This window comes from Amycolatopsis orientalis (assembly GCF_000943515.2).
GTDB lineage: Bacteria > Actinomycetota > Actinomycetes > Mycobacteriales > Pseudonocardiaceae > Amycolatopsis > Amycolatopsis orientalis.
In genome coordinates this window covers 5311155-5426497 of record NZ_CP016174.1, presented here as the reverse complement: position 1 = coordinate 5426497, position 115343 = coordinate 5311155, and the positions used below count along the sequence as shown (strand labels likewise).

The following is a 115343-nucleotide window of genomic DNA, read 5'->3' as shown; positions in this document are numbered from 1 at the left end:
CGCTGATCGTCACCGAGCCGTCGTCGGGTTCGAGTTCGCCCGAAATCAGCCTCAGCAAGGTGGTCTTGCCCGCCCCATTGGCACCGACGAGCGCGCAGACGGCGCCTTCGCCGACCCGGAACGAGACGTCGCCGAGCAGCAGCCGCCCGTCGGGCAGGTGGTATTCGACGTGCGCGACCTCCACATGCCCCATGGCGACAGCCTGCCGTCACGCTCGGGAATCACGCAACGCAATATCTCCGGTAAGGTCGTCGACGTGGAGCGAACCTACTTCGGTGTGCGGCTCAAGCTGATGCTTGCGCTGTTCCTGCCGGAGTTGTTCGTCGTACTGCCGGTCGTCGGCGGGGTCAACCCGCTGAGCCTGGCCACCGCGCTGACAGCGTCGGTGGCGGTCGCCAACCCGCTGGCGCTGGCCGCCACCATGACCGCGTCCCTCGCCCTCGTGCTGCTCGCGCTCGCCGCGCATTTCCGCCTGGAACCGGCGGCCGCCGCGATGAAGGTGCGCGCCATCACCCTGCGCGAACGCGCGCAGCTGTTCCTGAGCCTGCGCGATCCCGACGCACGCGGCCGCGTCCGGCCCAGGGCTCCGTCACGGGGCATCGTGGCTGCCTGACCTCTCCTTGTCCGAAGGTGAGGCAGTCACTCCTGCCCCTTCACCTTCAAACGACGGAGTGACCTGGTCATGTTCGATGTCTTCCTGTACCCCGTTTCCGCCATTCTCTGGTTCTGGCACAAGGTTTTCGGCGCTGTCTTGAGTCCCGACTCGGGCGTTGCCTGGGTGCTGTCCATCACCTTCCTCGTCTTCACCCTGCGGCTCCTGCTGGTCAAACCCGCCCTCAGCGCCCTGCGGGCAGGCCGCCGCACACAGGCGCTCGCCCCGCAGATGGCGAAAATCAAGGAGAAATACGGCAAGGATCGCCAGCGGATGGCGAAGGAGATCCAAAAACTCCACGCCGACAACGGTTCCAGCCCGCTGGGCGGCTGCCTCCCGGCGCTGATCCAGCTGCCGGTGTTCCTGTCGCTGTACTGGGTGCTGCGTGATTTCACCCCAGGCGCCCAGTCGAACCACGTTTTCGACCACGCCGGGGTCGAGTCCTTCCTGAACGCCGGACTGTTCGGCGCGAAGCTCGGCAACTGGCTTTCGCAACCGGCGGCGGAGCTGGCCGCGTTCGGCACGGATCATGCCCACATGATCGCGGTCGGGGTGCCGTTGATGCTGATCGCCGGCCTGGCGACGTTCTTCTCGATGCGCGCGAGCCTCATCCGGCAGACGGCGACCGCCCCGCAGGCGGCGGGGATCGCGAAGCTGATGATGTACCTGGCGCCGCTCGGGATGCTGGTCTCGGGGTCGTTCTTCCCGGTGCCGATCGGGGTGCTGCTGTACTTCCTGGCCACCAACGTGTGGACGCTGGGGCAGCAGCACTTCCTCACAAAGGTCGTCGACAGGGAAGAGCAGGCGCGGGTGGTCGCGAAACCGAAGGTGGCGGGCCCGCGTCCCGGCCAGAAACCCCAGCGGCGCTAGGCCTGGGCCGGGTTCTTGCGCTGGTTGGCGAGGAAGCGTGCCTTCTTCTGCCGATTCCCGCACGTGTTCATGTCACACCATTTGCGGGTGCGGCTTTGGCTGGTGTCGAAGAAGGCGGCCCGGCAGGTCGGCGAGGCGCACAAGGCCATTTTCCCGTCTCGTTCGCCCGCGATGATGCTGATCGCGTCGGCGGCGATCACGCCGAGAGCGTCTTCCACACAGGACACCCGCCATCGCCGCTGTCCCTCGGGCGTCAGGACGGCTGAGGCCTGGCCTTGGGCGCTGCGGTCGTTGATGACCTGGACGGCGGACGCGGGGAGGGCTTCCTGGAGCGCGGCCGCCGTCGCGGCGGCGTGGATCGCTTCCCTCAGTTCCCGGGCGAGGTCGAGCTGGCCGGTGGTGCAGGAGTCCACGGCGAGGCCGCTCACCGCCAGCCAGTCGACGAGTCGCTGCGGTGTGGGGACGCGCTCCACGGCGTCGCCACACCGCTCCGTCAAGGTCGCGGTGAAGCTGGTCGCGAGCACATTACCGAGGCGGAAGTCGGGGAAACCGGCAGGCATGGAACCACCTTAGCCGGTTGCGGTCCGGCAGGAGGACCTGTTAGAACCGTCTTAGCCGGTTCTCAACTGTCTGGAGGTCTCATGCCCCTTTCGACCAGCGACGTGCAAGCCTTCGAAGCCCGCGCGACGGACGCCGACCTCGACGATCTGCGTGCCCGGCTGGCCGCGGCGCGGCTACCGGAGGCCGAAACGGTCCATCGCGCCCCGTCCGGCCCTCGCCGATGGGCACAGGGCGTCCCGCTCGCGGACCTCGTCGAGGTCGTGGACCACTGGCGCACCGGGTACGACTGGCGGTCGTTCGAAGAGCGCCTCGACCGGATCGGCCAGTTCCGCACCACCATCGACGGGCTGGGAATCCACTTCCTGCACCGCCGGTCCCCGCGCGCGGACGCCACTCCTCTGGTGCTGACGCACGGCTGGCCGGGCAGCGTCGCCGAGTTCGTCGATGTGGTGGACGAGCTGGCGGACCCCGAAGACACCGCCGCGCCGGCGTTCCATGTCGTGGTTCCCTCGTTGCCGGGTTTCGGCTACAGCGACAAGCCGGCCACCACGGGCTGGGGAACCGAGAAGATCGCGGCCGCGTGGGTGGAGCTGATGGGAAGGCTCGGCTATGGCGAGTTCCTGGCCCACGGCGGCGACTGGGGAGGCAATATCACCACGGTCCTCGGCGGCAGGTTCCCGGCGCAGGTCCTCGGTATCCACACCACGTTCGCGGAAGGACTGCCCGGATCGACGACGGACGGGCTGATGGCGGTGGAGCGCGAGTGGACCGAGGAGACCCGCGATTTCTGGCTCAACCGCGCGGCCTACGCGAAACAGCAGGCGACCCGGCCGCAGACCATCGGCTACTCGCTCGTCGACTCGCCGGTCGGGCTGCTCGCCTGGATCCTCGACAAGTTCGCCGAGTGGACGGATACCGAAGACAGCCCGTTCGAGACGATCTCCAGGGACCGGATCCTCGACAATGTCACCCTGTACTGGCTGACGCGGTCCGGCGCGTCGGCGGCCCGCATCTACTGGGAAAGCCACAACTCGCTCGATCCCGACCTCCGGGTCGATGTCCCGTCGGCGATCACCATGTACCCCCGCGACATCGAGAAGTATCCGCGTCCCTTGGCGCGGGAGCGGTACCGGCGGATCGCCCGGTGGCGGTCGCCCGAGCGCGGAGGACACTTCCCGTCGCTGGAGGTTCCCGGGTATTTCGTCAAGGACCTCCAAGAGGGCCTCGCCGCGGTGCTGGCCGCTCGCCGCTGACCCCTCGGCCGCGAAGAGCCACGAACTGTTCGGTACCGGCGTGTCGGGAACGGCGTGATGGGGAATCATCTCGCTCTGCCCGGGAACTGTTCCTGGGCGGGTGGGTGTTCCCGGCGCCGTCCGGCGCCGGGAACGCGTAGTCCACCGCTCAGCGAGTCCGCAGGTGGCGGCCGGTGAGCGACGCGGAGTCCTCCGCCAGCGCCGAGGGCGTGCCTTCGAAGACGACCGTCCCGCCCTCGGAACCCGCCCCGGGCCCGATGTCGATGACGTGGTCGGCGTGCGCGATCACCCGCTGGTTGTGTTCGATCAGGACCAGTGTCGCGCCGTCGTCGACGAGGTCGTCGCACAGGCCGAGCAGGCGGTCGACGTCGCTGCCGTGCAGTCCGGCGGTGGGTTCGTCGAGGACCAGGCGCAGGTCGTCCGCCGGACCCGCGTCGGCGAGGTGGCGGGCGAGCAGGAGCCGCTGGCGCTCGCCGCCGGACAGGGTGTCGAGGCTCTGCCCGATCGTCAGGTAGCCGAGCCCGGTCCGGTCCAGCCAGCGCAGCCGCCGCGCGAGAGAGGAGCGCTCGCCGAACAGGGCGGCGGCGTCCGCGGGGTTCATCGCCAGTACGTCGGCGATGCTGTGGCCGTTCAGGCGCGCGGCGAGCGCGGCCGGGTTGAACCGGGTCCCGCCGCAGGCGTCGCAGCCGGTCTGGACGTCGTCGAGGAAGGCGAGGTCGGTGATGATGACGCCCTTGCCCTTGCAGACGGGGCAGGCTCCCCGGCCGTTCGCGCTGAACCATGACGGATGCTTCCCGGTGGCCTTGCCGAAGGCGTCGCGGATGGGTTCGGCGATACCGAGCACCGTGGCGGGGGTCGACCGGATGCCACCGCGCAGCGGAGCCTGCTCGACGACGACGAAATCGGGATGCTGCCGGGGGAGTTCGCCCGCGATCAGGCTGCTCTTGCCGGAACCGGCGACCCCCGAGACGACGGTCAGCACGCCGAGCGGCACGTCGACGGTGACGTCACGCAGGTTGTGGCTGCGGGCGCGGGAGATCGTCACGGTTCCCTTGGGCACGCGGGTCCGCTGCCGGAAATCGACCGGGGCGCGCAGGATCCGGCCGGTTTCGGTGCCGGTCGCGGCGAGCCGGGCGGGAGTGCCTTCGAACTGGACGTGGCCGCCGTCGGCGCCACCGGCGGGCCCGAGGTCGATGACGTGGTCGGCGGCGGTGATCACCGCGGGATGGTGTTCGACCACGAGGATAGTGTTGTGCGCGTCGCGGAGCTTGGCCAGCAGTTCGAGGAGCCGGTGCACGTCATGCGGGTGCAGTCCGGTGCTGGGCTCGTCGAACACGTAACAGACGTCGCTGAGCGCGCTGCCGAGGTGACGGACGATCTTGACGCGCTGGGCCTCGCCGCCGGACAGCGTCCGCGATTCCCTGGACAGGCTGAGGTAGCCGAGACCGACGGAAGCCAGTGCGTCGAGGCGTTCCCGGATGGCCCGCAGCAGCGGCGCCACGGCCGGATCGCGCACGGTCGTGACGACGTCGCGTAGTTCGCCGACCGGCATCGCCGACCAGTCCGCGATGGACCGTCCGTCGATCAGGCTCTTCCTCGCGGCTTCGGCGAGGCGGGTCCCCGCGCAGTCCGGACAGGTGCTCCGCGTGACGACTCCGGCGAGCCCTTCCTGCTCCTCGGCGGTCAGGCGGGACGGCGTCTTGCGCAGGTACGAATCCCGCAGCCGAGGGACGACACCGTCGAAGACGCCGTGCTTGGGGTACTCGGGGCCGGGGTTGTCGAGGGGGAGTCCTTCGGCGTGCAGCAGGGTTTCGACCTTCGCGGACGGCAACCGTCCTAACGGGACATCGGGATCGACGAGCCCGGAGTGGACGAGCCGCTTCCAGCGGTAGGTCCCCGGCGCGAACGTCGGGAAGCGCACGGCTCCCTCGCGCAGGCTCCGCGACCGGTCGAGCAGCCGGTCGAGATCGATGTCGTCGACCACGCCGAGCCCTTCGCAGCGCGGGCACATCCCGCTGGGGTCGTTGAACGAGTAGGCGGGCGTGAATCCGGCGCTCGGCTCTCCGAGGCGGGAGAACAGCAGGCGCAGCAACGGGGCGATGTCGCTCGCCGTGCCCACCGTCGACCGCGCGTTCCCGGTGAACCGCCGTTGATCGACGATCGTGGTGAAGACCAGCCCGTCGATCCGGTCGACGTCGGGCGGCGGATGCTGAGGGAGCCGGTTCCGGACGAAAGCGGGATAGGTCCCGGTGACCAGGCGTTCGGCTTCGGCCGCGATCGTGTCGAACGCCAGCGACGACTTCCCCGATCCCGATACGCCGGTGAACACCGTCAACCGGTGCTTCGGCACCCGGACCGACACCTCCCGGAGGTTGTGCGTCCTGGCTCCTTCGACCGTGATCCACCGGCCGCGTTCGGACTGCGTTGTGGACATGAAACCAAGCTACGATGAGATGTGGCCGGATTACGGCCACAATTAGCGGGAGGCGTCGTGACGGAACCACGGGAACGGATGCTGCGGCTGCTGTCGCTCCTGCAGACCGGCCGCCAGTGGCCCGCCGCCGACCTCGCGTCGGCCATGGAAGTCCCGCCCCGCACGCTCCGCCGGGACATCGACCACCTGCGCACACTGGGCTATCCCGTGGAGAGCACCCGCGGCCCGGGCGGCCATTACCGCCTCGTCGCGGGCGCGGCGCTGCCGCCGCTCATGCTGGAACACGACGAGGCGATCGCCACCGTGCTCGGGTTGCGCCTCGCCGCGGCGGGCGGCACCGGGATCGCCCTCACCGCCGAATCGGCGGACCGTGCCGCCACGAAACTCCGGCGTGTCCTGCCTGCCGCCCTGCGACGGCGGACCGACGAAATGCTCGCCTCGGTCGAATTCGGCGGTGGTGAACAGCCGCGGGTCACTCCCGACGTCCTGAACGTCCTCGCGGCGGCGATCGCGGCCCGCCGCTGCCTCGAGTTCGCGTACACCGCGAAGGACGGCCCGTCGTCCCGGACGGTCGAGCCGATGCGCCTGGTCCAGCTCGGCACGCGGTGGTACCTCTACGCCTGGGACCTCGGCAGGCGGGACTGGCGGAGTTTCCGCCTCGACCGGATCACCGCGCCGAAGACGACCGAGGTGGCGTTCGAGCCCCGCGCGCTCCCGGTCGACGACGTCGCCGGCCACCTCCAAGAACGGTTCCACAGCCCGAAAGCGCTGCGGATCACGCTGACCTTGCAGGTCGGCGCCGTCGAGGCCGCGGCCCGCCTCCATCGGATCGACGGCACTTTCGAAGCACTGGGCGACCAGAGCTGCAGGTACGTCGCGTACGTCGATTCCTTCGAGTGGCTGGCCGTCGTGCTGGTGCTCACCGACATCGACTTCACCGTCGAAGAGCCGCCGGAGTTCGCGGACTACCTCGCGCGGACCGGACGACGTCTGCTTCGCGGTGCCGTCGGCTCGTGAGTGGCGATTCGGGTTCTAACCCGAATCGCCACTCACGACCGACCCGGCTCAGTCGCCGTCGAGTGGCCATTGCTGTCCGCGGGTCCAGGAGTCCAGCACCATGAGCGTCTTCGTGCCCGTCACCTGGTGGTGCCGCCGGATCTCGTCGATCGTTCGCTGAAGATGGCCCATGTCGCGGACCCGCAGCCAGACGAGCGCGTCGGGATCGCCCGCGATGGTGAACACCGCCTGGGCCTCCGGCATCCGGGTGGTCGTGCGGACGATCTCGCCGACCTTGGTGGTCCCGGTGAACCGCAGTTCGGTGAACGCCTCGATGCCCCAGCCGAGTTTGGCGTGGTCGATCTGGACGGTGTACCCGACGATGACGCCGTTCTCCTGCATGCGGTCGATCCGGCGTTTGACCGCCGCGGTGGACAGCGTGACCCTGGCCCCGATGTCGCCGAGGGTGCGCCGGGCGTCCTCCCGCAGCAGTTCGAGGATTTCGCGATCGGTCTCGTCGATGAGCTGGTCGGCCATGAACCGGGATGGTACGCAGACGCAACGGATATCGGCCAGCGGTGAGTATGGCCCGGATATTTTGCGTGTGAAGGGGCAATAGACTGCGCCTTGTTGCGGCGGGCCCGGACGTCCGGTCTCCTGTCCTGACGTCGCGCGGGGGTGCCGAAGGAGGTAGGCCTGGTGGAGCAGTTCACGTTGGAGGACCGGTATCTACGGGAAGACGGCACCGTCTACCTCAGCGGGGTCCAGGCGCTGGTCAGGATGCTGTTCGACCGTGTCCGGCACGACCGCGCGTCCGGGGCGTCGCCCGCGGTGTTCGTCTCCGGCTACGAGGGCTCGCCGCTGGCGGGCTACGACCTCGAACTCGGCCGCCGGTCGGTCCTGCTCGACAAGCACAACGTCGTGCACCGTCCCGGGCTGAACGAGGAACTCGCCGCGACCGCGGTCATGGGCAGCCAGCTCACCGCGTCGGTCGGCTCGTCCTCCGGCGGGGTCACCGGGTTCTGGTACGGCAAGGCGCCGGGCCTCGACCGGGCGACGGACGCCTTGCGGCACGCCAACCTCGCGGGCACCGATCCGGCGGGCGGCGCGGGGGCGCTGGTCGGCGACGATCCGAACGCCAAGTCCTCCTCGGTGCCCTGCGCCTCCGAACTCGCGCTGGCCGACCTGTCCATGCCGGTGTTCTTCCCCGCCGACTCCCAGGACGTGCTGGACTTCGGCCTGCACGCCGTCGAACTGTCCAGGGCGAGCGGGCTCTGGTCGTCGATGAAGCTCGTGGCGAACGTGGCCGACGCCGCGAGCACCGCGCACGTCCATCCACAGTGGACCGCGCCGGCGCTGACGCTGCCCGCGTACCGGCACAAGCCCAGTTCCCGGCTGCTCGGGACCACGCTGATGGCGCTCGAACGCAGTCTCTACACCGAACGCCTGCCGCTGGCCGTCGAATACGTGCGGGCGAGCGGGGTCAACCGGATCGTCCACGAAGGACCGTCGGACCGGATCGGCATCGTCACCGCCGGGAAGTCCTATTTGGACCTGATGCAGGCGTTGCGCTTGCTCGGCCTGGACGCCGACGCGTTGTCCCGGCACGGGATCCGGATCCTCAAGCTCGGCGTCATCCATCCGCTCGAACCCTCGATCGTCCGCCGGTTCGCCGACGGCCTGTCCGAGATCGTCGTGGTGGAGGAGAAGCGATCCTTCGTCGAGGCGGCGATCAAGGAGGTGCTCTACGGTACCGCCGGGGCGCCCGCCGTCCACGGCAAGACCGGCCCGGACGGCCGCACGCTGTGCACCGAACTCGGCGAACTCGACCCGGACGCCATCGCCAGGGTGCTCGCCGGACGGCTGAGCGAGCACCACGAGATCCCGTCGGTGACCGCGTGGCGGCGGCGCCGTCGCCGTGAGCGCATCTCGGTGCCGTTGCTGACCCGGACGCCGTACTTCTGTTCCGGCTGCCCGCACAACTCCTCGACCAAGGTGCCGGAGGGGACCGTCGTGGGTGGCGGCATCGGCTGTCACGCCATGGCTTTGTTCATGGAACCGGAACAGGTCGGCGACGTCGTCGGCCTGACCCAGATGGGCGGCGAAGGCGCGCAGTGGCTCGGCATGGAGCCGTTCGTCGAGGCCTCGCATTTCGTGCAGAACATCGGCGACGGCACGTTCACCCATTCCGGCAGCCTCGCGGTGCGGGCCGCCGTCGCGGCCGGGGTGAACATCACCTACAAGATCCTCTACAACGCGACCGTCGCGATGACCGGCGGGCAGGACGCCGTCGGCGGGCTTCCGGTGGAACGGCTGGCCGCACTGCTCCTGGTGGAAGGTGTCGCCAAGGTGGTCATCACCAGCGACGAGCCGAAACGGTTCCGCGGCGTCCGCCTTCCCGACGGCGTGGAGGTCCGCCACCGCGACGAACTGCTGCGCAGCCAGGAGGAACTGGCCGCGGTGCCCGGGGTGACGGTGCTCATCCACGACCAGGAATGCGCCGCGGAGAAACGCCGCAAACGGCGTCGCGGCAAGCTGCCCACCCCGGCCGCCAAGGTCGTGATCAACGAGCGCGTGTGCGAGGGCTGCGGCGACTGCGGCGAGAAGTCGAACTGCCTGTCGGTGCAGCCGGTCTCCACCGAATTCGGCCGCAAGACTACGATCCACCAGTCTTCGTGCAATGTGGACTATTCGTGCCTGGCGGGGGACTGCCCCTCGTTCATGACCGTGGTCCCGACGGGGCGGAAACCGCTGCGGCGGGCCGGGGAGATCACCGCGGCCGAACTGCCCGATCCCGAGGCCGCCGGAACCGACTTCTCCGTCCGGATCACCGGCGTCGGCGGGACCGGCGTGGTCACCGTCGCGCAGATCCTCGCCACGGCCGCCGTACTCGAAGGCAGGCATGTCCGGACGCTGGACCAGACCGGGCTCGCGCAGAAGGGCGGCGCCGTCGTCTCGGATCTGAAGATCCCCGCCGAGCCGACGCCGCAGGCCCCGAAACTCGCGGAGGGCGAATGCGACCTCTACCTGGCCTGTGACGTCCTGGTCGGGGCCGATCCGGGGCAGCTGACGGTGGCCGATCCCGGCCGGACCACCGCCGTGGTCTCCACGACCGAGGTGCCCACCGGCCGGATGGTCGTCGACACCACCGTCTCCTTCCCCGACGCCGCGGCCGTGCGCGGCGCGATCGCGGAGAACGCGGCGCGCACCGTGGCGCTCGACGCCAGGGCGCTGGCGGAGACCCTGTTCGACGACGATCAGTTCGCCAACATCCTCCAGCTCGGCGCGGCGCATCAGACCGGCGCCATCCCGCTGGCCGCGGCCAGCCTGGAACGCGCGATCGAGCTCAACGGGGTCGCGGTCGCGGGGAACCTCCAGGCCTTCCGGCGCGGCAGGCAGCTCGTCGCCGATCCCGACGGCCTGCACGCGGCCGTCGCGCCTCCCGCCGTCGCCGCGGCCCCCGCCCCGTCGGAGGCCGCTCTCCGCGCCCGCGCGCTCGTGCACGCCGAGCCGGGCTCGGAACTCGCGCGCCTGCTGGACATCCGCGTCCCCGAACTCGTCCGGTACCAGGACGCGCGCTACGCACGGGAGTACGCCGAGTTCGTCGAGCGCGTCCGGGTCCTGGAAGGTGATTCGACCGCGATCACCGAAGCGGTGGCGCGCAATCTGCACAAGCTCATGGCCTACAAGGACGAGTACGAGGTCGCGCGGCTCTCCCTCGATCCCGCCGTGCTCGCGGGGATCGAGGCGGAGTTCGGGGAGGGCAGCCGCTACGCCTATCGCCTGCACCCGCCGGTCCTCCGCGCACTCGGGATGAAGCGGAAGATCGCGCTGGGCCCGGGATTCCGCCCGGTGTTCGTCGCGTTGCGCGCCGCGCGGAAACTGCGTGGCACCCGCTGGGACCCGTTCGGCCGCGCCGGGGTCCGGAAGGTCGAGCGCGAACTCGTCGGCCAGTACCGGGAGACGATCCTGGCCGCGTTCGGTGCCGAGGACGCCGATCGCGGCAGGCTGCTCGCGCTGGCCGAACTGCCCGACCTGATCCGCGGCTACGAGGACGTCAAACTGGCGAATGTCGAGGCATACCGCCGGGAACAGGCCGCGCTCCTCGCCGATCTCGTGCCGGGCGACAGGCTCGGCGTGGGCGGCTGACGGGTCGCCGGTCACCGGCCCGAATACGTAGTTTCGCGTATGGAGCCGGCGGGCTCGCTCGGCCAGGCTGAAGATCGCCGAACGAGGCGAACTTCAAAGGAGAAGAGCGATGCGCACACGACTGCAACGTCTCACCGCCGTGGCCGGGCTGGCCATCTGCGCCGCGACCGGGATCGGCGCGGTCCCCGCCACGGCGGCGGAGGTCTCGGCCTGCCCGGACGTGGACCTGATCTTCGCCCGCGGCACCTTCGAGATCCCCGGTCTCGGCATCGTGGGCAAACCACTGCTCCCGGCCCTGCAACGAGCCCTGCCCGGTAAGTCGGTCAGCGCGCACGCGGTCGACTACGCGGCATCGTTCGATCAGAGCAGCGCCGGTCCCGGTGCCACGGAAATGACCCGGCAGCTCACGCGGCGCGCGGCCGGTTGCCCGGGTACGAAGTTCGTCCTCGGCGGTCTTTCGCAGGGCGCCAGCGTCACCGACATCGCCGTCGGTGTGAAGTCGGGACTCGGCAGTGGCGAAGTCGTCCCCGACGATCTCGCCGACCGCGTGGTGGCCGTCGTGGCCTTCGGCAATCCGCTGGGCGGGCTGTACCGGCGGACGATCAAGGAGTCCAGCCCCATTTACGGGCCGAAGGCGCTGGAACTCTGCAACGTCGGCGACCCGGTCTGCGGCGGTCAGGGCACCCGGGGGCCGGGGCTGGGACACCTGTCGTACGGAATGGACGGAAGCGTCGACATCGCCGCGAAATTCGTGGCCCAGCACTACAACTGAGCGCGGCGCGTACCGGCTCGGCCGACCACCCAGACGGCGATCTGCGCACGGTTGCCGAAACCCAGCTTCGTCAGGATGTGCTCGACGTGGGTACTGACGGTGCGCTGGGAGATCACCAGCTCGGCGGCGATGTCGCGGTTGGTCAGTCCCTTCGCGATCAGTCCGGCGATCTCGGTCTCGCGTTTGGTGAGGATCCCGGTCCTCGCGTCGGCGGCGCTCGGCGACGCGGGGGCCGGCTCACCGAGGGCATGACGCACGGCTTCGGCATCGGACAGTGCCCGTCCCGCGGCGTAGGCCTGTTCGAAGCGGGTGTTCCCGATCGCGGCGCGGGTCGCGGCGGTGTGCTTGACGTGGGGGAGGTTCACGGCGAACTCGGGTGTGGTGCCGATGCGCTCCCACAGGGCGCCGGCGATGCCGAACAGGGTGGCGGCGCGTTCGTGCTCATTCCGCCGCGCGGCGATCCAGGCCAGCGTGTCGACCCGGTAGGCCATGCCCTGCTGGTCGCCCGTGCGGAGATCCAGCCGCAACGCCTCGGTCGCCGCGTCGGCCGCTGCGGTGATGTCGCCGAACTCGACCTCGACCGTGGCCCGGCCGAACAACGCCATCGCCCGGTAGAACAGATCGCCGCGTTCGGCCGCCAGGTCGTACATCCGCCGCAGTGACGCGCGGGCGGCGGCCGGATCCCCGTCGCGGTAGGCGATCGAGACGCCGTGAATGAACAACGGATGCAGCTCGGCGTGCACGAGACCGTGTGCCCGGAAGATCGCGCAAGTCGCGGCGGCGAGCTCGACCCCTCCCGGTCGACCGGTGAGTATGGCCGCGAAGCTCCGGATGTGCAGGACGCGGCCTCGGGCCACCTCGTCGGCGTTTTTCTCGGCAAGGGCCTCGGCCTCGTCGAGAAGCCGCGCGATCTGTTCCTGGTCGCCCATCCAGAGTGTGTGCAGCGCGTACATGCACAGCGCGTCCCCGCGGTCCGGGTGGTCGTCAGGCGTCGCGGCGAGGGCGCGGCCGAGCCAGGTCCTGGCCTCACCGGCGAGACCGCGCAGCAGCCAATACTCGACGGGGTACGCGGCCATCCGCAGAGCCCTGCCCGCCTCACCCGGCTCGGAAAGCGACCAGGCCAGCGCCGCCCGCAGATTCGCGTGATCGCTGCCGAGCTGCTCGATCCACCGCTGCTGCCGGTCGCTCACCCATTCCTCGTTGGCCCGCGCCACCAGTCCGCCGAACCAGTCGCGGTGCAGCCGGGCGACCCGGTGCCGGTCCCCGGTGACGTCCAGGCGTTCCTGTCCGTATTCGCGGAGCGATTCCAGCATCTGGTAGCGGGCGACGCCGGGCTGCCTGCCGCGGATCAGCACCGACTTGTCCAGCAGACCGTCGATCAGCTCCAGCACGTCGTCCGCGGCGATCCCGGCGTCGGCGCACACGTGCGTCGCGGCGTCGAGGTCGAACGACCCCGAGAAGACCGACGTCCTCGCCCACACCGTCTGCTCGGCCGACGAGCACAGTTGGTAGCTCCAGTCGATCGCGGCTCGCAGCGTCTGCTGCCGCCGCGGCGCGGTGCGCCGTCCGGAGGTCAGCAGGGCGAGCCTGCCGGTCAGCCGGTCGAGGATCTGACCGGGGGACAGCGAGCGGATCCTGGCCGCGGCCAGTTCGATGGCCAACGGCAGACCGTCCAGCCTGCCGCACAGTTCGGCCAGAACGGCTTCTTCGTCCTGCCCGTCGAAAGCGCTGGGGACGATCGCCCCGGCACGTTCCCGAAACAGCCGGACGGCGTCGGCGATCGGCAGTGGCGGCACCGGCAGCACCTGTTCACCCGCCACGCCGAGTGACTGCCGACTGGTCGCGAGGACCACGATCCGGGGGCAGCCCGCCAGCACGGCGGCGGCGAGCTCCGCGGAGGAGTCGATGAGATGCTCGCAGTTGTCGAGGACCAGCAGCAGCGCGCGATCCCGGAGATGATCGATCACCTGACGTCCGGCCGGCAGGCCGGATCGGGCGTGCAGGCCGAGCCGGGCCGCGACCAGATTCGCCACCAGGGCGCCGTCGCGCACCTCGGCCAGCTCCACGAGCACGACGCCGTCGGGAAAGAGGTGAGCCACGTCCCGCGCGACCCGCGTCGCGAGCGTGGTCTTGCCGACGCCGCCAGGGCCGGTCAAGGTCACCAGCCGCGCCTTGCCGAGCAGGCGGCGTACCTCCGCTCCCTCACCACGACGGCCGACGTAGCCGGACGGCTCCGCCGAGGGGGTGGTGGTCTCCGAATGGTCGACGGTGCCACCTCGCACTTCGAGATCAACTGCTGGCCGGGGAAACACGGTAGCGTCCGGCCGACCACGGCGCGACCCTTCACGGACCGGTGGCAGGGCGGCTCGTGAGTGGTAATGACGGTTCTAACCCTCATTACCACTCACGAGCACCTGGACGGGCGCCGGACGTTCGGTCGAGTTTCCGTGAAGGGCTCCTTCACTACCTTCAGGGTCAGGGTCTCGGCAAAGTCGCAGAGCTCCGGGACAGGTCCTTGCCCTCTGTTGATCAAGCTACGCGACCGGCGCACCCCGCGACGATGAAGGAATTGGGACACTCAACGTCCCAATTCCTTCATCGTCGTCTGCCTGCGCCATGACGAAGAGGTGCCTGACCAGCAAGATGCCGACTTTGCCGGACCCTGACCTTCAGGGTAGGGAAGGGGGCTTTCACGGACCGTGGTCTGGGGTTTCGGCAGGGACTGAAGGGCGCTTTCCCCACATGCGATGCGAGGAAAGCGCCCTTCGCCGCATGAGATGAGAGGAAAGGCCCCTTCAGCCCGCCGCACTCAGAACCGGCCGCAGTTCCCGCTTCCCGCTTGCCCCTTGAACGCGGCCTTCAGCCACTCGGCGGCGTCGTTGGGGGCCGTCATCATGCCCAGCGCGTGGGAGAACAACGGCGTGAACGACGCCAAGTCCTTCCATTGGACGTTGGCACCTTTGCCACACCAGTCCTTCGCCATCTGCTTGCCGACGGCCGCCGGGATGACGTCGTCCATCGGGCTCTGTTCCACCATGACCGGCATGGTGGGTTTGACGGTGCCGATGCGGTTCTCCGCCACGATCGCGTCGAACGGCGGCTGGGACAGGTAGGAGGACACCGGCTTGCCGTCCTTGGTCAGTGAGCCGGATTGCTTGTACATGAACTGGAAGACCGCGTTCAGCGTGCACGTCTGACGGGCCTTCAGGAACAGTTCGGCACCGGTCGGGTTGGCCAGGTTCATCAACTTGGCCTCCGGGTAGGCCTGGTTGATGCCGATCAGCGCGTAGCCGAGGAACCCGAAGTACATTCCGCCGTCGAGCGACTTCGAGAGCGCGGCCTTGTCGGCGGGCGGCGCGCCGGAGTAGACGCCTTTGACGTCCAGTTCGGGCGCGTAGGTGGCGGCCAGTTCGGCGGCCGCCGCGGCGGCACTGCCGCCCTCGGAGTAGCCGGCGATGCCGACCGGGCCGTCGGCGGGCAGTCCGGTACCGGGCAGTCGTTGCGCGGCACGGATGACGTCGAGCACGGTGTGCGCCTCGGACAACCGGATCACATACGGGTGATCACCGCTGCCCTCCACCCAAGGTCCGATGTAGTCGGTCTGTGCCACGGCGAACCCGGCGCCCAGTAGCGCGTTGACGAAGCCGCCCTGGAAACCGGAGACCATGTCCGAGGCCCCTTCGCCCGCCAGGGTTTTCGACGGGGCGCAATCCGGGCCCATGCCGAAGGTGAAGGGCGCGTAGGCCACGATCGGCCGTTCTCCGGGGCCGTTCCACGGGTTGTCCGGCACCAGGACCGTGCCGCTCACCGCGACTTGCTTGTCCTTGTTGTCCCGGGACAGGTATTGGATCCGCGTCGCTTTCGCGCCGTTGTAGGTCGAGGGCTGGGACTTGACCACGTCACCGTTCTGGCCGGCGGGAAGTGGTGAAGACGAGGTGTAGACCGAGCCGGTGTCCGCGCGCGCCGCCGGAGCGTTCACCGCCAGAGCCGCCACCGTGCCCGCCGCGACCAGTGACGCGGTCATGGTGGCGATCAGGCCATGGCGAAAGGAAAAGGTCATACTGCACTCCACACTGAGTCGGAACGTGAGGTCGGCTGACGGAATACCTTGATGGCGTGAGCTTTTCGCAAACGCGCCGGGATGTTTTCCCGCACGCTGCACAGATGGAAAACCCGCCGACCCCGGCCCGTCAATGGACGAGGACTCACCGGTCGTCAAATTGTCACGGGGTGACGGTTGAGCATGTCCGCGTCTGTCAACGACGCGACTGATCGATCGTGTCAAAGCTCGAAACATCCCGCTGGTGACACTTTTGTCATTCCCGTCAGTGCGGATCGTCTAAATATGCTCATTCGGATCGAGGCTTGTCGCCGAATTCCCGGAATCGACGATTTTCCGGGGTGATCCGTCGCCGGTTCTGGCTAGCATCGTCGTCATGTCCGAACTGAAGCGGTCGGCGATGCGGGTGGCCGATTCCGACCGCGAAAGCGTCGCGCAACTGCTGTACGAAGCCATGGGCGCGGGCCGGATCACCACCGGTGAACTGGAGACGAGACTGGACGCCGTCTACGCGGCCAAGACTTTCGCGGAATTCGAACCCATCGTCGCGGATCTGTCCACTGGCGGTGCGCTCGCGGCGTCGACGGCCGGAGGCGGAGAACTAGGCGGACGACGTTCGTTCGCCGTCATGTCCTCGACCAGCCGGCGATTCGACGGGCCGCTGCCGTCGAAGCATGTCAGCCGGGCCTTCTGGGGAAGTGTGCGTCTCGATCTGAGGCGTGCCGTCATCCCCGTGGGCGTGCGCACGATCAGGGCCGTGGCGGTCATGGGCAGCGTCAAGATCGTGGTCCCCGAGGATTTCGCCGTCGACGTCCGGGGGATCGGCCTGATGGGCGGATTCGGCACCGGTCGCGGGATCGGCCGAGGGCAGCCGTCGACGGGTGCGCCGGTTCTGCGCGTCACCGGCTTCGCCTGGTGGGGCTCGGTGAAGGTGATCCGGAAGCCGCTGGAGTCGCGGCGGCGATCCCGGCCGAGGCTGCGGCACATCAGCCGACGTGGCTGACGGCGATGGTCTGTCCAGGGGCGGAGGCGATCGCTGAACGGCTCGTGAGTGGTAATGACGGTTAGAACCGTCATTACCACTCACGAGCACGAAGTGCCGTCAGGAAGCATCCGCGCCCTTCTTGGGGAAGGCGGAGCCGCGCACGAGGAACGCGAGCCGGATGACGGGCAGCATGCAGACGATCTGCATCGCGGCGTACCAAGGCGGGCAGACCCCCGGGATCACGTCGACGCCGATGATCGCGATCGGCATGATCACGGAGAGGGCGCGCACGCGCTCGAAGGCCTTCCGAGATCCCTGGGACGCGGAGACGGCGATGCGGTGGAGCAGCACGGCGACCACCGGCAGCAGGCCCGCGCGGACCCACATGAACGTGTTCACCGGGTGACCGCCGCTCGCCACCACGATGACCGTGACCAGGGCGAGGACGCTGAGCGCGCCGTAGATCTTGACGCTGTTCTTCGCGGCGCCGAAGGCAGCTCGGGCACGCGGGTTGTCGAGGAGCGCGGTGTTGGTTTCCATGGTCGACGACGTTATGAAGCGCTCGATCGCGCCGGTATCGGTCTAAGCACACGGCCGGGTGGGCCTAGCCCCACTCCTGGGCCGGAGAGGGTGAGCCCGGGTTCCGCGTGGTGCACAGTGGGAGCACCGAAGCGGAACGTGAAGGACGAAGCGATGAGTCGACTGGGTGCGTGGCTGACGCGAGCCGGTGTGGGGTTCGTGCGGGCCTGTGCCGTGGCGGTGGTCGCGATGGTGATGCCCGCCGTGTGGGCGGCCTCCGTCGCGCTGGGGATCTGGTGGGGGCCGGGCAATCCGTGGTCGTGGCTGGCGCCGCTCGTGCTGGTGTGCGTGGCCACGCTCGTGCTGCCCCGCCCGGTCTGCCGGGCGGTCCGCTTCTTCGTCGCGAGGTGGACGGGCACGGTCATCCCCGGCGGCTACCGGCAGGTCGGGCCGGTGACCCGGCTGTCCACCGGGGACTGGTGGAACGGGTTCTCCTACGAACGCAGCCGCCGGGACGCGCTGATGGACCAGAAGTGGCGGGTCCGATGGCGTGACCCCGCCAACGGGCGCGATCTGCGGTTCGCGGCGATCGTCCCGTTCACCGCGGGTGTGGTCGCCTGCCTCCCGCCCGCCGGGATGGCCGTGGCCGCCGTCGGATTCGTGCGGCCGGAGCCCGCCGCGCGGCTCGTCGGGGTGCTCGGGCTGGTCGTGGCCGTGGTTTCGGCCCCGTACGCCTGGCGTTGCCTCGAACCCGTCGCCGTCCGGTTCCTGCGGCCGTCGCCCGCGATGGCGCTGGCGGGCCGGGTGAACGAGTTGACCGCCCAGCGCGCGGACACGACGATCGCGCAGGCCGCCGAAATCCGCCGGATCGAACGGGATCTGCACGACGGCGCGCAGGCCCGGCTGGTCGGGCTCGGACTTTCCCTGGCGACCGCGGAGAAACTGATGGAGAGCGACCCTGAGGCGGCCAGGGCGCTGATGCGCGACGCGCGGGCCGGCGCCACCGCCTCGTTGACCGAACTACGCGAGCTGATCCAGGGGATCAGCCCGCCGGTGCTCACCGAACGAGGACTCGCCGACGCGGTACGCGCCCTCGCGCTGGACCTCCCGCTCGACGTGACGGTCCGCGCCGACGCCGGGCTGAAGCTGGACTCGCCGATCGAGTCGGCGGTCTACTTCGGTGTCGTCGAGCTGCTGACCAACGCGGTCCGGCACGCCCACGCGTCGCGGGCCCTGGTCAGCCTCGACCACGACGACGTCGGCCTCGTCGTCGAGGTCGAGGACGACGGCAGTGGCGGCGCCGTCGAGCGGGCCGGGGGAGGCATCGCCGGTCTGCGCCGCCGTCTCGCGGTCTTCGACGGCACCCTGGAGATCACCAGCCCACCGGGCGGCCCGACCCAGGCCAGGATGATGGTGCCATGCGTGTTGTCGTAGCCGAGGACCTCTACCTCCTGCGGGACGGGATGGTCCGGCTGATCGAGGCGTTCGGGCATCAGGTGGTGGCGACGGCGGCCACCGGACCCGAGACGCTCGACGCGCTGCGGACCTGGCGCCCCGACGTGTCCGTCATCGACGTCCGCATGCCGCCGAACCAGTCGGACGAAGGACTCCGGGCCGCCCTCGCCGCCCGGACCGAGATGCCAGGGCTGCCCGTCCTCATCCTCTCCCAGCACGTCGAGCAGTTGTACGCCCGCGAACTGCTGGCCGACGGCTCCGGCGGCGTCGGCTACCTCCTCAAGGAGAGCGTGTTCGACGCCGAGGGGTTCATCGGCGCGCTGGAGCGGGTCGCGGGCGGCGGGACGGCCATGGATCCGGCCGTCATCGCGAAACTGCTGTCCGGCGGTTCCCGGAACCGGGGGCTCGAGCGGCTCACCGAACGGGAGTATTCCGTGCTGGCCCTGATGGCCGAGGGACTGTCCAATCAGGCCATCGGCCGCCGCGTCTTCCTGAGCGAGAGCACCATCGGCAAGTACACGACGTCGTTGTTCGGCAAGCTCGGCATCACCGATGACGACGACACCAACCGCCGCGTCCGCGCCGTCCTCACCTATCTGAACAGGTCCTGATCCGCTCCGGGCGCGACCAGACCGGCTTCGTAGGCGAAGACGACGAGCTGGGCGCGGTCACGGGCGTGGAGTTTCGTCATGGCCCGGTTGACGTGGGTCTTCGCGGTCAGCGGGCTGATCACCATGCGGGCGGCGATCTCGTCGTTCGACAGGCCTTGCGCGACCAGGGTGACGGCCTCACGTTCGCGGTTGGTCAGTTCGGCGAGACCTTGCCGCCCGGTACCGGTGCCGGGCGGCAAGGTGAGGTACCGGTCGATCAGCTTGCGGGTGATCGACGGGGCGAGCAGCGCGTCGCCGCGGGCCGCGACCCGGACGGCGTGCAGGAAGTCCTCCGGCTCGATGTCCTTGACGAGGAATCCGGCGGCGCCCGCCCGCAGCGCCTTGAACACGTATTCGTCGAGACCGTAGTTGGTCAGGATGACGACGTGCACCGAAGCCAGCGCCGGATCCGCGGCGATGCGGCGGGTCGCCTCGATCCCGTCGACCAGCGGCATCTGGACGTCGATGAGCGCGATGTCGGGCAGGTGTTCTCCGGCCAGCCGGACCCCTTCGGCGCCGTCCGCGGCTTCGGCCACGACCTCGATGCCGTCCTCGGCGTCGAGGAGGGCGCGGAACCCGCTGCGGATGAGCGGCTGGTCGTCGACCAGCAGGACCCGGATCACGACGGCCTGGCCACGGGAAGTTCGGCCTCGACGGTGAAGCCGCCCTCGCCTCGTGGTGAGGCCCGGAGACGGCCGCCGAGCGCGGTGACCCGTTCGCGCATGCCGACCAGTCCGACGCCGGGCACGGGAACGCTGTCAGGACCGGCTTTCCCGTCGTCGTCGACCTGGACGACGAGCGCGTCCGGGCGGTAGCCGATCCGGATCGAGGCGGAAGCGGCGGCGGCGTGCCGGGTGATGTTGGTCAGCGACTCCTGCACGATCCGGTAGGCGGCCCGGTCGACCGCGGCCGGTAGCTCGGCCCGCTGTCCTTCGACCGTCAAGTGCGCGTCCAGTCCCGTCGTTCTGGCCTGCCGCACCAATTCCGGGACGGAGTCGAGGCCCCGCGGCGGATGTTCGGCGTCATCGCGCAGCGCCTCCAAGGTCGCGCGGAGTTCGCCCGCCGCCTCACGGCCCGCCTCCCGGATCGCGAGCAACGCCTCCGGCACCTCTTCACCTCGTTTGCGGGCCAGATGGACGGCGACCTCGGCCTGCACCTTGATGACGGAGATCTGGTGGGTGAGCGAATCGTGCAGTTCCCTGGCGATGTGCAGGCGTTCCTCGTCGGCCCGGCGCAGCGCGGCCTCTTCACGGGTGCGCTCGGCTTCGTCGGCCCGTCGCTCGGCCTGGCGCAACGCTTCGCCCGCCGCGGCGGCGGCGATCAGCCAGGCCAGTTGCAGGACCTCGCGGCTGTGTGTGAAGGCCTCGCTCACGGAAAAGACGCGCGAGGAGGCCAGGATCGCGGGCGGGAGCGCGAGCAGCATGACCACCGAACCGGCAAGCGTGGCGACGCGGTGCCCAGCCCGCATCGTCGCGTACACCGAGAACAGGTACGCGACGGCCGGGACGTCGAAACCCACCAGCTGACAGGCGAGCGCGGACAATCCCGCCGCGGCGAGCACGAGGACCGGCGCCCGGCGGCTCGCGGCCAGTGACAGGCCACCGAGCGCGTAGAAGGCGTAGCCGAGCGGTTCGAGAGCAGTGTCCGAGTGCCGCCGGGACAGCACGGTGACCACGAGGACCGCCAGAACCCCGGCGGCGATCGCCCAGTCCCTCGCACCGATCCGTGTCTTGCCCATCCCGGAACCCTAGCCGGACGGCGGCGCGGAGAGATCCTCCGCGAAGACCACGGGCGACTACCGCGTCCGTGGTAGTTCCCGGGGTCCTGCCGCGTCGACGGCAGTGCGGGAGGTCCGCGTCCGCGCGACGACGGGTGGCGGGTCCGGCGGACAGGATCGGTGTGTCCAGCAGCAGAAGGAAAAAAGGAGCACCTCATGTCCATCCAGATCGCGGCCCAGCAGGCCGTCGATGTCTATTCGCTGAGCCCGGGGCGGATCGGCTCCATCGTGGCCGGGATGCTCGGCCTGATCGGCGTCGTCGCCGGTGGCCTCGCCCGTGTCCGGTCGAGGGCCGGCACCGGCTCCGGGCGGCGTGGCGCCCTCGTCGCCGTCGCTACGGGGGCGACCGGCGTGGTAGTGGCCGGCGTGGTCGCCGCCACCTCCGACGGCGGCATCGGTACCGGCAACGGGCTGGCCGGGGCCTTCGTGGCGCTGGCGCTGGGGCTGGCCGCCCTGGCCCTCGGTGGTCTGACCCTGGCCCGGTCCCGTCCTCGCGGCGACCACTGAGCACAAAGGACACCGCGAGCGCGGGCGCGTCGGGTGCGCTGGTCGGCACTCCTGTCTTAGGGGATAAGGCGAACGTGGCTTCGGGCAAGGTGTGTGTGGAAATAGGGACGTTGAGTGTCCCTATTTCCACACACCCCCTCCGGATCTGGTCGTCACCGGGACTGTCGTGCGGGACTGTGTGGATTTCGGGTCATCCAACGCCCCAAAATCCACACAGTGAGAGACACCGTCCGACATCGGGGCCGGTTACCGGCACACCGCGTCCCGAACCAGCACTCTCTCGACTTTGCCGCGACCCTGACCTTGACGGTAGTGGAGGGGCTTTCACTTATTCGGGGATACGGTCAGCTCTTCCGGTCCCGCTCGGCTTGCCCGACCGGGCAGACCGCGCCGTGGGTGCAACTCACCCGGTCGCACAGCCGGCACAACAGATCCGCGCTGCCGACGTCCTGGTAAAGCCGGGTCAGCAGTTTGCCCAGCAGACCGGCGAACTGCTCCTGCTCGCGCGGGCTGAGTTCCTCGATCAGGCCGGTCAATCCCGCGCCGCGCTCCTCGATCAGCGTCTGCGCCGTTCGCCGTCCCTCGGCGGTGAGTTCGACGGTCACCTCCCGCCCTTGGCGAGGCCGTCGCGCGAACAACCCGCGCTGCTCCAGCGAGTCGACCATGCGGGCCGCGGCCGATTGACTCAGCCCGATCCGGCGGCCCAGTTCGGTCACGCTCAACGCCGAACCGGCCGACGCCACCACCAGGGCCGCCGCGGCACTGGCGCTGACACCCGCTTTCCGGTGCGCGTCCGCCAGGACCCGGTCGGTCACGGCGAGTGCGGCCGCGCCCAGCAGATTGGCCGTTCTTGCTTGCATGACTCATGCATATCGGCTCCTCATCCCGTCTCGCAACTCCGGCGGATTCCATCAAAAGTGTTTGATACATCAATTCCATTTGATGTATGCTCCTGGCATGGTGTCCCCCGGGCAACCCGCCGCTCCGCCGGCGTTCGTGCAACTGGCAGCCCACCCGCTGAGGTGGCAGCTGCTGAGCGAACTCGCCACCGGCGACTATCGGGTCCGGGAGTTGGTGACGAAGCTCGGGCAACCGCAGAACCTGGTGTCCTACCACCTGCGGCTGCTGCGGGACGGCGGGCTGGTCGCCGCCAAGCGCAGCAGTTTCGACGGCCGTGACAGCTACTACCACCTCGATCTGGAGCTTTGCGGGGAGGCGCTGACCGACAGTGGGGCCGCGTTGCATCCGGCGTTGCGCCGGGATCCCGCGCCTCCCGTTCCCGCGGCCGGACGGCGGCGCTACCGCGGTGTCGCCGTGCTGTTCGTCTGCACCGGCAACAGCGCTCGCTCGCCGATCGCCGAAGCCCTGCTGCGCCACCACACCGCGGGTCAGGTGACCGTGGCCAGCGCCGGCAGCCATCCGAAGCCGAGCCTGCACCCGGAGACCGCCCGGGTGTTGCGTGAGAAGTTCGGCATCGACGTGTCCGGCCAACGTCCCCGGCATCTGGACACCGTCACCGCGGACCGGTTCGACCACGTGATCACCTTGTGCGACAAGGCTCGCGAGGTCTGCCCCGAGTTCGGCCATTCCGCGCGCCACGCCCACTGGAGCATCGGCGACCCGGCCACGGCCGAGCATCCCGCTTTCGAACAGGCAGCGGCGGACATCGACACCCGCGTCCGGCATCTGCTGCCCGTACTCGCCGCCATCGCATGATCGGAGAGTTCGCCGTGACCACACCCGACCGGACGGCCAGCGTCCGTTACCTCGTCGACGACGTACAAGCCGCCATCGACTTCTACACCACTCGCCTCGGCTTCACGCTCAACACCAGCGCCGCACCCGCGTTCGCCGACGTGGTCCGCGGCCCGCTGCGCCTGCTGCTGTCCGGACCCGCCAGTTCCGGCGCGCGCGCCACCCCCGACGACGTCAACACCCCCGGCCGTAACCGTATCCATCTCGTCGTCGACGACCTCGACGCCGAGATCACCCGCCTCGGTGACGCCGGGCAGCCTTTCCTCGGTGATGTCGTGGCCGGTCCCGGCGGACGGCAGATCCTGCTCGCCGACCCGGCGGGCAACCTCGTCGAACTGTTCCAACCCGCCCAGCGGACCGGCGAGGCCTGACCGGACGTACCCGGTCAGCCGCGCAGGGCCGGTCCGATCCAGCGCCGGATGAGCGTCCGCAGCTCGTCGTTGGTGAGCGGTGGTGTCGAGGGATAGCGCAGGAACGACAGGAAGAGCCGCATCAGGATCTCGGCCAGACCCTGAAGTTCCTCGTCAGTGGTGACACCGACGGCCGCCCAGTCGACAGGCACGTTGCGGAGAATCCGCGCGCCGAGGGCGAAAGCCGGGGCGGAGGTGACTTCGACGGTGAAGAAGTCGCTCTCGCCCGCCTCCAGGAGCAGGCCGAGATAGGGCTCGTTGGGCACCGTCCGGACGGCGAACACCACCGATTCCACGGCCGCCTCGGCGGCACTGCCGAACGAGGACAGGTGGCGTTCCATCCGCCCGGCGAACTCTTCGACACCCGCGAGCGCGACCGCGCGAAGGATCTCCGCCAAGCTCGGGAAGTAGCGGTAGACGGTCTGCCGGGTCACGCCCGCCTCCGCGGCGACGTCGGAGAGGCTGGTCTTGGCGAGCCCGGCGCGGTCGATGCACGCCGTCGCCGCCTCGACGATCCGGCGGCGTGCCGCGTCCTCGGTGCCGGGTGGGTTGCCCTGCCATCCATGGTGCCCCATGCGCCCCATCTTCCCCGAGGGGAAGATTTCAGACGGTGGCAGGTGCCTTCCGGTAAAGCGTGGCGAGCATCAGGGCCGCCCCGAGAAAGCAGGCGAGCGCGTAAAGGCCGCTTCCGATCGGGGTGCCGTCTCTGGTGAAACCGTTCTCCGCGGCGAAGTACGACGGAAGGGCGCTGAGCCAGAAGGCGGCCAGCCCGCCCAGGTAGACGGCGGGATAGAAGCGGGTGAAGGCGGACAGTGGTTCGCTTTCCCCGCGATCCGCCGATCGCAGATGTGAGACGAAGATCCAGGCACCCGCCAGCCAGAGCAGACCCAGTTCGGTGCCGAGGATCCAGGCCTGCGCCACCGGGTCGGGATCGTCCCCGCCGAAGAGGCTCGACGGGATACCGGCGATCGCCATGGTCGGCGGCGTGAGGACACCGGCGGCCAGGACGCGGAGCACGAGCGATCGTCCCCGTCGCGGGCCGCCGTCCGGGGCCGGGCCACCGGTCAGGCGTAAGACCAGGTAGGTCATGGCTCCCATCGAGACGGAGGCGAACAGCAGCATGCTGTTCATCGGCACCGACGCCATCGCGGGATGGTTCACGATCCGGTTGTCCATGTTCCAGGCCCACCATTTCAGTTGCGGGCCAAGGTGATCGAAGACCTCGTAGAACACCTGACAGGCGAACGCGACGGCCACGGACCCGGTGAACGCGCCACGGCGCCGGAAGATCCCGAGCGACCGCACGAGTTCGTAGGCGACCTGACTGATCACCGGATAGAACGCCACGATGTAGAGCGGTAGCCGATCCGCCATGAACTGCGCGGTGAACCGGTTGTGGGCGAAGATGAAACCGTACTGTTGCTCGAGACCGAACCACTCCGGGAAGTACAACGGCGGTTCGATCACGAAGAGGTAGACCAGCGACGCGCACCAGAGGGCCAGGTTGATCGGATCGCCCTCGCGATGGCGGCGGAGTGCGTGCACCAAGGCGAAAACGGCGCCGCCGATGATGAGGAGTTCGAGCAGCGGCATCGTCGGTTCGGCTAGATCCCACGGAAAGCGGAACGAGACGACGGGGGAGACGTCCTGGCAGTCGAAACCGAGGGAGCGGGTGACGGCCTCCGCGTCCGGCCCGCACACCGCGCTCATCGCACGGCCGCGGGTGCCGTGATGGCGGCGTCGGGGGAGTAGTCGGTGGCGGGTGGTTCGGCCTGGGGATCGAAGCCGAAGGGCACCCGGTGTTTGCCCAACGCGGCGCGGACGCGGTAGCGCACGAGCCCCGCCAGCACCCGCCGGTTCCGCAGCATGGCCCCCAAGGACTCGTCGAGGTTGAACACCTTGGCGAAGTGTTCGTCGACCACCGCGTCCTCACGCGCGGCGCCGACGATGAGGCTGAACGCCGGACTGGACAGGGCCGCGACGACGCGGCGCCGCCACTCGGGCAATTTCTCGGAACCCACCGCGCAGGCGTAGCCGCCGTCCCTGGCCATCGCCAGGCTCCAGGGCACGCTGAGCAGTTTGCGTTGCGCTGGAAGGAAACGTGCGGAGAACTTCGCATCGATCCGGTCGGCGCGGGCGAGATGTTCGCGCAGCAGCAGTGCCGAACCCGCCGCGGAACTGATGCCTTGCGCGTAGAACGGGTTGAACGCGCAGATCGAGTCGCCGATGGACACCAGACCCTTCGGTGGCGTGCGCAGGAGGTCGTATCGCCGCCACTTGTTGCCGGTCGAGCGGGTCAGGTGCACCTCCGAGGTGGGGGCGCACCGGTCCATGGCGTCGGCGAACAACGGCGTGCGCACCCGGCGGGCCGATTCGACGAACGCGTCGGTGGTCCGGGGCATCTCGATTCCCCACGATCCCATGCAGGCGATGACCCGGTTTCCCTCGATCGGGAAGAAGTTGACCAGGAACTCGTGCTCGGCGGGATGCTCGCCCTTGTCCGGCGTCGGCATGATCACCAGGTGATGCCACCACCAGGACGGCGGCCGCTCCGACGGCGAGGGCAGGTCGTACCAGCGTGAGGTGTAGGTGACCTTGGCGTCGAGGGTCCGCACCTCGGGCTCGGGCCAGCCCGCGGCCGCCAGCCAGGCGCCGACCGAGGAGCCGCGGCCCATCGCGTCCACCACGAAGTCGGCGTCGACGTGCTCGACGCCGGTGGAAGTGGAGAAGCCGACCCCGGTGACCTCTCCGTCGGGGGTGCCGCCGGCCCGTGTGGTCAGGCCGGTCACCGAGACACCTTCGCGGATGACGACGTTCTCCAGGCCGCGCACCTTGTCGCGCAGGACGCGCTCGATGAGGATCCGCGAGCTGTAGATCATCGTCATCGTGCCGCGTTTGCGCGCCGACCAGCCCTCGCCGTCGAGGTAGGCCGCGTCCATGGACGGCATCAGATGCAGCCCGCCCGCGGCGATGAGGTCGTCTTCGAAACCGGGGAAGAGTTCGCCGATCGCGCGGCGGCCGGAGTTCAGCAGGAAATGGGGATGTTTGCTCTGCGGTACGCCACGCCGGTGCTCGGCTTCCGCCGGGAGTTCGTCGCGTTCCAGCACCAGCACTTCGTCGAAGTGCGGGGCGAGCGCTCCCGCGGTGCACAGGCCGGCGGCGCTGCCACCCAGGACGACGGCGGTCTTGCCGAGCCGCATGCGGACCAACTCCCGTCATTCATACAAACTGACCTTGAATGTATGAATGACGGGAGCCTCGTGTCAAGGACGGCGACGTGCCTCCCCGCCGGGCCTCGTGAGTGGTGATGGCGGTTCCAATGAGAGGTAAGGCAACGTGGCGTGATCGACTTGATGCCGTGAAGGTCTCTAGGAGGACCGGTGGGTCGTGAAGGACTCCTTGAGGGACTCTGGGTCCCTCAAGGAGTCCTTCACGACCTGAAGCCGGATACCTCGGCGTCATCACCAGTCGCAGCGACGCGGATGTCTCCGGCGCCTCGCCTGGGACGATCAGCGTCTCAAGCGTGGCGCCCGCGGCGTCCCCGAAGCCTGCTCGACCAATCGCACCGCGTCCGAACGAGCGGGCGCTATTTGTAGATGACGTCGGAAGCGGAGTAGATGCAGTTCTTGCCGTCCGCTCCGGTGCCGACCTTCTTCGAAGACCCGTCACCCTTCTTGACGCCGTTGTACTTGTCGCAGATCGAGACCTTCTTGCCGCTGTCGCCGACAAGGGTGACCTTGCTCAGCCGCGCGGTGTCGCCGTAGTTCACGTTGATGCTGACGACGTTCTTCGCCGACATCTCGATCCGTACGTTCTCCACCCGCACGTGCCGGTTCTGCGGGTTGTTGCTGCAGTCGCCGCAGGCCCGGTAAAGCTTGCCGATGCCCTGCGCGGCGAAATTCCGGATGATCATCGTGCCGGGACCGTTGTGCTGGAAGACCTTGTCGCTCGCGCTCAGCGCGCCGCCCCCGTCGATGGTCATCGTCTGCGAGGCCGAGGTGCCCTTGAACGTGGCGGCGTCCTCGCCCACATCCTCCCACCACACGTTGCGCAACGTGCAGGTGCCGAGGCAGTGCACGCCGTCGGCGCCGGGTTTGCCGATGATCACGTTGGCGAGCGTGGCCCCGTCGGCGAGTTCGAAGACCGCCTTCTGGCTCTCGCTGCCACCGCCGCCGCCCAGCCCCTGGGGGATGATCCGTTTCATCCCGTAGTCCCGCGAGCCCGAGAACTTGACGGTGGCCGTCACGGTTTCTTCGCCGTTCGCCTTCGGTGGTGTGAGTGCTTGCGCGGGTTGCGCGAGCATCACGATCGCGCTCGCCGCGAAGACCGCGGCGGCTACGCTCGACAAGACGCGGCGCCATCCCTTGCTGGTCATGGAAAACCTCCGGTCGTACCTCCTGGTTTGGCTATCCCCGTGGGAAAGCCTGTGCAGCGTGGAAGCCGGGCTCGAAGGTGAGAGTACGGTCGGGAAAGCGCTTTCCGCAAGAGCGCCGTCCGGGTCAGGGGAACTTCGCGGCGACCCAGGCCGCCAGTTCCGCCCGCGCGGCGTCACGGTCGGCCGGTGTCACCCCGGATCCGTTGCCGACGAACGCGAAGTGCACGCGGCCGCTGTCGGTGGACGCGAGCATCAGCCGGTTGACGCCGGGTTCTCCCGGTTCCGCGGCGATCGACACCGGTTCGGAGCCGGTGTACGACGGTAATCCCGTGGTGGAGCCGAGATCGCTGACCACGGTCGTGCCCGTGCGGGTGAACGACGAAGGCAGGTGCAGTTCGGTCGGTGCCTTGCCGCCGTTCGAACGCCACACGAGCACGCCGTACTGTCCCGCGCCGACGACCCGTTTCAGCGCGGGCATCGAATCGGGGATCCGGTTCCAGGACGCGACCGCCCGGTCTTCGTAGGTGAACGCCTTGGTGTCACCCGCGACCATGCGCGGGAAGACCCGGTCGACGAGCTTGCCGTCCATGGTGAGGGTCGCGCCGCCGCCGTCGGTCCGCACCGCGGAGAAGTGCTCGTCGTTCATGGCGTCGCCTTCGGTGCGGACCTTGTCCGGATTGTCGTTCATCAGCTCGTGGTGGCGGTTGTAGTAGATGTCCCAATGCCATTGGCTGGCGGACAAGGGCCGCCCGGAGCCCGTCGCGCCGGACCACCAGTTCGCGCCGGTCACCCGGGAATCCAGCGCCTGATACATCGCCTTGAGCACGGTGGGCGCCTTGTCGGAGGTGTACCCCGCGACCGGATGACCGAACTCGGAGACGATGCCGGTCGTGCCGAGGGCCTGGGAACGGTCGCGGATCAGGCCGAAGTCCTTGACGTACTCACCGTCGCCGGCCAATCCGGGTTTGAGGACTCCCGATTGTGCCTTGCCGTCGTAGAAGTGCGAATTGAACACGTAGCGGTTGCCGAGCGAGGCCACGCCGGTCAGGCCGCCGGGTTCGGCGACGAGGTCCACGTTCTGGTTCCAGAACATGTGCGGCTCCACGAAGGCCGCCTTGTCGCCCCAGCCGGATTGGTCCATCCGGGCGCGGAACTGTTGGTAGAACGGCCAAAGCAGGTCACGTTCCCAGGTCGGGCCGGTCTGTCCGGAGTCGTAGCGGCCGGCATAGGGCTCGTTGAGCGGGTCGGCGCCGAGAACGAGCCGGAACGCGGCGGGGGAGAGGTTCTCCTTGAGGAAGCGCAGGGTTTCGCCCGCCTGATAAACGAACTCGTCCTTGATCCGGATCGGCCCCGCCTCGGTCGAGAGTTCACGGTTGTGCCAGAAGTCGTATGTCGCGCTGGTGACGGCCTTGTTGTTCTTGACGTTCTGTCCCCAGTGGAAACAGAGACCGCAGGATTCCGGCGGATAACCACCCGCGCGGACCAGCCAAGCGGGTGCCCCGTCGCCGGTGTACCAGCTTCCGGGATTGAACAGGTACCTCGAAAACAGGTCCTGGTGGAAATCCAGGTAGACCCGGATGCCTTGGCCGGTGAAGGCGGAGATCTGCTCGGCGACCTTGGCCAGATACGTATAGTCGATCTTCCTCGGCTCCGGTTCGATCCACGCCCAGGTCACCAGGAACCGCACCGCGTTCGCGCCGGTCAGCCGCCGCATGGCGGCGGCGGAGGTCCGGGCGTCGTCCACCGTCGCGAACGGCAGGCCCCGGAATTCGGCGAGCTTGGCCTCCCCGGACACGTTGAAGCCGCGGAGGACCACCTCGCGGCCGTGTTCGTCCCGGAACACGTCGCCGGAGAGGGCCACGGATCCGTTGTCGAACCACAGTGGTGGTGACTCGGCCGCGGCCGCTCCGGCGGGTAGCGGCGCGAGCAGCAGAACCGCGGACAGGAGGAAGAAAAGTCGTTTCATGGCTTCACCTCGGTAGGTAGGACCGCCGAACGGGTCGCTCATCCTGATCCGGAAACGTGAGAAAAAATCGCGTTAGTGCACTGTAGTGGGAGTGTCCCCCACGCGCCAGAGTGTTACGGGATGATGTGCCGACGGTGGGTATGATGGGAAACCGGTTTCCGGAGCGGGGGCGGCGTGGGTTCGCAGATCACCTTGGCGGATGTCGCCGAGAGGGCCGGTGTTTCGCTGGCCACGGCGTCGAGGGTCGTCAACGGCAGTGAACGTGTTGTGGGCAAGCGGTTTCGCGAACGGGTGCTCGCGGCGGCGGCCGAACTCGGCTACACCGCCAACGCCTTCGCGCAGGCTGTCGCTCGCGGCCGCAGCGACGTCGTGGGGCTCGTGGTCGCCGATATCCAGGACCCGTACTTCTCGGTGATCGCGGCGGCCGCTCTCACCGTGGTCGAACCGCACGGCGAGCTGATGCTGGGAACGACCCTGCACCGCCCGGAACAGGAACTGCGCTACGTGACGACGATGCGGGCGCGCCAGGTCCGCGGCATCGTGCTGGTCGGCAGCCGGACCACCGACACCGGCCACACCAAACGGCTGGCCGAGGCGATCGCGGAGTTCGTCTCCGGTGGCGGCCGAGTGGCGGTGATCGGTCAGGACAAGCTGGGCGCCGACACCGTGCTGCCACAGAACCGGTCCGGCGCCAGGGAATTGGCGTCGGCGTTGACCGGGCTCGGGCATCGTTCCTTCGCCGTTCTCGGTGGCCCCAAGAATCTGCTGACGGCGCGGGACCGGGTCGACGGTTTCGTCGACGGGCTCGCCAAACGGGGCAGGCGGGCCGAAGTGGTCGTCCACAGCGAATTCGTCCGAGACGGCGGGTACCGGGCGATGAACGAACTCCTCGATCGGCCGCGAAGGCCCGGCTGCGTATTCGCGGTCAACGACGTGATGGCGATCGGGGCGATGGCCGCCGCGCGTGATCGTGGGCTCCGCGTCCCGGAGGACATCGCGATCGCGGGTTTCGACGACATCCCTTCGCTGCGGGATCTCGCGCCCACGTTGACCACGGTCCGCCTCCCGCTGGAGGAAATGGGCCGGAAGGCCGCGTCACTGGTGCTCGACGACGCACGGGAGGGCGGTCGCAAGCGGGTGGTCCGGATCAAGGGCGAGGTCGTGCTCCGCGACAGCACGCGCCGCTGAGTCGCCGGCCTCCTCGAACACTCCTCGTGATCGGACCGTTACTCGGATTCGCCTTACTCCCGGAGGCGTTGTCGATACCGTGAATGCGGCTCCGTTGTGTTAACGCTAACGTTCGAGGGAGACCGAGTGGTGGCCGAACAGGCGCTGTCGCAGCCGGGAACGGCCGCTCAGTGCTGGGTCGCCGACGGCGGCGCGGTGGTGGCCCGGACGATGAGGTACGTGTCCAGCGCTTGGTTGGCCGCCACCCGCTGGTCGTCTTCGAGCAGGGCGAGCAGGACGTTGACAGCAGCGCGGCCCGCCGCCTCGGCGGGGATCGACACCGTGGTCAGCGGGGGCGCCGAGATCGCGGCGAAGACGAGATCGTCGAAGCCCACCAGGCTGATTTCGTCCGGTACCGGGACCCCGCGGGCGTTCAGCCGGGCCAGCACACCGAAAGCGACCATGTCGTTGTACGCGACGATGGCGGTGACGCCGGCGGCGAGCGCGAGGTCCGCGCCCTGCAGCCCGCCTTCGAACCGCGCCGGGAACGGCCCGAACTCCGCGACCTCGATCCCGTGCTCGTCCGCGGCGGGCAGCAGCCCGCGCCTGCGGGCGGCCGAGGACCAGGAATCCTTCGGCCCGCCGATGAACGCGCATTTCCGGTGGCCGAGCGCGGCGAGGTGCTGGACGGCCTGGCGCATCCCGCCCGGACTGTCCACCACCACCGACGGGATGCCGTCGACCTCGCGGTTCAGCAGGACCAGCCAGGTGTGCCCGGCCAGCTCGTGGAGTTGTTCGTCCGACATGCTGGGGCTGCAGAGCACCAGGCCGTCGACCTGTTTGGCCATGCTGCGGGCGAGGTTTTCCTCGACGACAGGGTCTTGGCCGCTGTTGGCGAAAAGCACGGCGACGTCGTCCTGTCTGGCCCTGGCCTGTGCTCCGTCGAGGACGCCCGTGAAGAACTGGCTGTCGAGGTCGGAGACGATGATCCCGAGCTGCCCGGTGGATTTCGCCGGTTTGCGCGGCCCGCCGACGGGGGAGTACCCGAGTTCGCCCGCCGCGGCGAGAATGCGGTTCCGTGTCTCGGCCCTGACCAGATCGGGGGTCGTGAACGTCCGGGAGACCGTCGAGATGGACACCTTCGCCCGTTGAGCGACGTCGTAGATGGTGACGGTCACGAAACTCCCTTTGCGCAGACTTGCACAACATCATGTAAACGGTCTGCCGCCTTGTCAATTCGCGACCTCGCGCCGTCCTCCGGCCTGCCCATAAAAGCGGCTCCTACCTGCGTTTTCGTTCTTGACATCCAGGAGCGGCCGCCCCTAGCGTTGGCTCGCAGAAAACCGGCAAACTTGCAGGATCGGAGACCCAATGGCGGGTACCGCACGCCTTGCCGTCGTCGGCACGTCGGGCTATGCGGCCACTTATCTGCGCAGGGCACGCGACCTGCACGACGAGGGCCTCATCGAGTTCACGGCGCTCTGCGACATCCGTGAGCCGTCTCCCGCCGCACTCGGGCTGCTGCCCGACGGCGCCACCGTGCACCGGGACATCGACGCGCTGATGCGCTCGGAGAGCCCGGACGTCGTGGTGGTCGTGTCGCCTCCCCACACGCATCGGGCGATGGCCGAGTCCGTCCTGCTGGCAGGGGGAGATCTGCTGATCGAGACGCCGCCGGTACTCGATCTCGACGGGTATCTCGAACTGACCGGACTCGCCGCGCGCTCCGGCCGGATCTGCCAGACGGGATTCCAGAGTTTCGGATCGGCGGCGCTGCCCCCGCTGGCGGCCGCGATCGCCCGGGGCGAGCTGGGCGAGGTCACCGGGGTCGGCGCGGCGGGCGCGTGGGTCCGCACCGACGCCTACTACGCGCGCAATCCGTGGGCGGGCCGCCGGTGGCTGGACGGCGAGGCGGTGGTGGACGGGGCACTCACGAACCCGTTCTCGCACGCCGTCGCCACCGCGTTGCTGGTCGCCGGGGTCGAGGAGCAGGATCCGTCGGACATCGCACTGGAACTGTTCGGCACCCGGGATCTCGAAGCGGACGACACCGCGTGCCTGCGACTCCGGTTCGATCAGGGTCCGGAGATCGTCGTGGCGGCTTCGCTGTGCGCGGAACAGGATCACGAGCCGTACGTCCTGGTGCACGGCACCGGTGGGCGGGCGAAGTTCTGGTACAAGACCCATCGCCTCGAAATCAACGACGAGCGGATCCCCGTGGCGCCCCCGGCGGATCTGCTGCGCAATCTGATCGAACACCGGCGGAATCCGGAAGAGATCCCGTTGCTCGCCCCGTTGACCAGGACCCGTGCGTTCGCTTCGGTCGTGCAGGCAGTGCGGGACGCCCCCGAGCCCGCGCCGATCCCCGACGGCTGGATCCGCAGTGTCGGGGCGGGTCCGGCCCGGCATCCGGTGGTGCGGGGGATCGCCGAAGAGGTCGCCGTGGCCGCGGAACGGCTCGCCCTGTTCTCGGAGATCGGTGTGCCGTGGGCGGGTCCGAATCGGTGGTGGCGTGGTGTCCACCGGGTGCCGGTCAGCTCCTGACCCCGGTGGTCCGCCGCACCACGAGTTCACTGCCGAGCCGGAGCACGCCGGTCCGTGGCGGGGCGCCGATCCCGCACGCGAGCCGTCCCGCCTCGGCGCCAGCCTCCTGCAGGGGAAGCCGGACGGTGGTCAGCGGCGGCCGGGTGTCCCGGCAGAATCCGGCGTCCCCGAAACCGGCGACCGACAGTTGCCCGGGGACTGCCTTCCCCAGTGCGCGGGCGGCGGCCAGCGCACCCCGCGCCATCAGATCGTTCGCCGCGACGATCGCGGTGACGTCGTTGTGCCGCAACAATTCCTGACTGGCCCGCCAACCCGAATCCCAGGTGAACGCACCCTCGACCACCAGCCGCGGGTCGTGTTCGCGGGTGGCGGCCCGGAACCCGCGCAAGCGTTCCCGGGTCGCGGGGTCGCGGGGCGGGCCGGTGAGATAGCCGATCCGCCGGTGGCCGAGCCCGATCAGGAACTCGATCAGCCGGATCGTCCCGCCGACGTTGTCGAAGGTGATGGTGCTCGCCTGGTGCAGGCCGGGGAGCGGCGGTCTGCCGCACAGGACGACGTCGGCGCCCCGGCGGAGGAAGTCCTTCAGCAGCTTGGAAAGTTCGAGCCGGTGCCGCAGACCGCGGACGGTGCCGCCAATGAGGATGACACCGCGGGCCCGCAGCCGCCGCAGCCGGTCCAATTGCGCGATCTCGCGAAGCGGGTCGTCGCCGGTGCTGCACACCAAGGCCAGGTGGTCGGCGAGGAACATCTGGTGCTGGACGCCGTCGATGATCCGTGCGGAGAACGGGTCTGTCAGGTCGGCGACGAGCACCCCGATCACGCCCGAAGCGGTGGCCTGCGCCCCGCCGTCCCCTGGGATGACGTCGTCAGCGGGCATCGGCCAGCCGAGGTCTCGACGCATACCGTCCTCCTCCCCGCTTCCTTGCAGAAAGAAATGACATGATCGCGCAGCGCGAGTTCTCTTGTCAAACGGCTGGCTAGCCACCTAATCGGCCGTTGACAGCGGCTTTGCGCCGGTTTTACGGTTCACGCTCACAGTCACACTTTCTGAAAGTTGTGCAAGTTGCGCGACTGGGTGTGTTGCGTGACTGGGGATGGAGCTGGGCATGAGCTCACGGAGACTCCGGCTGCGGTCGGCGATCCTCGCCCTCGCGGTAGCGCCGCTGCTGGCCGCGTGCGGATCCGGTGCGGACGGCGCGGGTGGCGAGGTGACCATTTCCTTCGCCTGGTGGGGCAGCGACGGGCGGGCCACGATCACGAAGAAGGCCGTCGAGCTGTTCGAGCAGCGGAACCCGGGCATCAAGGTGAACACCACCTTTTCGGCGTACAACGCCTACTGGGACAAGGTCGCGACCCAGACCGCCGGGGGAAGCCCGCCCGACGTGATGACGATGGACACCCGCTACCTCTCCGAATACGGGGAACGGAAGGTGCTGCTGGACCTCAACGAAGGTGCCGGCAAACAGGTGTCGCTCGCCGACCTCAACCCGGAGCTGGCCGCGACCGGGACGATCGACGGCAAGCGGTTCGCCGTCCCGTGGGCGCAGAACGCCTCGTCGCTGGTGTACGACCCGGACGCGTATCAGGCGGCCGGAGCGGACCTGAGCAAACCGATGACGTGGGAGGCCTTCCGCGCGGCCGCCGAGAAGGTCAGTGCCGCCAGCGGGTTCACGACCCGGGGCGTGACCGACTTCGGGCTGCTCGACAGCGCGCTGGAGATCTGGTTGCGGCAGCACGGGAAATCCTTCTATACGGCGAAAGGCGAGCTGGGTTTCGGAGCCGGGGACCTGCGCGCCTTCTGGGAGCTGGCCGGCAGGTTCCGGACCACCAGGGCCGGGTCGTCCGCCGACGTGACCGCGTCCAACAACACCTCACCGGAGCAGTCACCGCTGGGCAAGAAGCTCACGAACGCGGAATTCGCTTATGACAGCGTGTATCCCGGCTATCAGAAGGCACGCGGCAAGGACCTCGCGGTCGCGCCCTACCCGTCGGACGATCCCGCCAACACCGGTCAGTACCGGCGGCCGGCGATGTTCCTGTCCGTCTCGGCGAGGGGCAAGGCACAGGAGACTTCCGCGAAACTGGTGAACTTCCTGATCAACGATCCCGAGGCGGGCAAGATCCTCGGCGCGGAACGGGGGCTGCCGCCGAACCTGAAGATCCGCGGTCAGCTGGCCGCGGAGGCGACCGGCACGAACAAGGTGATCTTCGCCTACGAGGCGGCGATCGAACCGAAGCTCGGCCCCGCGCCCGCCGTGCCGCCCAAGGGAGCGGGCGCCATCCAGAAGCTGCTGCAGCGTACCTACGAAGAGGTCGCGTTCGAGCGCCTCAGCCTGGACGACGCCGTCGGCAGATTCATGTCCGAAGCACAGAAGGACTTGAAATAGGGATGACCGTCCTTCGTGGAACGCCGCCGTCCAAGTCGGTGGCGCCGACGGCCCCACGGGATCGCCGCCCCCGTGGGGCCCGACGGCGCCGCGCCGATCACCAGCCGCAGGCCTACGTCTTCCTCACGCCGTGGATCATCGGAGCCGTCGCGCTGACGGTCGGGCCGATGATCGTCTCGCTGTACCTGTCCTTCACCGAGTACGACCTGTTCACCTCGCCACGCTGGGTCGGGCTCGACAACTACGTCCACATGTTCACCGAGGACGACCGGTACCTGCAGTCGGTCAAGGTCACCCTGCTGTACGTCCTCGTCGCGGTCCCGCTGAAACTGGGCGTTTCGCTGCTGGTCGCGATGATGCTGAACACGCGCGCCGCGTCGAACGGCTTCTACCGCGCGGCCTTCTACGCCCCCTCCCTGCTCGGGGCGAGTGTGGCCGCCGCGCTGGTGTGGCGGGCGATGTTCACCGAAGGCGGCACGGTGAACGAACTGCTGGACGGAATCGGCTGGGACACCCCCAGCTGGATCGACGACCCCGCGTACACGCTCTGGTCGATCATCCTCCTGACGGTCTGGCAGTTCGGCGCGCCGATGGTGATCTTCCTGGCCGGGCTCAAGCAGATCCCGCGCGAGCTGTATGAAGCGGCCGAAGTGGACGGTGCCGGTGCCACACGCAGGTTCTGGCACATCACGTTGCCGATGCTCTCACCGGTCATCTTCTTCAACCTGGTGCTGGAGGCCATCCACGCCTTCCAGGTGTTCACCCCCGCCTTCGTGATCGGCGGCGGCCGCGGCGGCCCGGCCGATTCGGCGCTGGTCTACACGTTGTACCTGTACCAAGCCGGTTTCGAGGACTTCGAAATGGGCTACGCCTCGGCGATGGCGTGGGTGCTGCTCGCCGTGATCGCGCTCGTCACCGCGGTGATCTTCCGGTCCGCCCGGCTGTGGGTCTTCTACGGTGACGAGCGGACGGGGACCAAGTCATGACCGTCCGGCTGAAGACGATCATCTGGCACGTCCTGTGCGTGGCCGCCGTCGCGGTGGTGCTGTATCCGCTGGTGTGGCTGACTTTCGCGTCGGTCAAGCCGCCGGCCGAAGTGCTGTCCAGCCTCAGCCTGCTGCCCAGCGAAATAGTGCTGGACGGCTACCGGCAGGGCTGGGAAGGGGCGGCGGGGATCGGGTTCGGCACGTTCTTCCTGAACTCCTTCCTCGTCGCGTTCGGCTCGGTGCTGGCCAATCTGGTGTCGTGCACCTTGGCGGCGTACGCGTTCGCCCGGCTGCGGTTCCGGTTCTCCGGGCCGCTGTTCGTCTTCATGATCGCGACCCTGATGCTGCCGCACCACGCCACGCTGATCCCGCAGTACGTGATCTTCAAGCAGGCCGGGTTCGCCAACACCTTCCTGCCGTTGATCCTGCCGAAGCTCCTCGCCACCGAGGCGTTCTTCGTCTTCCTCATCGTGCAGTTCATGCGCGGGATCCCCCGAGAGCTGGACGAAGCCGCCACCATCGACGGCTGCGGCGTGTACCGGACGTTCTGGAACGTGGTGCTGCCACTGGCGAAACCGGCGCTCGTCACGACGTCGATCTTCACGTTCATCTGGACGTGGAACGACTTCTTCACGCAGATGGTGTACCTCAACGACGCGGAGAAGTTCACCGTCCCACTGGGACTCCGGCTGTTCGTGGACACCAGCAGCCAGTCCAACTTCGGCGCGATGTTCGCGATGTCGGCGCTGGCGCTGGTGCCGATCGTCTTGTTCTTCCTGGTGTTCCAGCGCCTGCTCGTCGAAGGCGTGAACACCAGCGGGATGAAGGGGTGAAAGCGATGAAGGCGACCCGGCTCGACCGGCTGACGGAGTTCTCCGACTGTCTCCTGCTGGGGATGCTCGTATGCCTGGGATCGGTGCCCGTGGTCACCGCCGGACCCGCCTTCGCGGCCGGTTGTGCCGTGGCCCGCCGGTGGCGGGACGGCGATTCGCCGCCGATGTTCCCGGCCTTTCGCGACGCGTTCGTCCGTCACTTGCCCGGGGGAGTCCCGTTCAGCGCCGTCGCGGTCGCGGTGATCACCGTGCTGTGCGCCGACCTGGCCTTGTTCGGCGCGGGTCTTCCCGGCGGACGGTCGCTCGCGGTGGTGCTCACGCTCCTGCTGGCCGCGTCGGTGGTCGTGGTCCTGCGGACGTGCTCGGTGGTGGCTCCTGGGGAACGATGGCGGGTGGCGTTGCGGACGGCCCTGTATCTCAGCCGGGATGTCCGGGGTTCGGCGTTGCTCGCCGCGGCCGTGGCTGTGGCCGGATTCGTGGTCTGGATGCAGCCGCTGATGCTGCTGATCGTGGCCGGGCCGCTGACCATGGCCGCCGCGGGGACGGCCCCGTGACGGCGCCGAAGGTGGTCGTCTTCGGGACGGCCGGGTACGCGCTGGTGCATCTGCGCCGGGCGCGGGTCCTGCACGACGACGGCGAGATCGTCCTCGCCGGTGCCTGTGACGTGCGGGATCCTTCACCGGAGTCGACGGACCTCCTGCCGCCCGGAGCCGTGGTCACCCGGAGTATCGAGGAGTTGCTGAGGCAGGCCGAGCCGGACATAGCGGTGATCGCCACCCCGCCGCATACGCATCTGGACGCCGCGCTGGCCGCCGTGGACGCGGGATGTCAGGTACTGCTGGAAAAGCCACCCGTACTCGATCTCGCGGCCTTCGACCTCCTGTCGGAACGGGCGTCCGCCGCGGGGGTGGAATGCCAGGTCGGCTTTCAAAGCTTCGGATCGGCGGCCTTGACGGTGCTGCGCGAGGCCGTCGAAGCCGGTGCCGTGGGCGAGCCACGTGGAGTGGGCACGGCCGGGGCGTGGATCCGCCGTGATTCGTACTACCGGCGCAACGGCTGGGCAGGTCGGCGTGTCCTCGACGGGAAGTCCGTTGTGGACGGTTCATTGACCAATCCCTTCGCCCACGCGGTGGCCACGGCGACGCTCGTGGCGGGCACGGCAGGCCTGCGGCCGAGGCGGATCGACGTCGAACTCCACCGCGCCAGGCCGATCGAAGCGGACGACACCGCGTGCGCGCGGCTGACCTTCGACAACGGCGTCGACGTGGTCGCCGCGGCCACGCTCTGTGCCGACCAGGTCTTCGAGCCGTATGTGGTGCTGCACGGCGCCGAGGGGACCGCGAGGTGGTGGTATCGATCGGACCGCCTGGAGATCAACGGTGAGGCCGTGCGGGCCGGTCCACCCACCGATCTGCTGCGGAATCTCGTCCGGCACGTCGACGAAGGGACCCCGCTGGCCGCCCCGCTGGAGCTGACACGGGCGTTCACCGCGTTCGTCGAGGCGGTCCGGGACCACCCGGGCCCGAAACCCATCGCACCGGAATGGGTCGACCGCGCCGACGAGGGGCCGGAACAGCGGTACGTCGTGCGCCATGTCGAGAAATTCGTCGAGTCCGCGGCCGAGGAGATGGCCCTGTTCTCCGAACTGGGCGTTCCATGGGTGACCTGACGCTGACCGAGAGGGAGGGGCGCGTCGTCGTCACGGCGGCGGACGTCGACCTGGCGGAGTACGTGGTCGAACCGGACGTGCCCCGGCCGGATTCGCCGAAACCGTACCTGCACCCGCTCAGGACCACGGCGGGCGACGTGGTGAGCGCGGTCCGGCCGCATGATCATCCGTGGCACAACGGCATGCAGTTCACCGTGGCCAACCTGTCCGGGCAGAACTTCTGGGGCGGCCGGACGTTCGTCCGCGGCCGGGGCTACGTCCCGCTCGACAACAACGGCTCGACGCGGCATGTGCGGTGGCAGCACACGGAATGCGAGGACGGCCGGGTGCGGTTGCGGCACCGCCTCGACTGGGAGACCAGGGCGGGCGAGCGCTGGCTGATCGAGGACCGGAGCATCGAGGTCAGCGACGTCGACTTCCTCGACGGTTCCTGGCTGCTCACCTGGAAGACCAGGGTGCGTAACACGAGCGGGACGCCGTTGCGCTGGGGGAGCCCGGTGACCGAAGGGCGGACGACCGCGGGCTACGGCGGGCTGTTCTGGCGTGGTCCGCGGTCCTTCACCGGCGGCGGCGTCCTCACTTCGACGGGAATCCACGGCGACGACGCGATGGGGACGCGCGCGGCGTGGCTCGCGTTCACCGGGCTGCACGATGTCAGCCTCCGGACGTCCACCGTGGTCTTCGTGGACTGCCCGGCGAATCCCGTGTACCCCACGCCGTGGTACGTCCGCACGACGCCGTTCCCCGTCGTCAGCTTCGCGGTGACCTTCCACGAGCCGCTGCTGCTCGAACCAGAAGAGGAACTCGGCCTGACGCATCACGCCGTCATCGCCGATGGCCAGTGGGAGGAGGACCGGATCGAAGACTATCTCGCTCGGCGCATTCATCCCCGCTGGCACGAGGAGAACAGATGATGCTCGCCAAGATCCTCCCCGCCGTACTCGCATGGGGACTCGTTTCGGCGACACCCGCGAACGCCGACTTCGAGCACCTCGGCCGTCAGAAACTCGGCCCACGGGACGGCTGGGCCGCCGCCACGACCGGCACCACCGGCGGTTCGGCCGCCACTCGCGATCAGGTGTACACAGTGGACACACGCTCGGAACTGGTCGCGGCCCTGCGCGTCGCCGGGCCGAAGATCATCCAGGTCCGCGGCACCATCGAAGGCAATGCCGACGACGCCGACCGGCCCATGACCTGCGAGCAGTACGCCGACCCCGGGTACAGCTTGCCGGCGTATCTCACTCAGTACGACCCGGCCACCTGGGGAAAGGTCCGGCCTTCCGGGCCGATCGAAGAGGCTCGCGCGAGGTCGCAGGCCAATCAAGCGAGCCGGGTGTTCGTCGACGTCGGGCCCGACACCACGATCGTCGGTCTTGGCGACGACGCCACCTTCCGCGGGCTGACCCTTCGGGCGGCGGGCGTGGACAACGTGATCATCCGCAATCTCCGGTTCGAGGATGCCTACGACTGCTTCCCGCAGTGGGATCCGACGGACGGGTCCACCGGGAACTGGAATTCGGAGTACGACAACCTCGTGCTTTCGGGCGCCACCCACGTCTGGGTCGACAGGTGCGAGTTCAGCGACGGTGGTAACACCTCGCGTGCCGTCCACTTCGGACGCCCGTACGAAGTGCACGACGGCCTGCTCGACGTCGTCCGCGGTTCGGATCTGGTGACGTTGTCCTACAACAACTTCCACGACCACGACAAGTCACTGCTGATCGGCAACACCGACCGGCCGGACGCCGACGCCGGCAAGCTCCGGGTCACCCTGCACCACAACCTGTTCGAGAACCTCGGCTCACGCGCGCCGCGGGTCCGGTTCGGGCAGGTCCATGTGTATAACAACCTGTACGCCGTGCCGAAGGCCGCCGCGTTCGAGTACTCCTGGGGCATCGGCTTCGAGTCGAAGCTCTACGCCGAGAACAACTTCTTCGCGACCGGCCGCGACGTGAGTCCGAGTACCTTCGCGAAATGGTGGAAGGGGACGGCGCTCCACGCCACCGGGACCCTGGCGAACGGGCGCCCGGTGGACGTCGTCGCGGCGCACAACGCCGCCTTCGACCCGGATCTCGGCACCGATGTCGGCTGGACACCCACCCTCGTTCCGCGGCTGGACGCCACCGCGAAGGTGCCGAGGGAAGTGCTGGCAAAGGCCGGGGTGGGCCGGGGTGGTCGTGAGTGGTAAGTGTCGTTCTAACGACACTTACCACTCACGACCCGCTGTACCGGTCGGCTCAGAGCTTGCCGGTGCCTGCCCCGCTCCGGACCACCGAAGCGACGTTCGCCGCCGCGTCGAGGGAATACGAGTAGGGGAGACTCTTCACGCTGCCCCCGGCGTCACCGGCGCCGGAGTTGACGAAATGGTTGTTGCGAGCGACCAGGCTGCCCGCGGGCGAGCTGCCTTCGCCGCGGTGGAACGGGTCCTTCGTGTTCTCGAAGTAGTTTCCTTCGACCAGGACACCCGCCTCCATTGTGGACGCGACGCCGTAGGAACCGACGCTGGCGTAGTAGTTGTTGTACACGTGGACGGGGTTCCCGAAACGCACCCGCGGATGGCGCTGGTTCGTGCCCGCGAACCAGTTGTGGTGGTAGGTCACCCGGAGCTTGCCGCGGTCCTCACCGCCGTTGTCGTCACTGTGCCCCAGCAACATCGTCTTGTCGTGCGAGCTGAACTTGTTCCAGGACACGGTGACGTAGTCCGACGCGCGTTTGACGTCGACGGCGCCGTCGTAGCCGTTCGAGAAGCTGTTGTGATCGATCCACACCCTGGTCGAATACTGGACGTTGATCGCGTCGTCCGACCAGTTCCGGAAGTTCAGGTTGCGGACGATCACGTTGGAGACCTTGGTGATGTTGAGCCCGCCGCCGGTGATCTCGGCGCCGGAGCCGACGCCGAGGATCGTCTTGTTGGCGGCGACCTTCTGCATTCCCGAGAGGGCGATGGACCCGGAGACCCGGATCACCGCCGGACTCGAGGACTGCATGGCCGAGATCAACGCCGACGACGTCGACACGGTCACCGGCGCCGCGCTGCCGCCGCCGGTCGTACCGCCGCCTTGGGTCGCCCAGCCGGCGAGATCGAACGACGCCGCGGTCGCCGGTGCGGAACCGAGGATGGTCCCCGCCGCCAACACGGTCACGGCGATGGCCGTACGCAAGGTTTTCTTCGTCATGATGGATCCTCCCGCCGGACGGGCCACGATGCCCGCCTGGGGTCGATGGGATGGGGAAACGCACTTTTCACCGAGTTCGGAAAGCGCTTTCCCGACCGACGGTAAACAGGCTCGGCGGTGGCTGTCAACAGTCCGGTCAGGTGGCTGCCGCGAACCGATCACCAAGAACCGGGCGAACGGGCGAACCATTGTCTCGGTGGGCCGCCTCGGTTAGCATCATCGTGACCGCGGTGGAAACCGGTTCGACGCCTCGCTTTCACGCTCCCCTTCGCAATTCGCGCCCCGCCGCCTCCGTGGCGGGGCCCTCGAACATCGTCGAAACGTATCGCCGCAACTCTGCAGGCTCGATGGAGTGCCTTATGAGAACCAGGACCATGTCATCCGCGCCCGTGAGAAAGCGCTTTCCGGGTTGGGGTGCGCGAGTGTGCGCCGTCCTCGTGGGAATGCTGGCGGTGGTGGCGACCGCGGCACCGCGGTCCGCGGCCGCGACGGGGGACGGGTCGCCCACCGATTCGAACATCAAGTACTTCGGCCGGTGGGACACGCGGTCGGCGAGCGCCTACGTCTCCGAATGGGCCGGTGCGTACGTCGTGGTCGGCTTCACCGGGACCACGGTGAAACTGCGTCAGCGGGGGGCGATCGATCTGTTCGCCAGTATCGACGGTGGGCCGTTCGTGTCCTATGTGAACGTCAGCGGCACGGTGAACCTGACGCCGAAGCCGCTCGCGGCGGGAACGCACACCCTGCGGGTGTCCTACCGCCCGGTCGCGGGTTCGTACCACGGCGACGCGCTCTTCCAAGGGGTCAGCCTCGATCCCGGGGCCAGAACCGTGGCGCCGACGGTCCCGTCGCGGATCATCGAGTTCGTCGGCGACTCGATCACCGTCGGCCAGCGGTCCTCCCGCCAGGCGTTGACCGCCTACGGCTGGCTGGTCGGGGAGCGGCTGCGCGCGGGGCACACCCAGATCGCGGTGGGCGGCGCGTGCCTGTATCCGGCCTCCGACGGATGCATCGGGATGAGTGAGCGGTTCCTCCGGACCGGCCTCGCCCAGGACTCGCCGAACTGGAACTTCTCGCGCTACCAAGCCGACACCGTGGTGATCAATCTCGGCACCAACGACGTCGGGCACGGGGTGACGTCAGAGCAGTTCCGCGGCGCGTACGTGACCTTGCTGCGCAATGTCCGTGCGAAGTATCCCAACGCGACCATCCACGCGATGCAGACCTTCCGGAAGCGCTACATCACCGAGACGAAGGCCGCCGTCAAGACGGTGACCGACGCCGGCGACACCAAGGTCCGCTACATCGACACCACCGGCTGGATCGACGAAGCCACCGACACCGCCGACAACGTCCACCCGAACGACACCGGTCATCGCAAGATCGCCGATCGGCTCGCCCCGCTGCTGGGCTGAAACAACCGTGGAACGGAGTGATCGATGCGTACGCTCGTAATCGCCCTCGTCGGCGCCCTGACCGTCGCACTGGCACCGGCCGCAGTCATGGCGGCCGAAGCGCCGGGACCGGACAAGCTCGGCCGGGGTGTCCTCAACATCCATGGCGCGGAGGGCAACCGGGTCAGCTGGCGCCTCCTCGCCGATGATCCGCCCGGCGTCCGGTTCAACGTCTACCGGGACGGCGTGAAGGTCGCCGAGGTCGGCGGTCCGACCACCTATCAGGACAGGGGAGCCCCGGCGAACGCGCGCTATTCGGTGCGCGCGGTCGTCGGCGGTGTCGAGCGGCCCGCCGTGTCGAGTGCCGAGGAGTCACTGACCTTCGACGCGGGCATCGCGGCCGCCACCAGGGACGTGCCGTTGCAGATCCCGCCGGGCGGCACCACTCCGTCAGGCGAGGGGTACACCTACTCCGCCAACGACGCGAGTGTCGGCGACCTCGACGGGGACGGTCAGTACGAGATCATCCTGAAGTGGGATCCCAGCAACGCCAAGGACAACTCGCAGTCCGGCTACACCGGGAACGTCTATCTCGACGCGTACAAACTCAACGGTACGCGGATGTGGCGGATCGATCTCGGGCGCAACATCCGCGCGGGCGCCCACTACACGCAGTTCCAGGTGTTCGACTACGACGGTGACAACCGGGCCGAAATCGCGGTGAAGACCGCGGACGGCACCCGCTCGGGCACCGGGCAGGTGATCGGCAACGCCAACGCCGATCACCGCAATTCGAGCGGCTACATCCTGTCGGGGCCCGAGTTCTTGTCAGTCTTCCGCGGTACCGACGGCGCGATGCTCGATACGGAGAACTACGTTCCGGCGCGCGGGAACGTCGCGGATTGGGGCGACAACTACGGCAACCGGGTCGACCGCTTCCTCGCCGGGACGGCCTATGTGGACGGTTCCCGGCCGAGCATCATCATGGCCCGCGGCTACTACACCCGCTCCGTGGTCTCCGCTTGGGACTTCCGTGACGGGCAGCTCACTCGTCGCTGGACCTACGACTCCGGGAACGGCAACACCGGTGCCTACGGTCAGGGCAACCACAACCTGTCCGTGGCCGACGTCGACGCCGACGGCAAGGACGAGATCGTCTACGGCTCGGCGACCATCAACGACAACGGCACGCTGATGTACCGGACCGGGTTCGGTCACGGCGACGCGATGCACGTCGGTGACCTGGTGCCCAGCCGTTCCGGGCTCGAGGTGTTCACCGTCCACGAATCCAAGACCGCGCCGTCGATGGACGTGCACGATGCCCGGACCGGCCAGGTCATCTACCGGGCACCGACCTGTGGCTGTGACACCGGCCGCGGCGTGGCGGCGGACGTCTGGTCCGGCAACCCCGGTGCGGAGATCTGGTCGTCGACGGACGGCGGGCTGCGCAGTGCGGCGACCGGCGCGCAGGTGGCGAGCCGCAAACCCGGTTCGATGAACTTCGTGGTCTGGTGGGACGGCGACGCCCAGCGCGAACTGCTCGACGGCACCCATATCGACAAGTACGGCACCGGCGGGGACACGCGTCTGCTGACCGCCTCCGGGGTGCGGTCCAACAACGGCACCAAGGCGACTCCGGCGCTGTCGGCGGACATCCTCGGTGACTGGCGCGAAGAGGTCATCTGGCCGACCACCGACAACCGGGCGCTGCGGATCTACTCGACGACCGACTCGACCGGCATCTCCCGGCCGTCGCTGATGCAGGACCGCCAGTACCGGGTCGCGGTCGCCTGGCAGAACACCGCCTACAACCAGCCGCCCCACCCGAGTTTCGCGATGTGACCGAGTCAGGAGTGTCCGATGTGGATTCGTTCGAGGAAATGGTTGCTCGCCTTGGTCGTGGGTGCGCTGATGCCGGTGATGATCGGCGGCGGGGAAGCGGCCGCCTCGGCCGCCCCGGTCTGTGACCCCGGCGGCACGGGCCAACGCAGTGCTGCCGACCCGGCCGCGGTCAAGATCAAGGTGTGGCTGGCGGGCGATTCGACCATGGCGGATCCCCGGACCAGCTGCCCGGTCGGCTGGGGCAACCAGTTCGGCCCGTTGTTCACCGGCGACGTCACCGTGGTCAACAACGCGGTGGCCGGGCGGAGCGTGCAGACCTGGTTGTACGAGTCGAACGTGCAGAGCACCATGGATTCCGGCGGGGAATGCGTGGTCAGCCCGAAGACCTACGCCCAGCGCTGGACGTCGATGCTCGACCCGGTGAACGGGATGAAGGCGGGGGACTACCTCTTCATCCAGTTCGGGATCAACGACGGGAGCCGCACCTGCCCCCGGCACGTGGGCCCGGCGCGGTACCAGGAACTCCTCGGTGTCATGGTGAAGGCCGCCAAGGATCGCGGGGTCCGGCCCGTACTGCTGACCCCGGTCGCGGCGATCACGTGCAGCGGGGCGACCGCGGTCGGGAACCGCGGATTCCTCACCGAGACCATGGCCGCCGGCCGGGCCGCCCAGGTGCCGGTGATCGACCTGCACAAGCTCAGCTACACGTTGTACAACTCGCTCAAGTTGTGCCCGAACGACGGGGACTACACCCGCGGCCCGGTGGGCGCCTTCTTCTGTGCCGACCACACGCATTTCGAAGCAGCCGGGGCGCGGCAGATCGCGGGTGTTGTGGCGAAAGCGGTGCGGGATCAGAAGATCCCCCTCGCCTCTTATCTCAGGTGACCTCTTGCCCGAGCCGAACGGAAGGTGATCGAACATGGCTCCCCGCCGTTACGCGATAGCCGGGCTCGGGTCGCGTGCCGAACTGTTCGTCCGGGCGCTCGCCGAGCACGCCGAACTGGCGGCGTTCTGCGACCGCAACCGAACCCGGATGGCCGTGCACAACGACTGGCTGACCGGCGCGACGGGACGGGCGCCCGTCCCGTGTTACCCGGCCGAGGACTTCACGGCCATGCTGGGAAAGGAGCGAATCGACGTCGTCGTCGTGTGCACGCCGGACCATACGCACGCGGGCCTGATCGCGGACGCGCTCGGCGCGGGTTGTGACGTGATCACCGAGAAGCCGATGGCCGTGGACGCGGTGGGATGCCGCCGGATCCTCGAGGCACAGCGGCGGACCGGCGGCAGGGGGACGGTCGGGTTCAACTACCGCTACAACCCCCTGCACCGGCAGGTTCGTGACCTGCTCGCGGACCGGGCCGTGGGCGACGTCGGCTCGGTCCACTTCGAATGGTTGCTGGACACCCAGCACGGTGCCGACTACTTCCGCCGGTGGCATCGGGACAAGGGCGCCTCCGGCGGGCTGCTCGTGCACAAGGCGAGTCACCATTTCGATCTGGTGAACTGGTGGCTCGGCAGCAGGCCGGAGACGGTCTTCGCGATGGGGCGGCTGTTCTTCTACGGCGAGGACAACGGCGCCCGGCACGGACTGCGCCGGGAGTACGAGCGGGCGACGGGGGAAAGCGCGGCCGACGGCGATCCGTTCGCGCTGGACCTGGGGTTCTCGCCCCGGCTGAACGCGTTGTACCGCGATGCCGAACAGGAGGATCACTACCTGCGGGACCTGAACGTGTTCGGTCCGGGCATCACGATCGAAGACGACATGACTGTGCTCGCGCGGTACGAGGGTGGTCCCCAGCTGAGCTATCACCTGGTCGCCTACTCGCCGTGGGAGGGCTACCGGGTCGCGTTCACCGGCAGCGAGGGCAGGCTCGAACTCGCGGTGCGGACGAACGACCATGCCCGTCCGGCCACGCCCGGCGAGGTCCCGGTGAGCCTTCCGCCGGGCACCGACGACGAGGCCGGGGACCGGGCGAGGCTGACGTTGCAGCGGCACTGGGCGCCGCCCGAGACGATCTTCGACGGCCCGCTCGGAGCGGGCCATGGCGGGGGCGACGAGCGGATGCTCGCCGAGCTGCTGGAAGAAGGACAGAGGGAGGCCGATCACCTGGCGGGGATGTGGTCCTTGGCGGTCGGCCTGGCGGCGAACCGCTCCATCGCGACCGGTGAAGCGATCGACGTCCGCGCTCTCGTGACCGAACTCGGAATGCCCTCGTGAGTGGTGATGACGGTTAGAACCGTCATCACCACTCACGAGACGGTCACGGCCGCTGGACCGAATTGGGCAAAAGTGCCTCGACACTAGAGGTGGGGGGAGCCACCGGTCAAGACGTTGTGTTGACCGGCCGCGTGGTCCTATCGTGTCGTCGAAGCGCTTCGACAGTTCGGATCACCGCGGATTCCGAGGGAGGCCACGATGGCCAGCGGACATCGCCGCAAGACGGCGGTTTCGATCCTCGTTGTGGTTTTCCTCCTGCTGGGTAACACCGTCGGGTTCGCGTCTCCGGTGCCGCCGGTCTCGGGCCGTCAGACCGTCGACCTCAACCGGGACTGGCGGTTCGCCCGAGGGGACGTGCCCGGTGCGGAGAACGCCCGGTTCGACGATTCGACGTGGTCGCGGGTGACGGTGCCGCACACCTGGAACGCCGAAGACGGCCAGGACGGCGGCGGTGACTACTTCCGCGGTGTCGGCTGGTACCGCCGGTCGCTCGTGGTGCCGCCGCAAGCGGCGGGCAGGAAGCTCTGGCTGCAGTTCGACGGCGCCAACACCACCGCGGTCGTCTGGGTCAACGGCGTCCGGCTCGGTGCGCACAAGGGCGGCTATTCCCGGTTCCGGTTCGACGTGACCTCGGTGCTGCGACCGGGACGGGCCAACGTCGTCGCGGTCAGCGTCAGCAACGCGCCGGACGCCACGGTCGCGCCGTTGTCCGGCGACTTCACCATGGGCGGCGGGCTGTACCGCGACGTCAGCCTGGTCGTGACCGACCGGGTGCACGTCGCCATGCTCGACTTCGGCGGCCCTGGCGTCTACCTGCGTCAACGTGACGTGTCGACGGGACAGGCGACGATCGACGTCACCACCAAGCTCGACGGCGGGAACGCGAAAGTGCGTTCCCGGATCATCGGGGAACACGGCAGGACCGTCGCGCAGGGAACGACGGGGGTGCGCCCGGCGGGGACCTCGGTCGCGCAGACACTCGTGATCGACCGGCCACGCTTCTGGGCAGGCCGCGCGGACCCGTTCACCTATCAGGTCGCGGTCGACGTCCTCGACCCGCGCACAGGACGGGTCATGGACACGGTGACCGAGCCGCTCGGCGTCCGGACCGTCTCCGTGGATCCGGACAAAGGCTTGCACCTCAACGGAAACCACCTGCGCGTCCAGGGCGTGAACCTGCACCAGGACCGGATCGGCAAGGGTTTCGCGATCTCGCCTTCGGAGCTGGCGGAAGACTTCCGGCTGATGTCCGAAATGGGCGTGAACGCCGTGCGGACCGCGCACTACCAGCACGGCCCCCGGTTCTACGACCTCGCCGATCGGCACGGCTTCCTCGTGTGGACCGAGATCCCGCTGGTCAACCTCACCGGCACGGACCCCGGCTTCCGGACCAACATCGAACAGCAGACGAGCGAGCTGGTCCGGCAGAATTTCAACCACCCGTCCGTGGTGTTCTGGGGACTGGGCAACGAACTCTGGAACGACACCCCCGAGGTCAACGAACTCGTCGCCGCGCTGACCCGGCAGGTCACGGCCGAGCGGCCGGGCGGTATGACCGCGTACGCGAGTTGCTGCGTGTGGGACCGCGGCACCTTGAACTCGCACGCCGAGATCAGCGGCTACAACAAGTACTTCGGCTGGTACACCGACTCGACCGCGGACTTCGGGAAATGGGCGGACGAACTGCACGCCGCCGACCCGTGGCGCAGGATCGGCATGAGCGAGTACGGCGCGGGCGCGAGCGTCCACCAGCACGAGGAACGGCCGGCGCGGCCGGTGCCGGATTCGGATTGGCATCCCGAGGAGTACCAAGCCTCCTTCCACGAGGACTACTGGCGCGCGATCGAGAGCCGTCCGTACCTGTGGGGTGGCTTCGTCTGGGTGATGTTCGACTTCGCCTCGGACGGTCGCAGCGAAGGTGACACCTACGGCCGCAACGACAAGGGCCTCGTGACCGGGGACCGCGCGATCCGGAAGGACGCGTACTACTGGTACCAGGCGAACTGGACCCGGACCCCGGTCGTCCACCTCGGCAGCGGCCGCTGGACGGAGCGGACGGTTCCGAAAACCGACGTCAAGGTGTACACGAACGCCGACACCGTCACACTGCACATCAACGGCACGCAGGTCGGGACCGCGCGCAGCGGCGCCGACCGGGTCGTCGTCTGGCCCGACGTCTCCCTCAGTCCCGGACCCAACGTGGTCACGGTCTCCGGAGTCAAGGACGGCCGTACCCACACAGACCAGGCCACGTGGACCCTCACCGGCCGATGATCACCGATTTTGTGGAGGAAGCACCGATGTTCAAACGAGGTTTGGCGGCCGCCGTGGTCGCCATGCTGGCGCTCGCCGGTTGTGGGTCCGGATCGGACAGTGGCGATCCGAAAACGTTGAAGCTGTGGCACTTCGAGCCACCGGACAGCGCGATGGGCACCGCCTGGGCCGAAGCGATCAAGCAGTTCGAGGCGAGCCACCCCGGAGTCAAGGTCTCCTTCGAGGAGAAGGGCTTCGAGCAAATGCAGAAGACGGCACCGATGGTGCTGAATTCGAAGGACGCGCCGGACATCCTCGAATACAGCAAGGGAAACGCCACCGCGGGGTTGCTGTCCAAGCAGGGGCTGCTGACCGACATCAGCGATGAGGTGACGAAACGAGGCTGGGACAAGCAGCTCAATCCGGCGATGCAGACCACCGCGCGCTACGACGAACGTGGCGTGATGGGGGACGGGAAGTGGTACGGCATCCCGAACTACGCCGAGTACGTCAAGATCTTCTACAACAAGGACATGTTCGCGAAGCACGGCCTCGCGGCGCCCACCACGATCGAGCAGCTGACCACGGCGATGGACAAGTTCGCCGGCGCGGGGGTGACCCCGTTGGCGGTGGCCGGGGCGGAGTACCCGGCGCAGCAGGTGATGTACCAGCTCGCGCTGACCAAGGCCGATCGCGACTGGGTGGACCGTTTCCAGCGGTACACCGGCAAGGTGGACTTCCACGACGCCGCTTGGACCTACGGTGCGACCACCTTCGCCGAGTGGGTGAAGAAGGGTTACATCGCCAAGGACTCGGCCGGGCTGAAGGCCGAGGACATGGGGTCCGCGTTCATCCAGGGCAAGTACCCGATCATGATCAGCGGCAGCTGGTGGTACGGCAGGCTGGTCAAGGGCATCAAGAACTTCGAGTGGGGTTCGGTCCGGTGGCCGGGGATCGCCTCCGGTTCGGCGGGCAACATGTGGGTCATCCCCAAGGGGTCCAAGAACCGGGAGCTCGCCCTCGACTTCATCGCGATCACGATGTCGCAGCCCATTCAGGACAAGCTGCGTGAAGCCGGTGGGGTGCCGATCGTGAACGCCTCGACGCCTCCCGCCAATCCGCGGTTGAAGGAGCTGGTGGAGGACTTCAACGCCGCGTCGGCGGAGAACAACCTGGCGTTCTACCCGGACTGGCCCGCGCCGGGCTACTACGACGTCCTCGCTTCGGCCGTGCAGAAGCTCATCACCTCGAGCGCGACGCCGGCTCAGGCACTCGACGAGATCGCCAAGCCCTACGAAGAGAATCTGGCGAACGTCGGCAAATGACCAAAGGACGGGGAACCTATCTTCTCTTCCTGATCCCCGGTGCGCTGCTGCTGATCGCGGTGATCGTGGTGCCGATGGTGATGAACGTCGGCATCAGCTTCACCCAGTGGTCGGGCGCCGGGGATCCGAAGTGGACAGGGCTGGACAACTACCGGAAGTTGTTCGCGGACGGCACGTTCTGGTCGTCGTTCCGGCACAACCTAGGGCTCGTGGTGGCGATGGCCATCGTGCCGACCGTGCTGGGCTTGGTGATCGCGGCCGCGCTGTTCGACGTCGTCGCGAAGCGGTTCGGGCCGCGCGCGGCGAGCATCCTGCGTGCCTGCGTCTATCTGCCGCAGGTGCTGCCGATCGCCGTCGCGGGCATCGTGTGGGGCTGGATCCTCGCGCCGGAAGGTGCGCTGAACGAGTTCCTGTCGAAGATCGGGCTCGGCGGGCTGGCGGCGAACTGGCTCGGCGACCCTGATCTCGCGCTGTGGAGCGTGATGGGGGTGATGCTGTGGATCCAGGTCGGTTATCCGGTGGTGATCTTCATGGCGGGGATGCAGCGGGCGGATCCGTCACTGCATGAGGCGGCCGAACTCGACGGCGCGTCTTGGTGGAGCCGGTTCTGGCATGTGACCGTGCCGCAGTTGCGGCCCGAGGTGTTCGTCGTCCTACTGACCTGCACCATCGCCGCGCTGAAGGTGTTCGGGCCGATCTACGTGCTGACCCGCGGTGGGCCCGGTGGCGCGACGAACGTGCCGTCGTACTTCTCGTTCCAGAATTTCTTCGAGAAGACGCAGGTCGGCTATGGCGCGGCGATCGCGACCGTGCTCATGGTCCTGATCCTGATCCTGACGACCGTGTTCCTTCGAGTGCAGAACCGGGGTGAGCGTTCGTGAAACGCCATGCGACGCTCTGGTCGCTGATCGTCCTCTCGATCGTCATGCTCGCGCCGTTCGTGATCGTGGCGATGAACGCGCTGAAGTCACCGGCCGAGTACGCGGCCGACGGCCCGTTGTCCATCCCGGACGGCATTCACCTGCAAGGGCTGATCGACTTCTGGGAACGGGTCGGCTTCGGCGAGAAGCTGCTCAACTCCCTCATGATCAGTGGGACCGTCGCGGTGCTCGCGGTGGTGATCTCGGTCTTCAACGCCTACGCGCTGGGCATCGGCAAGGTCCGGGGCCGGGCGTGGATCCTGATCGCCTTCCTGATCGCGAACACGCTGCCGCAGGAGGCCTTGGCCTACCCGCTGTACTTCCTCGCGAACGAGACCGGGCTCTACGACACCCAGTTGTCCGTGATCATCATCTTCACGATCATCCAATCCGCTTTCGGCACCTATCTGCTTTCGTCGACCTACGTCGGTTTCCCCACGGAACTGCTCGAGGCGGCGAGGCTGGACGGTGCCAACAAATGGCAGACCCTGCTGCGGGTCGTCGTGCCGATCAGCAGGCCGACGCTCGGGGTTCTGTTCGTCTTCTTCTTCATCTGGACATGGAACGAGTTCTTCCTGCCGCTGATCCTGTTGATCTCCAACGACACCCAGACCGTTCCGGTCGCACTGGGTCTCCTGCAGGGCCAGCGGATGATGGACGCGACCATGGCCAATGCGTCGGCGTTGCTCGGGGTCATCCCGGCGATCGCCTTCTTCTTGATCTTCCAGCGAACGTTGACACGTGGCATTACGGCAGGGGCGGTCAAATGAAGTTCAGCAACGGCTACTGGCTGCTGCGCGAAGGGGTACAGGCGGCGCATCCGGTGGAGGTGTACGACCTCACCGCGGGGGACGGCCGGATCGTGGTGCACGCGCCGACCCATCGCATCCGGCATCGCGGCGACCTGTTGAAGGGGCCGGTGGCGACGGTCGGCTTCTCGTCGCCGATGCCGGATGTGATCGGGGTGAGCGTCACGCATTTCGAGGGTGGGTTGCCGCAGGAGCCCCGCTTCGAACTGTCGGCCGTCGACGAGGAGGCGAAGATCTCCGAGGACGGTCACACGCTCACCGCCGGCGCGTTGTCGGTCCGGCTCCACCGCGGCGAGGGGTGGAAGGTCGACTTCGTCGCGGACGGCAAGACGCTCACCACCAGCGGGGCCAAGGGCATGGGCTTCATGAGCCTCGATGGGAAACACCATGTCCGTGACCAGCTGGACCTGGGCGTGGGGGCCCAGGTCTACGGGCTCGGGGAGCGGTTCGGGCCGCTGGTGCGCAACGGCCAGGTCGTCGACATCTGGAACGCCGACGCGGGCACGAGCAGCGAACAGGCCTACAAGAACGTGCCGTTCTACCTGACCAACGCCGGTTACGGCGTGTTCGTCAACCACCCGGGACATGTCTCCTTCGAGGTCGCTTCGGAAGCCGTGTCGCGGGTCCAGTTCAGTGTCGAGGGCCAGTCGCTGGAGTACTTCGTCATCTACGGCCCCAGCCCGAAGGAGATCCTGCGCAAGTACACGGCGCTGACCGGCAAGCCGGCGCTCCCGCCCGCGTGGTCGTTCGGGCTGTGGCTGTCGACGTCGTTCACCACGTCCTACGACGAGGAGACCGTCTCGGGTTTCGTCGACGGCATGATCGAACGTGACCTGCCGCTGAGCGTGTTCCACTTCGACTGCTTCTGGATGCGCGAGTTCAACTGGTGCGACTTCGAATGGGATCCGCGGATGTTCCCGGATCCGGTCGGCATGCTGGAGCGGCTGAAGGCCCGGGACCTGCGGATCTCGGTCTGGATCAATCCGTATGTGGCGCAACGGTCTCCGTTGTTCGCCGAGGGGGTCGCGGGCGGCTACCTGCTGCGGAAACCGAACGGTGACGTCTGGCAGTGGGATCTCTGGCAGCCGGGGATGGCGCTGGTCGACTTCACCAATCCCGCCGCGCGCGAGTGGTACGCGGGCAAGCTGGCCGCGCTGCTCGAACAGGGCGTGGACTGCTTCAAGACCGACTTCGGCGAGCGGGTCCCGACGGACGTCGTCTACTTCGACGGATCCGATCCCGAGCGGATGCACAACTACTACACCTATTTGTACAACCAGACGGTCTTCGAAGTGCTCAAAGAACACCGCGGGGAAGGGGAGGCCGTGGTGTTCGCCCGCTCGGCCACCGCGGGATCCCAGCAGTTCCCGGTGCACTGGGGCGGTGACTGCGAGTCGACCTACGAGTCGATGGCGGAGAGCCTGCGCGGCGGGCTTTCCCTCGGCCTGTCCGGTTTCGGCTACTGGAGCCACGACATCGGCGGCTTCGAAGGCACTCCGGACCCGGCCCTGTTCAAACGCTGGATCGCGTTCGGGATGCTCTCCTCGCACAGCAGGCTGCACGGCAGTTCGTCCTACCGGGTGCCGTGGCTGTTCGACGAGGAAGCCGTCGACGTCCTGCGCGTCTTCTCCAAGCTCAAGGCACGGCTGATGCCGTACCTGTGGCACGCGGCGACGCAGGCGTCGACGGACGGCACGCCGATGATGCGGGCGATGGCGCTGGAGTTCCCGTCCGATCCGGCGTGCGCCCACCTGGAGCGGCAGTACATGCTCGGCGACTCCCTGCTGGTGGCGCCGGTGTTCTCCGACGACGGCGAAGTGACCTACTACGTGCCCGACGGAGTCTGGACCGATTTCTTCACCGGGGACGAGATCCAGGGCCCGCGGTGGGTGACGACCGTCTGCGACATGCTCACCGTTCCGCTGCTCGTACGGCCCAACACCGTCCTGCCGCTGGGCGCCGTCGACGACCGGCCGGACTACGACTACGCCGACGGCGTCACGCTGGGGCTGTACCGCCTGGACGACGGCGCCCGGATCACCACCACCGTCGGCGGCTCGACGTTCCACACCCGCCGGGAGGGCGACAGCGTCCACATCGACGCCGAGTCGGCGCCCGGCGACTGGAAGGTGGCTTTCCCCGAAGGTGAGGATCCGATCGTGGCCACGGGAAGCACCCTGACGATCGAAGGTGTCCAATGAGGATGGTCCTCGCCCTGTTGATGGTGCTGGGCCTGGTCGTCGCACCCGGGGCCGCGGTGAACGCGGCCCCGGTCGCGCAGGCGCGTGAGCACAAGGTCGGCTACGACAAGTACTCGCTCACCGTCGACGGGGAGCGGATCATGGTGTGGTCGGGGGAGTTCCACTACTTCCGGCTGCCCAGCCCGGAGCTGTGGCGGGACGTGCTGGAGAAGATCCGGGCGGCCGGGTTCACCGGCGTCTCGCTGTACTTCCACTGGGGATACCACTCTCCGGCGCCCGGGGTCTACGACTTCAGCGGAGTGCGGGACGTGGAACGGCTCCTGCGGATGACCGAGGAGCTCGGGCTCTACGTGATCGCCCGGCCGGGTCCCTACATCAACGCCGAGACCACCGGGGGCGGCTTTCCCGCCTGGCTCAAGAACGTCGACGGGCGCGCGCGGTCGAGCGACCCCGGCTACACCGCCGCCTACCGGGAATGGCTCGGCCGGATCAACCCGATCCTGGCCCGCCACCAGGTCACCCGCGGCGGTTCGGTGATCGCGTACAACGCGGAGAACGAATACGGCGCCAACGTCGATCCGCTCTACATGGAACAGCTCCAGGAGAAGGCCAGGGCCGACGGGATCGACGTCCCGATCGTGCACAACAACTGCTGCAACGGCGACCTGCCGAACTGGTCGTCGGGACAGGGCGCCGTCCAGATCCCCGGCGTCGACGACTATCCGCAGTCGTTCAACTGCCCCGACCCCGGTACCTGGGGGACGTGGGGCGAAGGTGTCACGCGGCGGTTGCGTGACGACGCGCCGGTCTACGCCGCCGAGTACCAGGCGGGCGCGATCGACCTGAACAACGCGGGTTACGAGAAGTGCCGGGAGCTGACCGGACCCGACTACATGAAGGTGTACTACAAGTCGAACGCCATCGGCAGCGGTGCGACGATGTTCGGGTACTACATGTTGTACGGCGGCACCTCCTGGGGGTGGTTGCCGCAGCCGAACGACGTCTACACCTCCTACGACTACGGCGCGGCGATCACCGAGTCGCGGGGGCTGACCACGAAGTACGACGAGTTCAAGCGGCAGGGCTACTTCATGACCACGGTCGCGCCGTTGCGGAAGACGGACCCGGCCGCGGCGCCGAAGCCGTCGGACCCGGCCGTGTTCACCCAGGCGAGGTCCAATCCGGACACTCGCACGCAGTTCGTCCTCGTCCGGCACACGGATCGGCGGGCGTCCTCCGATCTTTCGACCACTGTGGACTGGGCGACACCGGACGGGAACTACTCCGTGCCGGTCCGCGTCAATGGACGGGACGCCAAAATCCTCGTCGCCGGATACGACCTGGGCGGACAGCGGCTGGTCTGGTCGAACTCGGAGATCCTGACCCACGTCACCGTCGACGGCCGCGACGTCGCGATGCTGTACGGGCGGGAAGGCGAGCAGGGATCGACGGTGCTGCGGTACTCCTCGGCGCCGGACGTCCGCGTGCTCGAAGGTGACGTGCGAAGCTCGTTCGACGGCAAGGATCTGCGGCTCGACTACACCCATTCCGGGCTGGCCAGGGGGCTCGTCTCCGGTGGCGGACGGCCACCGATGCTGCTCCTGCTCGGCACCGACGAGACCGCCGCGCGGTTCTGGCGGATGGACACCGGGGCCGGGCCGGTACTGGTCCGGGGGACGTCGGTCGTGCGTGACGCCAAGATGGCGGGCGACAAGCTCGTGCTCCGGGCGGACACGGACGCACCGGGTGACGTGGAGGTCTTCGCGCCGGCGCGGCGGCTCGTCGTCGGCGGCAAGCATGTGGAGACCCGGCGCACACCGAGTGGTTCGCTGCTGGGTGCCCTCCCGGGCCCGCGTGCGGTGACGCTGCCCGCGTTGTCGGACTGGCGGTACCGGGCCGAACCGCCCGCCTTCGGTGACACGGGCTGGACCGTCGCGGACAGGACCACGACCGCGAGCCCGATCAAGCCGAAGACCCTGCCGGTCCTGTACTCCGACGACTACGGCTATCACCACGGCAACGTCTGGTACCGCGGGGATTTCACCGCCGAGGGAACCGAGAAGACGGTGTCGCTGAACGCCATCACGGGTAAGGGCGGCAGCTATCTGGTGTGGCTCAACGGTCGCTACCTCGGATCCGCCCTTGGCGGAACGCAGGCCGATTCGGAAGCTCCGGTGAACCGCGACCCCGGCCGCGGTGACTTCCCGGTGCCGGAAGGGTTGCTGGCCAAGGGGAAACCCGCCCGGCTTTCGGTGCTGGTGACCAACATGGGCCACAACGACGACTGGACGGCCGACGACACCAGGTTCAAGCAGCCGCGCGGGCTCTTCGGCGCGGTGATCGGCGACGCGAAGGTCTCCTGGCAGATCCGGGGCGCTCGCGACAACGACGTCGAACGCGGTCCGCTGAACACCGGCGGCCTGTACGGCGAACGCGAGGGATGGCATCTCCCGGGCGGGCACGGTCGCTGGGAGCGGCCGCCGGCGACCACCGGGCCGGGTGTTTCCTGGTACCGCACCGATTTCCGGTTCGACGCGCCCCGGGACCAGGACGTCTCCGTCGCGCTGCGGTTCGGCGAGCGGGCGGGCAAGTACCGGGTGTTCGTCTTCGTCAACGGGTGGAACATGGGCCAGTACGTCAACGGCGGTCCGCAGCGCGACTTCGTGCTCCCGGCCGGGGTCCTCAAGACCGCGAACAGCCTGTCGCTGGCGGTGGTCTCGACCGAACCCGGGCCGGGTGCTCCGGTGCCGGTGAGCCTCGTCCAGCTGGGAAACCACCGGACCGGCGGGCCTCTGCGGTAGGGAGTCGGTCAAGTGGGTCGTGAGTGGTAAGTGTCGTTCTAACGACACTTACCACTCCCGCCCCACGCGCCCAACCGCCTACTCGCGCGGACTTCGGGATCGTCCTCGCCTGTACTGGGGGAGGTGAGCGCCACGCTTGAGACGCTGATCGTCCCTGGCGGGGCGCAGGGAACATCTGCGCCCCTTGTAACTCACGGCCATACCAGGAGCCGCGGCCACGCTTCCGTCAGCCAGGCCGGACCGGGCCGCGGTAGGAGGCCATGCCGCTCGTGAGTGGTAATGACGGTTAGAGCCAAGGTGTTTTAGGTACCTACCGGGGGTAGGTTCGTTGGCGGCCAGCTCGGACCATCGCCACCAGGTTCAGTGGCCCCACCAGTCACCGCGAGCAAAGCCGCAGGCTACGAGCAGGTACCTAAGAGAGATGACGGTTCTAACGACACTTACCACTCACGAGACCGGGTCGCCTAGGTGCCGGCCGGGCCGGTGCTGCCTCGTTCGGTCAGCCGGGGTGACAGCAGCCGGACCTCGGCCTGGCCTCCGTCGTCGAGGCGGCGCATCGCCATCTCGACCGCGAGGCTGCCGAGTTCGGCGGCCGGGATGGCGATCGACGTGAGCTGGACCGACTGTGCTTCGGCCATGTCCTCCGGGCAGACCGCCAGGACCGAGATGTCCCGCGGTACCTGCTTGCCGCGCCGGTTCAGTTCGGACAGCAGCGGACCGAGGATGGCCTCGTTGTGCACGACGAGCCCGGTCACGCCGGGATGCTTGGCGAAGACGTCGTCGAGGCAGGCACGCAGCGCGTCGTAAGACGGCGCGCACGGGAACGAACCGGCGCGGACCTTGCGTTTCGTCGCCGTTTGACGGAAACCGCGCAGGAAGCGACCCGCGTAGCTGGTACCGCGTTTGTAGACCGCGGGGGAGGGGCCGATCAACGCGACCTCGCGGTGGCCGAGATCGGCCAGATGGGTGACGCTCGCGGCACCGGCGGCGGTGAAGTCGAGATCGACGCACGTCAGGTCACCGGGATCGGCGGGAACTCCTATCAGCACCACCGGCCGGTGCAAGGATCTCAGCACCGGCAGGCGGGGTTCGGAGGTTTCGACGTCCATCACGATCAGCGCGTCCGCGATGGCGGACGCGGCGACCCGGCGCAGTCCGTCCGGGCCTTCGTTCTTGGTCAGCAGCAGGACGTCGTGGTCGTAGGTGCGCGCCTCGGTGACCGTGGCCGCGACGAACTGCATGACCACCGGGACGTTCAGGTCCGTCCGCAGGGGGACGACGAGCGCGAGCACGTTGGTACGGCTGCTGGCCAGCGCGCGGGCGCCGGCGTTCGGATGGTAACCCAGTTCGCTGATGCTGTGCTGGACGCGGCGACGGGTGTCCTCGGAGATCGAACGCCTGCCCGAAAGCACGTAGGACACGGTGCTCGGGGAAACCCCGGCCGCTCGGGCGACATCTGCGATGGTGACCATCAGCCGATGATAATGCCGAGTCGAATCGATTCGACTGACTCGGGCCCTCTAACGGCGGTGCGGAGTACCGGTCACCCGTCGTCACGGCCTTTGCTCAGCTCGATCAGCCGCGGGATGCTGCCGTCGGGCAGCTCGATCCCCCGATAGGCCAGGAGCTTGGTGAACTGGCGCATCGGCATCGAAGCGATCATGCGCAACCAGTCGGGGCTGCCCTCCACCTGCCTGCTTTGCCCGGCGGGCAGGCTCGCGGCCAGGAGTTCGCCGAGTTCGGGCCCGGCCACCGGATGGCCGAACCACTCCTCGACCGTGGAATCGAGCGACAGGACCCGGACGATGACGTCGCCCGCCAGGGTGATGGGCCTTTCGGCGACGATCTGCGCCGCGCTCCGCCCGATCTGGACGGTGTACTCGCCGGGCGAGACCACCCACCGGCTCAGTTCGATGTCGTACCAGGCGAAAGCACGGCGGCCGAGGGTGAGTTCGACCCGCCGGGTCTCGCCCGGTTCGAGGAAGACCTTGGTGAAGGCCCGGAGTTCTCGCGCCGGGCTGCGGACCGGGGCCGCGCCGGTGGCGACGTAGACCTGGACGACGTGCTTACCGGCCCGGGTGCCGGTGTTGGTCACGCTCACCGCGACGTCGGCCGAGTCGTCGCCCGTCGCCGTGACCGTCAGGTCCCCGGTCTCGAACGTCGTATAGGACAGGCCGTGGCCGAAGGGGTACCGGACAGCGACCTCGACGGTCTCGTAGTAGCGGTAGCCGACCATGACCCCCTCGCCGTACCGGACGTGCCCCGACTCGCCGGGGAAGGTGAGGTAGCTGGGGTTGTCCCGCAAACGCAGCGGGATGCTCTCGGCGAGATGCCCCGACGGGTTCGTGATCCCGAAAAGCAGGTCGGCGATCGTGCTTCCGCCCGCCTGACCGAGCAGCCAGCCGTCGAGAACTGCGTCGACGTCGTCGTGCCAGCCCTCCAGCGACACCACGCCACCGTGGGAGAGGACCACCACGGTGCGCCTGCTCGCCGCGGCGACCGCCTTGATGAGGTCCACCTGGGCCGCGGGGAGATCGAGGGTCTCCCGGTCGAAGCCTTCGGATTCGTCCGTTTCGCCCAGTCCCGCGAACACCACCGCGACGTCGGCTTCGCGGGCGATCTCGACCGCGCTGTCGGCCAGGCCGCTCGCGTAGGTCACGGACTCGCCGAGCCGCCGCATCGCGTCGAGTGCGGCGTCGACCCGGGTGGGGTTGACGTGGGAGCTGCCACCGCCCTGGAAGCGCGGGTTCACCGCGAACTCGCCGATGACCGCCACCGCGGCGTCCCTGGCCAGCGGCAGCGTCTCCCGCTCGTTCTTCAGCAGGACGGCGCAGTCGGCGGCGACCTCCTTCGCCAGTCTGTGCTGCTCGTCGGGATCGACGTCACCGCCCGGTGGGACCGCCTGGCGGACGAGGGCGAGAACGCGGCGGACGCTCCGGTCGACGACGGCTTCGTCCAGCTCGCCGTTCCGGACCGCCGCCACGATCTCGGCGTCACTGCTGCCACCGGTACCCGGCATCTCGAGGTCCAGCCCCGTGGCGAGCGCCGCGACCCGGTCGTTCACCGCGCCCCAGTCCGAGACGACGGCGCCGTCGAAACCCCACTCGTCACGCAGGACGTCGGTGAGCAGACGACGGTTCTGCGAGGCGAGGACGCCGTTGACGCGGTTGTACGAGCACATCACCGTCGCCGGACGCGCTTCGGTCACCACTCGTTCGAACGCCGGGAAGTAGATCTCGCGCAGGGTCCGCTCGTCCACGTCCGCGCTGATCCGCATCCGGTCGGTTTCCTGGTTGTTGGCCGCGAAATGCTTCACCGACGCGCCCGCGCCTTCGGCCTGCAGGGCCCGCACGTAAGCGGTGGCGAGTATTCCGCTCAGCAGCGGGTCCTCGGAGTAGTACTCGAAATTGCGGCCGCACAACGGGGACCGTTTGATGTTCACACCGGGTCCGAGCACCACCGAGACCCCGGCCGCGCGGGCTTCCCTGCCGATGGCCGTGCCGACCCGCGCCGCGACCTCGGGATCCCAGCTGGAACCCACCGCGACCGACGGCGGGAAGCATGTGGCGGAGATGCTGTCGTGGACGTCGAGATTGTCGGCGTCGGCGACCTGCCGTCGAAGCCCGTGCGGGCCGTCGGAGAGCAGGATCGCCGGTACGCCCGCGGCGTCGATCGCCTCGGTGTGCCAGAAGTCGCGGCCGGACAGCAGTGACGCCTTCTGCTCCAGCGTGAGGTCGGCGGGTTCGGGCTGAGCTGTCAACGGACTTCCTTCCGACGGCGATCTGTCCACTGTGCACTCGACGCCTGCACGCGCCGCGAGGGCTCTCCCACGAGGGTGCCAGACCGAACCACCTGCCGCTCCCGACGCGCGGGAAAGCGGTTTCCGCCGGTGAAGAGGGCGGAAAAGGACCATTGTCTCGCCGGGAACCGTCGGCTAACATCCCCGTAACACGGAGGTCGAATCGTTTCGACGGTCGATTCTCTTTCGTTCGTTCGCTTGACGATCACCACTGTTCGAAAAGTCGCCGACAACTCCACCCCGTCTGTCGAAGCGCTTCGATTCTCCCTCGCGATGGAGTCCCCATGAGCAGAGCAGCTCTCTTCGCCCGCCTCCGCCGGATGGGCATGTTCACCACAGCGGTCGCGCTGACGGTGGGCCTCGCCTCACCCGCGGTCGCGGACGAACTGAACTCGTACCCGTTCCGAGATCCCGCCCTCCCGTTGAACACCCGGGTGGACGATCTGGTGAAGCGGCTGACCCTCGCGGAGAAGGTGTCGTTGCTGCACCAGTTCCAGCCGGCGATCCCGCGACTGGGCGTCCCGGAGTTCAAGACGGGGACCGAGGCGCTGCACGGCCTCGGCTGGACGACCGAGCGGACGAACGGCAACGTCGTGACCGCGAACGCCACCGTCTTCCCGCAGGCCGTCGGGCTCGCCTCCACCTGGGACCCGGCCCTGATCAAGAAGATCGGTTCGGTCGTCGGTGACGAGGCGCGGGCCTACCACTCGCAGGACCCCGGATTCTGGGGCCTGCAGTTGTGGGCGCCGGTGGTGAACCTGCTGCGCGATCCCCGCTGGGGACGCAACGAGGAGGGCTACTCCGAAGACCCGTTGCTGACCGGCGCCATTTCGACGGCGTACGGCAAGGGGATGACGGGTGACCACCCCCAGTACCTCAAGAGCGCTCCGGTGCTGAAGCATTACTTGGCCAACAACAACGAGGTCGACCGCACCACGACGTCGTCCAACCTGCGCCCGCGGGTGCTGCGGGAATACGACGAGCAGGCGTTCAAACCGGCGATCGCGGCCGACGCGGCGACCGGGGTGATGAGCTCGTACAACCTCGTCAACGGACGGCCGGCGACGGTCAACCCCGACCTCAACGACGTCGTGCGGAGCTGGACCGGCAAGACGCTCTACAACGTCAGCGACGCCGCCGGACCGCACAACCTGACCGGTTCCCAGAAGTACTACGGGACGAGCGAGGAAGGGTTCTCGGCCGCGCTCAAGGCCGGTCTCGACGGCTTCACCGTCGACAACCAGGACTCCGCCCCCACCGTGAAGATCATCAATTCCGCGCTGGCCAAGGGATTGCTCGCCGAGTCGGATATCGACAAGGCGGCGAAGCATGTACTGAGCGTCCGTTTCCGGCTCGGTGAATTCGACCCGGACGGCGGCCCGTACGCCAAGATCGGCAAGGACGTGGTGAACAGCCCGGCGCACCGGGAACTGGCCCGCAAGTCGGCCGGTGAGGCCATGGTCATGCTGAAGAACGACCGCGCGACCCTCCCGCTGGACCCGAAGCGCAGTGTCGCGGTGATCGGGCCGCTGGAGAAGACCCTGTACACCGACTGGTACTCCGGCGGGTTGCCGTACAAGGTGACGCCGGTGGACGGGATCCGGGCCCGGCTGGGTGCGGGCGCCAAGGTCACCGACACCGAGGCCGTCGACCGGATCGCCCTGCGCGACGCCGCCACCGGTAAGTACCTCAGCGGCGGTGCGGGTGACGCGGGCGCGGTGCTCAAGACCGGTGCCACCAGCGTCGGCGCCACCGAGCAGTTCGACGCCTTCGACTGGGGCCAAGGCGTTCTGACCCTGCGCAGTGTCGCCAACGGCAAGTACGTCGAGCGGCAGGGGCTCTCCAACGCCAGCAGCCCGTTCGTCAACCAGGCACCGCAGCCGCGTGACTGGTTCGTCCACCAGCAGTTCAAGCTGGAGGACGCGGGTGACGGCACGGTCGTGATCAAGTACGCCGGGTACGAGACCCCGAACGACTGGGACGGCCCGAACAGCTACCTCACCGTGGCCGCCGACGGCACGCTGACGCTGGGTTCGCCGAACGCGGCGGGCGCGACCAAGTTCCGCAAGGAGCAGGTCACCTCGGGGATCGACAGCGCGGTGAGCGCGGCACGGTCGGCCGAAACGGCGGTCGTGGTGGTGGGCAGCATGCCGTTCATCAACGGCCGGGAAGACCATGACCGCACCACGATGGCGCTGGCCGAGAGCCAGAGCGAGCTGATCAAGGCCGTGCGCAAGGCGAACCCGAACACCGTCGTGGTGGTCGAGAACAGCTATCCCACGACCTTGAACTGGGAGCAGGAGAACGTCCCCGCGATCCTGTGGACGTCACACGCCGGCCAGGAGACCGGCAACGCGCTCGCCGACGTGCTCTACGGCGACGTCAACCCGGCGGGCCGCCTCACCCAGACCTGGTACCGCTCGGATGCCGACCTCCCGGACATCCTCGACTACGACATCATGAAACGCGGCACCACGTACCAGTACTTCAACGGCGACCCGCTCTACAGCTTCGGGCACGGTCTGTCCTACACGAACTTCCGCTACAGCGATCTGCGCCTGGGCAAACCGGGTCCACAAGGGACGTTCGAGGCGACCGTGAACGTCACCAACACCGGGAAGCGTGCCGGTGACGAGGTGGTCCAGCTCTACACCCGCCAGCTGGTCTCCCGCGACAAGCAGCCGAACCAGCAGCTCCGCGGCTTCGAGCGGGTGAACCTGCAGCCGGGACAGACCAAGACGGTGCGCCTGTCGGTGCCCGACCTCAGGCATTGGGACGTCACCCGCGGCAAGTGGGTGCTGGAGACCTCCGTCCACGAGGTGATGGTGGGGGCGTCCGCTTCCGACATCCGGCTGCGGTCGGCGCTGCCCGTCCGCGGCGAGCAGATCCCGCCGCGCGATCTGACCAGGGACACGAGGGCGATCGACTTCGACGACTACTCGGGTGTCGAACTGGTCGACGAAAGCAAGGTCCGCGGCGAGGCGGTCGGCGTCGGAGCGGGGGACTGGCTGCGCTTCAGCGACGTGGACTTCCGTTCCGGGGCGAAGACGTTCACCGCCAGGACGGCTCGCGCCGAAGCCGGAACGTCCACTGTGGAGATCCGGCTCGGCGGCCCGCGCGGCAGGCTGGTCGGCACCGCGCAGATCGCCGCCACCGGTGACAAGTACAAGTACTCGACCACCACCGCAACGGTGTCGGGGCTGAGCGGACGGCAGGACGTCTACCTCGTGTTCACCTCCGACGCGAGGATCAGCACGTTCTCTTTGCGGTAGCCGGTTTCCGGACGCTCGACTGAACGAAGGAGGCGTGCCGTGGTGAAGGTCAGGTTCCCGTTGCTGGCCGGTGTGTTGCTGGCAGGCGTGCTCACGCCCTTGCCCGCGTACGCGCTGCCGGGAGCCGCGGCTTGCGGCACGCCTCCGGTCAGGGAACGGCAGGGGCTCTGGTACGACCGGCCCGCCACCGACTGGGAGAGCCAGACCCTCCCCATCGGCAACGGCGCGCTCGGCGCCACCGTCCACGGTGGTGTCGCGCGGGAGCACCTGCAGTTCAACGAGAAATCGTTGTGGTCCGGCGGCCCCGGTGCCGATCCCGCCTACACGGGCGGCAACTGGGAGTCGCCGCGGCCCGGCGCGCTGGCCGAGGCCAGGAAGGCGATCCTGGAGAAAGGGCCGCAGCAGCCCGAAGCGATGGCCGCCTTGCTGGGACAGCCCAAGCGGGCGTACGGCAGCTATCAGAGCTTCGGCGACGTCTACCTGGACGGCGCCGAACCGGCCGAGGTCAAGGATTACCGCCGGGAGCTGGACATCTCCCGGGCACTGAGCCGCGTCGGGTTCGTGGCCGACGGGGTCCGGTACACGCGGGAGTCCTTCGCGAGCTACCCGGACGGCGTGATCGTCGTCCGGGTGAGCGCGGACCGTCCCGGCGCGGTGTCGTTCACCACGAGACTCACTTCGCCGCATCCGCGGTCGGCGGTCTCGGTCTCCGATGGCAGGCTGACGCTGGCAGGCGAACTGGCGGACAACGGCATGGCGCTCGAAGCGCAGCTGCTCGTGCGGAACCAGGGCGGCAGCCGGGTCGATTCCGCCGACGGGATCGCGGTGTCCGGCGCCGACTCGGTGACGCTGGTACTGGCCGCGGGCACCGACTACGTCCACCGCTACCCGGACTACGTCGGCCGGTTCCCGCATCAGCGCGTCGGCGCGACGATCGACGCGGCGGCGCGGAGGTCGTTCGACGACCTGCTCGCCCGGCACGAGCGCGACTATCGCACCCTGTACGACCGGGTCAGGCTCGACATCGGCCAGCAGACACCATCGATGCCGACCGACCGGCTCCTCGCCGCCTACACCGGCGGGCCGGGTGCCGCCGACCGGGCGCTGGAGGCGCTGTTCTTCAACTACGGCAGGTATCTGCTGGTCAGCTCCTCGCGGCCCGGCTCGCTGCCGGCGAACCTGCAGGGAGTCTGGAACCAGTCCTCGTCGGCGCCGTGGTCGGCCGACTATCACGTCAACATCAATCTGCAGATGAACTACTGGCCTGCCGAAGTCACCAACCTCGGCGAGACCACACCGCCGCTCTTCGACTTCATCGACCGGCTCCGGCCCCGTGGCCGGGAAACGGCCCGCACCATGTTCGACGCCGGTGGTTTCGTGCTGCACAACGAAACCAACCCCTTCGACTACACCGGGGTCCACGACTGGCCGACCGCGTTCTGGTTCCCCGAGTCCGCCGCCTGGTTGTCGCGGCACCTCTGGGAGCACTACGAATTCACCCAGGACCGCGGCTTCCTGCGCGAGAAGGCGTACCCGATCCTGCGCGAGGCCGCGCGGTTCTGGCTGGACTCGCTGCAGGCCGATCCCCGCGACGGGAAACTCGTGGCGGTTCCGTCCTATTCGCCCGAACACGGTCCGTACACCGCCGGTGCGGCGATGTCGCAGCAGGTCGTGTGGGACCTGTTCACCAACGTGCTGGACGCGGGCGAGGTCCTCGGCGGCGATCAGGCCTTCCGTTCCCGGGTCGCCGGCGCGCGGGCGAAACTGGATCCAGGCCTGCGCGTCGGATCCTGGGGGCAGCTGCAGGAATGGAAAGAGGATCTCGACGATCCCGCGGACACCCATCGGCACGTTTCGCATCTCTACGGGTTGCATCCGGGCAGGCAGATCTCACCACTCGGCACACCGGAGTTCGCCGCGGCCGCCGAGAAATCACTGGCCGCGCGCGAAGCGGGCGGAACAGCGGGAGCGCCCGGGTGGAGCCGGGCGTGGAAGGCCAATTTCTGGGCCCGGTTGTTGAAGGGCGAATCGGCGTTCGAAGCCTTCCGCGATCAATTGCGGTTCCAGACGCTGCCGAATCTGTGGGACACCCATCCGCCATTCCAGATCGACGGCAATTTCGGTGCCACCGCGGCGGTCGCGGAAATGCTGGTGCAGAGCCAGACCGGAACGGTGCACCTGCTCCCGGCGCTGCCCTCGGCCTGGCCCGCCGGGCAGGTCGACGGGCTGCGGGCCCGTGGCGCGTTCACCGTGGGGGCGACCTGGCGGGCAGGTCAGAGCGTCGAGCTTCGGCTCTGCGCCGACAAGGGCGGCCCGGTTTCGGTGAAGAACGACCTGCTCAAGACCTCGTTCCGGGTCCTCGACGCGCATACGGGCAGAACCGTGCGGTGGACGCGGACCGGAATCGACACCATCAGGCTGGACACGCGGCCGGGGGGCGCCTATCTCGTGAAGAGGTAAGACAATTTCCGCCGACCGCTTATCCTGGATGACTCTTGACCGTTCGGTGCGAATGCTGCGACACTTTGTCGAAGCGCTTCGATATCGGGCGCCGATTTCTCCCATACCCGCGCAATGGTGCACGGAAGGAAACCCGGCCATGCGTAGTCCAGTACGGTCCTTGATGAGCAGTATCGTGATGGCATTGGTCGCCACCCTGGTGATAGGGGGCACGGCACAGGCCGCCACCTGGAGTTCCTCGGACAAATGGGGAAGCTGGTCCAACGGCGGTTATACGGTCCGCAACAACGTCTGGGGCTCCGGCGTCGGCCCGCAGTCCATCTGGGCGAACTCCTACAGCAACTTCGGGGTTTGGGCGGATCACCCGAACACCGGCGGCGTGAAGTCGTATCCCCATTCGGGCAAGAACATCGGCCGCCAGTTGAGCGGGCTGCGGAGCCTTTCCAGCAGCTTCAACGTCTCCAGGCCGGGAAGCGGCGCCTACGCGACGGCGTACGACATCTGGGCGAACAACAACGCCTACGAGATCATGCTGTGGATGAACAAGCAGGGCGCGGTCGGCGCGATCGGCTCGAAGCAGGCGACGGCCACCGTCGGTGGCCACACGTGGGACGTCTACCGGGGAAGCAACGGCCACAACGAGGTGTTCTCCTTCCTGCGGACCTCGAACACGAACGCGGGTTCGGTGGACGTGCTGGCGGTCATGAACTGGATCAAGAACCGCGGCTGGTACGGCGATGTGACCCTCGGTGAAGTCCAGTTCGGCTTCGAGATCACGTCGTCCAGCGGCGGGATGAACTTCACTTCGAACAGCTTCTCGGTTTCCTCTTCCTGATGCTCACCTGGGTCGTGAGTGGTAAGTGTCGTTAGAACGGCACTTGCCACTCACGACCCACCGAAGTCCGCTGCCTGGGAGCGCCTTTATGGGAATACGTCGATCGGTCGTCCTGCTGGCCGTCGCCGCGTCGGTTCTGACTCCGGCGACGGCGGAGGCCGCGCCCACGGGCGGCGCCTGGCCGCATTCGGTCACGCTGACCGAATCGTCCCTCCAGGGCGTCCACGGCACGGCTCCCGACGCCACGATCCGCAACGTCCTCACCGTCACCGCGGACGGGACGGCGCTGCGGATCCGGCTGGGCAACCCGTTCGGCGACACCGCGCTGGCCGTGCGGTCGGTGTGGGTCGGGCTCCAGCCCTCGACGGATTCGCCCGCGCTGGTGCCCGGTTCGAACCGCCGCGCCACGTTCGGGTTCAGGCGCACGGTGACGGTGCCGCCGGGAGGCGGGGTCTGGAGCGACCCGCTGCCGCTGACCGTGCGGGCGGGCGACCACGTCTCGGTGAGCGTGTACGCGCCGGGCTCGCCGATCAACGCCCACATCTTCCCGCCGCCGGAGACCGACACCCCGGGGTCGTTCCTGTCGGCCGGACCGGGTGATGCCGGAGCGGACGAGTCGGGGGCCGCCTTCGGCGCCTTCTCGCCAGGAAACCTGTGGTGGGTGGACGCCGTCAGCGCGGTCTCTGCCGCGCGCGGCACCATCGTCGCGCTCGGCGACTCGATCACCGACGGCTACAACGCCTTCGGCGGCGGCCCGCGCTGGACCGACGTGCTGGCGGAGCGGATCGGGAAGCTGCCACCGGGACGACGGCTTTCGGTCGCCAACGCCGGGATCAGCGGCAACACCGTCAGCGTCCAGCCGAATCCGTACGATCCGACGAACCAGTGCTGTGGCCCGCCCGCCCCGCTGCGGCTCGACCGTGACGTCCTCTCCCTGCCGGGCGTGCGCTACGTCCTCCTCCTGGAGGGCACCAACGACCTCGGCGGCGGCAACTACGCGCCGCCCGCCCCCGCGTCCCAGGTCATCAACGCCATGCGGACGATCGCGGCGAAGGTGCACGCATCCGGGCGGAAGATGATCGGCGCCACCATCCTGCCGATGTGCAACCCGGCGGGCGGATCGAAGGAACAGGCCAGGCTCGCGGTCAACGAGTGGATCCGCACGTCCGGGACGTTCGACGCGGTGGTGGACTTCGACGCCGTCCTGCGCGACCCCGCCGATCCGACGGTGATCCGGCAGGAGTGGCGGAACGACTGCTACCACCCCAACGCCGCGGGTGACCGGATCCTCGGCGAATCGATCGACCTGTCGGTCTTCGGCCTGCCCGAGCCCGCCGCGCTCCCGCTCGCGGGCTGACGGACCGCTTTGCGCGTGAAGGCCCCTACGTTGAGGATGAGGACCGGCATGAGGGGTGTGTGGATTCAGGGACGTTGAACGTCCCTGAATCCACGCACCCCTCACTAGCGGTAACACTGGCGCGTCGCCGGTCACGGCGAGTGCCTTCACGGACTCCCGGCTGCGGTGAGGGGTGGGCTGGTGGTCAGTGCTGCTCGTGATGGTCCAGGTGTGACGTCGCTGGTGCCTGCGGGGTTCGAGTGGGGAAGATTCCGGTCGTTGAACGTCCGGAATCTTCCCCACTCGGGGTGTGCCGGGTTCTGGGGGCAGGTCTCGATCTCCTGTTGATCAAGCTTCACGACGGGTGTGACCCCGCGTCCATGAAGGAATCGGGACACTCAACGTCCCCATTCCTTCATCGTCGACCTGCGCCATGACAAGGACGTGCCTGACCTGCACGATGCCACTTCGCCGAGACCCTGACTTCGAGGGTAGGGAAGGGGGCCTTCACGCGCGTCTCCAGCGGATGGTCACCCTACGTGAGGTAGCCCGCGTGAGGGAGCGGGACGACGCCCTGGTGGCCTCTTGCAGCACGTTTGATCCCGCCATCAAACTGTTACCCCGGACGGGCTAATGGCGTCGTATCTTTCGCACTAACACCTCTGACGGTTAGTACACAACGGAAGAGATCAGGAAGGAGTCCCTCACCTTTCCCGCGGTCGACGCGGTCGCGGAATCACCCAAAGGTGCGGGCAAGGCGAGGCAGGTCTTCGTCAAGGCGCGTCATCCGCGCGGACCCCGGGGTCTTCACCGGGATGGCGCGACATCGTGAAAAGCCGCTTGAGGACACGGCGGCCGATACCCCTTCGTCCATCGTGGACACCCGGGCGCGAGGCGTCCGCGGGTCCCGTCGGCGGGAATCGTGCCGTGCCCTCCGGCTTCGTCTTCCGTGACGGCTTCATCCCGTCGACGGACCAGTTCGGGAGAGCGCGGCAATGAACACTGCCATCACACGTCTGTCCACAATGGACACAGAGGGCGGCTCCGGGCACGGATATCTGTGCTTTCCGCCCGCCGGGGGAACGGTTCTCGGCCTGCGCGGGCTCGCCCAGGCATCGTCCGGTTTCGGGGTGTGGGGCGTCGAGTATCCCGGACGCGGTGAGCGTCTCGCCGAGCCGTCCGCCGCATCGATCGAGGAGCTGGCGGGGGAGATCGCGCGGGAAACCTTCGACCACTTCGGGGAGGAGGGCGTTTCCCGGATCACGCTGGTCGGGTTCAGCATGGGCGCGTTCGTCGCGCTCGAAGTGGCCCACCGCGTCCACGGCCGGGGGCGGACGGCGCCCGCGGCGCTGATCGTCGTCGGAGTGTGCGCGCCGCAGCGGCGAGTGCGGGGGAGATACGCGAGGGCGGACGCCGCCGAAGTCGGGCGGCTGTTCGATCGGGTCGGCCTGGTCTCCATGGCCGGCCGCCCCGGGGCGGCCGAGTTCCGGGACTACGCTCTGGGCCTTCTCGATGCCGATCTCCGCCTGACCAGCGCCTATCCCGGCCCCGCCAAGCCGATGCTGTCCTGTCCGATCGTCGCGATCCGGGGTGAGGACGACCCGGCGTTCGCGGAGGGCGATGACGCCGCCGGGGCATGGCGGGTCTGGACGACAGGGCGGTTCGAAAGCCGTGTCGTGCCCGGTGGTCATCTCGACGTGCTGACACCGGGCCGGGAAGCCGGGTTCTGGGCGTCGGTCTGCCTGCCCGCCGGGGGCGTGCGATGAACGAGCCGTCGGTATTGCATGGAGTGACCCGCAGGCTTCCGCGAGGGACCTGGTGCGACCTGTTCCAGCGACAGGCACGGCGGACACCTGCCCGCAGAGCCCTGGTCGCCGACCAGGTCGCCTGGACCTTCGGCGAGCTCGACCTCTGGGGCAACCGGCTCGCCCACGCCCTGCGCGCCGCGGGTGCGGCGCCGGGAACGGTGGTGGCCTGCGCGATGACGAGGTCCGTGCGCGCGGTGCTGGGAGTGCTCGCGACGGCGAAGGCGGGGGCGGTCCATCTGCCGATCGATCCCGCCCTGCCCGCCGCCCGGGTGGACGCGATCCTCGGTGACGCCCGGCCCGCCGTCGTGCTGACCGACGTCGCGGGCCTGGCGCCGCGGGCGGACGTGGTGCTGTCCGATGAGGACTGGAAGGCGGAGCTCGCCGGTCAGGACGGTCGCCGACCGCCCCGCTGCGTCCCGGGTCCGGCGTACATCATCTACACCTCCGGTTCGACAGGCTTGCCCAAAGGGGTGGTGGTGGGCCACCGGAGCCTGGTCAACCTGTACGGCGAACTCGCCGCCGGGTTCTTCCCGGCGGGCCGTGGCCCGCAACGGGTCGCGCACGGTTTACCGCTGTCCTTCGACGCCTCGTGGAATCCGCTGTCGTGGCTGGCGGGCGGGCATGAACTGCATCTGGTTCCCGACCTCGTCCGCGCCGATCCGGAGTCCTATGTGGACTTCGTCCGTGAACACCGGCTGCCGGTCGTGGAAGCGGTGCCCGCGCAGATGTCGGCACTGCTGGACTCCGGTCTGCTCGACGGCCGGAGCCGTCCCCGGCTGCTGCTGATGGGCGGGGAAGCCATCGGCCAGGATCTCTGGACGCGACTGCGGCAAGCCGACGGCGTCACCGCCGTGAATCTCTACGGACCGACCGAGGGCACGGTGTTCACCACGGCCTGCCGGCTCGACGAGCGCGAGACGCCGTCGATCGGGCGCCCCATCGGCAACACCACCGCCCGGATCGTCGACGAAGAGCTGCGGCCGGTGCCGCGGGGTGAACCCGGCGAGCTGCTGATCAGCGGATCCTGCCTGGCACTGGGTTATCTCGGCCTTCCGGAGCTGACCGCCGACCGGTTCGTCGGCGCGGGAGAACGCCGGTACCGGACGGGCGACCGGTGCCGTCTCGCGGTGGACGGCAGGCTGGAGTGGCTGGGCAGGCTGGACGATCAGGTCAAGATCCGGGGCCACCGGGTCGAACCGGGGGAGGCGGAGCACGCGCTGCTCGCGATGCCCGGTGTCCGGCAGGCCGTCGTGCGGGCCGAAGGCGCCGAGCCGCGGCTGGTCGCCTACGTCGTGCTCGACACAGGCACCGTCGCGCGGGTGCGGGAACGGCTGCGGGAAACGCTGCCCGCGTATCTGATGCCGTCCACCGTGATCCCGCTCGACGAGATGCCGCTCGGGCCGAACGGGAAGATCGACCGCGCCGCCCTCGCGCCGCTCGACGTGGCCCCGCGGGCGGGCGTGCTGACCCCCACGCAGGAACTCGTCGCCGCCGCTTTCCGTGTACAGCTGGAGATCCCGGCGGTCGAAGCGGACAGCGACTTCTTCGCCCTCGGTGGCCACAGCCTTTCCGCCGCGGCGCTCGCCGCACGGCTGCGGGCACGGGGAGTGCCGTGTTCGCTGCGGGACGTCCTCTTGCGCCGCACGGTCGCCCAGCTCGCCGAACTCGTCCCCACCCGCACGGAAGGAGTGACGTCGTCATGGACGATTACGACGTGATCGTCGTGGGCGGCGGCCCTGGCGGCTCCACGGTCGCCGGGCTCACCGCCGCGGAAGGCCACCGGGTACTGCTGCTGGACAAGGAAAGATTCCCGCGTTACCAGATCGGGGAATCCCTGCTGCCCGCCACGATCCACGGGATCTGCGCGATGCTCGGAGTGCGTGAGGAGATTGAACGGGCAGGCTTCGTCCGCAAACGCGGCGGTACCTTCAAATGGGGCACCGGCGCGGAACCGTGGACCTTCTCCTTCGCCGCTTCCGAACGGATGGCGGGGCCAACGTCGTACGCGTACCAGGTCGAGCGCACCCGGTTCGACACCCTGCTGCTCGACGCCGCCCGCCGTCTCGGCGCCGAAGTCCGGCAAGGACACCGGGCGCTCGGCACGTTCAGGGCCGGGGGCCGGATCGGCGGTGTCCGCTACACCGACGACACCGGACACGAACGGCGGGCGACGGCCAGGTTCGTCGTGGACGCCTCCGGGCACGGCAGCAGGCTCCATCACGACGTCGGCGGCACCCGCGAGTATTCGCCGCATTTCCGGAACCTGGCGCTGTTCGGGTACTTCGAAGGCGGCAGGCGGATGCCCGAGCCCGGCTCTGGCAACATCCTGTGCGTCTCGTTCCCCGACGGCTGGTTCTGGTACATCCCGCTGTCGGACACCTTGACCAGCGTCGGAGCCGTCGTCAAACACGAGTCGGCGGACAAGGTGCAGGGCGACCCCGACGCCGCCTACACCGCGCTCATCGGCGCTTGCCCGCTGATCGGCGAGTTCCTCCGGGACGCGCGCCGCGCGACCGAACCGCCGTACGACCGGCTCCGCGTGCGGAAGGACTATTCCTACGACCGGACCGTCCTGTGGTGCCCGGGCATGGTGCTCGTCGGTGACGCCGCGTGTTTCATCGACCCGGTGTTCTCGTCGGGCGTGCACCTGGCCACCTACAGCGCGCTGCTGGCCGCCCGGTCGATCAACAGCGCGCTGTCCGGCCTCTTGGCCGAGAACCGCTGCTTCGCCGAGTTCGAAGCCCGCTATCGCCGGGAATTCGGGTTGTTCCGGGATTTCCTCATCACCTTCTACGAGCTGGACGCCGACGAAGGCGATTACTTCCGGCACGCGCGACGACTCACCAGCCATCACGGAGCCGCGGACGAAGCCTTCGCCGACCTCGTCGGCGGAGTGTCCTCAAAGGACTTCTCCCGCAAGATGTTCGGCGAAGTGCTCGCCGAAGGGGTGCAGCTGCAGTTACGCGGCCTGCTCGGGGACGCCGCGGGCGACGAGCCGCCGATGTTCCCCGGCGGGCTCGTCCCCACCGCGGACGGCAGGCGGTGGCGGGTGCCCGATGCCTGATCTCGCCCTGCTGCTCGCCGCCCTCGCCGTACTGCTGAGCCTGGCCAGGGGCTTCGGCTGGGTCTTCACCAGGATCGGGCAGCCCGCCGTCCTCGGGGAGATCACCTGCGGGCTCGTCGCCGGTGCCGCCCTGCGATCCGGGCCGGGTCTGCCCGTCCGGGTCGACACGACCCTGGACGCCCTCGCCCAGCTGGGCCTGGTCCTGTTCCTGTTCGGCGTCGGCGCCCGCCTCGCGCCGTCCATGACCGCGGTACGGCTCAGGACGGCGTTCGTTCCCGCGCTCGGCGCGACCATCGTTCCGGTCGTACTCGGCGCGCCGGTCGCGTTCTGGCTCGCCGGCCGCCATGCGCCCCTCGGGGCCACGCCGTTCGTCCTGTTCACCGCGGTGGCGATGGCGGTGACGGCTTTTCCCGTGCTGGCACGGATTCTGGCCGAACGACGGATGCTGGACGACCCGCGGGGCCAGTGCGCGCTCACCGCCGCGGCGATCACCGACGCCGCCGCGTGGACGGCGCTCGCCTTCGTCGCCGCGTCTGTCCACAGTGGAACGCGAGCCTGGCCGATCGTGGCGGCGCTCCCGTTGGTGCTGGGTCTGTTCCTCCTGGCCCGGCCGTGGTTCGGGCAGGCGACGGCGCGGCTGTCCGGGCCGACCGCGACCGTGGTCATGGTGGTCCTCGCCTGCGCGGGGGCCGCGGTGACCGACGCGATCGGCCTGCACGCCGCGATCGGCGCGTTCCTCGTCGGCGCCGCCGTCGGGAGGCCCGGGCCACGCCATGATCCCGTCGCGCTGATCGCGCCGCTCGGTGCCCTACTGGTCCCGTTGTACTTCGTCCTCATAGGACGGAAGGTCGACCTCGGCGACCTCGACACCGTCCTGGTCGCCGAAATCCTCGCCGTGATCGTGGTCGCTGTCGCCGGCAAGGGCGGCGGCGCGTATCTCGGTGCCCGTCTCGCCGGGGACCCGCCCCGCCGGGCCGCGGTGTTCGCGGCCCTGATGAACACCCGCGGCGTCACCGAACTCGTCTTCCTCGGCATCGGGCTCGGCCTCGGTGTCATCGACAGCGCCTTCTACACCGCGATGGTCGCCATGGCCCTCGTCACGACCGCCATGACCGGCCCGATCCTCGACCGGCTCGAACGAAACAAGGTGACCCGAGATGCCTGACCACCCAGCGGAACCGTGGCGGATCAAGATGGTCGAACCGATCCGCGCCGTCACCCGTGAACAGCGCGAACAGGCGCTCCGGGCCGCGGGCTGGAATCCTTGCCTGCTCCGCTCCGAAGACGTCTACATCGACCTGTTCACCGACTCCGGCACCAACGCCATGTCCGACAGGCAGTGGTCGGCCCTCATGCGCGGCGACGAGGCCTATGCCGGTGCCCAGAGTTTCTATGTCTTCGAACAGGCCGTCCGCGCGCACTACGGGTACGAGCACGTCATCCCCGTCCATCAAGGCCGCGGCGGCGAGAACATCCTCTCCCGCTGTCTCATCCGGCCGGGCGCCCACATCCCCGGCAACATGTACTTCCCCAGCACCCGCGCCCACCAGGAACTCAACGGCGCCACCTTCCACGACGTCATCATCGACGAAGCGCACGAGGCGGGCGGCGGACATCCGTTCAAAGGCAACGTCGACCTCGGCAAGCTGCGGGCCGTCATCGCCGAACACGGCGCCGACGCCATCCCTTACGTCTCGCTCGCCGCGACGGTGAACATGGCGGGCGGCCAGCCCATCAGCGTCGCCAATCTCACCGAAGCCTGCGCCCTCGCTCACGCGCACGGGATCCCCGTCTTCCTCGACACCGCCCGCGCCGTCGAAAACGCGTGGTTCGTCCAACAGCGTGAGCCCGGCTGGGCGGACCGCTCGATCGCGGACATCCTGCTCGCCCTTTGCGCTCCCACCGACGGCGCCGTCATGTCTGCCAAGAAGGACTGCCTCGCCAACATCGGCGGCTGGATCGCCCTGCGGGACCCTGGCCTCGCCGAACAGGCACGCGGGCTCGTCCTGCTCTACGAAGGCCTCCACACCTACGGCGGCATGGCGGGCCGCGACATGGAGGCCATCGCGCAGGGCATCGTGGAATCCGTCGACGAACGGCACATCCGCGCGCGGATCGCCCAGGTCGAGTACCTCGGCCAGCGGCTCGACGCCGCGGGGGTGCCGATCGTGCACCCCGTCGGTGGTCATTGCGTCTGTATCGACGCCACCGCCGTCCTCGCTCATCTTCCTCGTACCGCGCTGCCCGGCCAGACCCTCGCCGCCGCGGTCTACCTCGACGGCGGGATCCGCGGGGTCGAACGCGGCACCGTGTCGGCCGGCCGCGATCCGGCCACCGGCGAGAACCGTTATCCGGCACTGGAATTCCTCCGGCTCGCCATTCCCCGGCGCGTGTACACCCAAAGCCACATCGACCACGTCGCCGACACCGTCATCCGCGTCCACCGCCGGCGCGCCGACATCACCCACGGCCTCACCTTCGTCCACGAACCACCCCACCTCCGCTTCTTCCAAGCCCGCTTCGCCCCCACGAGCGGTGCGAGCATCTGGCGGGACAGAGTGGGTCGGGTGGCTCGTGAGTGGTAATGAGGGTTAGAACCGTCATTACCACTCACGAGGAAGGTAGGTCGTTCTCGCAGGTTGCTGGCATGATCCTCCGGGTGCGAGTACTGCTGGTCGAAGATGACGAACCCATCGCCGAGTCGCTCCGGCGTGGTCTTGTCCGGTACGGCTTCGAGGTGGAGTGGGTCCGGACGGGCGCGGAGGCCCTGACCGCCGACACCGGCGAGGTGGTCCTGCTCGACCTCGGCCTGCCGGACACCGACGGGCTGGACGTCTGCCGGGAGCTGAGGGCGCGCAGCGACGTGCCGATCATCGTGATCAGCGCGCGGTCCGACGAGGTCGACCGGGTCGTCGGCCTGGAGATCGGCGCGGACGACTACGTCTCCAAACCGTTCGGGGTCCGAGAGGTGGTCGCCAGGATGCGCGCGGTGCTCCGGCGGACGAAGGCGTCGAGGGGCGAGGCGGCCGCGGACGTGGCGCCGGAAAGCCACGCCGGCGGGCGGCTCGTCATCGACCGGCGGGCCCGGCGGGTGCGGCTGGACGGTACGGAACTTTCCTTGCCGCCCAAGGAGTTCGACCTGCTGGCCTTCCTCGCCGAGGAACCCGGTGCCGCGCTGACCCGCGAGCAGATCATGGAGGCCGTCTGGGATGCCAACTGGTTCGGCCCCACCAAGACGCTCGACGTCCACATCGCCGCGCTGCGCCGGAAACTCGGTGACGCGGTGACGTTGGAGACCGTCCGGGGCGTCGGCTTCCGGCTGGTCGTGTCCTGATGAACCGCAGGCTCGTCGTCAGCTACGTCGTGCTGGTCGCCATCGCGATCGCCGCGTTCACCGTGCCGGTGGCCTTCATCCTGACCGGGCAGCTGCGGGGGGACGTGGAGACCTCGGTGCGCCGGGAGGCGGCGACGGCGGCCTTGCTGCTCGCGGCACCCGACGTCCCGTCCCGGCAGGCACTCGCCCGGCTGGCCGCCGCCTACGGTCAGGAGACCCCCGGGCGGCTGGACGTCCTGCTCGCCGACCGGACGGCGGCCGCTCCGCTGCCGTTGCCCGCCGCCCCGGACGATCCCTCGTTCGGCGCCGCGCTGAGCGGGCGGGAGGACACGCGATGGGGCGACGCGCCCGCGCTGGGAACCGAAGGCCTGGTGCTGGCCGTGCCGGCGCGCGACGCGAGCGGTGCGGTCGTCGGCGCGGTGCGGGTGAGCTATCCCTCCGCGCCGCTGAACGAACGGCAGGTGCAGATCTGGGGTTTCCGCGCGGTACTCGCGGTGGCCGTGCTGATCATCGCCGCGATCCTCGGTGTCCTGCTGGCCCGGCGGCTGACCCGGCCGTTCCGTGAACTCAACCGGATGGCCCGGCGGCTGCGCGACGGCGACCTCGGTGCCAGGGCGCCGGAATACGGGCCGACCGAGACCCGGACCTTGGCCAGGACACTGAACAACGCGGCGGAGACGATCGACACGCTGGTCCGCTCCCAGCGCGCGTTCATCGCCGACGCCTCGCACCAGCTGCGTACCCCGCTCACCGCCTTGCGGCTTTCCCTCGACAACGTCGCGGACGGGGTGTCGGATCCGCTGGTGCGCGAGGACATCGACCTCGCCACCGCCGAAGTCGTGCGGATGAACCGCCTGGTCAACGGGCTGCTGACGCTGGCGAGGGCGGAAGCCGCGGTGGGCACGCCGGAGCTGGTCCGGGTGGCGGACGTCATCGACGACCGGTTCGAGGTCTGGCGTGCCGTCGCCGCCGAACGGGGCGTGCTCCTGCGGGCGGAGCACGCCGACGGCGCCCAGGAGGTGTCGTCCAGCCCCGGAAACCTCGAACAGGTCCTGGACAACGTGCTGTCCAACGCGCTCGAGGTCTCGCCGCCGGGCAGCACGGTCACCGTCCGGACCGGCAGGGCGGGCGAGGACGTCCTGATCGAGGTGTCCGACGAGGGCCCCGGCCTGCCCGCGGCCGACCAGCACCGGGCGTTCGACCGGTTCTGGCGCGGCACGGGCATGACCGGGCCTTCGGGCTCCGGGCTCGGACTGGCGATCGTCAAGCAACTGGTCACCGACGACGGCGGCACCGTGGGCCTGGCCGATGCCGACGGCGGCGGCCTGTGCGTCCGCATCTGGTTGCGCGCGGCCGCTTAGCGGCTACTTCTTCTCGGGCATGGCGGAGGAGTGGTGGTTGACGATCAGCCACTTTCCTTCGCGAAGCTCGTAGACGAAGGTGTAACGGGCCTCGACCTCCTGCGCCACACTGTCCTGGGTGAGGCCGAAGCGGTAGACACCGGTGTTGACCGCGGTGTCCGCGTCGAGGACGTTGACGACCTCCTGCTCGATCTTGCCGCCGGGCTTGTTCTTCAGGAAGTGCTGGAAGTAGTCGACGATCTCGGCGCGGTTGGTGCGGACCTTGTTCGACACCGTGGGGAGCAGGACGGCGTCGGGCGCGTAGAGATCGGCGACCTTCTCGGCGTCGCCGGTCGCCAGCGCGGCGTTCCAGTCGGTGAAGAGCCCGGAGATCGCCTGCGCGGTGGGGGCGGCGGGAGCGGCGGGGGCGGACTGGGCGTTCCCGGTGGAGCATCCGGTCACCAGCGCGAGTCCGGCGGCGGCCGTGAAGATACCGGTGTAGGTCATGACCTTGGTACGCATCGTTTCGTTTCCCTGCCTGATCGGGTGAACTTGATGCGTCTACTGTGGATTTCGGCAGGGAAGGCCCGGCCCAGGAAAAGGCCAGGGGAAGTACAGGGTTTCGCCAAGATTTCCGGTGTCCACAAGGGACACCGGCCGCGGTGTCTTCGAGGGCGGGGTTTACCGCGGCCGGATCCCGGCGACGACGGCGCTCAGGCTGGGGAGCCACCGCCGCTGGGGGTCGGGTGCCGAGATCCAGTCCGTGTCGTCGCCGGTGCGCCGTGAGCCGACCGGCAGGGGGAGCAGCGAACCCCAGGCGAGCAGGTCGAAGTTCCTCGGCAGCTCGGCACGGGAAGGGATGAGCCCGTCCGTCTCGGCGAGCACCGCCACCCGCGGGCCCCGCGGTGTCGACAGGAGGATGGCCGGGCCCTGGCAGCCGGTGGAGGCGAGGCGGGCGAGGACCGGACCGGAGTCGAGCGTGGGCATGGTCACGGCGCAGATCCCGTTCTCCAGCACCAGGAACGGCTGGGAGCCGCGCCATTTCAGCGGCCAGCCGAAGAGACGGCCGTAGTAGGCGTCGGCCTGATCGCGGACCGGTCCCCGGGGCAGGAGGGACTCGATCGGCTGCAGTTGCTGGTCGAGCGACATTGTTCGACGCCTTCCGCTTGTCGGAGGGTGCATACGGCCGGGTGCCGTCCCAGCTTAACGGCACTCAGTGCCACTAGCAAGTAGGGCTGCTACCGTCCGGCTATGACCGATTCGCCACGTCGTGTGCCGGCGTCCAGGGCCGGGGCGACCCCGGCGGGCAGGCGCCGGCTGCGCCGCACCCTCGCCTCCGCCGCGGTGGATCTGTTCGCCGCGAACGGTTACGAGGCCACCACGGTGGACGAGATCGCGGCCGCCGCGGGGATCGGCCGCCGCACCTTCTTCCGGTACTTCGACGCCAAGGACGACGTGCTCTTCGCCAACCACGACGAGATCGTGGCGGAGATGGAAGAGGTGTTCGCCTCGGCGGATCCGAGGCGTGACCCGGTGGAGGTGGCCTGCGCCGCGGTCAGCCTGGTCCTCGACTCCTACGCGGCCGATCTCGAAGTTTCGCTCAAGCGGTTCGATCTCACTCGCACGGTTCCTTCGTTGCGGGACAAGGAGGTCGCGACCGTCGACCGTTACCAGCGGGTGCTCGCGCGGTACCTGCAGGCGCGGTTCGAGGAGCAAGGTGAGGAGGCGGCGAGTCTGCGCGCGGCCGTCATCGCCGCGGCGATCGCGGCCGCCAACAACCATGTGCTCCGGCGCTGGCTGCGCAGCGGCGGGAAGGGGGACATCGCCGCCAGTGCCACCGAGGCGTTCGCGCTCGTCTTCGACGCGTTCCGGCAGCGCGATGCCGCCGTGGAGGGCGAGGAAAAGACCGTGGTCGCGGTGATGACGACGGCGACGCCCTTGAGCAAGGTCATCGCCGAGCTGAGTGCCGCCCTGCGCGACGGCGGCGATCGGCCTCCGCGCTGACTCTGGCACTCAGTGTCATACAGGGTCGAAGGCGCCCTTCACCGCGTGAGATGAGGGGAAAGGGCCCATGGACGCGCTACCGCACTGGTTACCGGCATGGTGTCAGGACCATTTCGGGAGCCGCCCCGCCGAGGTGCTGTTCCAGCACCGGTCGATGTCGGCGGTGTTCGGGCTCCGGTTGGCCGACGGCACGGACGTCGTGGTCAAAGCCCGCCCGGTCGAGGACCGGATCGAGGCGTGTGTCGCGGCGCAGACCTGGCTCGCCGAGCACGGTTTCCCGTGCGCCCGCCCGCTCACGCCCGTGGTCGCCGTCGGCCCGCTGGCCGTGCACGCCGAGGAATTCCGGGCAGGGGGCGAGATCCTGAGCGGCGACTCGCCGGAAGTGGCGGCCCGCTACGGCGAGGTCTTCGCCCGGCTGATGGCCGGACTGGCGGACTTCGCCGTCGCGCCGCCTCGGCCGAATCCGCGCTGGGTGCGCTGGGATCACGAGGATCCCGGGCTTTGGCCGTCGATCGAGTCACTCGACGAGAAGGATCAGAGCGCCGTGCCCGCCTACGTCGTGGAGACGGCCGAGAGGGCGCGTCGGCGCATGCTGGCCGCCGAGCTGCCTCGCGTCCTGGGCCACGCCGACTTCGAGGCGCAGAACCTCCGATGGCATGACCGGCACGTCTGGACGGTGCACGACTGGGACAGTCTGGCCTGGCAGCCGGAAGCCGCCTTGGTGGGAGCCGCGAGTGCGGTGTTCCCCAAGCTGGGACCGGCGCTGCTGCCACCGATCGAAAGTACCGAGGCGTTCCTGGCGGCCTACCAGGACGTGCGGGGCCGCCTGTTCACCGAGGAGGAGCATCAGGTCGCGTGGGCGGCGAGCCTGTGGCCGGTGGCCCACGACCTCCGTTGGGAAGCACTCCACGGCTACACCGCGGTTTCCGGCAAAGCGCTGTGGGAGCAAGCGGCGGAACGCTTACGCCGAGCCCACGCCTGACCGGCCCGCCGGCGCTACTCCATTCCAGTGATGTGACATTTTGCTGCAACCTGTCAAACTCAAGCGACGTCGAAGAGGTACTTCGGAGCACGAGGGGGACGAGTGGGGCAAGGTTTCTCGGTCGAGCCGGCCGCCGTACGGGAGCTGGGTGACCTGGTCCTGCGGGCAAGCGGGGGTGCGGACACCTATCGCCTGTGGTTCGACCGCGTGTTCGCCGAAGGGGGCGGCGCCGGAAGCGGTGACGGTTTCCTGGCCGTCGCCTGGCCGACACTGGACGAGTGGCAGCGCACGGCGCTGAACCAGTCGCGGTTCGCGGCCGACCTCGCCGCGGGCGCCGGCCACGAACTGCGCTGTGTGGCGCACTGGTACACCGAGGTGGACGCGCGGGCGGCGGAACTGCTGGACCGGATCAATCCGGAGCCGGACGCCGCGCGTGTGCCGCCGGACGAGGTCCGGGACCCGGCCGGGGCCGCGTCGTTCCGTGACGCCGTCCCGGTGGGTTACGGCGGCCCTGACCCGGCGCAGCTCACCAATCCGGACTGGTGGCCGGTGAAGGCCGAGAAGGCCGCCGAGGAACTGCTCGATCTCGGCGGGTCCTTGGGCGACGTCGCCGAGCTGATCAAGACGCTCACCGGCTCCGAGAAGGACTTCATCTCGATGATCGCCGACCTGCTCGTCGGCGACTGGAGTGTGCTGCAGCGGCAGGCGCTGGTCTACTCCGACGCCGCCGCGGGCTTCGAGAACATCGCGGCCAACATCGACCAGGGCCGGTTCGGGATCCAGGAGCCCTGGACCGGGGAGGGTGCCGACCGGGCGAAGAACTGGCTGACCGGTTACCGCGCCAGTGTGGTCCGACTGGCGCAGTACTTCCGGGGCGCGAGCGTGGCGATCCAGGTGCTTTCGAAGCTCGCCTACCACCTGATGCAGGAGATCAGGCACGGTTACAGCTCGGCGATCGACATCGCGCTGCTGATCTTGACCAAGGGCAAGAAACTCGGGCTGGAGAAAGGGGTCCGGGTGGCGGAGGTGATCAGCGAAGTGCTGTCCGAGCTCGGCCGTGTCGGCAAGCTCATCGACGTGTTCAAGGACGGCGAGCTGAAGGACATCATCCAGCTGGTGCTGTCCTTCGATGAAGTCGTCGGAGCCATCCAGACCCTGATCAGCGCCGCGCTAGGACTGGCCCACATGTTCGCGGGGGAGCAGGCGATCGACGAACTGATCGAAGCCCTCAAAGCCATGGGCGATCCGCCGCAGTGGCCGGAGGGCTACGAGCATCGGGACGCCGAGTGCCCCGCCAAGAAGAAGCGGGTGCTGCTGTGACGGGCGGACACGCGATGCCCGATCCGTTCGACTCCGAGCAGGGGGAACGGGCGCGGCAGACGGCCATGCGGCTCCTGGCGGCGACAGGTGGCGCCGCCGGGGACTTCGCCGCGGAGGTGCTGGCCGGACGAAGGCAGGCATACGAACTTCTGGCCCACCGCCCGGTCCTGGACGAGTTCGTCCAGGAGGCGCGGGGCTGGTGGCAGATCATCGACGCACTGCCGGCCGAGGATCGGCAACGGCTCGCCGCGGACGCGTGGTCGTCCTTGGAACGGCAGGTCGATGAACTGGCCACTTTGGACGTGGACGACGCCGTCGCCGACCTGGAGGAGCTGGCCGCCCTGCGGCAGGCTCCGGCCCCACCGGAGCGGAGACCTCGTGACGACGACGAGGACGATGACTGGTCCGATCGGTCCTATATGGAGCCGCTCTGACCGGGAAACCGGCGCTTCAGGAGGACACGGAACGCTCGGCCAACCACCGAGCCGCCGTCCGCCAGATCACCGGCGGATCGACCTCGGCGGTGTGCCAGGTGGTCGCGCGGGTGGTGCCGAGATCGCGGTACTTCCGCATGATCTCGACGTGGGCGGGGAGCCCGACGAACCCGCGCAGGCCGGTGCGGTCACGCCAGACCGAGACCGATCCCAGTCGCCGTCGCAGCGGTTCGGCCCACAGCCACTGGCCGACCGCGCCGGGCAGCCGCGGCCACTCGCGGCTGAGCGCATAGCCCGCCCGGTAAGCGCCGGGGGTGCGCCGGAAGTCGTCCAGCGTCAACTCGGTGACGCTGACGAGCACGTCTCCCGTGACACCCGCCGCCGGACCGGCGATCCACTTGCTCCTGATCATGCCCACTCCTCGTCTCACCGCGGCCAAAAAGGGCTGCACCCGTAGATGATACGCATATGCGTATGATTTTGTCCCGCATGCACGACGGCACCACCGGCGGCATCGTGTGCGCGAACGTGACCACGGCGCGATCAAGGGAACCGGCGGCACCGGTGGGACCTCCGGAGGCTCCCGCCAAACTGAACGGCAAGTATGTCCACAAGGGACATCTGGTCCCGGCGAGGCCGCATGGTTCTGTGCTGGTGGACAACATCGTCAGCCAGTGGTCGACGGTCGACCTCTTCGACGTCGAACGGGTGGAGAACGCTGTCGGCGATGCCGCGATGGATCTTCATCGAGGCGATCTCTTCGAACGGGGCGACGTGTTTCGCGAAGATCGAGAACGTCCCCACCGGTAACCTCGCGAAGGAGACCTGTCCCGCGTTCCGGACGGCCTGACGGCCCGACGGCGACCAGGAGAACACATGACACAAGCACCGAAACGGTCGTATGTCGACGAGATCTGCGAACTCGTCGGCTGGCGGCCCGGGCACTTCCGGCCGGAGCTGGACTGGGCCACCGTCGAACGCGAGCTGGGGACACCGCTTCCCGGCGACTACAAGGAGCTGCTCACAAGGTTTCCCTCCGGGGGTTTCCGCGATGTGATCACCGTGTCGAATCCGTGCCAGAGCGCGGAGGACTGCGCAAGCGTCAAGGACGAGAACGCCCAGCTGCTGGAGATCTTCGGCGACGAGGACCTCGGCTACCTGCGGGATGTCCCGTACCGGTTGTTCCCGGAGCCCGGCGGGCTCTATCCCTGGGGTGACAACGGCGCGGGGGGCACGTTCTGGTGGATCACCGGACCGGCGGACCCGGACGAGTGGCAGGTCGCCTACAACAACCGGGACGCCTGGCATGGGGTCCATCCCGGGCCGATGACGCGGGTCATCCGGGACCTGCTGGTGAGCACGGGGGAGGACAACCTCCTCGGCTGGGACATGGCGGGCAAGCCGGTGTCCTTCGCCGGTTACTGGGGAGACCGGTACGTTTCCCATCCGGGCTGACGCACCAGCGTGGCCCTGGTCGTGAGTGGTGAGTGCCGTTAGAGCGGACCGGTATTTACCTACTTACGCCTGATCTGCGTGAGGTGGTGGTTTCGCGGCTGCGGGCTTGACGATGTGGGAATCGGGACGTTGAGTGTCCAGATTCCCACATGGTCGCGCGGATCGTGCCCGTCGTGCCCGAGTTCCTCGTCAACGAGACCGAGCGTGGAGACTGCTTGCGACGGCCTGCACCGCAAACCGGCCACGACCCACGCGCCTCAGCGGCGGCTGATCACCTTGCTGATCAGCTGGAACGCCTGTCCGGAGGTGATCCTCGGCAGGTACGCCTTGGCGATGGCGTTGCCGATGCTCGGCAACGCCGCCACCCGCGGATAGGCCATGTACAGCGGGAGATAGGTGGGCTGGAACTTGGCCTTGAACGCCAGCAGTGACCGGAATCCGTAGACGGGTTCCAGTGTCTTGCCGACGACGTCGAGCAGCCGTTGCAGGGGAGCGGCCCGCTCGTCCTGGTCGAGCCGCGCGAGCGGCGCGCCGGACAGGCTCAGGTACTCGGCGCCTTCATCGCGGCAGCGGACGACCATGGACGCGATCAGGAACTCCATCACACCGGCGAACGCGTCCGGGCCGCGGCGCATGAAGTCCAGTGTCCAGGCCACGATCCGCCCTTCGTCGCGGACCGGGAGCCAGCTCGTCACGCCGTGGACACGCTGCTCGTCGTCGACAGCGACGAGGCAGCGGACGTCGGGATCGGCGAGTTCGTCGAGGCCGCCGAGGGTGAACCGCATCTCCGGCAGCCCCTTGTCCGCCAGCCAATCCCTGGACAGCGCCTTGATCTGGCCGGACATCCAGGGCGGTGTGTCCACATAGGACACCCATTCGGCGGTGACGCCGGACTTCTTCGCCTTGTTCATCGCGGTCCGGATGTCCTGCCACTTCTTTCCCCTGAACTCCAGGCCTTCCAGCGGGACGATGGTCTCTTCCGCGACCTGTACCGAGTTCCACGACGGAAGGTCCTGCCGGAGGTCGTCGGTGATGCCGTAGAAGCAGGGAGTCCAGCCGTTCCGGGTACAGAACCGGGAGAACTCCTGTGCCGCGGCGCTTCTCGCGGCGAGAGCGCCGACCGGCTCGCCGGTGGTGAGCGCGACCGAGGAGATGACGCGGTAGGCGATCACGGCCTCGCCGTCCGGCGTGAACCAGTAATCGTTGCCCGGCCAGGTGATCATATGGGACATCGAGGTGCCGCCATGGGCCTCGAGCAGCGCGCGGGCGCGGTCGCGGTCGGCCGCGCGTCGTTCGACGATGGCCTTCCGGAACGTGATCAGCCCGCCGGCGAGGACGACGAGCCAGAAGAGCACGCCGATCCACTGGTGCAGCATCGTCGCCAGTCCGCCGTTGGGCAGCACGGCCGTTTCGATGGCGCCGAGGTAGCCGGGCGGGGCGAACCGGGTCGGGAGATCGGTGAGGATCCCGCCGATCGTCGCCGTGGGTTCGAACTGGCCGCGAAGCAGATAAGCGCCCCAGACGTAGATGACGGCGCAGACCAGCAGTGTCTTGGCGGCGAGGCCGGCGAAGGCGCGGTAGGTGCCTCGCGGCGCCGACACGTCGAACTTCGCCCTGGTCAGCGCCAGCAGTACGAGGATGGCGATCGGCTGCAGGAGCGGGGCGAGCGTCTGCACCCAGTCCGCCGTGGACCGGGGCAGCGGCTCGTCCACATAGGATGTCATCAGCACGGCGCCGAGCCCGGCGAGTGCGACGTTCAAGACCATCGTGGCCCACCAGGCGAACTTCCGGCCCCGGCGCAGCCCTTCGGCCAGCACCAGCAGCAGGACGACCGGGACGACCGACATGAAGACGGAGCCGAGACCGCTCATGCGGACCTCGGCGCGCAGCCTGCGGCACTCCACCAGCGCGCCGGGATCGGCACAAGAGGAATCCACGAAGGCGAGATCCGGTTGCGAGCCGACCAAGAGATATTGGAACACCGAAAGGGGACCGCTCGCGGTCTGCGACACCGCGGCGACCAGCGGGCCGACCGCCGACGCCGCCACGGTCAAGGCGACCAGGAGCCGGGTCTCTCCCCGGGATGGCGCTGACGGCGCTTCCGAGCGTTCACGTACGACCAAGATGCCGAGCGCGAGCCCGAGCAATGCCGCGAAAACCTGTGACAGCTGGGTCAAGGAGCCGACATACAGGGCGAGCATGACCACGGCCAGCAGGAGGAGCAGGCGCAGACGTCGCCGCCAGACGGCGGTCAGCGCGGAGGTCGCGGCGACGGCGACGCCGATGGCACCGGCGGACGGGCCGACCTCGACCGCGGACAGCAGATCGGTGGACCACCATTCGTCGGCACCCGACCCGATGACGATCACCGCGGTCGCCGTCGTGCCCAGCACCTGGGTGATCAGGAAGATCGACAGGGTCCGCAGGGTCGACATCCGCCGTTCGGCGAAGCCGCACAAGGCCGCGATGAGGAGGGTGTTCCCGAGGTACTTGGCGAGCCCACCGGACCAGAACATCGAGGTGAACGGCGTCCACCACTGCCCACGCAGCCAGGGGTCGAAGCCGAAACCGATCTTGTCCAGCAGGTCACCGGGCGGTCCGGACGACAGGCTCCCGGTGAGCGACCCGATCAGCCAGAGCAGCAGCACCAACGTCGTGGTGAAGGGGACGCCCAGCGGGATCCGGGCGAGTTTGCCGAGCCATGCCTTCACTGCTTGACCAGTCCCATCCGGCCCGCCAGCCAGGTGAGCGAATCGCTCAGCCCCGCGGACCATGCTTGCCAGTTGTGCGAACCCGGTGTCTCACGCCAGGTCACGGCGATGCCGTTGCGCCGCGCGGCCTCGAAGACACGCTTCTGCTGCGGCAGGAAGACCGAGTCGGACCTGCCGACGCTGAGGACACCCGCGGATCCGGGGTACCCGCGGGGGGCGAGCAGGTCGATCGGGGTGAAGCGGCGGAACGCGTTCTCGTCCCCGTCGAACGCGTCAGCGACGGTTTTCGCCCGTGAGCCGAGGGTCGGTTCGTCCTGACCCGAGATGTCCACGAAGGTGGGGAACGTGCCCGGCCGGCGCAGGGCGAGCTGAAGCGCGCATGTCCCGCCGTAGGAGTAACCCGCCACGGCCCACTTCCTGTTGTCCGGATCGATCTGCAGTGTCGCTTTGACCCAGCCGGGAACATCCCCGGCCAGATAGGTCTCGGCGCGGCCGAGGCGTGAATCCAGGCAGAGCGGATTCCCGAAGGCATCACCGGTGGCGTCCGGCATCACGACGACCGGCGCGACTCCCCGGTGCGCCGCGGCGAAGCGGTCCATCATCGTCGCGATCTGGCCGCCGTCGATCCAGTCACGCGGTCCGCCGGGCTGCCCGTGGAGCAGCACCAGCACGGGCAGCAAGGGACGAGGCGAGGTCCGGTAGGCGGGCGGAAGGTAGAGATACGCCTTCCGGGTCACGGGAAAGTGCGACGTCGCCGCGGGAATGGACACCTGGGTCACCACACCGTTCTTCGGCATCGTGGCCGGCGGCTGCCAGCCTTCGAGCAGCGCCCGCTCCGGCGACCGCGGAAGGGGTGTCCCGGTCGCCAGGCCGACGCTCGTGAACGGGACCTCGTTGGCGGGCGGCAGTTCGAAGGCCGCCCGCAGGCTGGGGTAGTGCCCGAAGTGCGCGTTGATGTTCGCTCCGGCGGCCAGCACCACCACGACGCCGGCGAGAGCGCCGACACCGCGCAGCGACCACCGGCGCCGCGGTTGCCACGCGATGGCCAGCCCGGCCCCGCCCAGCGCGACGCCGATCCACGCGATCACGCTCCGCGGAACAGGATCGGGAAAGGGCTTCCACAGCACGTCGACGATCAGCCAGGCAACGAAGGTCACCACGGTGCACGCGGTCGCGACGATCGGCACCGTCCGGGTCCACCATCGGCGATCCCGCCGGAACAGCAGTACGGCACCGGCGGCCAGACCGGCCATGGTGACGGTGGCCGGTACGGCCCCGCGCACCAAATCCCAATCCAGCACTGTGTTCATTCCGGTGACTACTCCCGCTCGCTTGTCCGAACTGTGGCCTGGTTTCCACGGTAAGCGGCGCAGGTTCGGTCCACCATGGACAGAGCGGGGAACCGGACCCACAACCGGACGGTGGGCCGGAACGACCGGCCGGTCGGCGGGGATGGACCAGCCACCCGGCGGATGGACCTCGCGCGCGCAGTGGGTGAGTTTTCGCCGCCGTGGTGGCGGAAGACCATAATGGCCCGGTGGATGAACGAACAGGCGCCCCCGTGACGCCCCGGTACCGCGTTCCCGCGTGGGCGGAGAGCGCCGCGCTGATCGGCTTGGCCGTGGTGGACGCGTGGCTCGGCCTCGAACACGCCGAGATGAGTTCCACGGTGGCCTCCGGTGTCGCGATCCTCGCGCTCCTGATCCGGCGTCGTCATCCGTTCGTGAGTTTCGCGCTGACCCTGCCGATGCTGGCGTTCTCGTATTCGGTCGTCGCCGTCCTGGTCGCGTTGTACAGCGTCGCCCAGAAGACCCGGGATCGGCGGCTTCTGGCGTTGTGCTCGCTGATCGTGATCCTCGGTTACGCCGCGCCGTGGAACGGTCAGATCGACGTGGAGTCCGGACGATCCGTCCTGATAGACGCGATCTACGCGTTGTTGATGGGTGCGGCCCCCGCCGTCCTCGGACAGCTTGTGCAGGCGCGACGGGATCTGACCTTACGGCTCAAGGAAATCGACGAGGCGCGTGATCACGAGCGGCTGCTGATCGAACAGTCGATCCTGGCCAAGGAACGGGCCCAGCTGGCACGCGAGATGCACGACGTCGTGTCGCACCAGGTCAGTCTCATCGCGGTGCAGGCCGGGGTGCTGCAGGTCACCCCGGCAGGTCCGGACACAAAGGACGTCGCGTCCTCCATCCGGCGGCTCAGCGTCGACACCCTTGACGAGCTTCGGCATATGGTGGCGCTGCTGCGGGCGTCCGGCGGCGCGGCGACGGATCTCGCCCCACAGCCGACGCTCGCCGTGCTGCCCGCCCTGGTCGCCAACAGCGGGATCGAGACCACGATCGAGGGCGCGTTACCGTCCGATGTGGACGCCGCCACCCAGCGGGCGGTCTACCGCACCGTCCAGGAAGCGCTGACCAATGTGCGTAAACACGCACCGGGGGCCACCGCCGCCGTGCACCTGTGGCACCACGACAACGGCATGGGGGTCACGATCACCAACGGCCCGCCGACCCGGCCGACGCTTTCCCTGCCGAGTGCCCAGCACGGTTTGATCGGCCTGCGTGAACGGGCCGAGCTGCTGGACGGAACCCTCGACGCCGGGCCGACACCCGGTGGCGGATACCGGGTGCGGCTCAGCCTTCCGGTGGCTCAAGGCTGAGGTCAGTCTCCGTCGCGCAGCAAACCGGCCCGCTGCGCGACCAGCGCCGCCTGCACCCGGCTGTTCACCTTGAGCTTGGTCAGGATCGCGCTGACATGGTCCTTGATCGTGCCGACGCTGAGGTGGACGCGAGCACCGATGTCCGCATTGGACAGTCCTTCGGCGATCAGTACCAGGACGTCGCGCTCCCGGTCGGTCAGCCGCGACACGCTGTCGACGGCCGCCGAACCGGCGCCCGAATCGAGGAAACCGTCCACAACGGACCGGGTGACCTTCGGGGAAAGCACCCCCCCGCCGCTCGCCAGCGTCCGTACCAGCTGCGCGAGGTGCTCCGGTTCGGTGTCCTTGAGCAGGAAACCCGCGGCACCCGACCGCAGCGCTGTCGCGATGTACTCGTCCGAGTCGAACGTGGTCAGCATGGCCACGACGGGCGGATCGGGCAGGGCGCGCAGCTGCCGCAGGATGGTCAGGCCGTCGACGTCCGGCATGCGGATGTCGAGCAGCACGACGTCCGGTTTGTGCACCCCGATCTCCCGTACCGCCTGCGCACCGGTCGCGGTGGCCACCACGTCGATATCGCCGGCGGCACGGAGGATCAACTGGAATCCCGAACGGACCAGCGCCTCGTCGTCGACCACCACTACCCGGATCACATTCCACTCCTACACACGCCGCCGGACCACCGGGAAGAGAATAAGCGCCATCGCCAGGATCCCGCGCATCGTGCTCAGAAGTCCCACGCATCGTCGAAACCGACGTCGTCCGGAGCGAACACGTCCTGCCCGCCCGCTTCGAAACCGTCTTGCCAGGTCTGCGCCGCCGCGACACCCGCCATCCCCACGAACAGCGAACCGAACAGGACGGCCGCCCCGGCGCCCCACGCGCCACCGATCAGCGCCGACTTCCACCACGGCCGGTTGTACCAGCCCTCCGGCACCGAGCGCCCCGCGACCTGGCCGCCGGGGTAGTAGTGCGGCGTGTCGTGTCCGGGCCGAGGTGAGGCTTCGTACGTCTCACCTTCGACCTCGACCTTCCGGTGCTCCGTGACCGCGCCCGCCCGCGCCCGCTCGGCGTCCGTCGGGAGCGCGGGCCCCGGATCCAGGTCCATCGCGACCCGGGCCGCGCGGATGTAGTAGAGCCCTTCCAGCGCGGTCTCCTTGGCCAGCCCCGCCTGCTCGACCGTCCGGGCCAGATCCAGCTGCGACCCCGCGGCGGTGTACCGCTCGGACGCGTCCGCCAAAGCCTGCTTCGCCGCGGCGTTGGTGCCGGTCAGATGCATGACCTGACCGGCGAGCCGTTCCACCCAGCGGCGCGCCTCGGCCAGTGCGTCGTCCAGCTGTCGTTTCTTGGCCACGGCCTGGAAACGCGTGAAGAGCAGGCCGGCCCCGAAGGCGAGGGCGGCCAGGACGACCAGAACGATCGCGAAACTCACGAAGCACACTCCAAAGTAGTCACGGGATTCGGTTGAGTGGGTCGCTCACCGGACGAATTTCGCGGCCTTGGTGGCGAGGTGGAGCAGGTACTCCAGCGGTCCGCGGCGGAAGAAGCGGGACCAGAACCAGGCGAAGACGGTGGCCCCGATGATGAACCAGAACAGCACCATGGCGGAGTTGTTCCCCGCGCCCTGGCCTTTGCCGAGGGCCCCGAACTGCGCCCCTACCAGGAAGTGGCCGACGTAGAGGGTCAGCGACATGGTGCCGACGGCGATGACCGGAGTCATCAGGCGACGCAGCCACGACAGCCGGCTCAGCAGCACTGTCGCACCCACCAGCACGATGATCGCGATGCCCACACTGCCCACCAGGTCGAAGGTGGAGGAGCTGTGCGGCCTGGCCAGCAACAGCCCCCAGCCCGATCCGTCCATCCCCTTCGGTCCGCCTTCGACCATCGATTTCCCGCCTTCGGCCATGGCCTTCGCGCCTTCGCCCAGGGTTTTGGCGGCCGCGGAACCCGCCTTCTCGGCGCCACGGCCCCATGGCTGCTCCGCGGCTTCCCGAAGGCCGTCGATGAACCGGGTCAACAGCCAGGGCACTCCGTAACCGAAGGCGATGAGCGCGGCGCCGATCGCGGCCAGCCGCCGCCTCACCGCGCTGGAGTCGAGGTCCGCCCGTCCCAGTGCCATCCCGGCGACCACGAATGTCATCCAGGTGATGGTCGGGTAAAGCCCGCTGAGCAGAAGGTCCAGCACGCCGACCTCACTGAGCCGCTTGAGTGGGTCGTACGCGTTGATGGTCTCCATGATCGGCCCGCTCACCAGAGCCGCCAGTCCGAACTTCGCCAGCGGAGTGAAGACCGCGAGCACGGCCGCGATGATCGCGAGGGTCTTGGCCCGCAGCCGCAGCAGAGGCAGTGCCAGCAGGAAGTACACCCCGTAGTAGGCGAGGATGACGACGGTTCCGGCGTCGGTCATCGCCAAAAGGGTACCCATCGCGAACAGGATCACGGCCCGGATCACGATCCGGGCCCGGGCCTGCCGCCCCGCCAAACCGGTCTTCGGCTCCAGCCGTCCGGCGATCAGCATCAGGGAGAACCCCGCGAGGGTGGCGAAAAGCGCCGACGCCCGGCCTTCCGCCAAGCCCAGCAGCCATCCGCCGAAGCCGCTCACCGCCGTCGGCGCCGGTCCGAGGTGCACGGCGTACATGCCGAATACGGCGAGCGCACGGGCCAGGTCCACCCCGATCAGCCGCGCCGTCGACGGCCCGGCCTCGACCGGCCCGGCAGGTTCGGCGAGTTCGGGCGGTGGGGGAGGTGGCGATCCTTGTGAGGACTCGATCTGCGACATACTCACAACGTCGCAGCGACGAGGTCCGCGGACCATCCGGCAGGTGTCGATCGTGGCCCGCCGGTCGGCTGGAAGTCCCCGCCGACCGGATGGCCGGGAATGGTTGGCATGTCAAGGATCTGGAGTCAGTCGTCCTCGTCGTGGTCAGCCCGTTTGTCCATGGCCGGGGCGGGATCCATGATGGCGAAGCGAGTTCCGAGGGGATCGGAGAGGACGGCGACGCGGCCCAGGGACGCCGAAATGCGCGATCCAGCGCGGCGGTACCTGTCGTGGGGTGTTTCGTTCCATTCCCACGGTCGCGAGGACCGAGTTCCCCGCGGAGTGGAAAACCCGGTACCTGACCTGGTCGCCGTAGTCGAATCGTTTCTGGGTGAACTCGAAGAGCCGGCTGAGGAAGCGGTTGGCGTGGCGCGGTCGATGTGTCACGTACTCGGCCCAGCCAAGGGAAGATGGTTCGCCTGCTTGAAAATCCCAGTCGGTGCTCGGTTCGCACACGCCGATCGATGCGGCGCCAGGCGCGTCGAGGAGTGATTTGGTGCCGATACCGGGGACCACATGTGCTCTTTCGGTGATCCGTGCGCCGAGTTGTCCCGCGGTGGTGAGGGTCGACGTCAGATCCGGTGTCGCGAAGTACAGGTTCCACTGGATGGCGAGGTTCGGACTGTGCCGCAAGCCGGCCACGGGCACGCCGTCGACGGTCGCTATCACGTAATCCGTCTCGTCGTTGTCATCGCGATGTTCGTACCGCCATCCGAACACGGCTTGGTAGAACCGCATCGTGGTCGTCAAGTCGATGGTCGGGGATCTCGACCCAGCACGGGGTTCCCAGCGGGAAAGGGGCCGGCATTGTTCCGTCGCAACCTCTCGTGGCGATTCAGGACGACTCAGTGTCGAGTGCCGTGAAAGCCCGACGCCATCCCCGACCTGGCGGGGGTCACCCCGTCCATCGGCTGGATTCGGCGAGGCGGACAGGACGTCCTGGCCGACCGGATGGCGTTTTCCAGCCACCTGTCGGCCGGCAGTGGCCGCCGGTCCGATGAATTCGGCTCAGGGATTCACCTACCGTCGCCAGGGAGACAATGTTCCGGACATCGGGGGAGAATTCATGCGACGCACAGCAGTCGCCGTGGCCGTGGCAACCTGCCTCGTCGTGACGGGATGTGGAGGCCAGGCGAGCAAGTCGTCCTCCGCGAGTTCGACCGGCACCTCGAAGAGCGCGGCCCCGCAAGTGATGAAATTCGGCGAGGAGCGGACAGGCAAGCGCGGCGTCATCTCCGTCGGCAAACCCGCCGGCTACGATCTGCCCGCTGATCCGCAACGGTCGAAGGAACTGACACGTGGCGCGAAGTTCACCATCACCGTTCGCAATACAGCCAAGAAGGCGCTGGAGGCTTCGGCCTTCACCTTCGCCGCGACCACGAACGGTGCCGCATCGGTGAGCATCACCGATGCGGGCAAGGGCATCGGGGACAAGCTGCCCGCGGACGTCCTTCCTGGCGCGGATCGCACCTTCGCGTTCGTCGTGGCGCTACCGGCCAATCCGGCCGAGGTGACGGTGAAGGTCGCCTATCAGGGCGCCAATCCGCTCTACTGGACCGGCACCGCCTGACCCGCGCTCTGCTGTCCACAAAGGACAAGTAGGCCGTCCATGCCCCGGCTCGGACGTGCCGGTGGGTGAGCGGCGGGCGGCCGACCGGTTGGTCGCGGGCAGCCACCTGGCGGGCGTTTCCGGCCGGGTCACCGATACCGGACGCCCCCGGCTTCGCACAGTATTGAGGCAGAGGAAGGGAGATCCCATGGAATACGAAGACCGGCAGCTCATTCTCGGCCTCGCCGACCGACTTCGCCAGGCCCGGCCGGTGCACAAGGACCCGGAGGTCGCCGACCTGATCGCCAGGCAGATCGCCGGTCAGCCGGACGCGCTGTACCTCTTGGTGGGCGCCGTCCTCATGCAGGAGGACGCCCTGCGTAACGCGAAGACACGCATCGCCGAACTGGAGCGTTCCGCGCCTTACCAGGACCCGTATGGGAATCACCGTGACCCGTATGGGGCGCAGCGGGACCCGTATGGCCAGGCTCCGGCGCAGAGCGGCGGCGGATTCTTCTCGGGCATGTTCGGCCGTGGCCGTGACACCGGGCCGGCCGCCGGGGAAGCCCCGCAAGGCCGCCCCGGCGGAGGCGGGTTCCTCAAGACGGCCGCCGCGGCCGCGGCCGGTGTCGCCGGTGGCGGTCTGCTGCTCGGCGGGCTCACCGGAGCCTTCAGCGGACACGAGGCCTCCGCAGGCGAGCAACAGCACCACGGCGGACAGGACGACGGGATGGACCACGGCGGCGGCGACGATCAGTGGTGACCCCCGAAGAACTACCGATGGCTGCTGTCGTCGTCCCCGCGTAGCGGCAGTCGTCGGTACAACCGGCGGCGGCTCGTTCCCCGTGTACCCCAGAGCCGCCGCCGGGCCCCACCTGACGGCCATCGACCGAAGGAGCTGCCTTGGGTGTTTCCGTACCCGCGGTCCCTCGCGAGGTCGTCGAACACGCACAGACGACCGGCGCACTCGAATCCCCTTGGATTTGCGGGACTTTCGGGTCGCTGGCCGTCGTGGCCGCGATGCTCGCGGTCCGGTTCCGCGGCCGGGCCGGGGCACGCCGAAGCGCCATCGCGGTCATGCTGTGCTGTGTCCTGCTCGGCGCGGTCACCGCCACCAACAGCTACATCGGCTATGTCCGGACGCCACGAGACCTCGCGCTCATGCTCCAGCGTGGCGGTGGACCGCTGCGCGCGCTCGGCGAGATGATCGACGACGGATCCGCCGACTCGCGACCCCGCAGGGCCGGCTTCGTCACTCCCGACGGTGTCCACGCGCCGATCCTCGAGCGTCTCGCCGTTCCCGATCCCGCCAACGCCGTGCCGCGGGGGCGGACGTTCGTGTTGCTTCCGCCGGGGTACCACGACCGCGCCAACGACAACCGGCGCTATCCGGTCACCTACCTCGTGCACGGCTTCCCCGCCGCTCCGGAAGACTGGCTCGGCGCCGGTGACGCGCCTGGGACCCTGCGCATGGCCTATCTGCACCAGGCGATCGCTCCGATGATCGTCGTGTCCGTCGATCTGACCGCGGGGGAGCCCGGCCGGGACCTCGACGGTCTCGACATCCCTGGTGGTCCCCGGCTGGAAACCTACCTGGCGCAAACGGTCGTCACCACGATCGACCGGTATTACCGGACCGTCTCCGATCGCACCCACCGGGCACTGGGCGGCATGTCGGGTGGCGCCTTCGCCGCGTTGAACATCGGCTTGCACCACACCGACAAGTTCGCCGCGCTGCTGCTCAGCATGCCGTACGACGCCACCGACAACGGCGCGTTGTCCGGTGCCGACCCGGCACTCGTCGCCGCCAACACGCCACGGACCTACCTGCCCACCATGCCGTTCCCGTACCCGGTCGCCGCCATCCTCACCGCCGGAACCGGCGCCCCGGCGGATGTCACCACCGCGAACCGCATCGCCGACGCCCTCCACGCCCGCGGGCAAGGCGCCGTCGTCCACTTGCAGCGCGGCTACGACCACACGTGGCATACGGCCCGTGGCGCCCTCCCTTACCTGCTCGCCTTCGCCGACCAGGTGTTCAAAAACGGGCCCAGGTAGGCCCCGACGATCGCCTTGGTGGTGCAAGAACGCCCACCCGTCGCCGGTGTGGCCTTACCTTGGAGTGTTCTCGTGAATATTCTGCTCGTTTTGATCGTGCTGTCCGGTGTCGCCTTCTTGTGCGGACTGCTCTACCTGCGGTTCCAGGACATCGCCCGGAAGCGTGAGCTGGATGACGCCCTGTCCGACGCGAGACGCTGGGTGGAACGCCTCGCCGGACAGGTCGCGCATCTGATCGGCACCAACGCGCCCGCGAAGCAGGCGTTGGCCGATGCTTCCGAGCGGTTCACCCTTGCCTGCTCTCGGCTGGACCTGGCGAAGACCGTCGAGCAAGCGGGGCTGGCGAAACAGACGGCGCTGGAGGGGCTTCACCACATTCGCGCGGCACGGGTGGCGATGAAGCTCAATCCGGGACCCGCGTTGCCGGAGGAAGCCGAACGGTCGCGAGCCGACGGCGAGGTGGCAGATCGTCCGTTACCGCAGGGCTGGTACAGCCGGCCCTGGCGGAAGTCCGCTTCGGACAGTGTCGGACCGGAGCGGCCGTAGTTCATCCGCGGCCGTCGTCTGTTCGATTTCGCGCCGGTGCAGGTACCCATTCAGTCACTACGGAACGAAAGTCCATGAACGCGGAAAAGAATCTTCCCACCACCGCGCCCAGACTCGGGGCGTTGATCTTCCTGAGCCGCTGGCTGCAGGCACCGCTCTACATCGGCCTCATCGTGGCGCAAGGCGCCTACGTCTGGCAGTTCATGCTCGAACTGTGGCATCTGATCAGCAAGATCGGGTCCTTGAACGAATCCGAGATCATGCTCATCGTGCTCGGCCTGGTCGACGTCGTGATGATCGCCAACCTGCTCATCATGGTGATCATCGGCGGCTACGAGACGTTCGTGTCCCGCATCCGCTTGGAGGATCACCCGGACCAGCCCGAATGGCTGTCGCACGTCAACGCCAACGTGCTCAAGGTGAAACTGGCCATGGCCATCATCGGCATCTCGTCGATCCACCTTTTGCGGACCTTCATCCAGGCGCAGTCGCTGTACGCGACCACACCGCACGCCGGCCAGATCATCCTGTGGCAGACGGTGATCCACCTCGCCTTCATCATCTCGGCGGTGGCCCTCGCCTGGATAGACAAGGCCGGCAGGCCCGGCAAGGCTCCGGTGACGGCGGCGCCGGGCAGACGGAGTCCACAAAGGAGCGTGGCGTGATCCGGGTGGTCGTCGTCGACGACGAGGAACTGGTGCGGACCGGGTTCCGCCTCATCCTTCAGGCGGCCGGGGACATCGAAGTCGTCGCGACCCCGACCGGGGCACAGGGCGTTCGCGAAGTGAGCCTGTACAAGCCCGACGTCGTGCTACTGGACATCCGGATGCCGGACGTGGACGGGCTCACCGTGCTCCGCCGGCTTCGTGGCCTCAAGAATCCTCCCGTCGTGGCCATGCTCACGACGTTCGACTCGGACGAGTACATCGCGATGGCGCTGCGGTCGGGCGCGGCGGGCTTCATCGTCAAGGACACCGGACCCGAACAGCTCGCCGAGACGGTCCGCGCCCTGGTCGTCGGTGGCGTGGTGCTCTCGCCCAAGGTCACCCGTACCATCGTCGACGGCCACCTGGGTTCCGACGCGAGTTCGGCGGCGGAGCAGCTCGACCTGCTCAGTGAACGTGAGCGCGCGGTCCTCGTGCTGATCGCCGACGGGATGTCCAACACCGACATCGGGATCCACCTGAACCTCAGCGTCGGCACGGTGAAGGACCACGTCAGCGCGATCTTGACCAAGCTGCGGGTGGGCAGCCGGGTGCAGGCGGCGCTGGTGGCCCAGCGCGCCGGTCTGCTCGCGGACGGGGAGCGGTGAGCATGACGGAGAGACTTCGCACCACCCTTCTCGACGCCGTGCTGATCGTGGCCGCCGTGGTCGAGGGAGCGTTGACAGCGATCAGTGAGGAGTCGTCGACCGCTCTCGCCCTGTACGTGATCGCGATGCTCGGGGTCCTGGTGCGCGAGCGTTGGCCGCTGACGTCCTTCGTGGTGACTCTGCCCGCTGTGGTGTTCTCCGGCGCGATCGTCGCGGCGATAGTCACGCTGTACACCGTGGCAGGCCGCTACCGGAGCTGGTGGCTGCTCGCGGGTTGCTGGCTGGTCACCGCGGGAAGCGTCGCCTTCCCGTTGCTCGACGTCGCTCCGCAGTTTTGGCGAACCGAGATGCTGGTCGGGGTCATCTACTTCACCATGACCGCGGGAGCGCCGATCCTTCTCGGCCGGTTCCTGCACAGCCGGCGTGAGCTGGCCCTGCGGCTGGACGAAGTCAAACAGGCCAGGGAGCACGAGCGGCGGCTGGACGCCCAGGCGGTCCTGGCCAAGGAACGCAACCAGCTGGCCCGCGAGATGCATGACGTCGTCTCGCATCAGGTGAGCCTCATCGCGGTGCAGGCGGGCGCGATGAAGGTCAGCACCACGGACCCCGCGGTCAAGGCGGGGGCGGAGAATGTCCGGCAACTGTCGGTGAACACGCTCGACGAGCTGCGGCACATGGTGAACCTGCTGCGCGCCTCCGGTACACCGGCGACCGAGCTCACCCCTCAGCCCACGTTGACCGACCTCCGCCGGCTCATCGACAACAGCGCGCTCGATGCCCGCCTCGTCGGGGACGCCCCCGAAGACCTCGAGCCGCCGGTGCAGCGCGCCATCTACCGCACCATCCAGGAAGCGCTGACCAACGTGCGCAAGCACGCGCCCGGCGCCGGCGTCACCATCGACATCACCCGGGACGACACGGACCTGACCGTCACGGTCACCAACACCCGGCCCACCCGGCCGACACTCGCCCTGCCCAGCGCCCGCCACGGGCTCGTCGGTTTGCAGGAACGGGCCGCGCTGCTGGGCGGAAGGCTGTATACCGGTTCGATGCCCGACGGTGGCTTTCAGCTCAGGCTGCGGCTCCCGCTCACGGCCCATGGCTGACGCGGCCCCGGCCTCCCCGCCCTTGGCGGGGAACCGTACGTGTGCTCAGTCGTCGCGTTCGCCGGTGAGCAGCTGTGTCGCGGCGAAGTCGGCGTACAGCAGATCGTTCGCGAGCAGCTCGTCGTGTGTGCCGGTCGCCCGGACGATTCCGTTGTCCAGCACCACGATCCGGTCAGCCTGTGTGACCGTCGACAGCCGGTGCGCCACCACGATGACGGTCATCGTCTTCGCCACCGTCGTGACCACGTCCCGGATCGCCATCTCGTTCGCCGCGTCCAGTTGTGACGTGATCTCGTCGAGCAGCAGGAGACGAGGCCGCCGGATCAGTGCGCGGGCGAGCGCGACCCGTTGCCGTTCACCGCCGGACAGGAAGTTGCCGCGGTGCCCGACAGCGGTGTCCAGCCCGTCGGGAAGGCGGTCGACGAGCGTGTCCAGCCGGGTCCGCGCCACCGCGTCGCGGATCTCCTCCTCGGTGGCGTCCGGCCTGCCGTAGACGAGGTTGTCCCGCAACGTCCCGGAGAGCAGTGGGGCGTCCTGCTCGACGTATCCGATATCCGCGCGCAGGCTCGCCAGATCCCAGTCGGCCAGGTCGCGGCCGTCCAGCAGGATCCGGCCGGAGTCCGGCTCGTGGAACCTCTCGACCAGCCCGAAGAGGGTGGATTTGCCCGCACCGGAGGGACCGACGAACGCCGTCATGCCCACTGCCGGGATGTCGACGCTCACGCCACACAGGACCTCCGGCCGGTCCGGACCGTACCGGAACCGCACGTCGGAGAAGGTGAGGCCTTCTTCTCGCCGCCCGGCCGTGTCCGGCTCGGCGCCGGCGGGACCGGTCCGCTCGGCGGGCAGCGTCTCGATCTCGGACAGGCGGCGAATCGCGGCCAGCCCGATCTGCAGCCTGCTGCCCGCGTGGAGCAGCTGCCCGATCGGTTCGTGCAAATAGAACAGGAACAGCAGGAAAGCCACCAAAGAGGACAGTGACATGGCACCGGTCGCGACCCGTGCGCCACCGATGCCGAGCACGGCGAGGAAGGAGGCCTGGACCGCGAGGGTGTTCGCACCGTGCACCAGCGACTCCCACCGCGCCGAACGGACACCGGCACGCCACGCGTCCTCGGCGCCGCGTTCGATCGCGGCGATCTCCCTGGTTTCGGCCCCGGCGGCCTTGACGGTGCGGAAGGCGCCGAGCACACGCTCCAGCCGCGCACCGGTCTCGCCGACGGCGCTCTGAGCGGCGTGGGAAGCCTTTTCGATCATCGGCATTCCGGCGGCGGCGAGCAGGCCGACGATCAGGAGGACGGCCAGGGTGATGCCCAGCAGGGCAAGGTCCATGAAGCCCATCATCACGACCATCACGATGGTCGTCACCGTGCCGGTGACCAGTGCGACGAACGCGTGAGTGCACACCTCGCGCAGCAACGTCGTGTCGCCGGTGAACCGGGACAGCAGGTCGCCGGGCTCCGCGCGTTGCACGGCGGGCACCCGCAACGAGATCAGCCGTCGGGCCAGCCGTTTCCTGGCGACGAGCACGACCGACTCGCCTGCCCGTTCGAGCAGGTAGTCGCCGACCACCGAGATCGCGGCACCGGCCAGTGCGAGCCCGACCAGCAATGCCAGCAGACCGGTGATCCCGTCACTCGAGCCCAGCCGGTCCACCAGCGCTTTCGCCGCCAGAGGCTGGGCCGCGGCAGCGAGGCCGCCGAGCAGGACGAGGGCTCCTCCGAAGAGGACAGTGCGTCGCTGTGGCTTGACGTAACCCACGAGCATTCGCCAGGCTGAGCGGTCGATCGGGGTACGCACGGTGAAACAACTCCGTTTTCTCTGGTCACTTGGCTGAAAGAACACGCCGTCCGGGCATGCGGGGGCGCAATCGCGGGCCGTCTCTTCGATCTTCCGGCGCGCGGAGGTCGTCGCGACACCCGTGAGCCGGTCGGACCGTCCAGCCGGGTGGCGGGACCGTTCCCGCCGACCGGCGGGGGCATCGGCGACCGTGACCACTGTGGACGAAGCCGGGGAGTCCACAATGGTCAAAGGTGCCGGGTAAGCTTCCCGCCGACATCGCAAACGATCCGAAGCACGGTCACATGAACTCGCTACTGCTCATGATCGCGGTCGCCATCGCGATCCGTTCGTTCTTGGCGTCACGGCTGGACCGGTGGAACCTCGGCGCACCGGTCGTCATGGTCGCCGCGGGCGTCGTGATCGGCCTCGTCAACGAGAGTTCCATCGCTATCGCGCTCAACACCGAAGCCATGCTGTACGTGGCGGAGATCGTCCTCGCCGTGCTGCTGTTCGTGGACGCCACCGAGGTGCGCGGCGGGCGGCTGTGGGGCAGCTCACCCGGTCTGGTGGCCAGGGTGCTGCTCATCGCGATGCCGGTCAGCCTCGTAGCGGCGATGCTGCTCGGCTGGCTGCTGTTCCCGGGCCTGCCGTGGCCGGTGCTGCTGCTGCTCGCCGGGGTGGTCGTGCCCATCGACTTCGCCCCCGCCGAACGGGTCGTGCGCGATCGCGGTCTGTCCGCCCGGGTGCGCAGTGTGCTCAACGTGGAGAGCGGCTACAACGACGGGATCGTTTCACCCCTGTTCCTTTTCGCGTTGATCCTGGCAGGAGACCGGACCCAGCAGCGGACACCACTGGACGCGCTGGGGACCGTGCTGCCCTTCGCGCTCAAAGCCCTGGCGGTCGGAGTGCTGTTCGGCGCGCTTCTGGCGGTGCTGTTGACCGCGGCCCACCGCGCGCACTGGCTCACGGAACAGTCCGGGCGCGTCGCTGTGCTGCTGGTGCCACTGCTGACCTACACCGCCACCGTCGCCATCGACGGCAACGGGTTCGTCGCGTCCTTCGTCTGCGGTGTCACGTTCCGTTACGTCCACCGGCTGGCCAAGGCCAGGCAGATCCATCGTTCTCCGGCAGGGCGTGACCTTGTGCGCGCCGGCGCGTTGGACGAGGACTTCCGCCTGCTCGAAGACTTCACCTCACTGTTGACCATGACGCTGTGGTTCGTCGTGGGCGTCAGCGCGGTTCTGGCGTTCTCCGCCGGGCTCTCGTGGCAGGTCGCACTGTTCTGCTTCGCGGCGATCACCGTGGTCCGCATCATCCCTGTCCACCTCTCGCTCGCCGGATCGGTGCTGACCCACCGCGAACGCCTGCAGGTCGGGATACTCGGCCCACGCGGCACCACGTCGGTCGTCTTCGGGCTCCTCGCCTTCAATCGTCTTCCCGAGGGGCCCGTCGCCGACACCATCCTGCTCATCACCGTCACCCTGGTCCTGGGCAGCGTGGTGCTGCACGGCATCGGCGCCGGCCCTACCGTGAAGTGGCTGACGCCCGCGAAGTCGGGTCGTCGCTGAAGATCCGCGCGATCGAACACCCGGCTAGGTGACGCCTTGTCCGGGTTGGCTACCCCAGCGCGGCGCGGGTCGCTTCGTCGGCCGGGACCAGGATCCGCAGTCGCAGTTCCGGATGGCCCGCGGGAACGCTCTGCAGCTGATGCAACGCCAGGGGACCCAGCCGGGCGTGCGGGATCGTCTTGCGGGTGGGCTCGTAGGCGCGTACGTCGTGTTCGGTCCACCAGTCGCGGAAGGCCGGGCTGGTCGCGGACAGTTCGGTCACCAGGTCCACAAAGGACTCATCGCCGGGGCGGCGGGCGTACTCCGCGCGGAAGTCCGCCAGATTGGCCCGCGCCGTCTCGTGCCAGCCGGGCGTTTCGGACCATTCCGTGCCGAACAGCCACCACAGGAGGTTGCGGCGGCCGGGCGGCGCGGCCACCAGATCGTGCAGGACGAGGGCGGCGGCGGGGTTGTACGCCAGGATGTCCAGGCGCGGCCCCAGGAGATACGCCGGATGCGGACGCAGCGCGTCGACGATCTCCGCCAGCTCTCTCGGTGCTTCGCGCGGGTAGCCGCCCCCGTCCACCGGGCGGGAGACGCCGGAGAGGTGGAAAAGGTGGGCGTGCTCGGCCTGGTCCAGCCGCAGCGTCCGGGCGAGCGCGTCCAGCACCTGCGGCGAAGGCGTGACATCGCGGCCCTGCTCCAGCCAGGTGTACCAGGACACGCCGACCCCGGCGTCCAGCGCGACCTCCTCGCGCCGCAGCCCGGGGGTCCGGCGGCGGCGCCCGTCGTCGGCGAGGCCCAGATCGGCCGGGCGGAGCGCGGCGCGGCGGGTGCGCAGGAAGTCGGCCAGCTCGCGGCGGCGGGCGGCCGAGGGTGGTGGTGCCACACCCACGATAAGCGCTCCTCTCCACTTTTCCGCCGGCCCGCGCCAGCCTGGGCAGCATGACACAGCAGCCCGTGATTCCCGGCTACGTCGCCGGTACCTGGACCATCGACCCCGGCCACTCCGAGGTCTCGTTCACCGTCCGCCACCTCATGATGACCCGCGTCCGCGGCCGGTTCGGCCGCTTCTCCGGACAGCTCGTCACCGCGGAGAACCCACTCGACTCCCGGGTGAGCGCGGACATCGACATGGCTTCGATCGACACGAACAACGCGGCCCGCGACGCGGACCTGAGTTCGGGCAACTTCTTCGACGTCGGGACCTTCCCGGTGATGACCTACGAGTCGACGTCCCTGGAACCCGACGGCGACGCCTTCCTGCTGCGCGGAGATCTCACCTGCCACGGGGCCACCGCGGAAGTACCGCTGCGGCTGACCGTCAACGGCTTCGGCACCGGCCGGTTCGGCGACCGGCGCGCCGCGTTCACCGCCACCGGCGAACTCAGTCGCAAGGCCTTCGGCATCAGCCTCGACCTGCCCCTCGACGGCGGCGGCGTGGTGATCGGCGACCGGATCGAGATCACACTGGAGATCCAGGCGGTACTCGGTCAGTAGCGCTGGTGGACGAGGCGGGTTCCTTGCTCACAGCGCGGCGAGCCGGTGCCGGAGAAAGCGGCGTTCGGGTTCGGCGTGCGCGAGTGCGAGGGCTTTCCGGTATGCGGTGCGCGCTTCCTCGATGCGACCGACTCGCCGAAGCAGCTCGCCACGGGTCGAATGGAAGTACTGATAGGTGGTCAGATCCAGTCGTTCCACGATCGTCAACGCCGCTTCCGGCGAACCGGACTGGGCGATGGCCACCGCACGATTGAGTTCGACGACCGGTGACCGGGTCAGGCCGCTGAGTTCGCCGTAGAGCGCGACGATCTGGGGCCAGTCGACGGGCTGCCCGGTTTGCAGCGCGGCGATGGCCGCCTGGACGAGGTACGGACCCCGTTGCCTGCCGGTGAGCGTCCTGTCCACGATGGAGCGGCCTTCGGCGATCTGCCCGGAGTTCCACAGCGTCCGGTCCTGGTCTTCGAGCAGGACCAGCTCACCGTCCACCACCCGGGCGGCGCGGCGGGCGTCGTGACACAACATGAGCGCGAGGAGCCCGAACGTCTCGGGTTCGTCGGGCATGAGGCCGGTGAGCACCCTGGCCAGCCGGATCGCCTCGTCGGCGAGGTCGGCACGGCCCCCGTAGCCCTCGTTGAAGATCAGGTAGATCACCTTGAGCACGGCGGCGAGGCGTTCGGGCAGGAGGTGGTCGGGCGGGACGCGGAACGGGATGCCCGCGGTTTTGATCTTCGACCTGGCGCGGGTGAGGCGGCGTTTCATGGTTTCGGCAGGCAGGAGGAAGCACCGGGCGATCTCGTCGGTCGCGAGTCCGCCCAGGGTCCGCAAGGTGAGGGCCACCTGGGCTTCGACGGCCAGTGCCGGGTGGCAACAGGTGAAGATGAGTTTCAGGCGATCGTCGGGGATGGTGTCATCGGCCACGGTGTGCTCCTGCACTTCTGGTGTCGCGATGAGCGGGAGCTTGGCCGCCAGCGTCTTCTCGCGCCGAAGCCGGTCGATCGCCCGGTTGCGAGCGGCGATGGTCAGCCAGGCTCCCGGGTTGAGCGGCGTGCCGTCCCGTGGCCACCGCTCGGCAGCGAGCGCGAAGGCATCCTGGGCGGCTTCCTCGGCGAGATCGAAATCGCCGAGGAAGCCGACCAGTGAAGCGAGGACGCGTCCCCACTGATCCCGGAAGACCTCTTCGATCACGGTCGGTACGTGACCACGGGCCGGACCTCGACGGCGCCGCCCATCCGCGCCGCCGGCACCCGGGACGCGATCTCGATCGCCGCGTCGAGGTCGTCCGCTTCCAGCATGTAGTACCCGCCGAAGGCTTCCTTGGCGTCGGCGAACGGCCCGTCGGTCACCAGCGTCTCACCGCCGGCCACCCGCACGGTCGAGGTCACGTCCACCGGTCCGAGCCGGGCACCGCCGACGACGCGGCGGTCGTCGCGGATGGCCAGGTACTCGGCGGTGATCGCCTTCTGCTCGTCGTCGCTGAGGCCGTCGTAGGCGTGCGGCGCTTCGTGGATGATCAAGGCGTACTGCACGGTCTTTCCTCTCGTTGTCCGGCAAGCTGTCGTTCTCACGACGAACGAGAACGGCCGTAGGGGACAGTTGGCCGGATCACATTCTCGCGCGTGGGGTTCCCGCGGCCCGCTCGCACTGCGTGAGAGCGGGCCGCGAGTGGCTGGGCCATTCGTGATCACCACCCACTCGCTGTGGTGATTCTCGGCGTGAGACGCGCGCACCACGTCCTTTTCATGATCGACTTTGCCGCGCGGCGACCGGCGCCGACGTCGAACGAGAGGGCTTTCCGTTGCGAGTACAGGTATTGCGGAATCAGGACGCGCTGAATTTCCTGGACACGGCCTGGCCGGATCTCTACCGGCACGATCCCGCGGCGACGCCGTTCCAAGCACCGGCCTGGCTCTCCGGGTGGGCGGCCGGATTGCCCGCCGAGGTCACCCCCGTCGTGCTCGTGGCGGCGCGAGGAGCCGGACCGGTCGCCGCGCTCGCGCTCACCCACCGGAGACCCGGCGACGGCCCCCGGGACCTGCGGCCGTTGTCCGCGCCCCACGCCGAATACCTTCGTGTCACCGGTCCCGAAGCAGAACATCCGGCGGTCACGACAGCGCTGGAGGCCGGACTGAACGCCATCGCCGGCGACACCGGCCACATCGCCGTCACCGATCTGCCCGCCACTACCGGGCTGGGGCGGCACCTGACCTCGAGTCCCTCCTGGAACCACACCACGACCGCGTGCGCCACGGTGGCACTGCCACTGGGCTGGGCGGAGATGTCCCGCGCCACCCGCAAGACCCACAAACGCAGGCAGCGCGCCTTGGACGACCTGGCCGCCCAAGGCCACCAGGTGGTCTACCACCGTTCCCGGACCGCCGACGAACTCACCACCGCCTACCAGGCACTCGTACATCTCCACCGTCTGCAACGGGTGGACGACGCGAGACCCGGCGCCGAGTTCGCCCTCGGCGGCGGCACCTGGCGAACCGTACTCGACCACTGTGGCCCCGAGATCGCCTTCATCGCCACCCAGTGCATCGACGAGACCCCGATAGCCGCGCAACTGTGCCTGACCCGCGGGGCGCGCGCCTACTCGCTGCTGACCGCCCGCCACCCCGGCTACAACGACGTGTCTCCAGGTCACGCCTTGCTGCGCCGGCTCATCCAAGACCTCACCGACGCCGGCTACACCGCACTCGACCTCGGCCGTACCCTCGACACCCCTGGTCAATCCGGCTACAAGTCCCAGTACCTCGCGCACTGGACCCATACCCTCACCGCCACCCGTGCCGCGGCCATCCACTCCGCCGCGTCCATCCCGGCCCAGCGCGCGCACGGCGGCGTCACCGCGGCCGAACCGGCCGTCACCACGCCGAGCTGAAAGAGCTGTCCGGTGCGTGTTCCCCTCGGCGATTCTTTGTAACTTTCACGAACCTGGCTGTCCTTTGTGGACTCCGGAGGCGGCCTTGAAGTGGCAAGACCGCCCGGCGCGACGTCTGGACCCCGGCGCATCCGAGTACGTGGATTGACAACTCTTCTCCCGGAAGCCCACGCTGATACACCGCGAATGTTAACGATAACACTCGTTTTCCTCAGGGCAGTGGACCTGAAACTGGCTGGGAGAAGGTCATCATGAAAAGAGCAAGCGTCAGCCGTAGAAGCCGACCCCGGATCGCCGCGCTCGCCGCCGCGGCGACGGTGTCGGCGGCAGTCGTGGCAGGGGTGACGCTGGGGACAGACGCGGCCTTGGCCGACGTCACCGGCGCGCTGCACAGTGTCGGTTCGGGCCGGTGCCTGGACGTACCGAACGCCAATCAGGCCGACGGTACCTCCGTGCAGATCTACGACTGCTCGGGCGGGGCGGGCCAGCAGTGGACGTCGACGGCGAGCGGCCAGCTGACGGTGTTCGGCGGAAAGTGCCTGGACGTGCCCGGAAGCGCGACCACCGCCGGAACCCGGGTGCAGATCTGGACCTGTCACGGTGGGGCCAACCAGCAGTGGCGGGTCAACGCCGACGGCACGGTGGTCGGGGTGCAGTCCGGGCTCTGCCTGGACGTCGCCGGCGCGAGTACGGCCAACGGCACCGCGGTCCAGATCTGGACGTGTCACGGTGGCGCCAACCAGAAGTGGACGGGCCTGTCGACCACGCCCCCGTCGACCACGACCACCACCGGAGGCAACGGCTGCACCCTTCCGTCGACGTACCGCTGGTCGTCGTCCGGTGTGCTGGCGACGCCGAAGAACGGATGGGTCTCGCTCAAGGACTTCACCAGCGTCGTCCACAACGGCAAGCACCTCGTCTACGGCTCGAACGTCGCGGGATCGTCGTACGGCTCGATGGCCTTCACGCCCTTCACGAACTGGTCCGACATGGCCTCGGCGGGCCAGAACGGGATGAACCAGGCCGCCGTGGCGCCCACGCTGTTCTACTTCGCGCCGAAGAACATCTGGGTGCTGGCGTACCAGTGGGGTGCGTGGCCGTTCATCTACCGCACGTCGAGCGACCCCACCAACCCCAACGGCTGGTCCGCGCCGCAGCCGCTCTTCACGGGCAGCATCTCCGGCTCCGGCACCGGCCCGATCGACCAGACCCTGATCGCCGACGGTTCGAACATGTACCTGTTCTTCGCCGGTGACAACGGCAAGATCTACCGGGCGAGCATGCCGATCGGGAACTTCCCGAGCAGCTTCGGCTCGTCGTACACGACGATCATGAGCGACACGCAGGCCAACCTGTTCGAGGCCGTCCAGGTCTACAAGGTCCAGGGCCAGAACCAGTACCTGATGATCGTCGAGGCGATGGGCGCGAACGGACGCTTCTTCCGCTCGTTCACGGCCAACAGCCTCAACGGTTCGTGGACCCCGCAGGCCGCCAGCGAAAGCAACCCCTTCGCGGGCAAGGCCAACAGCGGCGCCACCTGGACCAACGACATCAGCCACGGTGACCTGGTCCGCAGCAACCCTGATCAGACCATGACCATCGACCCCTGCAACCTGCAGCTCCTCTACCAGGGCAAGGCCCCCAACGCCGGCGGTCCCTACGACCAGCTGCCGTGGCGGCCGGGTCTCCTGACACTGCGGCGCTAGCCGGCACCTGCTCGCAGCGGTGTTCTGGTCCCGCGTGAAGGCCCCCTTCCCTCGGCTCAGCCGAGGGAAGGGGGCCTTCACGCGCAGCCGCCGGAATAGACCACCAGGGTCCGCTCGGGCTGTTCGGCGAGGTGGAAGGCGGTGTACGCGAATTCGGTGACGCCGCGCCCCGGCGGCCTGAGTCGTTTTCGTCCGCCGCGCCTCGCCTGGATGTCGTAGTGCGGCCACCAGGCACGGACCTCCGCGCTGGACTCGTGCAGTTCGTCGACGAGACGCGTGTACCGCGGCTGGGCCGGGTGCCTCGCGGCGAGCGTGTGCAGGCGGGCGAGCAGGCCGCGCGCCTCGGGTTCCCAGTCGACCAGCACGTGCCGGGCCACCGGTTCGGTGAACACCCAGCGGGCGAAGTTCGGTCGCCGTTCCGCGGCCGTGGTGAGATTCGGGAAAAGGGCCACGGCTGCTTTGTTGAAACTGAGGACGTCGTAGTTCCCGTCGATGATGTACGCCGGATGTGGCTGCAGCAGCAGTGGCACGGCCGCGTCTTCGGCACTCAGCGGTTCCGGGGTGTCCGCCTTCGCCGGTGGCGCGTGACCGGCGAGGCGGAACAGATGATCGTGTTCCTGCCGGTCGAGCCGCAGTGTCGTGGCCAGCGCAGTGAGCACCTGGTCGGAGACCCGGATGTCGCGGCCCTGTTCCAGATACGTGTACCAAGTGGCGCTGATCCCGGCCAGGAGCGCGAGTTCCTCCCGGCGCAGCCCCGGTGTCCGGCGGCGGCCGGTGTCGGGCAGGCCGACCTCGGTGGGCGTGACCCGCTCCCGGCGGCTCCGCAGGAACAAGCTCAGTTCACGACGCCGGTCCGCTGGCTCGATCATGGAAGGTGGTACCCCTGGTTCCAGAATAAATGGACATCTGGGTACCAGTATCAACCCTCCGCAAACTCGTTCCCGACAGCGGAAGTCACAGAGAAGAGGACGGAACTCATGTCGGGAATCGACGGCAAGGTCGTGGCGATCACCGGTGCCGGAAGCGGTATCGGTGAGGCGACCGCGTTGCTGCTCGCCGAACGCGGTGCGCGGCTGGTACTCGGAGCGCGTCGTTCGGATCGCCTCGCCGACCTGGCGGCACGGATCCGGCAGGCCGGCGGCGTCGCCGTGTACGCGGGCACGGACGTCACCCGGAGGGAGGACCTGCAAGCGCTGATCGATCTGGCCGTCGAACGGTTCGGCAGACTCGACGTGCTGGTCGGCAACGCCGGCGCCGGACCGATCTCGCCCTTGGACGATCTGCGCGTCGACGAATGGGACCGGATGGTCGACGTCAACATCAAAGGCGTGCTGCACGGGATCGCGGCCGCGCTGCCGGTCTTCCGGGCGCAGGGCACCGGCCACTTCGTGACCACGGCTTCGACCGCGGCGTTCCGGGTCGTCCCGGCGATGGCGGTCTACGCCGGTACGAAGTTCGCCGTCCGGGCCATCTGCGAAGGCCTGCGCCAGGAAGCCGGTGACTCGCTGAGGGTGACCACCGTTTCGCCTGGTCCTGTCGACACCGCCTTCGCCGAGGCGTCGACCAACGACCAGGTCCGGAGGCAGATCACCGAGACCAGGGACCGGATCGCGATCCCCGCGGTCGCCGTCGCCAACGCCATCGCGTTCGCCATCGACCAGCCCGCCGACGTCGACGTGAGCGAGATCGTCATCCGGCCGACCGCCCAGTCCTGAGCAAGCCGGCCTTCCGCCGAGAGGTCAGCCCAGGGTGATCACCCTCGCCCAAGCGGGTGGCGTTTCCGGCTCGTAGTCGGGATTGTTCTCGTCTGAAGCCCGTTGCCGGGGGAACAGGCCGATGACCGTCCGGGCGGGCGGTCTCGCCTCGGGCCACGGGGTCTGACCGTCGGTGAGGGCGACGATGACGTCGGGGCGGGGGCCGGTGCGGAGCGCCTTGCCGAAGCCGGTGCGCAGGTCCGTGCCGCCACCGCCCACCAAAGGAATCCCTTCGGCGCGGCACAGCTGATGTGTGGCGTGGGCCGCGGCATCGCACGAAAGCACCGAGACGAGATCGCGACGGCCACCCACCGCCCGGACGATCGCGGCGATCTCGACGATCGCGGCCCCCAGCTCGGGGTCGCTCACCGACCCGGACGTATCGACGATCACGCACACGCGAGGCGGGCGGCGACGCAGGCTCGGCATGACGACGCCGGGTAGCCCGGCCGACCGTCGTGAGGGCCGGCCGTAGCTGTAGTCCTCACCCACACCCGGGCCGGAAACCGCCGAACGGACCGCCGCGCCCAGCAGTTCCCGCCACGGCTGTGGCGGCTGAAAGGCCTCCTCCGCCCAGCGCTGCCAGCCTTTCGGGACGTTCCCCGGATGGCTGTTGACGCCTTGGGCGACCCGGAATCGGACGGCGTCTCGTTCCTGCGCGCTGAGCCCATGCGCTCCGTCGGCACCCAGATCCCACTCGCGCTCCAGTCCGTCGGCGCCGCTGCCGCAGTCCAGCCAGGCGAAGCCGGCGGTGTACGGCCCGAGCCGGAACTGGTGCAGGTAGTCCTCCATCAGCTGCCCCTCGGGCAACCTGAGCAGTGCCGGTTCGACGACGCCCTCGGGCCGTGGCAGCCCGTCGCCGAACACGTCGTCGTTGATTTCGCAGTCCGCGGCGATGTTCATACGTAATCGCTCGGCAGGCCCGGTCAGCTCGTGCTTCGCGGCGAACCGGTCGCTGCGCCCGTGATGGTCGCGCAGCAGATGGGAAACCTCGTGCACCCAGACTCCCGCCAGTTCCTCGACCGGCGTGCGATCCACGAACGACGGAGAAACGTAGCACCGCCAGTGGCGGTCCACCGCCATCGTCGGCACCCGCCGTGATTCCACGGTGTGCAGTGCGAACAGGGCCGTCGCCAAATAGGGGCGGTTCCGCACGGCGTGCAGCCGGGCGGCGAAGAGCTTCTCCTCGTCCAGACCGGGCGTCATCGGGGTGCGCCCTCGCCTGCCGCGGCCTGGTCCGCGCGCCGCGCCAACGACACGGCCCCGGAGAGCCGTTCGATCACCGCCGGCACCTGCCAGTCGTCGCGGCGCAACGCGGCGAGCGTGGCCGCCGGCACGACCACCAGATCCGGGGCACCGGCCTCCACGGCCAGTGCCAGCAGCGACCACGCCGCGTCCCAGCGGGACCGTTCCGGCCTCTTGCGCACCGCCTCCACGACCCCGTCGAGCACCGTCTGGCGCAGGTCGCCGCGATCGGGCAGGCTCGCGGAGCCGGGGTCCGCGAGCAGTATCTCGGGGTCGGGCAGGTCCATCCGGTCCATGGCGGCCAGCAGTTCCAGCCCCGGCCCGTCTCCGACCGTGCCCCGCACCAGCATCGACAGCACGTCCCGGGAGGCGTCTGCCGCGCTGGCGAAGGCGGTCAGCCGCAGGGCCATTTCCCAGCTGCGTGGTGAGGGCCACGGACCGCCGCGGCGTGTTTCGTTCTTCGGCAACTGATGGACGAGTCCCGGCCGGACGGCCAGCAGTCCGCAGACCGCCCGCCGGGCGAACGTCACGGCGTCGGACAGCCGCCCGGGATCCAGCCGCGGCAGCGTCGCCTTCGGCCAGATCCCGCCCAGTCCCCGCACCACGACGTCGTGGTCGTGGGTCCAGCGCAGATGGACGAACCGGTTGGCCAGCGGCGGGCTCAGCTCCCAGCCGTCGGCCGCGGAGGAGCGCGGATTGGCGGCGGCCACGATCCGGACACCCGGCGGAAGCCGCAGGGCACCGACCCGTCGCTCGAGCACGACGCGCAGCAGCGCGGCCTGGACGGCGGGCGGCGCGGTGGACAGCTCGTCCAGGAACAGGAGTCCCCGGCCTGCCCGCACCAGGCGCACGGCCCAGTCCGGCGGGGCCATCGGCACCCCCTGCTCCGCGGGATCGTCGCCCACCACCGGCAGACCGGAGAAGTCGGACGGCTCGTGCACACTCGCGATCACCGTGGTCAGCGGTAGTTCGAGGGCTTCCGCGAGCTGGTTCAGCGCCGCGGTCTTGCCGATACCCGGTTCGCCCCACAGCAGCACCGGCAAATCGGCGGACACGGCCAGCGTCAGGGCTTCCAGCTGCGTGTCCGCACGCGGCTCGGTGGTCGTGTCGTGCAGCAGGGCGAGCAGATCGGCGGCGACGTCGAGCGGCCGGAGGTGCGCCGCTTCGGAGGAAATTCCCATGACAGTAGACAGTTTTAATCACCTTGGGGTCGAATCGGGGCCGTGCGTCGGCCAGGAATGGGGGAGGGTCAGCGAAGAGCCGCGTGACGCGGGCGGCTGCGGAGAACGCGCCCACGGGTGTCCCGTGTGGACGGAGGTGGGCCGAATCCGGCCAGCCCGGTGCGATACAGCCCATGGGCCACCCGGCGGCGCGCCGCCGTCTCCAGCTCATCGCGCAACGCGCCGCCGCGCAGAAGTACGTCGGGGCCGAGCAGACCTTCGACGGTGGCGAGGGCGCCGGCGGTGTCACCGTGGTCCAGCCGGGCGCGAACGTCGGCCAGGCATTCCGGATGCCGGTGTACCGCGTCGATCGCCCGCAGGCACGGCAGTTCGGTGCCGCCCAGCGCGCCGAGCAGTTCCTCACGGCGGATCTCGCCGGGTTCGTGGTCCAGCGGAACGAGAACCCCGTTCACCACAGCGATGCGGTGCGTGGCACCCCGGCACTCGACGAGGCGCGGGCTCCCTGGATCGTCCGGACCCCGTGCCGCGCCGACCGGGCGATCAGGCCGAAGTGCCGACGCGACAAGGGGATGCAGCCGATCGGCGGAGAGCAAGCCGCTGTGCAGTAATTCCAGATCGGGCAAGACCCAGGTCGCGGCGTGGGGCAGGACCGGCACCTCACGGGTGCCGCCCACGACCACCTCATACGGCGCGCTCAGGTTCAGTGTCAGCCGATGCCGGGCGGTGAGCCGGACAGTGACGACATCGCCTCCGCGTCCCTCGGCGCTCAGTAGCAGCGCCGCCTCCGCCATCCACCGGTCCACGGCGCAGGCGCTGACCCCGGCAGGGATCCGGTCGCTTGCGAGGCTGCCGTGAGAAG

The 115343-nt window shown here is 68.7% G+C and carries 97 protein-coding genes (2 of these 97 cut by a window edge); 61 read left to right on the top strand and 36 right to left on the bottom strand.

What is annotated here, in order from left to right:
• Positions 1–193 carry the 5' end (the start) of an ABC-F family ATP-binding cassette domain-containing protein gene (locus SD37_RS23745; RefSeq protein ID WP_044854837.1) on the bottom strand. The gene continues 1427 nt to the left of window position 1, outside the view, so only the first 193 of its 1620 coding nucleotides appear in the window; it begins with the start codon at positions 191–193; its stop codon lies beyond the left edge, outside the window.
• A gap of 63 nt (positions 194–256) precedes the next feature.
• Here SD37_RS23745 and SD37_RS23740 point away from each other — a divergent pair, with 63 nt between their 5' ends.
• Together SD37_RS23740 and yidC are read left to right on the top strand one after the other, a co-directional pair.
• The gene (locus tag SD37_RS23740) at positions 257–613 is read left to right on the top strand and encodes a DUF6412 domain-containing protein (RefSeq protein WP_037310248.1); all 357 of its coding nucleotides are present in this window, start codon (positions 257–259) and stop codon (positions 611–613) included.
• Between the two features lie 69 nt (positions 614–682).
• Positions 683–1522: a membrane protein insertase YidC gene (gene yidC / locus SD37_RS23735; RefSeq protein WP_044854838.1), complete on the top strand. Its 840-nt coding sequence runs from the start codon at positions 683–685 to the stop codon at positions 1520–1522.
• Here the strand turns inward: yidC and SD37_RS23730 are convergent.
• A complete protein-coding gene (locus tag SD37_RS23730; RefSeq protein WP_044854839.1) occupies positions 1519–2082 on the bottom strand; it encodes a CGNR zinc finger domain-containing protein in 564 nt (187 codons plus the stop codon). The two genes, yidC and SD37_RS23730, sit on opposite strands and share 4 nt — an antisense overlap.
• A gap of 81 nt (positions 2083–2163) precedes the next feature.
• Here SD37_RS23730 and SD37_RS23725 point away from each other — a divergent pair, with 81 nt between their 5' ends.
• Positions 2164–3336, top strand: coding sequence for an epoxide hydrolase family protein (locus SD37_RS23725; RefSeq protein ID WP_044854840.1), 1173 nt, complete (start codon positions 2164–2166; stop codon positions 3334–3336).
• A gap of 148 nt (positions 3337–3484) precedes the next feature.
• On the opposite strand, the gene SD37_RS23720 is transcribed toward SD37_RS23725, so the two are convergent.
• On the bottom strand, positions 3485–5770 hold the full coding sequence (locus SD37_RS23720) for an excinuclease ABC subunit UvrA (RefSeq protein ID WP_044854841.1): 2286 nt from the start codon (positions 5768–5770) through the stop codon (positions 3485–3487).
• Positions 5771–5827: 57 nt separating this feature from the next.
• On the opposite strand from SD37_RS23720, the gene SD37_RS23715 reads away from it, so the two are divergent.
• Positions 5828–6787, top strand: coding sequence for a helix-turn-helix transcriptional regulator (locus SD37_RS23715; protein ID WP_236725098.1), 960 nt, complete (start codon positions 5828–5830; stop codon positions 6785–6787).
• 48 nt (positions 6788–6835) lie between these two features.
• On the opposite strand, the gene SD37_RS23710 is transcribed toward SD37_RS23715, so the two are convergent.
• A complete protein-coding gene (locus SD37_RS23710) occupies positions 6836–7303 on the bottom strand; it encodes an Lrp/AsnC family transcriptional regulator (protein WP_044854842.1) in 468 nt (155 codons plus the stop codon).
• A gap of 162 nt (positions 7304–7465) precedes the next feature.
• Here SD37_RS23710 and SD37_RS23705 point away from each other — a divergent pair, with 162 nt between their 5' ends.
• Positions 7466–10915, top strand: a complete 3450-nt coding sequence (locus SD37_RS23705; protein ID WP_065912947.1) for an indolepyruvate ferredoxin oxidoreductase family protein — start codon at positions 7466–7468, stop codon at positions 10913–10915.
• 109 nt (positions 10916–11024) lie between these two features.
• Positions 11025–11687 (top strand): cutinase family protein, encoded by a 663-nt coding sequence (locus SD37_RS23700; protein WP_044854844.1) that lies wholly within the window; start codon positions 11025–11027, stop codon positions 11685–11687.
• Here SD37_RS23700 and SD37_RS23695 read toward each other — a convergent pair.
• Both SD37_RS23695 and SD37_RS23690 read right to left on the bottom strand, forming a co-directional pair.
• Entirely contained in the window at positions 11678–13969 is a 2292-nt protein-coding gene (locus SD37_RS23695) for an ATP-binding protein (protein ID WP_044854845.1), read from the bottom strand. The genes SD37_RS23700 and SD37_RS23695 overlap by 10 nt on opposite strands.
• A gap of 527 nt (positions 13970–14496) precedes the next feature.
• A complete protein-coding gene (locus SD37_RS23690) occupies positions 14497–15747 on the bottom strand; it encodes a lipase family protein (protein ID WP_083255066.1) in 1251 nt (416 codons plus the stop codon).
• 376 nt (positions 15748–16123) lie between these two features.
• Between SD37_RS23690 and SD37_RS23685 the strand changes: the two genes are divergently transcribed.
• Entirely contained in the window at positions 16124–16750 is a 627-nt protein-coding gene (locus tag SD37_RS23685; RefSeq protein WP_052675076.1) for a DUF1707 SHOCT-like domain-containing protein, read from the top strand.
• A 99-nt stretch (positions 16751–16849) separates the two neighbouring features.
• Here the strand turns inward: SD37_RS23685 and SD37_RS23680 are convergent, their stop codons facing one another.
• Positions 16850–17272 carry a hypothetical protein gene (locus SD37_RS23680; protein ID WP_044854846.1) on the bottom strand — a complete coding sequence of 141 codons (423 nt, stop codon included), beginning with the start codon at positions 17270–17272 and terminating at the stop codon, positions 16850–16852.
• Positions 17273–17425: 153 nt separating this feature from the next.
• Here SD37_RS23680 and SD37_RS23675 point away from each other — a divergent pair, with 153 nt between their 5' ends.
• Both SD37_RS23675 and SD37_RS23670 read left to right on the top strand, forming a co-directional pair.
• Positions 17426–18685, top strand: a complete 1260-nt coding sequence (locus SD37_RS23675) for a sensor histidine kinase (RefSeq protein ID WP_065913105.1) — start codon at positions 17426–17428, stop codon at positions 18683–18685.
• Positions 18670–19317: a response regulator transcription factor gene (locus SD37_RS23670; RefSeq protein WP_044854847.1), complete on the top strand. Its 648-nt coding sequence runs from the start codon at positions 18670–18672 to the stop codon at positions 19315–19317. Before SD37_RS23675 ends, SD37_RS23670 begins: the two co-directional genes overlap by 16 nt.
• Here the strand turns inward: SD37_RS23670 and SD37_RS23665 are convergent.
• A complete protein-coding gene (locus tag SD37_RS23665; protein WP_044854848.1) occupies positions 19299–19979 on the bottom strand; it encodes a response regulator in 681 nt (226 codons plus the stop codon). The genes SD37_RS23670 and SD37_RS23665 overlap by 19 nt on opposite strands.
• A complete protein-coding gene (locus tag SD37_RS23660; RefSeq protein ID WP_044854849.1) occupies positions 19976–21094 on the bottom strand; it encodes a sensor histidine kinase in 1119 nt (372 codons plus the stop codon). Before SD37_RS23660 ends, SD37_RS23665 begins: the two co-directional genes overlap by 4 nt.
• Before the next feature lie 195 nt (positions 21095–21289).
• Between SD37_RS23660 and SD37_RS23655 the strand changes: the two genes are divergently transcribed.
• Positions 21290–21640, top strand: coding sequence for a DUF6223 family protein (locus SD37_RS23655; RefSeq protein ID WP_044854850.1), 351 nt, complete (start codon positions 21290–21292; stop codon positions 21638–21640).
• A 344-nt stretch (positions 21641–21984) separates the two neighbouring features.
• Here SD37_RS23655 and SD37_RS23650 read toward each other — a convergent pair whose 3' ends face one another.
• Positions 21985–22500 (bottom strand): MarR family winged helix-turn-helix transcriptional regulator, encoded by a 516-nt coding sequence (locus SD37_RS23650; protein WP_044854851.1) that lies wholly within the window; start codon positions 22498–22500, stop codon positions 21985–21987.
• 97 nt (positions 22501–22597) lie between these two features.
• On the opposite strand from SD37_RS23650, the gene SD37_RS23645 reads away from it, so the two are divergent.
• Positions 22598–23356 (top strand): arsenate reductase/protein-tyrosine-phosphatase family protein, encoded by a 759-nt coding sequence (locus SD37_RS23645; RefSeq protein WP_044854852.1) that lies wholly within the window; start codon positions 22598–22600, stop codon positions 23354–23356.
• Positions 23357–23370: 14 nt separating this feature from the next.
• On the top strand, positions 23371–23766 hold the full coding sequence (locus tag SD37_RS23640) for a VOC family protein (protein ID WP_044855042.1): 396 nt from the start codon (positions 23371–23373) through the stop codon (positions 23764–23766).
• Between the two features lie 14 nt (positions 23767–23780).
• On the opposite strand, the gene SD37_RS23635 is transcribed toward SD37_RS23640, so the two are convergent.
• The 5 genes from SD37_RS23635 to SD37_RS23615 all read right to left on the bottom strand — a co-directional run bounded on the left by SD37_RS23635 (position 23781) and on the right by SD37_RS23615 (position 30146).
• Positions 23781–24380, bottom strand: coding sequence for a TetR/AcrR family transcriptional regulator (locus SD37_RS23635; protein WP_044854853.1), 600 nt, complete (start codon positions 24378–24380; stop codon positions 23781–23783).
• A gap of 28 nt (positions 24381–24408) precedes the next feature.
• Positions 24409–25515 (bottom strand): hypothetical protein, encoded by a 1107-nt coding sequence (locus tag SD37_RS23630; RefSeq protein ID WP_044854854.1) that lies wholly within the window; start codon positions 25513–25515, stop codon positions 24409–24411.
• Positions 25512–27005 carry an FAD-dependent oxidoreductase gene (locus tag SD37_RS23625; protein ID WP_044854855.1) on the bottom strand — a complete coding sequence of 498 codons (1494 nt, stop codon included), beginning with the start codon at positions 27003–27005 and terminating at the stop codon, positions 25512–25514. The genes SD37_RS23630 and SD37_RS23625 overlap by 4 nt, the downstream gene beginning before the upstream one ends.
• Before the next feature lie 386 nt (positions 27006–27391).
• Positions 27392–28180, bottom strand: coding sequence for a pectate lyase (locus SD37_RS23620; RefSeq protein WP_044854856.1), 789 nt, complete (start codon positions 28178–28180; stop codon positions 27392–27394).
• Between the two features lie 124 nt (positions 28181–28304).
• The gene (locus tag SD37_RS23615) at positions 28305–30146 is read right to left on the bottom strand and encodes a cellulase family glycosylhydrolase (RefSeq protein ID WP_044854857.1); all 1842 of its coding nucleotides are present in this window, start codon (positions 30144–30146) and stop codon (positions 28305–28307) included.
• Positions 30147–30320: 174 nt separating this feature from the next.
• On the opposite strand from SD37_RS23615, the gene SD37_RS23610 reads away from it, so the two are divergent.
• The gene (locus SD37_RS23610) at positions 30321–31334 is read left to right on the top strand and encodes a LacI family DNA-binding transcriptional regulator (RefSeq protein ID WP_044854858.1); all 1014 of its coding nucleotides are present in this window, start codon (positions 30321–30323) and stop codon (positions 31332–31334) included.
• 167 nt (positions 31335–31501) lie between these two features.
• Here SD37_RS23610 and SD37_RS23605 read toward each other — a convergent pair whose 3' ends face one another.
• Positions 31502–32491 carry a LacI family DNA-binding transcriptional regulator gene (locus tag SD37_RS23605; protein ID WP_044854859.1) on the bottom strand — a complete coding sequence of 330 codons (990 nt, stop codon included), beginning with the start codon at positions 32489–32491 and terminating at the stop codon, positions 31502–31504.
• 193 nt (positions 32492–32684) lie between these two features.
• Between SD37_RS23605 and SD37_RS23600 the strand changes: the two genes are divergently transcribed.
• Positions 32685–33857: a Gfo/Idh/MocA family protein gene (locus SD37_RS23600; protein WP_044854860.1), complete on the top strand. Its 1173-nt coding sequence runs from the start codon at positions 32685–32687 to the stop codon at positions 33855–33857.
• Here the strand turns inward: SD37_RS23600 and SD37_RS23595 are convergent.
• Complete coding sequence (locus SD37_RS23595) at positions 33847–34758, bottom strand: LacI family DNA-binding transcriptional regulator (RefSeq protein WP_052675077.1); 912 nt, start codon at positions 34756–34758, stop codon at positions 33847–33849. The genes SD37_RS23600 and SD37_RS23595 overlap by 11 nt on opposite strands.
• A gap of 205 nt (positions 34759–34963) precedes the next feature.
• On the opposite strand from SD37_RS23595, the gene SD37_RS23590 reads away from it, so the two are divergent.
• From SD37_RS23590 to SD37_RS23560, 7 genes are read left to right on the top strand one after another with little or no spacing between them, the layout of a single operon-like run.
• Positions 34964–36244, top strand: coding sequence for an ABC transporter substrate-binding protein (locus tag SD37_RS23590; protein WP_044854861.1), 1281 nt, complete (start codon positions 34964–34966; stop codon positions 36242–36244).
• A 2-nt stretch (positions 36245–36246) separates the two neighbouring features.
• Positions 36247–37230 carry a carbohydrate ABC transporter permease gene (locus SD37_RS23585; protein ID WP_044854862.1) on the top strand — a complete coding sequence of 328 codons (984 nt, stop codon included), beginning with the start codon at positions 36247–36249 and terminating at the stop codon, positions 37228–37230.
• Positions 37227–38063 (top strand): carbohydrate ABC transporter permease, encoded by an 837-nt coding sequence (locus tag SD37_RS23580; RefSeq protein WP_044854863.1) that lies wholly within the window; start codon positions 37227–37229, stop codon positions 38061–38063. The genes SD37_RS23585 and SD37_RS23580 overlap by 4 nt, the downstream gene beginning before the upstream one ends.
• Before the next feature lie 5 nt (positions 38064–38068).
• Complete coding sequence (locus tag SD37_RS23575) at positions 38069–38617, top strand: DUF624 domain-containing protein (RefSeq protein WP_044855044.1); 549 nt, start codon at positions 38069–38071, stop codon at positions 38615–38617.
• Complete coding sequence (locus tag SD37_RS23570) at positions 38614–39732, top strand: Gfo/Idh/MocA family protein (RefSeq protein ID WP_044854864.1); 1119 nt, start codon at positions 38614–38616, stop codon at positions 39730–39732. The genes SD37_RS23575 and SD37_RS23570 overlap by 4 nt, the downstream gene beginning before the upstream one ends.
• The gene (locus SD37_RS23565) at positions 39720–40646 is read left to right on the top strand and encodes a DUF6807 domain-containing protein (RefSeq protein WP_044854865.1); all 927 of its coding nucleotides are present in this window, start codon (positions 39720–39722) and stop codon (positions 40644–40646) included. Before SD37_RS23570 ends, SD37_RS23565 begins: the two co-directional genes overlap by 13 nt.
• A complete protein-coding gene (locus tag SD37_RS23560) occupies positions 40643–41923 on the top strand; it encodes a pectate lyase family protein (protein WP_236725097.1) in 1281 nt (426 codons plus the stop codon). Before SD37_RS23565 ends, SD37_RS23560 begins: the two co-directional genes overlap by 4 nt.
• 49 nt (positions 41924–41972) lie before the next feature.
• Here SD37_RS23560 and SD37_RS23555 read toward each other — a convergent pair whose 3' ends face one another.
• The gene (locus SD37_RS23555) at positions 41973–42911 is read right to left on the bottom strand and encodes a pectate lyase family protein (RefSeq protein WP_044854866.1); all 939 of its coding nucleotides are present in this window, start codon (positions 42909–42911) and stop codon (positions 41973–41975) included.
• A gap of 422 nt (positions 42912–43333) precedes the next feature.
• On the opposite strand from SD37_RS23555, the gene SD37_RS23550 reads away from it, so the two are divergent.
• From SD37_RS23550 to SD37_RS23505, 10 genes are all read left to right on the top strand, one after another.
• On the top strand, positions 43334–44326 hold the full coding sequence (locus tag SD37_RS23550) for an SGNH/GDSL hydrolase family protein (protein ID WP_236725096.1): 993 nt from the start codon (positions 43334–43336) through the stop codon (positions 44324–44326).
• A gap of 24 nt (positions 44327–44350) precedes the next feature.
• Positions 44351–46147: a rhamnogalacturonan lyase gene (locus tag SD37_RS23545; protein WP_044854868.1), complete on the top strand. Its 1797-nt coding sequence runs from the start codon at positions 44351–44353 to the stop codon at positions 46145–46147.
• Between the two features lie 18 nt (positions 46148–46165).
• Complete coding sequence (locus SD37_RS23540) at positions 46166–47032, top strand: SGNH/GDSL hydrolase family protein (protein ID WP_044854869.1); 867 nt, start codon at positions 46166–46168, stop codon at positions 47030–47032.
• Positions 47033–47066: 34 nt separating this feature from the next.
• On the top strand, positions 47067–48368 hold the full coding sequence (locus SD37_RS23535; RefSeq protein WP_065912946.1) for a Gfo/Idh/MocA family oxidoreductase: 1302 nt from the start codon (positions 47067–47069) through the stop codon (positions 48366–48368).
• Positions 48369–48566: 198 nt separating this feature from the next.
• Positions 48567–50642, top strand: a complete 2076-nt coding sequence (locus tag SD37_RS23530; protein ID WP_083255064.1) for a glycoside hydrolase family 2 protein — start codon at positions 48567–48569, stop codon at positions 50640–50642.
• A 26-nt stretch (positions 50643–50668) separates the two neighbouring features.
• Positions 50669–51946, top strand: coding sequence for an ABC transporter substrate-binding protein (locus tag SD37_RS23525; RefSeq protein WP_044855047.1), 1278 nt, complete (start codon positions 50669–50671; stop codon positions 51944–51946).
• The gene (locus SD37_RS23520) at positions 51943–52827 is read left to right on the top strand and encodes a carbohydrate ABC transporter permease (protein ID WP_044854871.1); all 885 of its coding nucleotides are present in this window, start codon (positions 51943–51945) and stop codon (positions 52825–52827) included. The genes SD37_RS23525 and SD37_RS23520 overlap by 4 nt, the downstream gene beginning before the upstream one ends.
• Positions 52824–53636: a carbohydrate ABC transporter permease gene (locus tag SD37_RS23515; RefSeq protein ID WP_201788845.1), complete on the top strand. Its 813-nt coding sequence runs from the start codon at positions 52824–52826 to the stop codon at positions 53634–53636. The genes SD37_RS23520 and SD37_RS23515 overlap by 4 nt, the downstream gene beginning before the upstream one ends.
• Complete coding sequence (yicI, locus tag SD37_RS23510; RefSeq protein WP_044854872.1) at positions 53633–55876, top strand: alpha-xylosidase; 2244 nt, start codon at positions 53633–53635, stop codon at positions 55874–55876. The genes SD37_RS23515 and yicI overlap by 4 nt, the downstream gene beginning before the upstream one ends.
• Entirely contained in the window at positions 55873–58677 is a 2805-nt protein-coding gene (locus SD37_RS23505) for a beta-galactosidase (RefSeq protein ID WP_065912945.1), read from the top strand. The genes yicI and SD37_RS23505 overlap by 4 nt, the downstream gene beginning before the upstream one ends.
• A 464-nt stretch (positions 58678–59141) precedes the next feature.
• Here SD37_RS23505 and SD37_RS23500 read toward each other — a convergent pair whose 3' ends face one another.
• Both SD37_RS23500 and SD37_RS23495 read right to left on the bottom strand, forming a co-directional pair.
• A complete protein-coding gene (locus SD37_RS23500) occupies positions 59142–60149 on the bottom strand; it encodes a LacI family DNA-binding transcriptional regulator (protein ID WP_044854874.1) in 1008 nt (335 codons plus the stop codon).
• Between the two features lie 71 nt (positions 60150–60220).
• On the bottom strand, positions 60221–62437 hold the full coding sequence (locus SD37_RS23495) for a glycoside hydrolase family 3 C-terminal domain-containing protein (protein WP_044854875.1): 2217 nt from the start codon (positions 62435–62437) through the stop codon (positions 60221–60223).
• A gap of 323 nt (positions 62438–62760) precedes the next feature.
• On the opposite strand from SD37_RS23495, the gene SD37_RS23490 reads away from it, so the two are divergent.
• From SD37_RS23490 to SD37_RS23440, 11 genes are all read left to right on the top strand, one after another.
• Positions 62761–65748, top strand: coding sequence for a glycoside hydrolase family 3 protein (locus SD37_RS23490; protein ID WP_083255062.1), 2988 nt, complete (start codon positions 62761–62763; stop codon positions 65746–65748).
• Positions 65749–65787: 39 nt separating this feature from the next.
• The gene (locus SD37_RS23485) at positions 65788–68208 is read left to right on the top strand and encodes a glycoside hydrolase family 95 protein (protein WP_201788844.1); all 2421 of its coding nucleotides are present in this window, start codon (positions 65788–65790) and stop codon (positions 68206–68208) included.
• Between the two features lie 139 nt (positions 68209–68347).
• Complete coding sequence (locus tag SD37_RS23480) at positions 68348–69043, top strand: glycoside hydrolase family 12 protein (RefSeq protein ID WP_044854877.1); 696 nt, start codon at positions 68348–68350, stop codon at positions 69041–69043.
• A gap of 88 nt (positions 69044–69131) precedes the next feature.
• Positions 69132–70400 carry a GDSL-type esterase/lipase family protein gene (locus tag SD37_RS23475; RefSeq protein WP_044854878.1) on the top strand — a complete coding sequence of 423 codons (1269 nt, stop codon included), beginning with the start codon at positions 69132–69134 and terminating at the stop codon, positions 70398–70400.
• A 974-nt stretch (positions 70401–71374) separates the two neighbouring features.
• Positions 71375–72145, top strand: a complete 771-nt coding sequence (locus SD37_RS23470; protein ID WP_044854879.1) for a thioesterase II family protein — start codon at positions 71375–71377, stop codon at positions 72143–72145.
• A 23-nt stretch (positions 72146–72168) separates the two neighbouring features.
• Positions 72169–73905 (top strand): amino acid adenylation domain-containing protein, encoded by a 1737-nt coding sequence (locus SD37_RS23465; RefSeq protein WP_236725094.1) that lies wholly within the window; start codon positions 72169–72171, stop codon positions 73903–73905.
• The gene (locus SD37_RS23460) at positions 73887–75251 is read left to right on the top strand and encodes a tryptophan 7-halogenase (RefSeq protein WP_044854881.1); all 1365 of its coding nucleotides are present in this window, start codon (positions 73887–73889) and stop codon (positions 75249–75251) included. Before SD37_RS23465 ends, SD37_RS23460 begins: the two co-directional genes overlap by 19 nt.
• Entirely contained in the window at positions 75244–76416 is a 1173-nt protein-coding gene (locus SD37_RS23455) for a cation:proton antiporter (RefSeq protein ID WP_044854882.1), read from the top strand. The genes SD37_RS23460 and SD37_RS23455 overlap by 8 nt, the downstream gene beginning before the upstream one ends.
• Entirely contained in the window at positions 76409–77836 is a 1428-nt protein-coding gene (locus tag SD37_RS23450) for a tryptophanase (RefSeq protein WP_044854883.1), read from the top strand. The genes SD37_RS23455 and SD37_RS23450 overlap by 8 nt, the downstream gene beginning before the upstream one ends.
• Positions 77837–77898: 62 nt before the next feature.
• On the top strand, positions 77899–78585 hold the full coding sequence (locus tag SD37_RS23445; RefSeq protein WP_044854884.1) for a response regulator transcription factor: 687 nt from the start codon (positions 77899–77901) through the stop codon (positions 78583–78585).
• Positions 78585–79946, top strand: coding sequence for a sensor histidine kinase (locus SD37_RS23440; RefSeq protein ID WP_044854885.1), 1362 nt, complete (start codon positions 78585–78587; stop codon positions 79944–79946). Before SD37_RS23445 ends, SD37_RS23440 begins: the two co-directional genes overlap by 1 nt.
• A gap of 3 nt (positions 79947–79949) precedes the next feature.
• Here SD37_RS23440 and SD37_RS23435 read toward each other — a convergent pair whose 3' ends face one another.
• On the bottom strand, positions 79950–80447 hold the full coding sequence (locus SD37_RS23435; RefSeq protein WP_052675080.1) for an SgcJ/EcaC family oxidoreductase: 498 nt from the start codon (positions 80445–80447) through the stop codon (positions 79950–79952).
• Between the two features lie 159 nt (positions 80448–80606).
• Positions 80607–81074, bottom strand: coding sequence for a hypothetical protein (locus SD37_RS23430; protein ID WP_044854886.1), 468 nt, complete (start codon positions 81072–81074; stop codon positions 80607–80609).
• 102 nt (positions 81075–81176) lie between these two features.
• Between SD37_RS23430 and SD37_RS23425 the strand changes: the two genes are divergently transcribed.
• The 4 genes from SD37_RS23425 to SD37_RS23410 all read left to right on the top strand — a co-directional run bounded on the left by SD37_RS23425 (position 81177) and on the right by SD37_RS23410 (position 84665).
• The gene (locus SD37_RS23425; protein WP_044854887.1) at positions 81177–81929 is read left to right on the top strand and encodes a TetR family transcriptional regulator; all 753 of its coding nucleotides are present in this window, start codon (positions 81177–81179) and stop codon (positions 81927–81929) included.
• Between the two features lie 67 nt (positions 81930–81996).
• On the top strand, positions 81997–82911 hold the full coding sequence (locus tag SD37_RS23420) for a phosphotransferase enzyme family protein (protein ID WP_044854888.1): 915 nt from the start codon (positions 81997–81999) through the stop codon (positions 82909–82911).
• A gap of 102 nt (positions 82912–83013) precedes the next feature.
• Positions 83014–84231 carry a hypothetical protein gene (locus SD37_RS23415; RefSeq protein ID WP_044854889.1) on the top strand — a complete coding sequence of 406 codons (1218 nt, stop codon included), beginning with the start codon at positions 83014–83016 and terminating at the stop codon, positions 84229–84231.
• A gap of 14 nt (positions 84232–84245) precedes the next feature.
• The gene (locus SD37_RS23410) at positions 84246–84665 is read left to right on the top strand and encodes a hypothetical protein (RefSeq protein WP_236725093.1); all 420 of its coding nucleotides are present in this window, start codon (positions 84246–84248) and stop codon (positions 84663–84665) included.
• Between the two features lie 16 nt (positions 84666–84681).
• Here SD37_RS23410 and SD37_RS23405 read toward each other — a convergent pair whose 3' ends face one another.
• Positions 84682–85077: a hypothetical protein gene (locus SD37_RS23405; protein ID WP_044854890.1), complete on the bottom strand. Its 396-nt coding sequence runs from the start codon at positions 85075–85077 to the stop codon at positions 84682–84684.
• A 56-nt stretch (positions 85078–85133) separates the two neighbouring features.
• Between SD37_RS23405 and SD37_RS23400 the strand changes: the two genes are divergently transcribed.
• The gene (locus SD37_RS23400) at positions 85134–85475 is read left to right on the top strand and encodes a hypothetical protein (RefSeq protein ID WP_145926711.1); all 342 of its coding nucleotides are present in this window, start codon (positions 85134–85136) and stop codon (positions 85473–85475) included.
• Between the two features lie 66 nt (positions 85476–85541).
• Positions 85542–86120, top strand: a complete 579-nt coding sequence (locus SD37_RS23395; protein WP_044854892.1) for an SMI1/KNR4 family protein — start codon at positions 85542–85544, stop codon at positions 86118–86120.
• Between the two features lie 257 nt (positions 86121–86377).
• On the opposite strand, the gene SD37_RS23390 is transcribed toward SD37_RS23395, so the two are convergent.
• Together SD37_RS23390 and SD37_RS23385 are read right to left on the bottom strand one after the other, a co-directional pair.
• Positions 86378–88831, bottom strand: coding sequence for a rhomboid family intramembrane serine protease (locus SD37_RS23390; protein WP_044854893.1), 2454 nt, complete (start codon positions 88829–88831; stop codon positions 86378–86380).
• Positions 88828–90141, bottom strand: coding sequence for an alpha/beta hydrolase (locus tag SD37_RS23385; RefSeq protein WP_065912944.1), 1314 nt, complete (start codon positions 90139–90141; stop codon positions 88828–88830). The genes SD37_RS23390 and SD37_RS23385 overlap by 4 nt, the downstream gene beginning before the upstream one ends.
• 227 nt (positions 90142–90368) lie before the next feature.
• Here SD37_RS23385 and SD37_RS23380 point away from each other — a divergent pair, with 227 nt between their 5' ends.
• Complete coding sequence (locus tag SD37_RS23380) at positions 90369–91496, top strand: sensor histidine kinase (RefSeq protein ID WP_236725092.1); 1128 nt, start codon at positions 90369–90371, stop codon at positions 91494–91496.
• Positions 91497–91498: 2 nt separating this feature from the next.
• On the opposite strand, the gene SD37_RS23375 is transcribed toward SD37_RS23380, so the two are convergent.
• From SD37_RS23375 to SD37_RS23365, 3 genes are all read right to left on the bottom strand, one after another.
• Positions 91499–92149, bottom strand: a complete 651-nt coding sequence (locus tag SD37_RS23375; protein ID WP_083255060.1) for a response regulator — start codon at positions 92147–92149, stop codon at positions 91499–91501.
• Positions 92150–92223: 74 nt separating this feature from the next.
• Positions 92224–92928, bottom strand: coding sequence for a hypothetical protein (locus SD37_RS23370; protein ID WP_044855052.1), 705 nt, complete (start codon positions 92926–92928; stop codon positions 92224–92226).
• Between the two features lie 45 nt (positions 92929–92973).
• Complete coding sequence (locus tag SD37_RS23365; RefSeq protein ID WP_044854897.1) at positions 92974–94278, bottom strand: DUF418 domain-containing protein; 1305 nt, start codon at positions 94276–94278, stop codon at positions 92974–92976.
• 1105 nt (positions 94279–95383) lie between these two features.
• Between SD37_RS23365 and SD37_RS23355 the strand changes: the two genes are divergently transcribed.
• The 7 genes from SD37_RS23355 (at position 95384) to SD37_RS23325 (ending at position 100888) form a co-directional block, all read left to right on the top strand.
• Positions 95384–95887, top strand: coding sequence for a hypothetical protein (locus tag SD37_RS23355; RefSeq protein ID WP_145926710.1), 504 nt, complete (start codon positions 95384–95386; stop codon positions 95885–95887).
• Positions 95888–96074: 187 nt separating this feature from the next.
• The gene (locus tag SD37_RS23350; protein WP_052675082.1) at positions 96075–96629 is read left to right on the top strand and encodes a DUF2076 domain-containing protein; all 555 of its coding nucleotides are present in this window, start codon (positions 96075–96077) and stop codon (positions 96627–96629) included.
• A 140-nt stretch (positions 96630–96769) separates the two neighbouring features.
• The gene (locus SD37_RS23345; protein ID WP_044854900.1) at positions 96770–97924 is read left to right on the top strand and encodes an alpha/beta hydrolase; all 1155 of its coding nucleotides are present in this window, start codon (positions 96770–96772) and stop codon (positions 97922–97924) included.
• Positions 97925–97996: 72 nt separating this feature from the next.
• Complete coding sequence (locus SD37_RS23340; protein ID WP_065912941.1) at positions 97997–98470, top strand: hypothetical protein; 474 nt, start codon at positions 97997–97999, stop codon at positions 98468–98470.
• A gap of 74 nt (positions 98471–98544) precedes the next feature.
• Positions 98545–99135 carry a TIGR00645 family protein gene (locus tag SD37_RS23335; protein ID WP_083255059.1) on the top strand — a complete coding sequence of 197 codons (591 nt, stop codon included), beginning with the start codon at positions 98545–98547 and terminating at the stop codon, positions 99133–99135.
• Positions 99132–99782, top strand: a complete 651-nt coding sequence (locus tag SD37_RS23330) for a response regulator (RefSeq protein WP_044854901.1) — start codon at positions 99132–99134, stop codon at positions 99780–99782. The genes SD37_RS23335 and SD37_RS23330 overlap by 4 nt, the downstream gene beginning before the upstream one ends.
• Positions 99783–99784: 2 nt before the next feature.
• Positions 99785–100888, top strand: coding sequence for a sensor histidine kinase (locus SD37_RS23325; protein ID WP_044854902.1), 1104 nt, complete (start codon positions 99785–99787; stop codon positions 100886–100888).
• 45 nt (positions 100889–100933) lie between these two features.
• On the opposite strand, the gene SD37_RS23320 is transcribed toward SD37_RS23325, so the two are convergent.
• Positions 100934–102688 (bottom strand): ABC transporter ATP-binding protein, encoded by a 1755-nt coding sequence (locus SD37_RS23320; protein WP_044854903.1) that lies wholly within the window; start codon positions 102686–102688, stop codon positions 100934–100936.
• A gap of 284 nt (positions 102689–102972) precedes the next feature.
• On the opposite strand from SD37_RS23320, the gene SD37_RS23315 reads away from it, so the two are divergent.
• Positions 102973–104238 (top strand): cation:proton antiporter, encoded by a 1266-nt coding sequence (locus SD37_RS23315; RefSeq protein WP_044855056.1) that lies wholly within the window; start codon positions 102973–102975, stop codon positions 104236–104238.
• Between the two features lie 49 nt (positions 104239–104287).
• Here SD37_RS23315 and SD37_RS23310 read toward each other — a convergent pair whose 3' ends face one another.
• Entirely contained in the window at positions 104288–105112 is an 825-nt protein-coding gene (locus SD37_RS23310; protein ID WP_052675084.1) for a helix-turn-helix transcriptional regulator, read from the bottom strand.
• Between the two features lie 50 nt (positions 105113–105162).
• On the opposite strand from SD37_RS23310, the gene SD37_RS23305 reads away from it, so the two are divergent.
• Complete coding sequence (locus tag SD37_RS23305; RefSeq protein WP_044854904.1) at positions 105163–105717, top strand: YceI family protein; 555 nt, start codon at positions 105163–105165, stop codon at positions 105715–105717.
• Between the two features lie 27 nt (positions 105718–105744).
• Here the strand turns inward: SD37_RS23305 and SD37_RS23300 are convergent, their stop codons facing one another.
• On the bottom strand, positions 105745–106902 hold the full coding sequence (locus SD37_RS23300) for an RNA polymerase sigma factor (RefSeq protein WP_044854905.1): 1158 nt from the start codon (positions 106900–106902) through the stop codon (positions 105745–105747).
• A complete protein-coding gene (locus tag SD37_RS23295) occupies positions 106899–107243 on the bottom strand; it encodes a YciI family protein (RefSeq protein WP_044854906.1) in 345 nt (114 codons plus the stop codon). The genes SD37_RS23300 and SD37_RS23295 overlap by 4 nt, the downstream gene beginning before the upstream one ends.
• Before the next feature lie 269 nt (positions 107244–107512).
• Between SD37_RS23295 and SD37_RS23290 the strand changes: the two genes are divergently transcribed.
• Positions 107513–108598, top strand: coding sequence for a GNAT family N-acetyltransferase (locus SD37_RS23290; protein ID WP_145926709.1), 1086 nt, complete (start codon positions 107513–107515; stop codon positions 108596–108598).
• Between the two features lie 251 nt (positions 108599–108849).
• Positions 108850–110304: a non-reducing end alpha-L-arabinofuranosidase family hydrolase gene (locus tag SD37_RS23285; RefSeq protein WP_044854908.1), complete on the top strand. Its 1455-nt coding sequence runs from the start codon at positions 108850–108852 to the stop codon at positions 110302–110304.
• Positions 110305–110381: 77 nt separating this feature from the next.
• Here SD37_RS23285 and SD37_RS23280 read toward each other — a convergent pair whose 3' ends face one another.
• A complete protein-coding gene (locus tag SD37_RS23280; protein WP_044854909.1) occupies positions 110382–111173 on the bottom strand; it encodes a helix-turn-helix transcriptional regulator in 792 nt (263 codons plus the stop codon).
• Between the two features lie 108 nt (positions 111174–111281).
• Here SD37_RS23280 and SD37_RS23275 point away from each other — a divergent pair, with 108 nt between their 5' ends.
• Positions 111282–112019: an SDR family oxidoreductase gene (locus tag SD37_RS23275; RefSeq protein ID WP_044854910.1), complete on the top strand. Its 738-nt coding sequence runs from the start codon at positions 111282–111284 to the stop codon at positions 112017–112019.
• A gap of 24 nt (positions 112020–112043) precedes the next feature.
• On the opposite strand, the gene SD37_RS23270 is transcribed toward SD37_RS23275, so the two are convergent.
• From SD37_RS23270 to SD37_RS23260, 3 genes are all read right to left on the bottom strand, one after another.
• Positions 112044–113264, bottom strand: coding sequence for a vWA domain-containing protein (locus SD37_RS23270; RefSeq protein WP_044854911.1), 1221 nt, complete (start codon positions 113262–113264; stop codon positions 112044–112046).
• Positions 113261–114484, bottom strand: coding sequence for an AAA family ATPase (locus SD37_RS23265; RefSeq protein ID WP_044854912.1), 1224 nt, complete (start codon positions 114482–114484; stop codon positions 113261–113263). Before SD37_RS23265 ends, SD37_RS23270 begins: the two co-directional genes overlap by 4 nt.
• A 68-nt stretch (positions 114485–114552) precedes the next feature.
• Positions 114553–115343, bottom strand: the 3' portion of a protein-coding gene (locus SD37_RS23260) for a hypothetical protein (protein ID WP_044855058.1). 550 nt of this gene lie beyond the right edge of the window; 791 of the gene's 1341 nt are visible here — the last part of the coding sequence; its start codon lies beyond the right edge, outside the window; the stop codon is at positions 114553–114555.

Bases quoted from the DNA above. Each gene is read 5' to 3' on its own strand.
- yidC (WP_044854838.1), top strand. From the start codon at position 683: ATGTTCGATGTCTTCCTGTACCCCGTTTCCGCCATTCTCTGGTTCTGG.
- SD37_RS23730 (WP_044854839.1), bottom strand. From the start codon at position 2,082: ATGCCTGCCGGTTTCCCCGACTTCCGCCTCGGTAATGTGCTCGCGACC.
- SD37_RS23725 (WP_044854840.1), top strand. From the start codon at position 2,164: ATGCCCCTTTCGACCAGCGACGTGCAAGCCTTCGAAGCCCGCGCGACG.
- SD37_RS23720 (WP_044854841.1), bottom strand. From the start codon at position 5,770: ATGTCCACAACGCAGTCCGAACGCGGCCGGTGGATCACGGTCGAAGGA.
- SD37_RS23710 (WP_044854842.1), bottom strand. From the start codon at position 7,303: ATGGCCGACCAGCTCATCGACGAGACCGATCGCGAAATCCTCGAACTG.
- SD37_RS23700 (WP_044854844.1), top strand. From the start codon at position 11,025: ATGCGCACACGACTGCAACGTCTCACCGCCGTGGCCGGGCTGGCCATC.
- SD37_RS23690 (WP_083255066.1), bottom strand. From the start codon at position 15,747: ATGACCTTTTCCTTTCGCCATGGCCTGATCGCCACCATGACCGCGTCA.
- SD37_RS23685 (WP_052675076.1), top strand. From the start codon at position 16,124: ATGTCCGAACTGAAGCGGTCGGCGATGCGGGTGGCCGATTCCGACCGC.
- SD37_RS23680 (WP_044854846.1), bottom strand. From the start codon at position 17,272: ATGGAAACCAACACCGCGCTCCTCGACAACCCGCGTGCCCGAGCTGCC.
- SD37_RS23675 (WP_065913105.1), top strand. From the start codon at position 17,426: ATGAGTCGACTGGGTGCGTGGCTGACGCGAGCCGGTGTGGGGTTCGTG.
- SD37_RS23670 (WP_044854847.1), top strand. From the start codon at position 18,670: ATGCGTGTTGTCGTAGCCGAGGACCTCTACCTCCTGCGGGACGGGATG.
- SD37_RS23660 (WP_044854849.1), bottom strand. From the start codon at position 21,094: ATGGGCAAGACACGGATCGGTGCGAGGGACTGGGCGATCGCCGCCGGG.
- SD37_RS23655 (WP_044854850.1), top strand. From the start codon at position 21,290: ATGTCCATCCAGATCGCGGCCCAGCAGGCCGTCGATGTCTATTCGCTG.
- SD37_RS23650 (WP_044854851.1), bottom strand. From the start codon at position 22,500: ATGCAAGCAAGAACGGCCAATCTGCTGGGCGCGGCCGCACTCGCCGTG.
- SD37_RS23645 (WP_044854852.1), top strand. From the start codon at position 22,598: ATGGTGTCCCCCGGGCAACCCGCCGCTCCGCCGGCGTTCGTGCAACTG.
- SD37_RS23635 (WP_044854853.1), bottom strand. From the start codon at position 24,380: ATGGGGCACCATGGATGGCAGGGCAACCCACCCGGCACCGAGGACGCG.
- SD37_RS23630 (WP_044854854.1), bottom strand. From the start codon at position 25,515: ATGAGCGCGGTGTGCGGGCCGGACGCGGAGGCCGTCACCCGCTCCCTC.
- SD37_RS23625 (WP_044854855.1), bottom strand. From the start codon at position 27,005: ATGCGGCTCGGCAAGACCGCCGTCGTCCTGGGTGGCAGCGCCGCCGGC.
- SD37_RS23620 (WP_044854856.1), bottom strand. From the start codon at position 28,180: ATGACCAGCAAGGGATGGCGCCGCGTCTTGTCGAGCGTAGCCGCCGCG.
- SD37_RS23615 (WP_044854857.1), bottom strand. From the start codon at position 30,146: ATGAAACGACTTTTCTTCCTCCTGTCCGCGGTTCTGCTGCTCGCGCCG.
- SD37_RS23600 (WP_044854860.1), top strand. From the start codon at position 32,685: ATGGCGGGTACCGCACGCCTTGCCGTCGTCGGCACGTCGGGCTATGCG.
- SD37_RS23595 (WP_052675077.1), bottom strand. From the start codon at position 34,758: ATGCGTCGAGACCTCGGCTGGCCGATGCCCGCTGACGACGTCATCCCA.
- SD37_RS23590 (WP_044854861.1), top strand. From the start codon at position 34,964: ATGAGCTCACGGAGACTCCGGCTGCGGTCGGCGATCCTCGCCCTCGCG.
- SD37_RS23585 (WP_044854862.1), top strand. From the start codon at position 36,247: ATGACCGTCCTTCGTGGAACGCCGCCGTCCAAGTCGGTGGCGCCGACG.
- SD37_RS23580 (WP_044854863.1), top strand. From the start codon at position 37,227: ATGACCGTCCGGCTGAAGACGATCATCTGGCACGTCCTGTGCGTGGCC.
- SD37_RS23575 (WP_044855044.1), top strand. From the start codon at position 38,069: ATGAAGGCGACCCGGCTCGACCGGCTGACGGAGTTCTCCGACTGTCTC.
- SD37_RS23565 (WP_044854865.1), top strand. From the start codon at position 39,720: ATGGGTGACCTGACGCTGACCGAGAGGGAGGGGCGCGTCGTCGTCACG.
- SD37_RS23560 (WP_236725097.1), top strand. From the start codon at position 40,643: ATGATGCTCGCCAAGATCCTCCCCGCCGTACTCGCATGGGGACTCGTT.
- SD37_RS23555 (WP_044854866.1), bottom strand. From the start codon at position 42,911: ATGACGAAGAAAACCTTGCGTACGGCCATCGCCGTGACCGTGTTGGCG.
- SD37_RS23545 (WP_044854868.1), top strand. From the start codon at position 44,351: ATGCGTACGCTCGTAATCGCCCTCGTCGGCGCCCTGACCGTCGCACTG.
- SD37_RS23540 (WP_044854869.1), top strand. From the start codon at position 46,166: ATGTGGATTCGTTCGAGGAAATGGTTGCTCGCCTTGGTCGTGGGTGCG.
- SD37_RS23535 (WP_065912946.1), top strand. From the start codon at position 47,067: ATGGCTCCCCGCCGTTACGCGATAGCCGGGCTCGGGTCGCGTGCCGAA.
- SD37_RS23530 (WP_083255064.1), top strand. From the start codon at position 48,567: ATGGCCAGCGGACATCGCCGCAAGACGGCGGTTTCGATCCTCGTTGTG.
- SD37_RS23525 (WP_044855047.1), top strand. From the start codon at position 50,669: ATGTTCAAACGAGGTTTGGCGGCCGCCGTGGTCGCCATGCTGGCGCTC.
- SD37_RS23520 (WP_044854871.1), top strand. From the start codon at position 51,943: ATGACCAAAGGACGGGGAACCTATCTTCTCTTCCTGATCCCCGGTGCG.
- yicI (WP_044854872.1), top strand. From the start codon at position 53,633: ATGAAGTTCAGCAACGGCTACTGGCTGCTGCGCGAAGGGGTACAGGCG.
- SD37_RS23505 (WP_065912945.1), top strand. From the start codon at position 55,873: ATGAGGATGGTCCTCGCCCTGTTGATGGTGCTGGGCCTGGTCGTCGCA.
- SD37_RS23500 (WP_044854874.1), bottom strand. From the start codon at position 60,149: ATGGTCACCATCGCAGATGTCGCCCGAGCGGCCGGGGTTTCCCCGAGC.
- SD37_RS23490 (WP_083255062.1), top strand. From the start codon at position 62,761: ATGAGCAGAGCAGCTCTCTTCGCCCGCCTCCGCCGGATGGGCATGTTC.
- SD37_RS23480 (WP_044854877.1), top strand. From the start codon at position 68,348: ATGCGTAGTCCAGTACGGTCCTTGATGAGCAGTATCGTGATGGCATTG.
- SD37_RS23475 (WP_044854878.1), top strand. From the start codon at position 69,132: ATGGGAATACGTCGATCGGTCGTCCTGCTGGCCGTCGCCGCGTCGGTT.
- SD37_RS23470 (WP_044854879.1), top strand. From the start codon at position 71,375: ATGAACACTGCCATCACACGTCTGTCCACAATGGACACAGAGGGCGGC.
- SD37_RS23460 (WP_044854881.1), top strand. From the start codon at position 73,887: ATGGACGATTACGACGTGATCGTCGTGGGCGGCGGCCCTGGCGGCTCC.
- SD37_RS23455 (WP_044854882.1), top strand. From the start codon at position 75,244: ATGCCTGATCTCGCCCTGCTGCTCGCCGCCCTCGCCGTACTGCTGAGC.
- SD37_RS23450 (WP_044854883.1), top strand. From the start codon at position 76,409: ATGCCTGACCACCCAGCGGAACCGTGGCGGATCAAGATGGTCGAACCG.
- SD37_RS23445 (WP_044854884.1), top strand. From the start codon at position 77,899: ATGATCCTCCGGGTGCGAGTACTGCTGGTCGAAGATGACGAACCCATC.
- SD37_RS23440 (WP_044854885.1), top strand. From the start codon at position 78,585: ATGAACCGCAGGCTCGTCGTCAGCTACGTCGTGCTGGTCGCCATCGCG.
- SD37_RS23435 (WP_052675080.1), bottom strand. From the start codon at position 80,447: ATGCGTACCAAGGTCATGACCTACACCGGTATCTTCACGGCCGCCGCC.
- SD37_RS23430 (WP_044854886.1), bottom strand. From the start codon at position 81,074: ATGTCGCTCGACCAGCAACTGCAGCCGATCGAGTCCCTCCTGCCCCGG.
- SD37_RS23425 (WP_044854887.1), top strand. From the start codon at position 81,177: ATGACCGATTCGCCACGTCGTGTGCCGGCGTCCAGGGCCGGGGCGACC.
- SD37_RS23420 (WP_044854888.1), top strand. From the start codon at position 81,997: ATGGACGCGCTACCGCACTGGTTACCGGCATGGTGTCAGGACCATTTC.
- SD37_RS23410 (WP_236725093.1), top strand. From the start codon at position 84,246: ATGCCCGATCCGTTCGACTCCGAGCAGGGGGAACGGGCGCGGCAGACG.
- SD37_RS23405 (WP_044854890.1), bottom strand. From the start codon at position 85,077: ATGATCAGGAGCAAGTGGATCGCCGGTCCGGCGGCGGGTGTCACGGGA.
- SD37_RS23400 (WP_145926711.1), top strand. From the start codon at position 85,134: ATGCGTATGATTTTGTCCCGCATGCACGACGGCACCACCGGCGGCATC.
- SD37_RS23395 (WP_044854892.1), top strand. From the start codon at position 85,542: ATGACACAAGCACCGAAACGGTCGTATGTCGACGAGATCTGCGAACTC.
- SD37_RS23385 (WP_065912944.1), bottom strand. From the start codon at position 90,141: ATGAACACAGTGCTGGATTGGGATTTGGTGCGCGGGGCCGTACCGGCC.
- SD37_RS23365 (WP_044854897.1), bottom strand. From the start codon at position 94,278: ATGTCGCAGATCGAGTCCTCACAAGGATCGCCACCTCCCCCACCGCCC.
- SD37_RS23355 (WP_145926710.1), top strand. From the start codon at position 95,384: ATGCGACGCACAGCAGTCGCCGTGGCCGTGGCAACCTGCCTCGTCGTG.
- SD37_RS23350 (WP_052675082.1), top strand. From the start codon at position 96,075: ATGGAATACGAAGACCGGCAGCTCATTCTCGGCCTCGCCGACCGACTT.
- SD37_RS23335 (WP_083255059.1), top strand. From the start codon at position 98,545: ATGAACGCGGAAAAGAATCTTCCCACCACCGCGCCCAGACTCGGGGCG.
- SD37_RS23325 (WP_044854902.1), top strand. From the start codon at position 99,785: ATGACGGAGAGACTTCGCACCACCCTTCTCGACGCCGTGCTGATCGTG.
- SD37_RS23315 (WP_044855056.1), top strand. From the start codon at position 102,973: ATGAACTCGCTACTGCTCATGATCGCGGTCGCCATCGCGATCCGTTCG.
- SD37_RS23305 (WP_044854904.1), top strand. From the start codon at position 105,163: ATGACACAGCAGCCCGTGATTCCCGGCTACGTCGCCGGTACCTGGACC.
- SD37_RS23285 (WP_044854908.1), top strand. From the start codon at position 108,850: ATGAAAAGAGCAAGCGTCAGCCGTAGAAGCCGACCCCGGATCGCCGCG.
- SD37_RS23280 (WP_044854909.1), bottom strand. From the start codon at position 111,173: ATGATCGAGCCAGCGGACCGGCGTCGTGAACTGAGCTTGTTCCTGCGG.
- SD37_RS23275 (WP_044854910.1), top strand. From the start codon at position 111,282: ATGTCGGGAATCGACGGCAAGGTCGTGGCGATCACCGGTGCCGGAAGC.
- SD37_RS23270 (WP_044854911.1), bottom strand. From the start codon at position 113,264: ATGACGCCCGGTCTGGACGAGGAGAAGCTCTTCGCCGCCCGGCTGCAC.
- SD37_RS23265 (WP_044854912.1), bottom strand. From the start codon at position 114,484: ATGGGAATTTCCTCCGAAGCGGCGCACCTCCGGCCGCTCGACGTCGCC.